A 115,343-nucleotide genomic window follows, 5' to 3' on the forward strand; every position below is an offset into this window, starting at 1 on the left:
GTTGGTAGGCGTGTGTAGTGCTTTGCGCAAACGTTAATTGAGCAATAGCCATTAAGGCTGCTGCCAGCAGTAGTTTCCTCATAAATGCCGAATATAGGTTGGGGTTAAAGATAGTTAATCGGGGTTAAAAAAAAGCGCCTGCAGATGCAGGCGCCGGCAGATTGTTGTTTAGCTATAGTTGATTGTTGTATCAGAATTTATTGTACCACAGTTTGGTGCCTTTGAAATCGCCGCCTATGGCAGTGGCAGCTGAATTGTAATTGGCCGTGTTCTGTGATTGTTCGGTAATGGGATAGGTTAAGCGGTATGGTACACCGTCTTTCACGCTATTGTCCAGTCCACCTGATTTAGGCGCCATAAATAATGGTGCTCCACCTGGTTTTTTGAATTTCAGCCTGGTTCTTTCAAACCATGCCTGGAATCCTTGTGGGTAGAGGGCCAGCCATTTCTGGGTGCCTATTACATTACGCCAGTCTGCAGCCACATAAGGCACTTTGGCGATATATGCATCGATCGCTGCATCTGTAATGGTAGACGCACTTGACGTAATGTCGCGCCACCAGGTCATAGATGCTTTGATACCATTTGTATAGTGGGTAGCAGCATCGCCTACATTCATGCCCCGGGCTGCGGCTTCGGCGAGGATGAACTCCACTTCCGCATAGCTCATGAGGATTCCTGGCATGGTAGCGCTATACACTTTTTTGCCGGGAGCTGAGTAATAGGTATCTCCTTTATGGTCCGGATCAGAAGTGGCCCATCCATAAGGTAATCCCCTGAATACGTTGCCATCTGCAGTAGGCCTTGCATATATTGGCAGGCGGGGATCATTCAGGCTATTCATATAATCCAGTAAGGTGGTACTTACCGCGAAATCGATGATAGGACGATCTACATCATTCTGCGGATACCTGTTGGGTACATCGGCCAGGTACTGGAATTGAGCTGACTGATCATTGGAACTGATGGCCTGTTGATAGTTGGCCTCAATGATGGCCTTTGCCTTTTGTGGATCGGCATCTGCCATCCGGATAGCCAGGCGCAACAGGAGTGAATGTCCCAGCCTTTTCCAGCTTTCAACATCCCCTTTATAGATAATATCTCCCGTATTAAAACTTGTCTGAGTGGCATCCAACACTTTTATCTGTGCCTGAAGGATATCTATCAGGGAATTATATACTGTTTTTGCATCATCATATGCAGGAGCGATGTTGGTAGTATTCTGGAAGGCCTGTGAATAAGGAATATTGCCGTAGGTATCTGCCAATATCTGAAAGATCCAGGCGCGCATAATGTGCGCGATGGCAGTTTGATTGGCTACGCCCGGCTCATTGAGCTTGGGCTTATTCATATTGATCAATGCATCGAGGTCGTGCAGCGATATCCTGTACAAGTTATTCCAGAAGGTACCATTGTTACCTTCATCCAGCTGGTACTGGCTATCTACCACCCTGGCATTGCCAGACCAGTATTGTGCGTAGTGCATGGCGATAAAGCCATTCTGCAAACCGCTGTACAACACGTCCATGGCTGATTTCTGGGCGCCGGTTAATAAGTATTGTGGCTGTGTGGTACTTGGTTTGGTGGGGTCCCGGTTCATATCATCCAGTTTTTTACAACCGGAGATGGCCAGGGAGACTGTCAGGAGTAATGCACCACTATATTTCAAAATCGTCTTAGTCATCTTCATAAAATTTAGAATGATACATTCAGGTTTATACCATAAGAGCGGAGGGAAGGCAATGCACCACCTTCAATCCCCTGGATATTGGAGGCGGAGTTGAGGATGTTGGATGGATCCACATTGGGTGCATTGGACTTGATCAACCACAGGTTACGACCATAAAGGGATACCCGTACGTTTTGTGCCCCGATTTTTTTATACCAGGATTCCGGCAGGTTATAACCCAGTTTGGCTTCTCTCAGGTAGATATAACTGGCATCATACAAATTGGCTGTACTGATGGCATTTCCTCCATTATACTGGAAGTGATCTTGTGCAGAGATATTGGTTTGATTAGGTTTCCCATCTGCAGTAACACCAGGTACGGTGATACCTGTTTCGCGAATGTTGTTGGCCACTGTGCTTTCCAGCAAACCTGATTTTTCTCCATACAGGTTGGTGTAAGAGAAGAACTTGCCACCATGTTGGAAGTCGACCAATGCCGAAAGATAGAAGCCTTTATAGGAGAAGGTATTGGTGATACCTCCTACATAATCCGGATAGGCGTTACCGATATTATGAATGGCGGAGGGCACATAACGACCTAGTGAGTCTACCACTTTTTGCCCGTTTAAGTAGGTGTAATCCGTACCGCGGAGCGTTCCCAACGGCTCTCCTACTTCCGCTACCACAGACACTTTCTGAGTACGGCGATCGGTACCAATTGTCAGAACAGGCAGAGAGGTGTTGTATTGCGGAATGTTGAGGTTCAGCAATTTGTTGCGATTGAACGCGATATTGGCATTAATATCCCAGCGGAAGCCACCCCTCAGGCGGATCGGGTTTAAGTTTAAGCCAATTTCCACCCCTTTGTTTTCCACACTACCTCCATTTACGTAGGCGCCCAGGTAGCCGCTTGGTGCGGAAATGGGCAGGGTGATGATCTGATCTTTGGTTACGCGTCTGTAGTAGGTAAGATCGAGCCCAACGCGATTATCCAGGAATTTCAGTTCCACACCGGTTTCTACTTCCGTAGTACGTTCTGGTTTCAATGCAATGTTGTTGTAAGTAGCATTGAACTGACCAATGGGATTACCGCCGAATGGAGGTATATAGTCGAACGTATTAAAGCTATGGTACGGATCGGCATCGTTACCTACTGCCGCGAGGCTACCTCTTAATTTACCGTATGACAGCCATTTCCATTCTTTCAGCAGATCGGAGAACACGAAGGACACGGAGGCAGATGGGTAAAAGTATTGGTTATTGCCTTTCTGCAGGGTGGAAGTCCAATCGCTGCGACCCGTGAGATCGAGGAACAGGAAGTTTTTATATCCCAGGTTAGCGGTAGCGAATACAGAGTTGATTTGTTTTTCGTAGTATTCATCTATTGGCGTAGCTGTTTGAATAGAGTTATTCAGGTTATAAATATCCTTGATAATGAAGCCTCCGTTGGTGACGCCACCGGTAGTAGTCCACAGCCTGTGCATCACGTTACCGCCCACTGTAGCATTTAACTGTAGGTCCGTTCCGAAATTCTTTTTGATATCGGCGGTTACCTGGTAGTTCATTTCGCGGGAAGTCCGGATGCGTTTGATGTAAGTACCTGGTATGTAGTCCTGCGCGGTTCTTTCTTCTTCGAGGGTATTGTAGTCGTCCATGAATACGCGGCCAGAGAAGCTCAACCATTTAGTGGCATCTATGTCTACACCTGCGTAGCCGTACAACCTGTTGCGGCTATCTGTTTCATAATCCATATAGCGGTTCCAGTATGGGCCATTGCTGGAGGAGATACGGGGATCATTCCAGGCTTTACGGTTCCAGGTAATCTGGGAGCCATCATCGTATTTGTATCTTTTTTCCTTTTCGATATCGAGTTGGCGCTGACCATACATAGTAAACTGCAAGGTTGGGTTGGGGCCGGTGAAACCGGTGCCCGGCCGACCTTTTACGCGGAGGGAGGTGTAATTAATGGAGGCGACAGCTCTTACTCCTTTCGTCACTTCATAGTTTCCGTTTACCGAGAGGTTATTCCGCTTGTTGGTGGCATTGGGCAGCACGAAGCTTTGGTCCATGTTGCCGTACGACAGGCGGAATCCACCTTTATCGTTGCTACCAGCGAGGGAGATATTATTGGTGAGGGTAAAGCCTGTTCTGTAGAAATCTTTTACGTTGTTTGAATGTGGAGACCAGGTATCTGTTTGTCCGAAGAACGGGTTGTTTTTGTTTTTATCCCACGACCAGTAGGGACGGATTTTACGGCCATCCAGTTTAGGGCCCCAGGATTCATCTACTGCATATTTTGGGAGAAGGTCGTATCTGCCTTTCCCGTTATTGTCGTCGTAAGTAGCACTTTGTTCATTCAGGAATCCTTCAGGGTGTTGGTTATAGTAAAGTGTATCGAAGCTACCCGCACTACCGCCACCATATTGGTTTTGGTATTTGGGAAGAACGGCTACCTGGTCAACCTGTGCATTGAGGCTGTAGGTAACGCCGATGCCTTTTTCGCTATCCGGGCGTTTTTTTGTAGTGACGAGGAGTACGCCATTAGCGCCGCGGCTACCGTATAATGCAGTAGCGGCTGCTCCTTTGAGTACGGATATATTTTCGATGTCTTCCGGATTAATGTCCTGGAGGGGACTACCATAGTCGTAGCCACCGCCGCCGTTTTGTTGTCCGCCCTGGTTGGTAACGCTGTTCATCATGGGTACACCATCGAGGATGAAGAAAGCATTGTTATCGCCGAGGATGGATTTAACCCCACGGATGGTAATTTTGCTGGAACCTCCCATGGAGCCGGTATTAGTACTGATTTGTACCCCTGGCACTTTACCGGAAAGCGCATTCACAAAGTTCACTTCTTTCGCTTCCTGTACAGCGTTTCCGCTCACTTCCTGTATGGCATAGCCTACGGAGCGGGGATTCTTTTTAATACCGAGGGCAGTAACCACCACTTCTCCTAACACTTTTTTGGTAGTGTTGGAAGGCACCATGTTGATATCCAGTGCGCCTCTTTTGGTAACGGGAATGGTTTGTTCGCCGAAGGTGGGAGCAGTTACCAGGATGGTATCGCCAACAGCAGCTCTGATTGTATAGTTCCCTGTAGGATCAGTTTGTGCATTCAGTTTTGCGGTTTTATTCCGAATTACTGCGCCGGGAATAGGAGTGCCTTTATCGTCTTTCACTGTTCCACTGAGCGGGAATTTGCCTACTTCACTTTTAGCGGTGGCCGGATCCGGCGGGAGGATTAATGCCGTATCCTCTTTAGGTTTGGCAGTGGGTTTTGTTGTATCAGTAGCGGGTTTCCTGGTGGTATCCTGTTTACTGGTATCTGCTGCAGCAGGTTTAATGACTACCGGAGTAGCGGTATCCTGTTTGGGTTTGGTACTGGTATCAGCAGAGGGCTTAATGACTACCGGAACGGTGGTATCAGCTGGTACTGATCTGGCTGTGAGGTACCCTTCGGGTTTTGCGTATGCGCTGCTGGAAGTATAGCAGAAAAGGGCATAGCACAGGCCCGACCAGGCTAGTACATGGCTTCTCATTGTATAATGAAAGATTTGGTTACAAACTTTTTCGACAGGATTCCTATGCTGTCTATTATTATATTGCTTATCCATCAATATAACAATACAATCAAAAGGGCTTCTACAATGGGTTGCAAGAGAAAAAAAAGTATTATTTCAGCGTTTTCCTCATTTCGTAGTGAGGGATTCCCACCTCTGTAAATTCTTCTCCACGGATTTCATAATTTAGCTTCAGATAGAAGCCTATGGCTTCTTTACGGGCATGCATGGTAAGGATAGTGAAGTTGTTGTTACGTGCATAGGTTTCTGCAAACATGATAATTTCACTGCCTGCTCCTTTACCCTGTAGGGCCGGCGAAACGGCCATCTGCCTGAGTTGTACGGTATCTTCGCTGATGGGTGTGAGGATGCAGCAGCCTGCCAGCATTTCTTTATCATTGACTGTAGTAAAGCCTGCAATAAAGATGTCATTTATTTCTTTTTGCAGCTGTTCATCTGAAAAGGTGAGCCCCAGCGGTTTGCGCAGTACTTCATTGCGAAGGTCGAGCATGGTGTGATAGTCGCAACTACCGTATTCGAGTATACGAAAATTCAACATATTTGCCTGGTGCGTTAGTGAACATTAAAGGTAGGCAATTGCCTTGTGAGCTGGATAAGTAAGTATTGAATGTAGTTCTGTAGCGGATTCAGGGATGTTGTGAATGGAAATAATCGATGATCAGCTGGCTTACTGACTTTACTTCCAGCATATCATCGTTGATGGTAAGTGCATTGGGATGCGTATCAGTGCACACCACCTTTTTTATGAGACCGCTTTTTTTAATCTTATCGAAGCCATTTCCGGCAAATATGCCATGGGTGGTGATCACACAGATTTCTTTGGCGCCGGCTTCGTGATAAGATTCAGCTGCATGAATGAGTGATCCCCCGGTACGGATCATATCGTCGTAGATGATGACCGTTTTACCTTTTACGTCGGCATTGATACCGGTAATGGCTGTTTCATCGCCGGAGATACGGCGTTTAAACACAAAGGCTGCTGGTACATGCAAGTCGTTAGCGAGTGATTCTACCCATTTAGCTCTGCCGGCATCTGTACTGGCCAATACAAAAGGCTGACCCGCTGCGAGTTCCAGGGCTGCCGTTTTTATCAGTTCTTTTGCATATAGATGAACGGGGCGAACATCGTTTTCGAAGTACCAGGTAATTCCATCTACGTGCAGATCTATCATTACAATCCTATTGCCGCGGGAAGTATTGGGAAGCGATGAAAACAGTACTGCGCGTGTTTTGGCTTTGACAATTTCCCCATATTTTACTGCCCGCTCCATGGTAGAGTATCCAAAGAAAGGGATGATAATAGTGAGGGAAAAAGCGCCCAACTGTACACAACCGCTGGCGAGGTCGTATAATTCCAGGGTTTCTTTGTCGTCGATAGTGCCACCTATTAAAATAACTTCCTTGTTACTGACATTACTCAAAATGCAGTGATAGTGTTCTCCATCGGGGAAATCGCGGATGTCTAGTACCCCGTTTTCCCAGGAAGGACCGGTAATATCAAGGATCCGGTTTTTTAAATACTGGTAGTGTTGTGTAGCAAAAACTATCTTCTGTGGCATGACATTTACCCGATAAATCTGTAATAATCGTAAAAATAAGTGATTGAAGGGATATTTATAACGTTGATAATTAATATTTTTGTTGGTTAGCACTAACATACGCCCTGTTTTTTAACTTTTCGTTTAGGGGTAGAGCATTAAATTTGAGAGATTAGCACATTCATGATTCGTATTACAGCATATATAGGAGCACTGTTTTTCTTCTTTTTCATTAGCATAGAGGGTACTGTCGCGCAGGTGAGGTTATCCGGTATGGTAGCAGATCAGGAAACCAAAACGGGATTGCCTTTTGTTACGATTGTTAACAAGAGGACCATGACCGGCGTACTCAGTAATGAAAACGGCCGGTTTTATATAGAGTCGTTACCAGGAGATACGCTGGAATTCTCTATGTTGAGCTATACTACCAAGCTACTGATTACGCCGGGCATGTCTTCCACTATGGATGTGTATATGCAAAAGCGCATGTTTGAGCTGCAAGGTGTAAATGTAACGGGTAAAGGGTATAAGAAAGATTCATTGGCCATGAGAGATGAGTATGGCCGCTATTTTAATTATCACAAACCTGGCGCGGTAGATGTATTGAAAACACTGCCTGCCAATCCTATTACAGCACTCACTTACCTGGTTCCCAGCAAGGCGCGTAAGCGGAAAGAACAATTCCATGAACAGTTGTTATACTGGGAAAAGGAAAAGTTTATAGACTACCGGTATTCCCCGGAGCTGGTAGGAAAAATGACCAAGCTGCAGAGTCCTGAACTGGATTCGTTTATGCATGAATTCAGGCCTGGATACCAGTTCCTCAACACCGCGTCGGATTATGACCTGCTCTTATATATCAAGCAATCTTTTGAGGAATACCAGAGAAAGAAACAGGATAAGAAAGAACCTTAAGAACAATAGCGCCGGGTGAAAACACCTGGCGCGTTTTTTTTCTTGTTAGTACGCATTGGGGTGTTATAAATCGTAGTCTGACGATTCGATTAATTTTTTCAGACTTTCCAGTGAAAAATAATGTTGTTGCCTGATATAGTCTCTTAACCCGGGATCTTTTTGAATGATCCGCTCCAGTACAGAAAAATCAGGCCAGTTGCTATTTAACTCTCCCAGGAATTTATGAAAGAGCGGCTCGTAAATAATAGCGATGTAAGCAACAATTTTTCTTTTTTCATTGAGGGTGAATACATCATATGGCTGGTGGGTAAATATCTCATTAGGCCTGTTATCATATAGTATGTTTGCATATTTATCCAGTGCATCGAGAAGCTGGTGGTCGTAGGCAGAAGTATGCCTGAAGATCCATTTCAGCAGTTCTTCTTTTATTTCCAATACACCCAATGCATTTTTAACGAAGATGACGTTACCTATTGTCGGCTTCCTTTCATCGTCCATATCGAAGTAATCGTTCATGACAAGATCATTGATTTTAGGTTCTTTTGTATAACCGAAAGAGGTGACGAGAGTTTTTAAAAGCAGGGAGTCTTCCTGGAGTAGATAAGCAAGATCAGGTTGGCTGTTGTTGAAGAGGTATTTGTTGAGCGCGACCAGCTTCGGATGCAGGTCCATTTTGTAGTGGCTCTTGTCTGTAAATATTATTATATCTCCAAGAAGTGGTACCCATGTAATAAATTTAAAGCCTCTTGAAATAAAGAAGTTGTCAATTGTGTAGTCAAATTCATCGGCACTCGAGTCGGTTTGGAAGACGGTGGTAAAATGGGGATGCAGTTTTATTTTTGAATTTGGAGTATGAAAGATGTTCCCGAAAATATCAGTTACCTTTTTATCAAAGAGTGTGTCTGTTAATGCCTGAAATCCTTTATCTGCAAGTCCTTTTGCAATAATGGGCATGGCAATATCTACATCTACTTCATTGTATGTGTATGTAGCAGGAACTCCATCTTCTGTTGCTTCGATATGATCCTGTAGTTCCATATGAGAGGAGATAGTATCAATATTCATGTCATATAAATTTTCAATTTTAGTAATAGTTGTACTGTCTGAGGCATTAATCAATGCACGTTTTGATTGATGTTGGCAACTGGCCATTAATACTATTAGCGCAATGATAAATTTGTTTAGAAGCCGTTTCATAGAAATAATTTTTTTCATCTCATGCCTAAGTGAAAATGATTCTGATGGACTTTGGTGGAAAGACCAGTTGTATATTCTATACCTTTTTTATACGCATAGTTTTTACTAAAATTCCATTTCTTGGCGATTGATAGGATATTTTCAAGTGTAGTAATGAATGTTCTTTCCGATCCGTGCGCCTTCATCGCCTCATTCCATAGCACTTCTCCCAGCTTATTAGAGCTTCCGGGATACCGGATGTCTATGTCATTCCCATCGATATGTCCTTTATGCCCGATATTTCTTTTATCAGCTGCGGAAATATCATTGAAGTATAGCTTGTCTTTATAACCGTTTTTAGGAAGCGAATAGAAGAAGCCGAATAGTGCCGCTGCTATTTCCGGGGCTATGTAGTTATCTCCGCCTTTGTCCCGCTGACCATACCGGCCCCAGTTAGGGCCGGTTTCGGGGAAGGGCAGCAAGTGACAGCGATTTTTTTCGAGTATATAAGTATGAGCCAGGTTGCGGGAAACGTATACATCATACTGGTATTTGTTGCTAACCGGGTTACGCCGGACCAGCTTGTAGGTGAACGTATCAGCATCGATACAGTAGCGGTTCGCCATTTCATCGCTGATGGTTTTATGACGGCATCTGCGAACATGGAATACCAGTGACGTAGCGTTATCGAAAGCATGTTGTTTTTCGCTATGATTGCTTTTGCCGTTAACAACGATTTCTTTGCCGACCTGTTGACTGACGGCGATTGTAGCGTTCCTGCTGCCATTGGCAATCAAGGGCAGCCCCTTTGACACCCAGAACGCCATGGCTGATAGGGTGGCAATTGTCATGTTGCTGGCTACGAGATCGGGATGGGCTATCACATCTGCTTGTTCCTTTATCGTGTAGGTGTTGGCATAGGCATATGCTTCTCTGCCAGTTATCTGTATCAGTCCTCGTCCCCTGAAGTTCCAGCCATCGCCGGCAATGGTATTGCCCAGTGATTTACCTTTAGCAGATCCGGGACCATAGGCATAATTAGCGATGTTCTCCATATTTTGTTGGCTAACGCCTGGATGAGCGGGTTTTTTCACCGGGCGCCCCCACTCCTTTGCCTTTTTGCGTCCTTCAGTGGTTTTGAAAGCGCGAAAGTTGCCGGGGAGGTCTTCCCAATACCAATTGAAATTTTCGCCTTCTTTTATTTTCAGACTGCCACCGCATTCAACGATGATCTGTGCGAAAAAGTGCGCTTTGTTCCAGCAGGAGTTCATTCCTGTCAATTGCATATACTTATTGTAGGTGTTTGCAACGGGCAGTAACAGGGCTTTACTGGCATTTGGGAATATTCTTTCCAGCTGTGCAGTGGTGATATTTTCTTCACAACGGGGGCATTCCAGCGACTCATCATCTCCCAATGCTTCTCCTACGACTACCGGAGCATTGGCGCGGGCAAATTTATTTAGTAACCCATGGAGGCCGTCGGATAGCTTTATGTGCTGGTAGTAACTAATGCTGCCGGGGTTTAACAGGTTGTTATCCGCTATTTCAGCGGGATACAGGTATTTATTGGTAGCGGATATTTTTACCGCAACGTAGAAACTGCGATAACACTGTTCCTCCAGGAATTTTCCTGTTTTTAGAGAAAGCGTGTTAATCAGTACATCACAGGTTTCGCTATCATTTACCCGGATTTCCTTACGGCAATGGCATATATCTTCTTCCTGGAACTTATTTTCCCATATTTCAAACAGCAGGGTTTCTTCCGAGAGATTGTTGGTTTGTATGTGTACCGTGATTTTCTCTCCGTATGGATACACCTTGTAAGCCGGTACATGATGGCTGTCGAAGAACTGTATAGATATTATTTCCCTCACATCTTTTATCTGGAGATATTTCCCCATTTCTGCTCCTCTTAACTGTCGCTGTTTTTGAGGGAACCAGTATTTTTTGTCATGGCAGTAAATAGTTTTCATACCTGTAAACTGTATGCCGTCTTCTGTTTGCGCTATGGCGAATAGTAAATTACTGGTATCCCATTGGAAGCCGGCCGCCGTAAGTATGGGCTTCAACTTTTTGGTATTGACGGATACTTTTAGCGTACCGGTATCATCGAATTTCACCTGTCCAATTTCCTTTACGTGGCAGATCCGGTTGGCTGGCGTACTTTGTAGCAGATGCAGGGTAACCGATTCGTTGCCTGCTTCGGGGCTGACAATGGTGATATAGATATTTTCCTGCCACCCTGCCCGTGGTTTATAGATATTTTGCTGATCAACAAAACACCAGCGGGTGACAGTAGCATATACTGCGTTTATTTCCAGTGTTTGTACTGATTGTTTTAACCGGGCACTAATCATAAACGCCCCCTCGTGAGATACAAATGCGTTTTCCTGTACATGGCGACCTGCACCATATGGTTGCCACATAATGGGACCATCAAGATTTTCGTCATAAGGTATTAATGTTTGTGCTGTTAGTGTATAGCGTTTACCTACTATCCAGTTGGTGTTGGAACCATTGATTTTTATTGCCTGAATTTCATTGTTTTTTACTTCGAAATACCTACGGACCTGTTGCGGTTTTGATGGAGGAAAGTCTATTAGTGCCGTTATACAGTATTTCCCCGGAATGGTAAAGTGGGTATGGCCATCAAGCATAATTGATGCACCTATACCCACTTGTTTACCATTTAAGTGCCATTGGGTGGCAGCTGCAGAAGAAGGCGACAGCTTAGCAGGGGACATCATGTCTGATGCCTGGAAACTAAGGGAGGTTCGGGGTCTAACGATATGGTTAACAAAGGGGTTAACAATAAATGGTACGGTTGGTTTTTGTTCTGGAAATAATGGCTTTGTAGTTTGCTGATCATTGAAGGATTGCGCCGTCATGGTAGCAGTGTTGGTAGTATCTGAAGGTATGGGCGTTATCATTTCCGTAGGATGACATGCAACGGTAGTTTCATCGGTATCTTTTGTCGTTGGGGATGGCGTTTGACCATGATGAGCAACACTAATACAGGGGGTACCGGCTACGGTGCAATATGCCTTGCTGTTTTCCGTGAGTATTTTGCCATCGCTGGCCAGTATTACATGGGGTAAAGTATCCCGCCATTGTGAAATGACCGGTACACAGGCGTTTTGCGTGAGACTGCAACGTCCGAATGTAGCCGGCATGAATGGGTTCCCCAGTTCTTTACTGCTGGCAACGGGCCTGGTGTTGCCGGAGTGGTCATTCATATATTCGTTAGTGTTCAGCACCTGGAGCTTACTGCAGGTAGTACCAAATTGGCACTGGCATACGGCTCCCTGTACTACAAAATGTTTGTCAGCCATCTTATAGTTTTACAAGTGTATGATAGGTGAAAGCGTTACGCTTCCCGTGTTTGTGTTGGAGTAGTGTTTTTGATAAACCTTATCCCGGTTTGTTTTCCGTGGATAACAATAGATTTGATGGCATAAAGCGTCACTGGTCCTTTGGAATTCCAGTGGATGCTTCTGCAGTTTTCCGTGTATCTTTTACAGATAATAGACAGTTTTCCTGTGGAATTGTTATTCATATGGTTAATGTTTTAGTGTATGATCGATTTCTCTGCACTTTTAATAGTGACGGTTTTCCCTGATGAAATATGTATGTCTTCTTTAGTGCTATGGATGTTTATTTCTTCTGCATTCTTTTCCATTTCCCGGGCTTGTACATGGATGTTTTCCCGGGCTATTTTGACAATGTTCGTGGCGGTTAAGCGGTAGTCGTTGAGCGCATATTGGTTGATGCCATCGCCGGCTGTATGGAGGATGTTCATGCCAGCGGTATGATGCTGGTGTATGCCGGCATTTATATCAATATTTTCGGTAGCCTGTATCCCAATGTTGCGGGCTGTGATTTTTATGCTTTCGGGAGCAGACAGGGAGATGCTTTGGGCCTTTGTATTCATGATGAGGGTGTTACCACCTTTGTCGGATATGATGATATTTTCGTTACCATCGGTGTCATCCAATCGTATAATATGGCCACTACGGGTTTTAATTATTTTTATGTTGTTTTGGTCGTCTCCTTCATTTGTTTTGGCAGCTCCATTATAGGCGCATCCTGTGGCATATGGCGCCTCTGGATTTCCTCCTTCGAAGTCTACCCATACCTCTTCATTTATTTCAGGGATAAAATAAAATCCTTTATTGACGCCACCATGGGGTTGATGGAACCTGATCCATGGTGTACCGCCTTTCTGCCAGTTGAATCTTACGCGTATCCTTCCCAGCCCTTTAGGATCGTTGTTGTCGATTACCACTGCACTTTGCGCCTCACAGAGGGGCATGTTGATCGGCTTTCTGAGAGCGGGATTCAGATCGGCGGGAATGCCTTCAAAAGCGTTGTAATAATCCCCATTTCCATTGCAATGGTGCTCAATGGCCGTCAATAGGAATTCGCCATATTCTTCCCTGCTGAGTAAGGTTTCCTGTATGCTGACGGTATCGCCCAGCCGAAGCCCTGTATTGGTGCTGGCACCGTTGAGGAGTACCATTTGGGAAAGAAATCGTTGCTGATATTGTTGCGTAAGCAAAGAGAGCTCCATGGCCGCATGGCTGCTGAAGGCAAACGGGATATTATAGGTAGCCGTATGATGGTAAAACTTTTTACTCAAGGCATGGAGGTGCCGGGTATAATTATTGGAACTTTGAACGGGTTGCTGCAATACCTCCGACGCTATGACCTGCGGACGCCTGTATTCATAGGCTTGTAGCAACTGGTTGCCTGGTAGGATTTTGCAATTGATCTGAAATGACGCCAGGTCTGTTTGGTGCGTGAGATCTGTTTTTTGAGATCTGTATTTCCCAAATATAATTTGTTGCCCATTGTAGAAGAAGTGTTCTCCATATCGCTGCGAAATACGATGGAGAAAGTCAAACCCGGTCTCTTTGTATTGTACCACATATTTCAACGTGTGGGTAAAGACGGGATTTACCAGGCATTCAGCAGAAAAGGGGTAACAGTTTTTGATAATGGTGTTAACAATGGATGATAAGGCCAGCTGCTCGAATGATTGGGTGTGTGGATTACCTGATAGAAAGATGGTGGGGCTATTGCCCTGTAATATACAGCCGCCGGTATTTCCGCTCTGCTCTTTACCTGCACTGATATTGGTGATAACGCCATTAAACAGCAAGGGGTTGAATTTTCCTGCCGGTTCAACAGGCTGGATGCATATACTCACTTCCTTTCCAAGTAAGTATTTTCCAGCTGTCACCGGATTGGAACCATAAACCGACAGCCAGTCGTATCCAATACCTAATTCAAATTCATGATGTTTTTCCATGGATTGTTTCAAGTGCAGAAACTGAAATTGTCTGAGTTTCATTTTGTCTATAGATATGGTAGTTACCGTATTTAGCCTCATGGCGTGGGGTTTGAAGTTTTTCAGGAAGGTTTTTGGCGGGGTTAACCTTGGTAGGTTATAAATCGGGTTGAAAATTATGTAATAAATTTGAATTGAGAAAAAATAATTAAGAATCCTACCTAAAAAAATTATTTTAAAAACTGTATTTATTTCAATGACGTTTTGTTGCCGTCTTTTAAATTCCCGTATCGTATTGTATTTGGAGGTGCATTGGTATTGGTATGGAGTTGTATAAATATTTTTATCGAACATAATTTTTTATTGAAAAAAAATTAACTTTGGATAAATATTCTGAGAGCGATTCTCTTCATTTGTTGTGATAAACCAAAATCAAGTAAGCAAATCTGTTATCGCAACGTGCTTCCATCTGTTAGTAAATGTAATTGGTAAAGGCTGATTTGTGCTGTAATTAAGGCTTTAGCGCAATTTAGTTTTGATGCTATTGGATGCTGACTAATGTCAGGATCCCAGTGGCAGGCTGATTATTTTTCTAATACTTAGGAGGCTGTACTGGCAATAAGGAAATTAAGATGACCAAGGGAAAGAAGTTATTGACTAGATGAGCATTGAATACATTCGGGGAGCTGTAGCAAACAAAACATGTTATCTCATACGGTTTGTAAACTCAAGCGTAGCTGAACATCCAGTTGGTCTTGGGTAAGGGATACACTATGACTATATATTCGTATAACAATACGCTTTCCTGGCGGGATAGGCGTCATCGTTATATGGAGAACTGGTTAGGTATCACCAGGCCTGTGGCCTAGAGGGACAGCTATGATTGTTGGTTAGCATAACCGACCTGGGAAGCTATGCCTCCGCTATAATGTAAGCTGTCCTACAGATAGCCGTTTGCGTTATAGCCGGCGGGGAAAGGTATGTCCACAGCCTAATGGAGGAGGTTATAGGAGGTTTCATTGGTGTTGCAACCAGTGAGGATAGCTATTGATGTATGTTGATGCCGGTTGCATTATCGGCACGGGAGTCTATGTCCGTAGCGTAATAGAGCATGTATACGAGGTGCCGTCGGCTCGGGAGGCGATGAGGAGAACCTGCGCTGGCTGTATAATCAATATGGTAAGCTGCGTTAGTCCTTAAAGCCAGTAAAAAGGCCTTAAGGACCAACGCCCTTAAAGCCTAACTTCTAAATTAACAATCAACAATTTTATTTGAAGGATATATTTCTCCATTCCCCCGAAGAACCATTGCCTACCCAATACCCCACCATGCCGGTTTTAAGGCTGCTAATCTGCGTAACGGATAAACATTTATTCCCGTTTACATAAGCCGTTATTTCGGGGAATTCAATGACGAGTTTAACATGAAACCAGTTGTCAGGGTTGGTAGCCGTGTCAATTTCATTTTCATATTTACCGGGATATTGGTCTCTTAAAGTAAACCAATCATATTTAGGGAGGGAAATGTATTGCACTGAATGCGCCCTTCTTCCCCGCTCCGGTACCTGGAAGTTAAATGGTCGAAAATAAACAGCATCATAAGTAGTATCATTTTGGCCATGAAATGCAAGACCTACAAAGCTTTGCTGCAACACATTCTTTCCTTTTACATCGAACTCTATAATACCGTTTGAAAATTCCTGCTGGCTGATCCATGCTACTCCCGGACCGTCCGCTTTATTGAGATGAATAACGGAATCTTTTATCAGCGAACGATTTACTAAACGGAGCTGTTGAGCAAAACAGGTACCGGTAAGCAATAAAAGACACGTTACAGCGATACTAAGATGACGATACATGATGATTAGGTTTACAGTTCTTTTTATAAAATCATGCCGTGAGAAGCCTTATTGATAATTAATCTATATTATAATTTATCTTTCATAATATGTCCGCCTGCGATACACTCGCTGTTCATCGCCGTACATCCGTTAAAAAAAAAAGCGGCATCCAATGATACCGCTCCGCTTTAAAAAAGGTTGGGGATTGTATTTTATTGCAATAATGCGCCGTTTAAAAGGCCTAACTGTGTTTCCGCCAGCTTGGCATTATAGCGCGCCTGGATTAAACGGTAGAATGAATCTTCTAGGCTCTGTTGTGCTATCTTCACCTCCAGGATAGTAGATACGCCTTGTTTAAAGCGTTCAAGCGCTACCATTGCATTTTCATGCGCCAGGTCATTGGTTTCTTCTTCCAGCACAACTTGCTTTTTATAGTATTCGTAGTCTTTGAATGCGTTGTTGAGTGACAGGTCTACCTGGGATTTTATATTATCCAGGGTGATGTTCTGGAAATCGAAATCAATCTTCGCATTTTGTACCTGTCTCTTTACATTAAACCCGTTGAAGATAGGTATGGCAGCGGTGAGCCCATAGTTGAAAACACCGTTACGGTTGAATTTCGGACTAAACGCATTGGAGGCTGCATTGGAAGTATTCCTGTTATAGTTGTAGCCTGAATTGAATGATATTACCGGGAAATAATCCGCGCGATGCTCTTTAATGGCGAGCGCCGATATATTCACATTTTGCTGTTGCACTTTTATCGCGGTATTATTATTAGCGATGTTTTGCTGCAACACGGAAAAGGACAAGCCACTATTCAGGGGAATAGAATCTATTACATCGTAACCGATAGCGCCGGCGGGAACAGCCATGAGTTGATTGAGCAACCCTTTACTTTCTTCTATCAGTGTTTGCTGGCGGAGATACAGTGCTTTTTGGGCATTCAGGTCCACCTTGGATTGCAGTAAGTCAGTTTTAGGAGCAAGACCAGTGCTGAATTTAGCATCAGATAATTTTACCCGTTCTTCTGAAATCGACATTTGTTCTGCCAATGCTTTCAGCTGTTGTTTCTGTTGTACAATGTTATAATAGCCATTAATAATGGTGGCAATGGAATTTTGTACCTGGTTTTTGATGGCCAGTTCTCCCAGGTCGCGGATGGATTGTAATTTATTGCGTGTAGCAAACATTTTCAAACCATCAAACAAGGTCCAGCTTAATGTTACGTTACCGCTGATATTATTGCCTCTGATGCCGCTGGTATCTCTCTTGGTACCATTTACGAATTCCTGTTTGGTGGCGGTACTATTCCAGGTGGTCCCGGCGGTGGCATTCAGGCGGGGCGCAAAGGCAAAGTTCGAGTAGGCGTAATCGTTAGCAGATAGTTCCGCAGTATTCCTGGCCAACCGGATATCAAAATTATTCTTGAGTGTCACATCAATGGCCTGCTCCAGCGTAAGTATCTGTTGCTGGGCCCTGAGGCCGGTGGCACTTATCAGGATCAGCAGTAAACATAAGTACTGCTTCTTTAGATTTATCATTATAAATAGCTTCATCTTGTTCATGCAATCAATAGCGTTTAGGCATGTGCTGAAGTGACTGGTACAACTGTCTCGTTTTCGTCTTCTTCCTCATCAGGGCGTTTATTGCCTCTGCGGGAGAAGAAAGTATACATCGCCGGGATAACATATAAGGTTAATACCAGTGAGAATACGATACCTCCCACAATCACAATCCCTAACGGGATACGGCTGGTGGCGGCAGCTCCCAGCGACATTGCAATGGGCAGCGCACCCAGTGCCATGGCCAGGCTCGTCATCAGGATGGGGCGTAATCGAAGCGAGGAGGCGTTGATAACGGCATCTGATTTTTTCATGCCGCTATCACGTTGGTGGTTGGCAAATTCTACAATGAGGATACCATTTTTCGTTACCAGGCCTATCAGCATGATTACGCCAATCTGTGAAAAGATATTCCAGGTTTGATTAAACAGCCATAGCGATAGCAGCGCCCCCGCAAATGCCAGTGGCACCGTGAGCATAATGATTAACGGATCTATCCAGCTTTCAAACTGGGCGGCAAGTACCAGGTAAATAAGCACCAGGGCCAAACCTAACGCAAACATGGTATTGGAGCCGCTTTCTGCATAATCGCGGGACGAGCCGGAAAGCGCGGTGTTGAACGAGTCGTTCAATATATTCTCCCGCTGTAGTTTATCATAAATCCGGTACATCTCTTTCAGGCCATCACCAATGGTTTTGCCGGGGGCAAGGCCAGCAGAAATGGTGGCCGATTTATAACGGTTAAAGTGATAAATAATAGGTGGACTGGTTTCTTCTTCAATACTCACCACATTGTCGAGCTGTATGGCTTCGCCCCGGGAATTACGCACATACAGGTTTTGCAGGTCCATTGGATCATCGCGATCTGCCCGGAATACCTGTCCCATTACCTGGTACTGTTTACCGTTCCTGATAAAATAACCGTAGCGGAGATTACTCAGCGCCAATTGCAGTGTTTGTGAAATATCCTGTACAGACACACCCAGCTGGGTGGCTTTATCGCGGTTGATATGAATGCGCAGTTCCGGTTTATTAAACTTCAGGTCTACGTCGGTGCCCTGGAACACCGGGCTGTTGCTTACTTCCTCCATAAACTTAGGAAGTACGGCTGTTAAGGTATCGAAGTTGATATGTTCGAGTACAAACGATACTGGCAGTCCGCTTCTGCGTCCTACCTGGATGGTTTGTTGCTCGATAGCAAACACTTTACCTTCCGGAAACCTGCTCATATTGCGGTTTACCAGGTTCACGATGTCTTTTTGCGAACGGTGGCGCTCTTGTGGTTCGGTGAGCACTACGTTGGCAAAGGCGGTATTTACCGCACCGGATCCGCTGAAGCCAGGGGAAGTAACGCTGAGAATGATTTTCTTTTCCGGGATAGAGTCGGCCATGAACTTGGTGAGCTTATCTACATAAGTGTCCATATAGTCATAGGCAGTACCTTCCGGCGTGGTGATGGAGAGGCGGAAAGTGCTGCGGTCTTCCAGCGGCGCCAGTTCTGATGGTAGTGTTTTAAACAGGAAATAGATCATCACCAGGCACGCGGCAATAATGAGTCCTGCCACCCAACGGATATGCATAAACGATTCCAGGGAACTTTTATAACCTTCTTCCATCCAGCGGAAGAACGGTTCTGTTTTGGTATAGAACCAGGAATGGGTATGCGTTTTACGACCCAGCTTTACGTTTAGTACGGGCGTTAGCGTAAGTGATACAAAGGCAGAGATAATTACCGCACCAGCCACCACGATGCCAAATTCACGGAATAATTGTCCCACAAATCCCTGGAGGAAGATAATCGGTAAGAATACAAAGGCCAGGGTGATAGACGTAGCAATTACCGCGAAGAAGATTTCTTCTGATCCTTCCCGTGCTGCGCGCATACGGGGCATGCCGGCTTCTATCTTTTTATAGATATTTTCCGTTACCACGATACCGTCATCCACCACCAGGCCGGTAGCGAGTACGATGGCCAGCAGGGTGAGGATGTTGATAGTAAACCCGCAGGCATACATGATGAAGAAGGCGCCGATAAGAGATACCGGGATATCTATCAATGGGCGGAGGGCCATGAGCCAGTCGCGGAAGAACAGGTATACGATGATAATTACCAGTACGAGGGCAATGATCAGGGTTTCTTCTACTTCATCGATCGATTTTTTGATGAAGCGGGTATTGTCCATGGCGATATTCACGGTGTAGTCGTCGGGAATATCTTTTTTCAGCTGGTTATACCGTTTATAGAATTCATCTGCGATGGCCACGTAGTTGGATCCGGGTTGAGGGATGAGTGCCAGTGCAATCATCGGGATACCGGATTCTTTCAGCATGGTTTCTTCGTTTTCCGGTCCCAGTACAGCCTGGCCAATGTCGCGGATACGTATTTCGCTGCCGTTAATATTTTTGATGATGAGGTTATTAAAGTCGTCTTCCGATACCAGTCGACCAAAGGTGCGCACGGTGAAGTCGGTGGCGTTACCGGCAATTTTACCGGAGGGCAGTTCCACGTTCTCGCGGGCCAGGGCAGCTTGTACGTCGCCAGGGGTGAGGCTATAGGACGACAATTTAGCCGGGTCCATCCAGATGCGCATGGCATAGCGTTTTTCTCCCCATATCTGGATGGCGCTCACGCCGGGAATGGTTTGGAGTTTTTCCAGGAGTACGTTGGTGCCATATTCCGTTACTTCCAATTGGTTGCGGGTATTGCTCTGCACTGTCATAGAGATGATAGCGTCGGAGTTGGCGTCTTGCTTGGATACTACCGGAGGGGCATCAATATCCGGGGGCAGGCTGCGGAGGGCCTGGGATACTTTGTCGCGCACATCGTTGGTAGCGCCTTCCAGGTCTTGTCCCAGTTCAAACTCCACGGTGATATTACTGCTTCCCTGGCTGCTGCTGGAAGATATATTTTTGATCCCTGCAATACCATTGATTTGTTTTTCCAGTGGTTCGGTGATCTGTGTTTCGATGATATCCGAGTTGGCGCCTGCATAGGAGGTGCGTACGTTAACGATAGGCGGGTCTATCGCCGGAAAGTCTCTCACGCCCAGGAAGGTAAAGCCCACCATTCCGAATATCACGATAATGATATTCATCACGATAGCAAATACCGGGCGTTTGAGTGATAAAGAAGGTAAACTCATGGCAAATATTTTCGGTGTTCTTTTTCCGTTGGCAGGTAATCGGGGGAGATAGGTTCCGCCGCGGGCCTGCTGCCGGATAAGAAAATGGTTACTGTATCTTATTATACTTCAGCGGCATACCTGGTTTCAGCTGGAGGATGCCGGTGGTGATAACGGTATCGCCGGCTTGCAGACCGTTGGTGATTTGTACGCTGCTTTCGGTACGGAGGCCTGTTTCCACGGTCACAAATTTGGCTTTGCCGCTATCTGCTACGATTACTTTTTTATCGCGGGTGCCTGGGATTACTGCCTGGGAGGGGATCATCATGGCATCCGGCATATTTTTGAGTATAATTTTTACTTTGGCGAAAGACCCCGGGAACAGTACTCCATTATTATTAGGAACGATGGCACGTAGTCTTACGGTGCGGGTGGTCAGGTCAATTTTCGGGTCTATAGCATAGATGCTGCCTTTATATTCATTATTGTCTCCTGCAACATAGAAATTTACCTGGTCGCCGTTTTTAATGGCGTTGCGGTATTTTTCGGCCACGGAGAAGTCCATTTTGAGTGGATCTATCTGTTGGAGGGTGGTGATAACGGTAGCAGAGGATACGATGGCGCCTTCGCTGACGTTGCGCAGACCCAGTTTGCCACTGAAGGGAGCGCGTAGCTCTGTTTTCTGCAGCTGGGTTTGGGTATAGTCCATGTCGGCCTGGTAGGCGCCTACCTGGTTGCGGGTTACGTCTACATCCTGTTGGCTGATACCATTTATTTTGAGCAGGTTTTCCTGGCGTTCCAGGGTGGTTTTAGCCAGTTGTTGCTGTAATTTCAGTTTCTGGAGTTGGGCTTTCAGGTCTTCATCATATAATTTAACCAGCATATCCCCTTTTTTCACGGGGGTACCTTCTTTAAAGTATAGGTGTATGATACGGCCGTTGATTTCCGGTTTCACTTCTACTTCTTCATTGCTTTGTAAGGTACCGCTTGCCTCAATGGCCTGGTCGAGTTTGGATATTTTCACCACCCAGGCGTCGGTGAGCAATGACCTGGCACCGGCGGCTCCTTTAGCGGAAGCTGCGGTTGGGTCGGCAGCAGCCTTGTTGCCCGCAATTTTCTTATAAACGAAGAAGATGACGATGCCAGCTGCAGCCAGTAAAAGGATGGAGCGAACGGTCTTTTTGGTGATGGCCATATCTTTTTATATGTGTTTTAGCAGCGTTTAGCTGTTGATCTATAGCTTAATATTAATGGCGAGCGGTGACTTTTAGCTACCGTATAGTATTCCACGGTGGGGAAGTCTCTCACAAGCCGGACAAATTTAAGCATTGAGGGGGCTGAATGCACCCGGCAACTGTTAATTAGCGTTAAGGGTTTAGATAAGTGGCTAAAAAGGCGGTTGAGTGGAGATATTTAAAGATTTACAGATTTTGGTGAAGGGGGATTGTCTTATTTGTCCTTAAAAAGGCGACTTTTGTGTGGAAATATGCAAATCTGTAAACATACCAGTATCAAAAATATATAAATTCTTTTATTAACAAAGCTATGAATATGTTTACTGTACTGAGTTTGGCGGGATTGCGCTGTTTGAATGACCTTTAAAATTCGGGCTATCTGTTGGCAATTCAATAAAAATTATATTTTTGCAGTCAAGTTTTAAACCAAAAACACTTAAAATTATGTCAGACATTGCATCAAGAGTTAAAAAGATCATCATTGACAAATTGGGCGTTGACGAAGCCGAGGTAACTCCTGAAGCCTCCTTCACCAACGACTTAGGCGCTGACTCTTTGGATACGGTAGAACTGATTATGGAATTCGAAAAAGAATTCAACATCTCCATTCCTGACGAACAAGCTGAAACTATTACTACTGTTGGCCAGGCAGTTGCTTACCTGGAAGAACATGTAAAATAATCCTACTAATCAGAATTGTTTTAATGCAACCAAGACGAGTTGTCGTTACAGGTTTAGGCGCTCTTACACCGCTCGGCAATTCCGTGGCTGATTTTTGGCACGGATTGACGAACGGTGTATCCGGCGCAGATTTTATCAAGCAATTTGACGCTTCCAAGTTCAAAACCCGTTTTGCTTGCGAACTGAAGAATTTTGATCCTGCTAACTATCTGGATAAGAAGGAGGCCCGTAAGATGGACCCCTTTACACAAACGGCCGTTATTGCCGCAGATCAGGCGATACTGGACGCCAATATCAACAAAGACAAGATCAATGCTGATCGGGTGGGTGTGATATGGGGGACCGGTGTAGGTGGTATGATCAACTTTAGCCATGAGCTGCGGGAATTCCATACAGGGGACGGTACACCCCGTTTTAGTCCATTCTTGATTCCGAGGCTTATACTGGATATCGCGGCGGGGTATATTTCTATCCGCCATGGTTTCAGAGGGCCTAATTTTTCTGTTGTATCTGCCTGTGCATCTGCTACTAATGCTATTATAGAAGCAATGTACAGCATCCGTTACGGTAAAACTGATATGGTTATTACCGGAGGATCAGAAAATGTAATCAACGAGCCTTGCGTAGGTGGCTTTAATGCCATGAAGGCTTTATCTGAAAGAAACGACGATCCTAAAACTGCTTCCCGTCCCTTTGATCTCGACCGCGATGGTTTTGTTATGGGAGAAGGAGCAGGAGCCCTGGTACTGGAGTCATTAGAACATGCCCAGGAAAGAGGCGCCAGGATATATGCAGAACTGGCAGGCGGCGGCGCTACTGCAGACGCATACCATATCACTGCTCCACATCCGGAAGGATTAGGCGCTTTGAATGTAATGCGCAATGCATTGGCAGATGCCGGGATGCAGCCAGGCGAAATCGATTATATCAACGTTCACGGTACTTCCACCCCATTGGGAGATATTGCCGAAGTAAAAGCCATCCAGCGGGTTTTTGAAGAGCATGCCTATAAAATGAATATCAGCTCCACAAAATCCATGACAGGTCACTTACTCGGAGCCGCCGGCGCCGTTGAATCTATAGCCGTAATTATGTCTATCATCGATAGCATAGTTCCTCCTACGATCAACCACTTTACTGACGACCCGCAGTTAGATCCGAAACTGAATTTTACTTTTAATATCGCACAGAGGAGAGAAGTAAACGCCGCATTATCCAATACCTTTGGTTTTGGTGGACATAATGCCTCCGTTATTTTCAAAAAATTTGTTCCTTGATCTTGATTGTGTGAATTTACTGCCAGGTTTTTTATATCGACTTGTTTCCAAAAAACGGCACTTATATAAAGAGCTGCACAACCTGCTGGGATTTCCCCCCGGTAATTTTGCCCTCTATGAAGTGGCCCTGAGCCATCGTTCCAGTAAAGAAAAATTCCTGGAAAGCAACGAAAGGCTGGAATACCTCGGTGACGCCATTCTCGGCGCTATCGTAGGAGACTACCTCTTTAAAAAATATCCCTACAAAACAGAAGGGTACTTAACAGAGATGCGCTCCAAGATCGTTAACCGGCAACAGTTAAATGACATCGCCATCAAGATGGGATTGCGCAAGCTCACCATCTACGACAAATACAACAGCTTTCTCAAAATCAGCCAGATATTTGGAAATACCCTGGAAGCCCTGGTAGGAGCTGTTTACCTGGATCGTGGGTATAACAAAACCCAACAGTTCGTACACAAACGGATTATCCTGCCCTACATCGATATGGAACTGCTGGAAACCGTGGAAATGAACCATAAAAACAAACTATACGGCTGGGCCAACAAAAATGGGAAAAGCCTCGAGTTTGAATTACTCGAGGAACAAATGGATAATGGCCGCCGCATTTTTACTGTTGGCGCCGTGGTAGATGGAGAACTGATCTGCAGCGGAAAAGCCTTCAATAAAAAAGATGCCAGCCAGATTGCTGCCCAGCAAGCCATTATACAACTGGGACTTGGCGATTAATTCCTCTCCCCTTCTTATGCTACTAACGACTTACGGGATGCCTTAATATCGTTTTCAGTTTTTCCGGCGCTGTTTTCCGGAAATCGGAAAGATAAATTTCATGGTGCCGCCCATTCATCTTCAATCCATGCTGGTGCATAAAATCATCCATCTTTTTCAAAGAGGCTGGTTCCTCGCTGTAAGCCCCCGTGTGTAGCAATTGTACACAAAGTCCTTCAGCTATTTCTTTATAATCAACTTTGCGGATTTCGGAAGATTTCTTCTTTTTCTCAGCTCCTAACAACGCTTCGGAGAACTGCTGGCGGGTAATTTCATCAGGAATCCGGATAGCCAGTTCATAATGCCATTGATCCCTCGGTACTTTTAAGGGATCTGTGGTTACATCGTCTACCCACCAGAAGCCTTCCAGCTTGCTGACGGTGAAGTCGTGCCCTTTTTGTTTGCTGTTGAACTTTATACCGTATGCCACCGAATATAATGCGGCGGTAGCATCGGCAAACCCGGCGCCGTTGGGGTCGCCCTGGCCAGTGATGGTTAGAAAAAGCCCTTTTTCCATGGTGGCCAGGGCCGGTTCACTGGTAGCAGTGTAGTACTGTTTAAAAGTTTTGGTTAAATCCTGTTTCATTGTCATGAGATATTGGTCAAGTATAAATGATGTGATGAGCAGCCATCCCAGCCAGGTATATCGTTTCATGGGAGTAAAAATTAGGGGGCCATATATCCCCGGAAAGTGGCTGTAGTCTGCTTCCCGGGGTATGGCTGTTGCTATACTATCCCGATTTGTACGTTGGTAATGTTTTGTGCGGGTTGTTCGAAATTGTAGCGGAGGTACTGTTCGCGGGTATACCCGGTCATTGGTGTTCCCAGCATTTGTAAGCCGTTGATCAGCTCTCCGTAAGTGTTGCCCAGTTGTTCCCAGGCGCCATGATGCTGCAGGCTTACGCAGCGGAATGGCGGAATAGTTTCGCATACCCAGGGAGCCGGTACTGGTTGAACACCCGTAACGGGCAGGCCAATATCGAGGGTGAATACTGTATCCGGCTGTCCATCGAAATTGTGGTAGTGCCATTGCGCGCCGCCACATACTTCCAGTCCCGACGTAATCGCTGCTTCATATACCGTTTTGATGGCGGTACGCACCAGCTGCATCATGCCGGCTAAGTTGGTCTGGTAGCGACGATAGAAGAAATGGAAGGACGAAGCGGTTTCCATCTCCAGGGTATTATTACCGGCGTCAAAGAAGCCGAACCAAAATTTTAGTTGTTCCTTTTCCAGTAAATCAAAGTGGTTGAAAATAGCCTTTGCAAAAGCCACCATGGCGGTACCCGGGGCGGTAATGATTTGTCCGCCATCTACAGCCGCGCTTTGCTGATAGCTGGCTTGCCCTTTATAAGCCGGCGCCAGCATCTTCAATACTTCCGGGTGATTGCTGGTATGGGGGATGTTGTCGAGAAAGCCATGTTGGGCCAATAGCGCTGTGGCGCCGCAGATGGCGGCCACTGTTTTTTGTTGTGCCAGTAGTTGTTGTACCAGTGGCAACACTTCCGTATTGGCGCCTTGTTCCATGGGCGCGCCACCCGGCAGGATAAGCAGGTCAATATCAGCTGCTATGGCTTGTTCCAGGCTGCATTGTGGCTGCACCGGCAGTTTGCCTCCCGAGGTAACCACCTCGCCGGTCAATGAAAAGGTTACCAGGTTAATATCTGTAAAGCAGCCAATGCCATACATGGTAAGGGCAGGTTCCCAATCGGAATAGCCATCGAAAAGAAATACATAACAATTGGTCAGCTTCTTCATATAGTATTGTGTTTAATGACAATACAAAGCAAAGAAGGGCTGGTGACAACCTTATGTCAGTAGTTATACCGGGTTTAAAAATAATGTTGATGGAGTTCTGCTACAAGGGTTGCCGTAGCGGTTTTCAACTCCAGCGGTTCCAATACAGTTACCTGGTTGCCAAACATGACCAGCCAGCGGGAGAAGTAGCCCAGGGAGCCGGTGAGGAAGGTTAATTCAGTGAAATCGCCTTTTACCGTTTCTTCCATCAGTCCAAAATAGTATTTCTGATCACGGATATGCCGCATGACGTCATTGTTGAAGCGAAGTTTTACCAGGTGGGCTTCCTGCTTATGATTACTATGTTGCTGCTCCAGGTAGCCCTGTAACGAGGGGTGTTTCCCTTTTTCATAGTGGCTATTGAGCAGGCTGAGTTTACGGATGCGGTCTAACCGGAAGTCGCGGTATCCCTGCCGGAGCCGGCAAAAGGCGATCAGGTGCCATTTATGGCTCATATGAAAAATGCCGATGGGTTCTACCTCCCGGCGGGTGGCCACCTCGTCCTGGATGGAAAAGTATTCCATATTAATCACCTGGTTCAGACCGAGCGCCTGCTGGATATCGGACAAAAAGCGGTTGGGGAACTCGTCCCCGTCTACATTGACCAAAGAACCAGGCTGGTAGCGGAGTACGGCTATATTTTCGTCCAGCGACTCCAGGTAGTCTTTTTCCGATCCCCGGAGTACGGAACGTATCTTTTCCATGGCCAGGCTAAACTGCTTTTTGTTGCTGTGGTCGCTAAATTGTTCCATCAGCTTCTCCCCGGTCAGCAGGGCGGCGGCTTCTTCTTTGGAGAACATCACGGGGGGCAGATGGTACCCGTCCACAATATAGTAGCCGGTACCGGCTTCCGCGCCAATGGGCACACCGGCCTCCTGAAGGGCCTTTACATCTCTGTATACTGTTCTCAGGCTGATATTGAAACGGTCAGCTATTTCCGCTGCTTTTACTATTTTTTTCCCTTGTAATTGGATCAGAATGGCAGTTAGACGGTCGATGCGGTTCATGGAAGCGGTAAGTTGTGGCTACGAATTTCGGTCGCCCAAAATTATTTTTAGAAAATTTTTTAAACCGGTTAAACTTTATTGAAAGTTAACGGTCTTAAATATACAACACCTCCCGATGAAGGCGTGAAAGCGAGAAAATGACACAGGCGAGTTTCGGGAGATATCAATTCAATGCTACAGTACAGAATATAGGTTAAATGGTAAGTCCCTGCAATTTCTTGCGGGGACCTGTTTTTTTAGGACCATTGTGCACGCAGAGAAGCGAAGTTGCAAAGATTTTTAATAATTGCAGCGTTCGCTTAGTAGCTCATCTCATTTAACTTAACCTTACCCCTGAAAGTCCAGAACAGGAAAGTAGTATATCCAACCACCATGGGGGTGCCTATTGCGGCGATCAACAGCATAATTTTCAACGATTTTACAGAAGAAGCAGCGGCATAGATGCTGATGCTATAAGCCGGATCGGTGGTAGATATCACGATGTTAGGGTATAATCCAACGGCAAACAGGATCAGCAGACAAGCGGTAATGATACAGGAATACGCAAAAGCGGTATAATATTTACGGGCATCTACATTTCTCTTAATATTCAACACTATCAGCACCGCCAGCATAGGCAGCAGAAATAAGCTGGGATGTGATTTAAACTGATGCGTCATATGAGGCACATAAATCAGGGTAGCCATCGACGTTAGAATGAAACAGAGTATAAAGAATTTACTACAGTTGTTAACAATGATTGTGAGCCGGGTATAAAGCCTGTTTTCCGTTTTCATCACCAGGTAAATAGACCCGTGAAGCATGAACAACGACAAGGTGGTGAATGCAATCAGTATCGCATAAGGGTTGAAGAAAGTAAGCAGGTTGCCGGTAAACTCATGGTCTTTATTCATGGGCAGGCCATGTATCAGGTTGCCCAGCACCAATCCCAGCAAGAGCGTAATCCCCGTACTGGACACCGTATAGCTGATATCCCACATTTTGCGCCACCATAGCCAGGGTTCTTTACTTCTGAATTCGATGGAAATAGCACGGAAAATAAGTGCTACCAGGAACAGCATAAAGGGTATATAAAAGGTAGATAATAATACGCCATATACCAGCGGGAAGCCCGCAAACAGCGCCCCTCCTGCTATCACCAGCCATACCTCGTTACCATCCCATACCGGGCCTATCGCGTTCAACACCAGGCGGCGACTTTCTTCTTTCTTAAAAAATAAGTGTAAAGCGCCTGCTCCGAGGTCAAAACCATCTAAAACGCCGTACCCGGTAATCAATCCTCCAATCACTAAAAACCACCAGGTAGGTAAATCCAATCCGAGTATTGTTTCCATACAATTATAATTTAGTAGGGTGGTAAGTAATATTATCGTGGTAATAGCCATCGTATTCTATTTCCGCATTTTCGGAGATATCGGGCCCATGCTGTATTTTCCTGGTCAGCAAATAGATGAAAAGGGTAAACAACAGCACATATACCAACGTAAATAAGATCAGGGAAAACATGACCTGGTCGGCTGTTACCTTGCGGGATAAAGCATCCGAGGTACGGAGCAGTTTGTATACTACCCAGGGTTGACGGCCTACTTCCGCCGCATACCATCCTACCTGGTTGGCTATTTGCGGTAACAATACGGCCCAGGCAAAAATGACCATCAGCCAGCGTTGCTGGAAGAGTTTCTTTTTCCATAGCAGGAAAACAGCCAGCAGTGTAAGTCCTATAAGCGTGATACCGATGGTGATCATCATATGGTACATCTGGAAAACAAAATTCACGGCGCCGGGCCTGTCTTCTTTGGGCGTAGCGCGCAAACCTTCCACCGGTGCGGAAAAGCTGCCATGCGTGAGGAAAGAAAGTCCGCCGGGAATTTTGATACCGGTAGTTTGCTCATTTTTATTATCTACCCATCCCACAATATACATAGGCGCTACCGCGGAACTATCGTAATGCCCTTCCATGGCCGCCAGCTTAGCACGTTGGTATTTGCTGACATAATGCGCAGAACGATGACCCGTGAAAAGCTGCAGCAGCGCGGCAATCACCGCTACGCTCAAACCCACTTTAAACATGGCCTGCGCGTGGGTAACAGCACGCTGTTTTAATATATACCAGGCGCCCACACTCATCACGAGAAAGGACCCTGCGAGGAAAGCGCCTATAATTACATGCGAAAAACGGTCTACAGAAGAAGGATTTAACACCATGACCCAGAAGTCGGTCACCACCGCACGGGCGCCCAGGTCGTGGCCTTCGATGCGAAAGCCAGCCGGTGTTTGTTGCCAGGAGTTGGCAATCACAATCCACAGTGCTGAAAAGATAGAACCCAGCGCCACCATACAGGTCGAAAAATAATGGACGCCTTTATGTACCCGGTTCCATCCGAAAAGTAATACCCCCAGGAAGGCCGATTCCATCGCAAAGGCGAAGATCCCTTCCGCCGCCAGGGCGCTACCAAAAATATCGCCCACATAATGGGAGTAAGTAGCCCAGTTAGTACCAAACTCAAACTCCATCACAATACCGGTAGCCACGCCAATACCAAAAATCAATGCAAATATCTTGATCCAGAAGCGGGTAATATCTTTATATACCGCTAAACCTGTTTTGAGATAAAGTCCTTCCATGATCACCAAACATAGCCCCAGCCCTATGCTCAGCGGAGGATAGATGTAGTGAAAGGCAATGGTAAAAGCAAACTGTATCCTGGATAGTATTTCTACGGATGGCATAATCTTGAATTATTGATGCAAAGGTAGCAGGTGAAGATATCCATGAAACTGATGTTTGTCATGTATTGATAAAAATATAATGTTATGATCACCTTAACAAGGAAATAACCTGTTTATCGCCCCGTTTTTACTATCTTGAAACAATAATTTTAGTGTAATGGTTTACTTGATATAACGTCCTGCCGTAGTGCAGGACGTTTATATGTATGGATCAGGCATTCATGTCAATGACTACCTTCCCGAAATAATTACCGCTGCCCATATGCCGGAATGCTTCCTGGACTTCACTTACAGGGAATATACGATCTATTACCGGGTGAATATTGTTTAAAGCTACGGCGGCTGCAAGCGCTTCGAAACTTTGTACGCTACCCACAGAGTAACCCTGTAACCGGATATAGTTACCTACTATGGTAAACAAATCCAGCGGGAGTTGCGCGCCGGCAATAAATCCTACCAGGCCTACAAAGCCGTTGTAGCCTGCTGATTTCACAGAATTGACGATGGTGGCGGCGCCGGCAATATCGAGTGTAGCGTGTACCCCCTCGCCGTTAGTAAGCCGGCTTACTTCTTCATGCCAGTTGGGATGTTGTTTATAGTCGATAACTTCATGGGCGCCTAATTGTTTCAATTTTTCCAGTTTAGCGGGATTACTGCTGGTGGCTATTACGCGGGCACCCGCTGCCAGTGCTATTTGCAAGGCAAAAAGGGAAACGCCGCCAGTGCCCTGTGTGAGCACAGTTTGACCCGGCTGAATGTTAGCATAACTCATCAGTCCTGTCCAGGCAGTAACACCTGCTACCGGCAACGTAGCTGCTTCTGCACTGGTTAAATTAGCAGGTGTGCGTACCAGCGCATATTCAGGGATAACGGCATACTCCGCGAGTAATCCTGGTGTACTAACACCTGTTCTGATATGATTGGTAGCCGGTGTAGCCAAACCACGCTGCCACAGCTGGTTATATTGTATCATGACCCGGTCGCCTGGTTGCCATTTGCTCACCTTATCGCCAACGGCAGCAACGATGCCGGCGCCATCGGAAGTAGGAATGCGGGGCAGCGGCAGCTCTTTACTATAAGTACCGGTCGCCAGCGCCACATCGAGATAGTTGAGCGCCACGGCTTCTATTTTTACCAATACTTCGTTGGCAGCAGGTGTAGGTGTGGGAAGATCAGTAAGTTGTAAACTTTCGAGTCCGAATGCTATTTGTTGGATCGCTTTCATGAGAATAATTTTTCTTCCACAAAATTGAGGGTTAACTTTACTTTAGACAAGTATGCACCATTTGGGAATGTAGATACTAAATGTATACTAATGCTGATAATCAATGCAAAAAAAATGAAGAAAGTTCAAAAAAATAATGAGGCGGATACGGTTTGTGCAGTTGATTATGCTTTCCAGCGTATTGGAGGCAAGCATAAAGGAAGAGTCATTTATCACCTGCGGGGAGGTGTAAAGAGATATGGTGAATTACGCCGTTCGTTGACCGGTATTACGCCTAAAATGCTCACACAGGTATTGCGGGAACTGGAGCAGGATGAACTCATTACAAGGCACGTGTACCTGGAAGTGCCACCCCGCGTGGAATATCAGCTTACTGATACGGGCAGGGAACTGTTACCGTTTATTATCCTGCTGAGCGAATGGGGCCGGAAACAAATGGGGATGCCATCGCTGTATGCATGCCAGCCGGAGCTGAGTTCCCTGGTTATCGAAACCAGGGAATAAATAGGATATTCCGTTAAATGAAGCAGGGAGATGATAGCCAATATAACAGCTATCATCTCCCTGCTTTATTTATAACAGTAACAATATCTACGACATCACTGCCATGGATTCGAACTCTTTCTTGCGATCGCGGTATTCTTCCATGGTGAAGTTATACACCACGGAATCCCGTTTGTTTTTGTTGGATACAAAGTGACAGGCGTGAATATATGGTTCTGCAATATTCAGTTTATCCAATGGCGTAACCACCAGGAGTTGCAGGTTTAACTGCCCGCAGTATTCCATGAGATAGTGACTCTTTTCCGGATCGAGTTTACTGAAGGCCTCATCCACTGTGATAAAGCGCAGGCTCCGGTGCTGCCTGTTGGCTTCGTTGATACCAAATTGGTAGGCAATAGCGGCGCCGAGGATGGTGTAGGTAAACTGTGCTTTTTCACCACCGGAAAGACTGGCGGTATCTTCGTAATATTTAAAGGCTTTATTATCGGCTATATAAAACTCTTTCGCTCCAAAGTCGAGCCAGTTACGCACATCGGTTACTTTACGGCGCCAGGCTTCATTCTGTTGTAAGTCGTTGATCAGCACTTTAATATTTTCAAACAATTGATCGCCGTATGCCTCATCTTTTTCCATGTGATATTTATAGGAATCGGGTACGGCATTGCTGAGTTTTTCCTTGAAGTTCCTGATCTCTACATCGCGCACATGGCGGCATTCCAGCTGGAGGTAGGTATCCGGGTTTTTGTTGAAGGTAATATTGCGCAGTGGCTCATTCAGGTCTTCCATTACTTCCCGGATTAAATCCTCCTGTCCGTATATCCATGCCCGGTAGTTGGTGATGGCATTGAGCATACTGGTGTCCATGTATTTACGGAAGCGCTCTTTATGTTCAATGAGGCGTTGGAATTTGATGTTTTCATACAGGGAGGTAAATTCTTCCAGGTATTTAACATGTGGTTGCAGGTCGCTTACATCGCCGAGCCATTCGGGATAGGTATCGTGGATGGCTTTAGGCGGCATGACGAAGGCCGACAGCTGACGGGTAATTTCCGCTTCTTTTTCTGCACTCTGGCGCATGGCGTCGTGCAGGGTTGCGTTCATGTTATCGTCGGCTCGTTTGCGGTAGGCGGCCAGCTCCTGGGTTGTTTCGGCAGGTTCCGTGAGCGACAGGTCTGTCAGGTATTCCAGCACATATTGCAGGGAAATATCGTCCAGTTTATTCACCTTCAGTTGATTGAAGTGACGGAGTTTTTCTGCGGCTTTATCATCGAGGCGACCTTTTTCCTGCAGGGTTCTTTCCTTTTCCTTCTCCTTGTTTTGCAGCTGGGCGGTGATATCGTCGAGTTGATCGCAGATCACCTGGTATTTATCGCTGGTTTTGAGCAATTGTGCTTTTTCGCGGGCAAAAGATTCGATCACGCCGGCGTGCGATTGCCAGCTGATTTCGGCGTAGTTGCGCAGCGACAGGAACGCATTCAGCAGGGTATTGATGGTGGTGATGGCCTTGCGGTTGTTTTCCAGCTGTGCAATGCTATGCTGCAGGGTATCGATATTGCCGTTACATTCGTCCTGTTCTTCTTTCAGCAGGCGTAGTTTATTTTTGTTATTCCATCCCAGCACGTAGTTGTTTTGCTGCGAGCGGTTGGGGCGGTCATCTTTTTCATGGCGTGTAGCCTGCCGCGTTAGTCCGTTGGAGGTAACCGCTTTGCGGGAGCGGTTAAACACGGCCATATCATCGGTACAGGTATAGTCAAACTGGTCGAGCAGCTGGTTTTGCAGCCATTCTTTGAACACGGTACCGGGTTTGATATCTATCTTCTGTAACAGGCTATCTTTTTCATTCGGCATCCTCAACATAGTATAACTCTCCTCTTCTATCTTATGATATACGAGGCGGGTTTGCAGGTTGTTGGAGTTGATGTACCGGTTGATATCCATGATATATTCTTCGGGTACGAGCAGGCGTAAGCCGAAGTTGTGTAATACTTTTTCTATGGCGTTTTCCCAATGGCTTTCGGCATCTTTTACTTTGATGAGTTCTCCGGCAAAAGGGAGGTCATCTTCGTGTATGTCGAGCATATCAGCGAGTTGCTGGCGGATGCGGATCAGCTCATATGGAATGTTGTTTTTCCGGTTGAGGAAGGAGTTGATTTCTTCTTCCAGCCGGGTAGCCTGGGCTCTTTCGGCGGTGAGACTGCTTTTATGATGAAACAATTCTTCCTGTAATGTTTCCAGCTGTTTGTCGTGTGCAACTTTCAGCTGTTCGGCGCCGGCAATGTTTTCATGAAATTGTTGCTCATCGGGGTTGGGAGCTAGTTCCAGCCTGTCGGCCAGCATATTGTATTCTTCCATCTTGTTACGCTTGGCTTCAAGGGCCCTTTGTTCGTAGTGGATGGATTTTTCAATAGAGCGAAGTTGTTCATCTACGCTGTTGTTGGCTTTCTGGGCGATGAGTTCATCTTTGCGCAGGTTGAGCGATTGCAGGGCTTCGTTGATACCGGTGAGGGTACTGGCGGTTACCTGTTGTTCTTTCTGCAACGCTTCCAGTTCTCTTTCGAGGATATCTTTTTCCTGCCTGTTAAACCAGGTGGGTAGTATGTCCTGGAGCATTTGCAGCTCCCGGTTCCGGTCTTGCAGTTCCTGCCAGGCGGTTTTATTGTCTATGATGGGCTCCAGCATTTTCAGCTGGGTTTCATCTTTTTGTATAGCGCGATGGCTGGAAAGCAGGCTGTCGTAGTTTTCCCGCAGTTTAAGGAATTCTGCTTCCGCATCGGTTTCTTCCAGCATCTGGCTGCGGATGAAGGTATTGAGGTCGCCGAGTACTTTAATACCTACGGTTTGGTTGAAGAGCGACAAGGCTTTTTCACTTCTCAGCCCGAAGATGTTACTGAACAGGGCGGCATATTCCTTGAAACTGTCGGTAATTTCCGTTTTAGGAAATTCTACCCGCAATTTCTTTTTCCAATCGCCTTTCATATCAAACTTACCATTGCCGAAATGGTCGTTGATATTGAGTTTATGGGGAGAAACGATGTATTGTCGTTTCAGTTCCCCGGAATACCAGCGTACCTGCGCCAGTGTGATCTGGTGCATTGTAGCAGCATTGTAGAAATAGGCCAGCAGTACGGAGTAAGGGTTATTTTCCTTGTGACGCAGCTGTTCTGTTTTGGATTGCAGGGAGTCTTCGGAAAATGTTTTACCATAGTATCCCCAGAAGTAAGATTCTTCTCCCCTGTCTTTTCGTTGCTCTGTACCGGACGACTGGTTATAGAACCGTTTGCCGGCGGGTACGAGAAGCGTTAGCAGGGCATCTATGAGCGTAGTTTTACCACTACCATTAGCGCCTGTGAGCAGGGAGGTATTGCCGTTGGTATTGAGCCGGTATATTTTATTATGAAACGTGCCCCAGTTATATATTTCGAGATATTGTAACCGGAACCCGCTTTCTTTAGAATCACTGTTGAACAGGGTTGACATGCAATTTTAATTTTGATTTTATTTCTTCCAGTTTCTCGTTGTTGACCAGTGCTTTGATCACCCTTTTCACCTCATACTGATGCAGTTCTTTGTTGGCTGCGTCTTCGCGGGTTGTTTTCAGGATGCCGACATTCAGCAGGCTGTTGATAGGCTTGTTGAGATCTTTCAGCAGTTTGGATTTGTTGTTGCGTTCTTTGAAGAATAGCGTAAGTCTTTCCTTAATTTCTTTCTGTGTCATGAACAGGCGGGTACCGTTGCCGCTTACATCGAATTCGTCGAGGGCTTCGCGGAGTACAATGCAGAGCAGGGTTGCTTCGTAGGTGAGCCTGGTTTTGCGCATGAGGCGTGGCAGCGGTTTATCGCTGCTGCTGTCGTCTGCTTCGGGTTGCAGGATACGGGCGAAGCCGTCTGCTTCGTTGATAATGAGTTGCAGGCCTACCTGGTTAAGGTATTTGCTGAGTTCTGTTTGCCAGCCCAGGAGGTCTTTCCAATAGCCTTTGTCTTCTTCATACACCGGTCCCTGCATGAGTTTGAGGAACACGTGTGCATAAGGAGAAATATTGTTATTCGCCATAGTTTTAGTTTTGAGAGTTTGTAAACAGTACCATTGGCATATTGATGGTACGGTTGCCCAGTGATACGGGATCAGGTGTTTCCAGTATAATGTGGCTGGATGACTGGCTGGCGATAGAGAAATAGGTGATGAGTTCTGTCAGTCCTTTTTCTGTGCCGTAAATTTCTACCAGTTCCTTCAAACTGATTTGTTTTTTGTTTTGCAGTTGGGTGTTGATACGATCTTCCAGCAGGGCGCGATCGATATTGAAGTGGTTGAAGAGTGCATCGAAATCGGTGTCTGAGAGGTCGGTACCGCCCACGCCTTCGGGGAATTCCACATCGGGATGTTCTTTTCTTTCTTCGGCCATTTCCCAGCGATCGATCATATCCAGTTCCGGATCGCTTTCTATGTCGACAAAGAATTCTTCACCGGGCGGATTTTCCAGCGCCTGGAAAGCCAGTTGACGGATATCGTTGATCAATTCAGTGGCTTTGCGGCGGTCGGTGAGATTTTTTTCACTGAGTACGCGACTGAGTTTATCACTGAGTTTTTTGTTGGCATCGATTACTTTTTTACCGGAGGCATGTAAAAACTGTTTTAGTTTTTTCAGGAACCGGTCGTTTTTGTATTCGATGTTACGTTCTTCCAGCAGGGAGTATAGTTTTTCTATCATCCCCCTCATTTCTTCCTGTTTGTTTTCATCCATAAGGAATTGCCAGAAGGAATAGAAACTTTTACCCTGGTCTTTTTGGCGCAGGGCTTCAAAGGAGTCGAGTGTATAGGCCAGCAGGGCGCCTTTGGCGATATCCTTTTCGCTTTGTTTGCGGTAAATTTCCTGGGTAATTTGTTCGAAGTTTTGTTCTACTTCTTTAAAATCGCTCAGGAGTTCGCGCGACATGCGGTTTACATCGTAGAAGCGTTCCTTGATCTGGGTGTCGTCAAATACCTGTACTTTGCCGGTGATGGTGATGGCTTTTATCTCCTGTTCAATTTCGTATTTCTTTTTTTCCAGTTCCTGGATCCTTTGCCGGGGATCTTTATTGCTCTGGTCAATCAGCTCTTTGAGTTTGGAGAAAATATCTTTAAAGCGGCTTTCGGTGCCTACAAATTCGCGTTTCTGCAATGTGGATACCCAGTGCATCACCTTTTCCATGTCGCTGCTCAGCTCATGAATATCAATTCCTTCGTCGTCGGGGTATTTGCGGAGAAAACCTTTATTGCTCCACTGATCGATATATTTCCTGGCTTTCACATCATCGTTATCCAGCAGGCTGCCCGCATCAATTTCATCATCGGTGGCCCGGTAACCGGTTACGCCCAGGTAGTCTGATAAACGGGTTACCAGTTCCACGTTGGAAATGGTGGTATGGTTTTTTTCCTTGAAAGTGTAGTGAAAAAATGACAGCATCATTGGTGCGCTACGTGCCCGGAGTATTTTGAGTGTTACAGACTGGGCATATAGATTACATAATTGGTCATACGTCATAGCTGTAAAAATACGGAATTACGTGTTAAGAACGGCTATTTTAGAAGGCTTACATTATATAAAGCCCGTCGAGCCGGGGCTGTACCGGGGTAGGTACCGGTTCATCGCCCAGCATTTGAATCACATTGATTTCTATGGTCCGGGCTATATTATCCAGGGGAATGGCCAGGGGCTGGAAATCGAAGGGATCCATCAGGGTAATACCGTTGAGGTGAGTTACATGAAATACGAAGCCAAACATCCAGCCGAAGGGGATGGACCAGAGGCCGATTGATTCGGTCATCATCAGGGTGTTCATGATCACATAGAACCAGATAAATACTTTTGTGAAATACACGTAGCTGGGTGGGAATATGGTATTCCTGATCCGTTCCGACTGGCCCATGGAATCGCAGTGTCTTACCAGCAGCTGGTTAAGTTCTATGAAATGAAACCCATCTATTACGCCGGTATCCCGGAGCCGTTGCAGGTCGCGGGTTTGCAGGTTCAGGATAGCATTGGGGATATTGCTTTGTTTTTGTACGGCAGTTATTTCGTCCTGGGTGAGATAGCGGGTGTAGTATTCATCGGGGCGTTTGCGGAGCACCATTTTAAGGGCGTTGATAAAGGCCAGGTGCCTGTATATCATGTGGCGTACCAGGGCTTTGTTTTCCATGTCGGCTCCGGCATAAAAGAGCAGGCTACGGGCCCAGGAGCGGGAGTCATTGACCAGGGCGCCCCATATTTTCCGGGCTTCCCACCAGCGGTCGTAGGCCTGGTTGTTGTTAAAGCCGATAAAGAAAGCGATAGCGGTACCCAGTACTGTGGAAACGGTAACCGGAATCGACACATGTGCCGAAAGCCAGTATTTATCGATGCAGTACACCAACGCACAACAGGCCAGCAGCATAAGGTCTACTTTCCAGGTGTAAGAAAATATCTGGCTGAATGATAGCCTGGTTTTCAGCAGCATATAACAGGTTTATTTTTCCGGTAATCTGTTTTGGGATGCATATCTCTTTGCATGACTTCAATATACATAATATCGTTCCAATTTAATGCGCCCTTTTTAATTTTTTTAATAACATTTCACTGGAAACCAATCAATTAAATTTTATTTCCCTAATAGTCTATAGATTTAGTGGAGTAATTAAAATATTCTTTCTATATTTGTAATACAATAGCAAGCAGTATTCACCAAACCTATAACAGCGGCCATTTTATCAGCCATTAAAAAAATATTGATTATGTCATCACTTTACAGATACGCCGATTACTTAACCGCCCCGGTACCAGAAAATTTTCCCAGCCCCATTAAAAACCGGGAGCGTATTAACCCGATACAGGAAGGCGCTTTTTTTCCTGAGTTCTTAGCAGAAGAGTCACGCATTATTAACCGCGGCGCTTTACTGAGCGATGTAAAGGAGGTGGTGTCTTTGCACCAGCTGACTGCGCAACCCTTAGTGGTGGTATTTTATTCCTGGCATTGGAATGATTATGCCGACCGTTTGCTGGCGCAGTTACAGGAAAGCCATGCGACCATTGCAGCTGCTGGCGCTCGTTTATTGCTGGTATCCAGCGAGGATAAGAAACATTTTACTACCGATAACCCGGGCAATTTTTCTTTCGATATTATACATGACGCACAGCACCGCATTGCCCGCAAGGCAGGCATTTACAGGGAGTCGGACCCCATCTGGGGACGGGTATCAGGTGTAAACGCAGATGTGCCGGTGCCTGCAGTATACCTGGTTACACCTTCACTGGAAATTAATTATGCGTTTATTGATCTGTACTTACAGGAAAAATTTTCGCCGGAAAGCCTGGTAGCAGCCATTGGCAACCAACTGGCCATCAGTGCCTGATAGCTACGCGGGTTGCATATCACGTTTGCGCAGGCACATTAAAGTATAGCGATATATACTCCACTGTAAACTGTTGCAGTTTAATGGCGATAAATTTTCTATTTTTTCCTGGAGAGAGGGGATAATTTTTTTGAATAACTGTTGATGAGTTTCTTCCGCCGCAGACAGAACCTGGTCTGCCTGTGCGTAATTTGTTGCCGTACTAAGAGCTGCTATAATCTGTAAAGCATGTTCATCTGTCGTCATAGTAATAATTTTTTTATTGCTTAATCCTATCTTCTGATCCACATTTTTAGCATTAAATCTGCCGAAGTATCCACCAACTGATAGCAGGGAGGTACCTCATCTTCAAGGCTATGAAAGGTAACAAGCCTTGTTCCGCTGGCACAGTTGTTTAATTTTTTAAACAGGCTGCGGCTGTAATAATTATATAAACTGGTCGATAATTCCACTTTATCATCAATCTGATCCTGGTCTACCAGGTTTTCGAAGAAAGAATTGTAAAAGTAGAAGCCATCGTATGCAGAAATATCTGTTTGCGTAAAATTGCCCTGAATGAAATGTGCATTCCTGGTTTGCGTAACTTCCCTGGCCTCCATCGCATATTGATAGAGTTCTTCCCGCTGTTCGATACCATAAAAAGAAGATTCAGGATAAAAGCGTGCGCCTACCAGGCAAAATTTGCCAACACCGCTGCCGATGTCGAGGATTTTTTTTCCCGGCTGATGTGCCAGGAAACGTGCTGCTGATTTTGCGATGCTAAGTGGCGTCCAATGCCGCCTGGAAAGCTGTTGTATCTTTTCCGGATATAACCAGTCAAAAGCGGCATCATTTACGTAGCAATTCGGCTTTAAAAAAGTAGAAGTTTGCATGAAGGCGCAAAGGTACGATTTTTACAGCAAGCTTGAAAGCCTATCCCATCGAAAAAGATGATATAAGCATTTTATATATTATTCATCTGACGCTTCCAGTAAGAAGATGGTCTCTACCGTAATATCGAATATCCGGGCTATTTTTAATGCCAGTACCGTAGAAGGCACATACTTCCCGGATTCAATCGTATTAATGGTTTGACGCGATACACCCACTTTTTTTGCCAGGTCTTCCTGGGTCATGTCATGAATGGCCCGCTGCACTTTTATGGTGTTTTTCATGAAGGTAAAGTTCGGCGGTTTTTAATAATGACAAAATGGAAACGCAAAATGAAGAAAATCAGGGGGGTGAACATGTTATACACCATCACCGAAAAGTAGTCCCAGTTGTAAAAGGTCCAGGTACCAATCAATAATAACCCATAATTGATGTAGATGGCCCACTGTAGCGACTCTCGGCGAACCGCTGCAATGTATTCATCTTCATTTTTTTCCTTGGAAAAAGCAATCATTAACAGACTTATAATCAGTCCCGAAACGATGATTTCATCCGCAAAATTTCCCTGGTTTCCTGTCGCAATGTTGTAATCTACCCAGCTATAGTTGAAATCCATGATGGTACCTAACAGCCATGTGCCAAAGGTTAACAGGAAGAGTATACCTCCGATTTTTTTGTAGAGATGGGGTAGTAAATAACGTGATTTCATGATAAAGGTCTTTTTATAAAGATAGATACTTTTTACAAAAAGACAAAAATACTTTACATAAAGTAAAATGAATAAGACTAATTATCATGATTCATTATATGAAAGTTCGCGTACCGGAAGCCGTATAAGCTGATCTGAATGCTTTGGGCGTGCAGTCTTTTTTCTTTTTGAAGATGCGGTTGAAATTGGAAATATTATTAAAACCGCATTTACAGGCGATTTCATTGACGGTATGTGTTGTTTCAATGAGCAGCCGGGAGGCATGTCCCAACCTGATTTCTATCAGTGTGTCTACAAATGTTTTCCCAATCTTGGCCTTAAAAAAGCGGCTGAAAGCCACTTCCGTCATCGCTACCAGTTTAGCCGCTTCTCCCAGGGAAATATTTTTATCAAAATTAGCATTCAGGTAAGTCATAATTTTTTCCACACGCCTGCTGTTGTAAGAAAAAGTTTCCGTGTTACCAAACGTAGTATCAGAGAGCATGCGCATATTCCGGCTGGTAGATAAATCATGCAGGATAGACATCAGCTCCAGTACAGAATCAAACCCTTGCTGCTGCGGCAGCTGGATCAGGCGGGGCATGATCTGTTGCGTAGTTTCCGTAGAAAAAAGAATACCGCGCAGGGAACGCTCAAACATATTTTTGATAAAATTCATCTGGTTGCGTTGCAGAAATTTTTCATCAAACAGATCGCGGTGAAACTGGATGGTAATTTCTTTGATAATACCACCGGCATGTTTGTGCGTAAACCATCCGTGTTGCAAATTAGGTCCTACCAGCACTAATTCCAGCTCGCCGATTTCTTCTACATGATCGCCAATCATTCGCCTGGCTCCCCTGGCATATTGAATAAAATTAAGTTCAAACTCGTCGTGGTAATGCAACGGGAAATCAAATTCCTTTTTCTCCCGGGTAAATAAAGTGAAACAATCACTTTGGGTTAGCGGCGTAATTTCTCTCAATGGCTTACTGTTTATAAACATGGTTTGATTTCCGTTGAATATTGTTGCTAAAAAAGCATCATTGAAATAGACCTATCGGGTATAGAATGCAATTTTAATTTATTTTCCTTAAAATCCAATAGACGTGGAATTTGATGTAATAAGTGTATAAATGACATCTTATAGTTAATGATAAAGCCCAGTATCATGGCAGCGTTAATAGTTAATAAAGTATTACATTTTTGCGATCTGCGGTTGCCATCCGGTAACAGCACGTAAATACGTCCAGTAATGGGTTTCAGCATCTACATGTTATGAATATTATAGCCTGGATATACAGGTTATTATTTCGGTTGATATCTCCATAAAAGTAAAACTACCTGCGGCAGCAACACCTGGATGGTATACTGCTAATATTTAACATGATGTTAGGATGCCTAATATAAATAACGTGCCGTTTAAATAAATATTCGTTTACCCATTGAGGTTATATGTACAGCAACGTTATCACAGGTAGGTAAAACGCTTTCAGCTGCCGGGGTTTTGCCCCGTGCTGTGGGCTGTCAATTTTTTCTCCAGGGTATCCCCATCTATTAAAGCCCAGTGGGCAATGATCCGGTTATCCTTCAGGTGAAAGCAACGATAACCTTTGGTCGTTACTGTTATACCGGTAGCCGGAATACCTCTCCAGGCGCCGATATGTTTCATTTGCATGGTGACCCTGATCACAGCCTTACCAGGTTCCGCTACCTGGTCTTCTATAATAGTAGTAGGCTGAAAGGCGGCATGAGTCATTGCAATCCATTGCTGTAGCCCGGCGACGCCGGCCGGGAGTGAAGGCGCCAGGGAGTGGTCTGTAAATTCCGGGTGCAGGAATTCGTGTACCCGGGATATATCGCCCTGGTTCCAGATAATCGAAATAAAGCTGTCGATGAAGACTTTTTGTTCCTGTATAGTCATAACCGTTAGTTTGATACAACAAAGGTAGATAGCCGCTGGCGGTACGATTGTGTCAAACGTCACATAATGGCTATTGGAGGCGGCGGCGAATGCGGCTGAGTGTTTCCCGGGATATGCCCAGGTAGGAGCACAATTGTGTAAGAGTTACACGTTGCACTAGTTCGGGGTAATGGGTCAATATGGCCTGGTATCTTTCTTCCGGGGTATTTTTAGTGAGCCATTGTATATGTGTTTCTTGTACAATAAGCAGGTGTTCCAGCCACTGGCGGCCAAAGGCGGTAATTTCCGGCGATAATTGATAGAGTTGGGAGAGCGTATCTTTATGCCATTTCCAGAGGATAGTTTTTTCCATGGCTTGCAGGTTGTATTCAGTGCTGGTATTGTTTCGCAGGCTTTTCATATCGGTAAAAAACGTGTTTTCGAAGTAAAAAGCGGTATTGATTTCGCGGGTGTCTTTATCGTGGAAGGCCCTGCAGGCGCCGGTTTCTATGAACCAGATGTATTGGCAATACTGACCTTCCCGGAGCAGATAGTCACCTTTATTTACCACTTCCGTGTTAGCGTTATCGATGAGCAGCTGCATGGCGTCAGCCGTTAATGAGGCAATGTGGGCAAGGTTTTCCAGCAAATGAGGTGAGGTAGCTTTCATCATATGAAGATCTTAAAAATACCCACAAGTAGGTATTTGACAGGCTATTACTTTAACATATATTTGTGACAGCAATTTGATTTCACCTTATTTCATTATAAAAAGTCATCCACCTGATTTAGTCAATCACCGTATTTTCTACCCCCAAAAAAGGGTCTCTTCTTCGCGAATGGGACCCTTTCGTATTTTTTAATGCATTACATTTGCCGACAGAGAGTACCATTATCAACCATCATTAAAGAGCGATTCCTATACAAGATTTTATATCAGTACATGATTGAGCACATTGTATTTAATAATGACTCAGGGCTGGAAGGTAAGCTAAAAGCTTTAAAAGCCCTGGATGCAGCGCTTCCTGTTGTGGTAATTGTGATGAATGTGCAAAGAAGCTGTGTGGAATATATGTCGTCCCGCGGCTGCAGAGAGCTGGGAACAACGCTGGAAGCCTTACAGGAGATGGGGCCAGCCTATTACGACAACTTCTTTAATCCTACAGACGTGGCCGATTATCTGCCAAAGATCATTGCTATGCTGGAGGCACCGGCAGAGGCAAATATGGTGGTTACCTTTTTTCAGCAGGTAAGAATGGCCGCCTCCCGCGACTGGGCCTGGCATTTGGGCACATCCCGGGTGTTTATGCGCGATGGGGATGGTCAACCTACCCATGTTATTACCTGCGCCACACCTATTGATCCGCTACATCATGTTACCAGTAAGGTAAACCGGCTGCTGGAAGAAAATAACTTCCTCCGTCGCAACCAGCATATATTTGCTTCGCTTACCAAACGGGAAAAAGAAATACTGCGACTGCTGGCACTGGGGTTCAGCGCGGTGGAGATTGCTGAAAAAACGGGTATTTCGGAGAAAACGGCGGTTACCCACCGGCGAAATATTAAAGCAAAGATCGGCGCCCAGTCCAGTTACGACCTCACCAGTTTTGCCCAGGCTTTCGATCTTATATAGCTTTTATATATATGTAGAAGGGGCCGTGGCCGGCTTTTCTCCGCTTTAAGGAAAAATAACCCTCAATTTTTCTGCATGTAAGCAGAAATGTGTATTTTCATTTCGTATACCATATTTCTTTGCCTGTCTGTTGCGCCTTGCAACGGGCTTGTTAACCAAATTAACTATGTCTTTTAAAGCTGTTCTCAACATTGATGGAGAGGAAATGAATGTCCTGGAATGCAGGTTTTCATTTTCCCAAAACACAGACCATAATGGAAAACCTGCCGCCCGCCCCAAAGGAGGCACCATTAATTTACTGATAGAGTCTGCTGGCGAAACCAGTTTGTTTGACTGGATGATTTCCAACACCCAAACAAAAAACGGAAGTATTACCTTCTTCCGGAGGGATTCTATGTCCAGGCTGAAAGAGCTGAAATTCACCGATGCTTACTGCGTGGAATATGAAGAAACGTTTAACGCCAACAACGAGCAACCGTTGCAGATTCAGCTCACCTTATCGTCCCGGGAAGTGAAGTTGAACAACTCCACTTATCAAAACCCCTGGCCGGTATAGGGCGCCCGTTGCCAGCTGGTGTTATAGCCTGAATGAGGCGCAAAGCGGCCCATTCAGGCTACCGTAATTTTGTATATCTTGGTAGTAGTCCGTGGTGTATCGTTACCTGGATAACAAATACCTGATCATATGCTATCATTAAATTTTACCCCGTTCCCTTATCTTTCTACGCCCCGCTTTCAGTTGCGGCCTCTCGCCTTAACAGATACGGAGGAGGTTTTTATATTACGCTCAGACCCGCGTGTTAACCAGTTCCTGGACCGGCCGGTAGCAACTACGACAGCAGACGCCCGCCAGTTTATTGAAATGATACAAGGTGGCATCGCCGATAATAAATGGATACACTGGGTAATTATCAGTAAAGACAATGACCGGCTGATAGGAACCATTAGCCTGTGGCATATAGTGCCGGAGCTCGAAGAAGCGGAAGTTGGTTATGAACTGCTAGCCGATTATTTCGGAAAGGGCGTTATGCAGGAAGTCATGCCGGAAATCATCCGCTATGCGCAGCAACAGCTGCAGGTAAAAAGAATTGCCGCTTTGCCGGCTGTTGGAAATGAACGCTCTATCAAACTCCTGGAACGGAATCATTTTACCCTCGATGATGCACTGAGAGCGCGACTGGCAAAAGAAGATGATCTTACCAACATGTTAGTGTATTCGCTGATAACACCGTGAAAAATATTACTTCACTGTTTCCTGATATCATATTCCCTGATGCTTGCCGTATTCCCATTATCACCACTGTATCGATGCTGAACACCTTGTTTTCGTAGATGAACGACCGGTTTGATGTTTTATTCAACCGGTATTAGCCGGTTAATGCCCCTGGTACCCATTTTCCGCGATTCGGGATTGCTTGCCTATGCCTATATCCATGGCGCTTGGACAGCGATTTTAAATGCACCAATATTGTTTCATCAAACAAAAATTACCAGCATGAAACAAACAAACAGTTATCCCCGCATTTTCAAAAACTTGCTGTTACTGGCCATTTCAACTACCACGATAATCTCCTGTAACAAAAAGAAAGATGATAATCCTGACCCCGGCGGAAATGGCAACAAGACCGAAAACTACATCCCCACACAAAACCATAAGTATAATTATAATATTATCATGGAAGATAAAACGACGCATTCGTTTGTTACCTGGATCAGTGATGTCAAAGATTCTTCAGGCCTTAAGGTCTATAATATGCGCACCAGGCTGAATATTGACGATATCGAGGTGATTACCAATACCGGTATGGTATCTGTAAATGGTCAAACAGTTACGCAATTCGATATGCCGGCACTCTGGCGCAAAGCTATTGAAGATATGAAGTCGCAGGAAGGAGTCACTATCCTGGAAGCTACTCCCAAAGGATTTCCCGCATATGAAATTTTCGACAATGCCATGGTGGTAGATAGTAAGCTAACTTACAAGGGCCCGGCAGAACAGGGACAGTACATTAAATACGTAACTGCCGCTGAAGATGGTGATACCATTGAGTTGTTCCAGAAAATTATCTATCAGCCCGGGCGGGTTGCCGGCATAGAAAACATTACCGTACCCGGTGGTACTTTTAAATGCAGCAGATGGACGGCTAAATCAGATGCCCGCGTAATCATGAAAATGAATGGTCAGCAGATATCCTCCACACTCACACATGAGGAAAGGGAGTTTTGGAACGCCTACGGAGTGGGCATTGTAAAAGCCATTAGTGTTAGTGCCGGCGATTCCACCGTAACCACCCTGCAGTCGATCGAATAACTGTTCACCATCGTTTTATCAAACCATTAGTGCAAATGCCCGAAGTACTTATATCTGAAGTGTACCAGATTACTAACCGCGTTACAGGACAAGTCATCAAATTCCTGAAATCTACCGACGATACTGCCGGGGAATACCTGGAAATGGAGGCTACCTATCTTCCCTTTTCTTCCGAACCTCCCCTGCATTACCATCCTGCTCAGGAAGAATTTTTCCAGGTAGAAGAAGGAGAGCTTACCATACGTTTGAATGGAGAAGTGAAAATTTACAGAAAAGGAGCCAGGGTACATATTAAACCTAACATAAGACATAGCATGTGGAACTCCGGTTTTAAGCCCACCATCGTGAACTGGAAAATTGTTCCCGCCATGAATACGGAACAGTTTCTTCGTACCATGACCAGGCTTTCCAACCAGGGAAAAACCGACAAAAAAGGAATGCCCTCCTTTCCCGTTTTGTTATTCCTGTTGCAAAAATACAGGAAAACATTTCGGCTGGATACCCCTGCTGGTATTCTACTGCAGCTATTGTACATTTTATTGCTGCCTACTTTCTGTATACGTAATTATAAAAATAGATTCAATAACCCCTCGCATCTCTAAAGAACAATTCAGAATATGGAGGAATTGGTGTGAAGTATACATTTTGACAATTGATGAGCGAACACCCGGGTGGCGTATGCTGCCTGGGTGTTTGTTTACTTAGCCTCTTGCGAAAAGTAATGTATACACTGTTAAGCGTCAATTGCTCTTTAGTCTTTTGTGACACTCTGTTTTATAATTTCTGCCGATAGGTAACTCAATGCCCAGCAGCTCTACAGAATAGGCATGATAGCTTTCTATTTTATGTGTAGATACAATGAATGACCGGTGTATTCTCATAAACTTTTCTTCCGGTAATAACTCTTCCAGTAAGCTGATTTTCTGTTTTGATATCAGTACCTTATCCTTAAGAACTACTTTAATGTAATCCTTAAGACTTTCAATCCAATAGATGTCGGCTACGTTTACTTTTACCATCTTTCTTTCCACACGCAGGTAAAGAAAGACATCATTTTTTTGCTCGGTTGCTTTTTCCGAGATCGTAATTTTCTGGTTATTTACTTTGTACAAAGCAAACACTTTATCGATCGCTTTCAGAAAGCGGTCAAATGGTATCGGCTTCAGCAGGTAATCAACGGCGTTGAGATCAAATCCTTCCAGGGCGTAATCCTGGTAAGCCGTTGTAAATATTATTTTGGGCGGATGCTTCAGGCTCCGGATAAAATCAGTACCTAATAGTCCTGGCATTTTGATATCCAGGAAGATAAGATCCACTTTATGTTGTTGCAAAAGTTGGAAAGCTTGTATCGCATTATTACATTTAGCAACCAGTTCTATCTCCTGGAAATTTTCAATATACTTTTCGATAATCTCAATCGCATGTGGCTCATCATCCACGATCAAGGTTCTTATTTTCATGAGGTATTAAATTTTTTTTCAGGTCCAGGTCAAGAATAACAACAAACATTTCTTCTTCCTCGAAGATCTGTAATTGATGGGCGTATGGGAACAATAGTTCCAACCGCTTCTGCACGTTGTTAAGTCCTATTCTTCCTACTTCCTTATTGCTATTGGCCGATGTGCTGGCGGGTTTACTATTGGATATTTTAAATTTCAGCCGGTTGTTTTTTAAGTGCAGATCCATATTGATCCATGCATCTTCCACTGTTTCGCTGGTGCCGTGTTTAAAGGCATTTTCAATGAGCGGCAGCATCAGCAGTGGTGGAATTTTTTGCCCATTCATTTCTCCTATAATACTGAAGTTGAGGTCGAGCCTGTCTTCATACCGCAGTTTTTCCAATTCCACGTATCGCATCATGATCTCCACATCGCGTTTCAACAGCACCTGGTCGGTACTGCATTCGTACAGCATATACCGGAGTATATCGGACAGGCCAAGCACAATAGTGGGTGATTGTGGCGATTGCTGCAAAGTAAGGGCGTATAGGTTATTGAGGGTATTAAAGAGGAAATGGGGGTGTATCTGGCTTTTCAGGGCACTTAATTCGGCCTGTGTACTCAGTTGTTTTTTCTCAAACCACATTTTAATGAACTTGAGAGAAATGGCTACCCAGATGACGAGGTTGCTTTGTTCCAGTGCATTGATGATATATACCGGTTTAAGCAGTTGTTGCAGGAAAGTGCCGTTCAGTTTATGCCACGTGAAGGCAGGGTTTTTCTTCAGCATTTGCTGCATGATATAAGGATCGGCCACGGTAATTTCTATTACCCTGAACAGGAATCCCGCGGTGAGGGCGCAAGTGGTTAATGCCAATGCCAGCTGTACATATTTCTTACGATACAGGAACCGCGGAATAGCCCAGTAGGCCACCGTATAGAAGTAAGCCCATTGCAGCGGCTGAAACATCATGATCACCAGGAAGGCGGTACCATAGTCAGGAAGCCCTGCGCCATAGAATATGGTGAGTATGAAGGTGACAACCGACCAGAAGATAATATGATGTAGTGTGCTCTTATTCATTTTGCCAATGCAAAGGTACATATCGGAGAAGTGTGCTGATGTAACTGAAGATAGCCGGTGTTGTTTTGTCGATCAACAACCGGTTTATACCGTGGTGGCATAACCGGGATCTGGTTTTAGCTTCAGTTTCATAATTACGGCAAATACTTCTTCTTCGTTAATAATTTTAAGTTCATGTTGACCGGGATAAAGAATATCCAGCCGTTTCCGGATATTCAGTAACCCAATGTTGCCAAAGGCCGACGATTGCGCGCGATGGTCGTTGTCTGGTAACTTGTTATTGGATATTTTAAAAATAAACTGGTCCTGCCTGGCTTTTGCGGAGATGTTGATCCAACCATCTTCCATTAGTTTACTGATACCATGTTTAAAGGCGTTTTCCACCAATGGCAGGATCAACAGGGGAGCTACGTTGAACTGCGCCAGGTGTCCATCCATATCCATATTAATTTCCAGCTGATTCTGATACCGGATTTTTTCCAGTGAAATATAACGTTCTATCATCCTGATTTCCTTTTCCAGGTTAACGGTAGACGTGTTGCATTCATACAGGATGTACCGTAGTATTTGTGATAGCTCCAGTACTACTTCCGGTGATTTATCAGATTTGCTGAGACTGAGTGCGTATAAGTTGTTGAGGGTGTTGAATAAAAAATGTGGATGAATTTGTGCTTTCAGCAGGTTGAGCTCTATCAGTTGGTTTTTATTCCGGTAGATCAGGTAGATAATCAGGCAGATGCTGATAAGACCGATGATCAGGATAATAGCAATGAGAATAACGCGGTTTTTATTTTGCAGCTGTACATTTTTATTACTGAGTTGTAATTGTTGCTGTACGATTGCTTTTTCTTTTTGTGAAGATTGGTATTTTATCTCTGCCTCATGAATGGCTCTCTGGGTGGTTTCGTTGAGGATAGTGTCGTTGAGGGTATTATATTTTTTCCACAACTGGAGCGCGATATCTGGGTGTTTTAATTTTTCCTGGATAGAGGCGCCCAACAGGTATACTTCTTTCAGGTCATTTTTGGGCATGAGTGCTTCTGCAGTAGGGAGTACCAGGTCATAATATTTTTGAGCGGTACGGGGATCATTTAATCCATCGTAAGAGGTGGCCAGGCCGTAATTGGTATACATTTCAAAGTCGGGGTCAGGATCGGCTTTAAGTATATCAGCGGCTTTCTGGTAATAAAGAAGCGCTTCCCGGCTATTTTGTGTTTTGTTGTTGATATCTCCAAGATTGACGAATGCGTGTAACAGGAGGCTGCGATCGTTGAGTTTCTCCGAAATGTGTGCTACTTGTTGGAGATGTTGCGCCGCACGATTGTACTGGCCATTTATTACTTCGCTGTTGGCAAGGTTGACGATGCTTTTGGCCCATTGCAGGCTATCTTTTAGCAATGCTGCTATTTGGGTGCTTTTTTCCGCGTAATAAAGGCTATTCTTTTTATCGTTCAGGTCTACGAATATAGAAGCCAGGTTATTGTAGTTTCTTCTCAGGCTGACAGAGTCCTTTTTGTATTCAGCAATTTTAATGGCATTGAGCATGTTGTCTGCCGCCAGCCGCAGGTTACCAAGGCAGCGATACTGTACGGCCATATTATTATAAGCGTTGGCGATGACCTGGTCATTTTTTAGTTGTTGGCCCAGGGCTAGCTGTTCCTCGCTAATCCGGAGTGCTTCCGGGTAGCGTAACCGGGTATACAGGAAATTGGCGTAAGCCTGCATGGATTTAATGGTTTGCGCAGGCTGGTGGCTTGTTTTGGCTAATATCAGCGCTTTCTTTATATAAGTTTCGCTGGAATCAAACTCATTCTTATCCATTTTCACAGTTGCCCATTTCAGCCAGTTATCAACGGTGATGCTGTCTGCAGCGGCAGACTGCCCGTAGATTGGCTGTAATGACATACAGCATAGTACAAGGATATAAAAAGTACGTATACAGTACAACATAAATGATTCCTGTGGCTCTCAATAATAAAATCCTGGAGTAAGCAAGATAATACAGTTCGGGGGCTGTTCCTCCAATCATCGATATAAGGCAAACTTTGGTCGATTAACTGCAATATAGGGCAAAAAAAGAGACCAACATAGCTGGCCTCTTTTTTAAATATGTTAACCTGATTAGTGGTTCCATTCCAGCCCGGCGGTATTGAATTCCATTACCGGGGAGCCGTTATCGAAAAATTCGGCCTGTATGAATACCTTCTTTGCCGTTTTCAGTTTGGCCAGCAGTTTAGCTGCACCCTGGAAAAAGACGATGTTAGAGCTACCGTCTGCCGCACCAGTAACGCTTATAGCCTGCGCGGCACCATCATCAAAACGGATGTTTATTTTCCCGTTCCCCAGTCCATGTGCCGCCATAATCTGGCCTTTGGTAACGGAAAGGGCCATGTCCGTAACGCCGGTGCTGCGTTTAATAATGCCCAGTGTGGCTACAGAGCCGCCATTGTAAGGGAATTTAAAGTCCAGCTCATCCTTCGCATCTACCTGGGCATAGAAGTTCTTTTTAGAGGTCATTTTATCTTCTTCTTCAGAATACTTCCAGGCACTGGGAGTGGTTTCAGTGGTAGTAGTGCTGGTACCGCCGGAGATAGCTCCTGCTTTTGTGCTATCTGTTGTGGAGGTAGTGGTAACGGTTGTTTTGTCTTTGGAACCACTAACGAGGCCCCTGACAACAGATATCAGGATAAGGCCAATGAATACAATGCCTGCCCATTTAAGGAAGTTCTTCATAGTAAAGGATTTGTGACTGTTGATAGATTGATTTTAGAATTTAACTTGCTATTAGTACTGTTCATCGCTCGCGTATGAATACAGAATATGTTATCAAACCTACAAAATATTATATATTCTATGATTACATTTAGTAATCAATAACCTGTTCATTTTTAGCATGATAAGTTGTTGCTGTAGGAGGTGTTAAGGCAAATTGAAATTTGCAGACAACCTCACAAATGTGCAGGCATTACCCTATTTTAGGTCACTTATTCACCTTTAAACCCATATACCTATGTCAGTTTACGCTATTCACAAGATTGGCTTTTTTTACACCGATGATGCTTTTGAAGCGTCGGGGGAAGGCACTGTAGTAAAGATTGTTCATTCATTGGACGAAGCCCGGAAAATGAAACAGGCAGAAGATATTGCTTCGCTTAAAACGGTATTACAATATGACCTCCGCATAGAGGAGTTTTATACCTATCACGATAAGGCCAGGGAGCTAGACAAGCAACTGCAAAGTTTTCTTGCTGAAAATTTTCCCAACCAACAGGGATCGGAGTTTTATGCGCATCTTTCCGATGAACAGGCAAAATATATTCTGAATTTGCTTTCGCTGCAGTTCCATCAAATCGCGGAGTATGATGATGAGGAGTCTATTGACGTAACAGCTTTTGAAAATGATGAAGAAGAAAGTGAATTATCTGAATTTTAATTGTGATTTCCTTTGAATGCTTATATACATGCCCGTATCTCAGTAAAGAAGAGAGGAGGTATTATTGAAGATTATCTTGGCATCCATGATTTCATGGACTGTACCAAAGAGATGTGCAGCGATAACCGGCATCGCATTTTACATACCTTATGGGGAATCCGCCGGGTAGTAGTACCGGTATTTGGCGCCACCATTACGAACAGCGATGGGAAGATTGTAAGTGTAAAAGACCTGTGTGAACAGGATCATATATTACCCGACTATCAAAACCGCTTTATCCCTACACTGGCTGATTTTGCCGCTGCTCTTACACCCCACGAAGAAGATGAACAACTGTTACAGGCGTTTATTAAAAGCTATGAAGGCGATGCCGACATGTGTGAGCTGATGTTGTCGCCATTAAGTAATACGGGGTTGTTACGTTCACTTTATTTTACGCATAATTCCTGGTTTGTAAATGAGATTGTACCCAAAGTATTGGGACGTAAGCCAGAGATCAGGGATTTCAGTATTGCGCCGTCTGTTTTCTTTAACCGGATGGATTTTAAGTTGTGGATGGATAATGGGAGTGGTATTCCGCCGAGTGCGGGGAAAACGGCGGGGAAAGTGGTGGAGTAAGCATCAGGGTTTTCCTTTAAACAAAAACGCCGGGCGCTAATATCAGCGCCCGGCGTTTTTTATGAAGTGTGCTTGTTATTATGGTCTAACAAAAGTACGTGTAGACGTACCAAAGTGGTCATTGATAACAACATATTTAAGCGTAATAGATGTACCCGGACCTCTGATAATAACGGGATTTTTGAGCGACAACGGTCCGATAGGCGTACCCTGTTCTGTTCCCACAAAGGTATTCATATCGAGAAATCCGATATAATACGGGAAGACAAAATTCGGATCACCTTTCACGCCACCAACATTGTCTATAGTATATAATCCGGTAGCAACTTTTGTTACGTTTACTGTCTGACCATTGGAGAGGCGTGTATATTCTCCACTGATATCATCCGCTGCATTTGCATAGTTTGATACCAATACGTGCCTTATGGCATTTGACTGATAGCCGTATGAATTTACGGCGTGGAAATTTACCGTATAAACACCTCCCGTTGCAGGATCTACGTTGTTGGATACAGGAGATATATTAGTGGTTGTATTGGCCGCACTATCGAATGAAGTTGCCCCCTGATCGGTATAAGTACCTCCAATTGGAACGATCACGTTAGGACCTCCCTTCATGGTAATAACAGGATAGATTGGGGTTACTGTTTGTGTAAACACATTTTCCGATTTCTTTGTACAGGCCGTAAACACTAAACAGCCTGCAAGAAAAATATATAACGCTTTCATGTTAATCAGTTAATTGTTAGAAGAAAATATTGACAATGCATCAGCGTAGTCAATAATCGCTAATAGCTATACTCTATTATTGTGCCCACCAAACTTTGTCATAAATGAAGTGGTTTTGTTTCGGAGCGTTCGGATTCCTGGTCATTTCCGAATTCGGATACAGGAATATTTCAGGGAATCTGTTGGCGCCAATGATAGAGGCCTGAGAAACAACAAAGAACGATGGGAAACCGGTTCTTCTCCATTCTGTCCACGCTTCAATGGTTTGATTACCACACATAGCGGCCCATTTTTGTGTAATGATAGCTTCAAGTTGCTGTGCTTGAGTACCTGCGGTTGGATATTTAATTTGATCCTGTGCAAGATAATCAGCTAAACCGTCTACTTTATACGCGGCGTAGTTATGAGTGATACCATTCACGTAAAAAGTATCTGCGCGACCAGGGAGCCAGCCTCTTAACACTGCTTCTGCCTGAAGGAAATCTGTTTCGTAATCAGTCATCAGTTTCACAGGGGCAAACGCAGATTGAGGATCTTTCGCATTAGCGCCAGTAGCTGGTGTTGGCGGAGAGACAATGGTAGTTGGAGGATTACCAAAGCTACCCTGCGGAATACTTGCAAAACCTCCGTTAACGGCCGGTCCATAGAAGGCGAACAGCCTGTTATCGTTGTTGTTATTGAAGTAGTTGAAAGCAGTGGAACTGGCCACCAGGTTTTGCGTAGTATTCAGTACCGGGCCTGCAATAGCACTAAACAGCGGGTTTTGCTGGCCACCAGTGGCGTTGAAGTTTTGCAACGCGGATTCTCCTGGCTTAATAAATGCTGCTCCCTGCAGCGACTGAACAATGGCAGCTGCTCTGTTAGCATCCTTTTTAGCAAGGCGTAATCCTATTTTCAGCTTTAAAGTATTGGCGAAACGAAGCCATTTACTCATATCCCCGCCGTAAATAAGGTCATCTGCTCCCGGCGTATTAGGATCATTTACATCTATTAGATTCCTGGCCGTGTCTATCATTTTTACCAGGCCAGCGTAAATATCGCTTTGTGTATCATATTTAGGATTGAAAATTGGCGTAGCAGCATCTCCCTGTAAAGTCTGGCTGAATGGAACATCACCCCAGAGGTCTGTGCTGAGCTGATAAGCGTAAACTTTAAGGATAGTTGCAATAGCCACATATTCCTTTTTCTTGGTAGCATTTCCCTTATCTACAATTTTCTGGAGATTTTCCAGGGCATCTATTTCAATATTCAACCAAACGTTATCAAAGTCTCCTTGTGCCGGAGAGTATTGATCCAGTTGTTTATATTGAGATGAGCTAGGGTCCTGTGTCCAATATTGAGCCCATATACCACCATTGATAGTCAGTGTATTACCAACCGCATAAGTGAGCCCCGTTTGTGCAGATGGAAGCAGTACATTTACAGGTACATCCACCGCATTGTTTGGGTCCTTATTTATATCCAGAAACTTTTTGCAACCTCCTGCCATTAACAGGAATGCTGACAGCGAAAGTATTGATAATATGTTCCTTTTTTTCATCAATTTAAATTTTAATAGCCCCATTGAATTAGAATGATACATCAACTTTTATACCCATGTTTCTAAGAGATGGGTTGGAGAAAAATTCGTATCCCTGTACGTTTGCAGCACCCTGGGAGTTGATTTCCGGATCGGCAAACTTGTTGGATTTTGGCACCCAGAGGAACAGGTTGTTTCCGTAGAGCGTCACATTGAGCCTGGTGAAAGGTGTTTTCCTCAACAGCGATTGTCCAAAGGAATAGCTGAGTGATGCTTCACGCAGTTTGACATAGCTCGCATCTACCAGGTCTTCTCCGGCAGGAACAACGCTAGTCCAGTATGTATATGGATGGAATTTGATAGAGGTGTTTTCCACCAGTTTTCCGTTAGCGTCCATATATGCCGAATTAGGGAACACATAATCCTTTCTGCCGTTAGTGGCTGTTTCTACAGAATAGCCGGTAAAATCTATAATGTTCTTTGTATTGGAGAAGAACTGACCACCTTGCTTGGTATCAAACAATACTTTCAGCATAAATCCTTTGTAGGAAATATTGGCGCCCAAAGAAGCCTGGTAATCAGGCAGATAAGTGCCATAGTAGCGGGTGGCATTGTTGATAGGTTGTCCTGTTTCCGGATCAATCAATACCTTACCGGTAGCGGAATCAATTTTCAGACCCGTACCAAAGAAGGTACCATAAGGTCTTCCAACAGCTGCTACTTGTTGCATCGAAGTGGTTCCGTTACCAATTACGATCTGGTCCAGACCTGGATTAATGCTAACAATTTTGTTCTTCAATTTGCTGTAAGTTCCAAACACTTCTATACGTAAGCCATAGGAAGTGTTTACCGGAATGGCCCTCAGGCCAATTTCCAGTCCCTTATTGGTCATTTCCCCAACGTTCAGGGTTGTGGCTGCATAACCAGAGCTGTTAGGTATTGGAACGTTTACAATCTGGTTAGTGGATTTGGTATTATAATAAGTCAGATCGAAGTTGATCATGTTTTTAAGGAAGGAAAGCTCTGCTCCTACTTCAAAAGAAGAGGTGAACTCTGGCTTCAGGTTAGGATTACCTATCAACGTACGGCGGGAGAAACCTGGAATGGTGGCGCCATTGCTGGTTATGGGGAATACAATCTCGCCAAAATCACCGCTGATATCCGATTTGGTATAGGTGGTCTGCAGCAAATATGGATTTGCATCCTGTCCTACTTTAGCATAGCTCGCGCGTATTTTTCCGAAGCTTAAGATATCGCTGAATGCTTTGTCTTTATACAACTCTGAAAACACAAACGCACCGTTTACACTTGGATACACATAAGACCTGTTATTAACAGGCAATGTAGAGGAGATATCATTACGTATGGTACCGCCAACGAAGATCATATTTTTATAATCGAAATCCGCTTCCCCATAAAAAGCATACAATCTTCTCTTGGTTAGCGTGTTGGTGGAAACAATTGGTCCATTGGAGTTGTCCAGATTATAAAAATCAGGAACAATCAATCCTCCGCTGGCGTTGGTTCTTGAAAAGAGATTATTACTGGTAATCAGGCGAACGTTGTTACCTCCCAATACTTTCATATTGAGGTCTTTGGCAATGGAAGTGGTGTACGTGATGATCAAATCATGGTTCACCTGGCTGTAGTTGGTTACATCCTGAGAGTACTTACCATTGTCGGTCCAGGTGTTGGTACCATAAAACGGATCAAAGGGAACATAGTTATATTTAGCCCCTTGTTCATACCTGCGGTCACTATAAAAGTCTGCACCAACGCGTTCCGTGATATCCAAACCTTTCAATGGTTTGTAGGTCAGTGAAAATGTTCCGTTGGCGCGGTCCACCGTGTTGAAGTTTTTATAGTTTGCCAGCAGGAAGTATGGATTTTTCGTATAGGCGCCATAGTATCCATAATATTGCGTTCCATCAGCTCCTGTGAAAGTTCCGTTGAATGGGTTGGTCAGATCTTTGAAATCAACAATTGGTATATCCCGGGGCTGCTGAAATAAGGAGGTATAAACAGAGTTGCTTTGTCCACCTAAAGGCAGCTTACTGGAAATATTGGTATAACCAACTGAAACCTGGCTGGAGAATTTATCTGAGAATTCAGAAGAACCACTGAATCTTACGCTATACTTGTTATAATTGGTAGTAGGAATTATTCCCAGGTTATTTAAAGCGCCCAATGATAAAAAGTAGGTAGATTTTTCGTTACCACCGGAAACCGTGAGGTTATTATTGAACGTTTGTCCGGGGTCAAAGAAATGCTTTAGGTTATTGGGTATAGCTTCATACTTTTTCAATTGTTGTTTCCCATTAACAACCTGACCAAAGGGTCTTACTTTTCCGTCAAAAGGCAAGCCCCAGCTGAAGTTTTCTCTTCTGTCGTCTACAATAGCGTCCAGGTTACCTTGCCCGAATTCATTCTGGAAAGTAGGCAGTTTCAATACCTGGGACAGCTGATAGCTCGTGCTGAAGTTGATCTGAGCTGGTGAATTCTTCTTTCCTTTTTTAGTAGTAATCAGGATAGCACCGTTGGAAGCCAAACTCCCGTAGAGGGCCGCCGCAGCAGGACCTTTTAATACGGTGATGCTTTCGATATCATTTGGATTGATATCATTACCTCTGTTACCATAGTCCACCTGATCGTTCAGGAAGTCCGAATTACGGATGTTATCGTTACTTACGGGTATACCGTCGATGATAAATACCGGCTGGTTATTTCCGCTAAATGAAGTAGGGCCACGCAGCGTAATCCTGGACGAGGCACCAGGTGCATAACCGGAAGTGATGCTCAAGCCGGCTACTTTACCGGTTAAAGCATTGATCGGGCTGGTGTTATCACCAATATCTTCCTTATTGATAGTGGCTACCGCATAACCAAGACTTCTTTTTTCTCTTTTAACACCTTGGCCGGTTACAACGATTTCCGTTAACGCCGTGCGGGTAAATTGTAAGGAAACATTGTACACAGCAGCGCCGGTAACTGGTACTTCTTTAGTAGTATAACCTACGAAAGAAAATTCCAGGAGATCTCCTTTTGATGCTGTCAGGGAGTAGTTTCCTTTTGCATCTGTCTGCGTGCCTGAGCTGGAGTTTTTAATTCTTACACTCACGCCAGGCAGGGCAGAGCCATCCTCTTGTGCAGTTACTTTACCGGATATCTTTTGCTGTGCAAAAGCAAATACAGGCGCTAGCAGTATTAGCAGCGCTGCCAAAGTTTTTCGCAAAACTTTTTTGATTTCCATGTCACAAGGGGTAAAAAAAATGAGACAGGTAGTTTTTTTCCTCATAAACAAGATTTGGGTTGTGGATTGTTAATTTATAAACAGTCTTTATTTACTTAATGGTAAATACAGCTAATGGATAGAGGGTGTTTAAGGATCGAATACGTTGTAGCAAGGTATCAAATGTTGTCTCCTTCCATTTCCGGCGCCAGGTTGAATTGGCGCCTGCTGATTTAGTTATTTTGGTCTGTTGCACTATCTATTCACGAAAGCCATTGTTGGTCGACAAGGTCATGAACAAATCTTCGGTTTATGCGTCACTTCGTTGGTGACAGGTTATCAGCGTAATTAAAGAAACGAGAATATTCCAGGCGGTATGCCTTTCTTTAGTAGTCTTTTTTCCTTTTTTCACAAGCAACATTCTCTCTAAGCATGGGCAGGTACGGTCACTGGTTATTATAAGCTGAGGTCGTTCTTTTCCCCGTATGAAAACCGTATGCACCCAATGAACTCTTCTATCTCTTAATTGCTGATCTTTATAACAAGTACTATATCTATAGCGTCTTAAGTTATCAGGGTGTCATTTTTAATTTTGTTGTATTAGTGTTTTGATTGAATTTTTGGGATAATCCCACACATTAAGTTTTCCCGGCAGTTACTTCACTTTTGTCATGCTTTTTGGGTACCCCAACAATTTTTCCTCATAATGCAAAGGGTAACTTAATAATTAGTTAACGATAATGTTTTGTTAAAAGTACTAATTTATTCTAATATAACGGCGTAAATTTCTATAAGAAAGATGCGTCATTATCACTGAAAAGGTAGGAATTTCCCGCCTGTAGCTGCTCTTGGCCGAATTTATGATTTGTTCGTTTAGCCGGATTTCCGCTCATTCGCCTTACAAATTTAAAGAATTGTTAAAAACCTACTTTTCTAGTTAAACACTTCAGAAGTGCCTGAAGTTTAATCAATACCGATTTTTTTGTTGAAGAAAAAAAAGATGATAGAAAGGTCTTTTATAAAAATATTATATACTTAATGTGTAAAATGTTGATTTATAAATATATAGTTTATGCAGTGCCTGGGTTATTAAAATAAAAAATAGGATACCCGGGTAAGTATCCTATTAGTACTCAAAACTTTCAATTTTATTACTGCCGTTGTCCGCCGATAGCCAGGCCGCCATCTATCAATATACTTTCCCCTGTTACAAAGGAGGCCGCGGTGCTGCTCAGCCAAAGCACCAGTTCAGCTACCTCGGCAGGATTCGCAAAACGGCCAATAGGTGCATGCCTTTTCAAGGGCTCCTTTGCATCTTCATTGGTAAAAAAGCGATCAAACATCGGGGTTTGAATATAGCCCGGCTGAATATTGTTCACCCGGATGCCTGCTGCAGCTGTTTCTACTGCCAGAGCCCGGATCATGCCATCCAACGCCGCTTTACTTGCCGAATACAGGCTTGAACCGGCAAATGCGCCCCGCGCCAGCCAGGATGAAGTATTGACGATCACCCCACCGGTACCTTGTTTCTTGAATTGAGCTATTTCATATTTACAGCACAGCCATACGCCTTTTACATTGATGTCGAATACCTCATCAAATGCAGCATCAGGCATTTCATGAACCAGCGCGAAAATGCCCTCGATACCAGCGTTATTAAAGGCGATGTCTAATTGGCCATAGATACGTACTGTTTCGTTGATAAGGCGTTGCACCTCCGCGCTGTTAGAAACATCAGTTTGTATGAAAGTAATATTGGAGCTTATTTCCCTGAGCGCAGCAACAGCCTGGTCTCCCTGCTCCTGCCTGCGTCCGGCAATGACTACGCTGGCGCCGTTTTCGAGATACAATTTGGCTGCTGCCAGACCTATTCCTGTTGTACCGCCTGTAACCAGCGCAACTTTTCCTTTTAGATTTTCCTGTGCCATAATTTTAATAATTGATGATGACACAAAGGTCCATAGCGTAAGCAGGAAAAAATTATGCTATTCAAACGAATTGTTATGAATTGGCATCAGGAGATTTCAGGGGTATTGCGCACTTTAAACGGCTTCCGGCATTTGCCGGTGATTGTTGAAACCAATTTCCTTCCTGAATTGTAAAGGAGTGACACCGCTTTGTTTTTTGAAGAAGATAATGAAATTGGATGCGTGTTCAAATCCAAGTGAGTAACCTATTTCTCCTATGTCCCAACTACTGTATCGCAGCAAAGCCTTCGCTTCTTTCATAATGCGTTCTGCAATCCATTCGGTGGTGGTTTTGCCAATCGTTTCTTTCAGGGCGCGGTTCAGGTGATTGGTATGCACATTCAGTTGAGCGGCAAACTCATTGGCATTTTTTAGCTTCAGTACCTGGTGAGGAGAATCTATGGGAAACTGCCGTTCTAACAATTCCAGGAATAAGCTGCTGATACGTTCAGCCGCATTCGCCGGCTGGTAAAAGGTATCGGGCGGCTGAATTTTCATCGCTTCATGCATGAGGATCTGCACATAACTTCTTAACAAATCATACTTGTTGGCGTAGTCTGACTGGATTTCGCGGAGCATATTTTCAAAGATGCTACTCAGCTGCCTGGTACTTTCATCCGTGAGTAAAAAGATATGATGGCCACCTACTTTAAATAGCGGCGATTGGGAAAGACTATCGTTTTTAAGATTGGAATTGACAAAATCTTCCGTAAAAAGGCAAAAATAGCCTGTTTGATGGTCTGTAATTGGCTCCCAGGAATAGGGAATAAGTGGGTTCATAAAAGAAAGCGTGTTTCCCTTTACACGGATAGATTTGTCTGCCAACGAAATAATGCCTTCGCCTTCCAGTACCAGTGATATTTTATAAAAATCCCTTCTATTGGTGGGTAAAGAAGTAGCATCACAGGCAAATTCTTCCCGGCGGTAAATATTGAATTGTCCGGCTTGGGAGTATTGTTGTCCGTGCCGGGAGTAAAATTCAGCAACGCTTTCTTTCCTATTCATACAACAAAGTTATGTAATTCAAATAAAGAATAGCTGTAAGATCAGATGGGAATGGGAACAAAAAAAGGGCCCTCTGAATGAGGACCCTTTAGCGGAGAAGAAGGGATTCGAACCCTTGATAGGCTTTCACCTATACACACTTTCCAGGCGTGCCAGTTCAACCACTCCTGCACTTCTCCGTGATTATCTTCCTGAATAAATGGAAGGGTTGATTTTCCAATTCAGGGTTGCAAAGATAATCCTTTAGTTTATATTTCAAAGAAAATTTTAATTTTTGTCATACAGCTTCCAGATACCCGCTCCCAGTAGTCCTCCTACAATAGGGCCTACTATAAATACCCAGAGATTGGATAACGCGGGACCTCCTACAAAAATAGCCGGACCGATACTACGGGCAGGGTTTACAGATACGCCTGTTACCGGGATCCCCACAATGTGAATCAAGGTTAAGCACAGACCAATAGCCAAGCCTGCGAATTTGCCGGTTTGACTGTTTTTACTGGTACTGCCATGTACTACTACCAGGAAAATCGTAGTGAGTACAATTTCGGCTACCAAACCACTCATCAGCGAGTAGTGATCAGGTGATCCCTGATCTACGCCATTGGCGCCCAGCCCATTGGCAGCCAGCGAATAGTCAGCCTTTCCCTGTGCAATAAAATACAACACCGCGGAAGCAACGATCGCTCCTATAACCTGGGACACAATGTAAGCACCTGCATCTTTACCGGAGATCTTACCGGTAGATGCCAGCGAAATCGTAATCGCCGGGTTAAGATGGCAACCGGAAATATGTCCAATGGCATATGCCATGACCACAACCGACAAACCAAATGCAAAAGCAATACCCAGAAAGCCTACGTGGGCGCCAGCCAGCACCGCACTACCGCAACCCATAAATACCAACACAAAGGTGCCGAAGAATTCAGCGATACATTTCTGTGATAAGGAAACTGTCATAGATGAAATTTTGTAGTGAATAGAAATCGGGGAAATGTGAAATTGGTGATAGCTAAATTTACCGCAAATATTCAAGACAAAAAAACGGGAAGCAAAAAAATGCTTCCCGTTGATCACTGCTTATCAATATTTTAATACACTTCAATCGGTGTTAATTCACCGCGAAGCGAAGTTTCTATCATCGTTTTTGTTTCTTCCAGCGGTAGTCCCTGACCCAATACAAACATCAGTTTGGTGACTGCCGCTTCAAAGGTCATATCATGTCCGCTCACCACGCCTATCTCCATCAGGTGCTGGCTCGTTTCATATTTGCCCAGTTCCACAGAACCACCGTCGCATTGCGTGATATCCACTACAATGGCGCCGTTGTCAACAACTTTTTTAATACTTTCTATGAACCACGACTGGGTGTTGGTATTGCCGCTGCCAAAGGTTTCCATGATCACTCCTTTCAGGCCGGGAACACTTAAAGTGGCTTCTACTGCCTTCCTGGTAATACCGGGAAACAGTTTCAGTACTGTAATATTTGTTTCCAGTTCTTTGTGTACTTTCAGCGGTTGTACCGGTGGCGGTAAGATAAACTGGTGCTTAAACTTAATGTCGATGCCTGCTTCGGCGAGCTGCGGGTAGTTCATCGTATAAAACGCTTCGAACTTTTCCGCATTATATTTCTTGGAGCGATTACCTCTGAATAAAGAGAAGTCGAAGTAGATACATACTTCCGGTACCATAGACACTGTGGTGCCATTATGCCTGCTGCAGGCTATTTCCATGGCCGTGATAATATTTTCCTTAGCATCGGTGCGTATCTTTCCGATAGGCAGCTGCGACCCTGTTAAGATAACAGGCTTCGACAGGTTTTCCAGCATAAAGCTCAGGGCAGATGCGGTAAAGGCCATGGTATCGGAGCCATGCAGAATAACAAAGCCGTCGTAACGATCGTATCGGTCCTCTATAATGCTGGCCAGTTCTACCCATATCTCCGGCTGCATATCTGATGAATCTATAGGCGGATTAAATGCATACACATAAAAATCGATGCCCATCCGGTAAAGCTCCGGTAAATTATTCCTGATTTCGTTGAAGCCGATCGGGCGCAGTGCTTTGGTTTTATCGTCGTAGATCATACCCACTGTACCGCCCGTGTAAATAATCAATATTTTGCTCATTGTGCTAGTAGCCATTGCCTGCAAAGGTATTCACTAAACAGTTAGAGCATTTTGAATAATTTCCGGGCATTGCTGCTTGTTATGGCTGCTACATCGGCTATTTTTAGATTTTTTATATCTGCCACCTTTTCGCCTGCCAGCGGGAGGTAGGCACTTTCATTACGTTTGCCCCGGTAAGGAACCGGAGCCAGGTAGGGAGCATCTGTTTCCAGTACAATATGCGCCAGGTCTATTTCTTCCAGTAATTTATCCAGGCCCGATTTTTTGAAGGTCACTACACCGCCAATGCCCAGGTAAAAGCCCAGGTCAATGATTTCCCTGGCTTCTTCCAGGGTGCCGGAAAAGCAATGGAATACGCCGCTCAGGCGTCCATCCTGTAATGCTTTTACTTCGTTGATACATTCCCGTGTGGCTTCGCGGCTGTGAATAGATACAGGTAGTCCGTATTCCCTGGCCAGGATCAGCTGCTCCTGGAAAGCGTGGTATTGCTGCGTTAACAGCGATTTATCCCAGTAAAAGTCCAACCCTATTTCCCCGATAGCTTTAAAAGAACGTTGTTGCAGCCAGGCCCTTACCAGGTCCAGCTGTTCATCCACAGTTTCTTTTACATAGCAGGGGTGAATCCCCATCATGGCATATACATGGTCGGGGTACCGGGCTTCCAGGTCCAGCATGCCGGCAATGGAGCTTTCATCTATATTAGGTAAAAAAAGTTTGTCGACTCCCGCTGCTATCGCCCGCGCCACCATGGCTTCCCGGTCTGCTTCAAATTCTTCCGAATACAGGTGTGTGTGGGTATCTATCCAAAGCATAATAATTATTTTGTCGAATTTGTAATTTCTTTAATATTTAAGCAATATCTTTATACTACAAAGGTAAATACCGGAAAAGCTATTTGCTAATAAAACCTAAACTATGAAAAGCTATTTCAGTACAAATCGTGTGCTGGCGTGGACCATCACCGGAGTGGCAGTAGCCACCGTTTTCTTCGCCTGCAAAAAACAGGTAACTACCGATACGGCTCCCAATAACCAAACGGATAACAACACCCTGACCGTGACGCAACACGAAACGGTGGCCGCATCCATGTACGCCGATTTATTTGATGAAACAGCCAAAGCGGCCGTGTTACAGGGGTTAGACAAAGCTGGCGCCCGCCAGGCCACCCCAGGCAGCACGGCAAATGCTGATGCACCTGGTTGTCCTTCATTGGAACTGCTGAATGGAACCGGCAACACCTGGCCTAAAGAGGTGATCGTTGACTATGGCACCTCCTGCCTTGACCGGTTTGGCGTATATCGCAGCGGTAAGATCAACATCATCTTCAATGGTCCTTTCTTTAATGCCGGCGCCACTACTGTGATAGAAACCAGCACTTACAAACGTAACGGCATTGCTATCAGTGGTCGCCTGGCCATCAGCGGTGTTACCTACGATAATGTAAAGGGTATCCAATATACTACCGACCTTACCAGGGGCAAAATTGGCTTATCGGACAGCGTGATCATTGATTATATCAGCCATAAAACTGTTAAGCAGATAGCAGGTGTAGACCCGGTAGGCGCCCTGTTAAATCCTTCTGATGACGTATACAGCATTGAAGGTAATGCCAGCATTACTTATGAAAAAGGGCCACTGGTAGGCGTACCAGCTACCTTTACCACCGTAGAAGCACTCATTAAAAGATGGGATTGCCAGTATATCAGCAAGGGTAAACTCCAGATTGAGTTCAATAAAATTACCGGTGTACTGGATTATGGAGATGGAAAATGCGATAACGATGCTACCATTACAGTAGGTGATAAAACGAAAGCGATTAAATTATAAGCTGAAAAGCTGAACGTATAAAGCTACTGTAGCGAATGACCTTTGCATATATTGCATTGGTTATTCGCTACGGTAGTTTTTATGCTTTCCGCTCAACTAACCGGAATAGCGACGACTTCAAATTTTTGTTTTTTGCAAAACTCCAGCACCCTTGGCAACGCATACTCCAGCCGATCCCAGGCCTTGGTACTGTCGTGAAAAACTACAATAGACCCTGGTTGTAATTTAAATACCACGTTCTGCACACAGGCTTCTCCATTGATCATGGTATCAAAATCTCCGCTCAGGATATCCCACATAATGATTTTTGCTCCGGGTATTTTTTGCCGGATCTGGCGGACCTGGAAAGGAGTAATCCTGCCATACGGTGGGCGGAATAAAGGCGAGGCAATATATTTTGCCGCTTCCAGCGTGTTTTCCAGGTATTGTTGTGTATTGGTTTTCCACCCATTCAGGTGGTTGTGGGTATGATTGCCGGTAGTATGCCCTGCTTCCAGGATCTGCTGATAGATGGTGGGGTATTCCACCACATTTTTACCAATGCAGAAGAAAGTGGCTTTTGCATTGTATTTGGCCAGTTGTTGCAAAACAAACGGAGTAGCCTCCGGGTGCGGGCCATCATCAAAGGTGAGGTATACTTTGTTGCCAGCGGGCGACATATTCCAGACGCAGCTCTTGTATAAGGCTTTAAGGATACCAGGCGTTTTAGTAAGATAGAACATACAGCCTTGGGCTTTTTTGCGTTTAGCTTATTGATCCCGCAATATACTCAATGTCGTGCAGCCGGGCAGGGGATTAAAAAATTTTAATTTTTGCCGACCCATGCCTATACTATTCCGGGATCGCTTACCGCGAAATCCTTATCTTTGCGGCCTATGGATCACAAAAAAGTAAGAGTGCGTTTTGCGCCCAGTCCTACTGGTGGCCTACATCTTGGAGGTGTACGCACTGTATTGTTCAACTATTTATTTGCGAAACAGCATAAAGGTGAATTTGTGCTGCGTATTGAAGATACAGATCAAACCCGCTATGTGCCGGGAGCAGAAGAGTACATCAGCGAATGTTTGAGCTGGTGCGGACTCACGCCTGATGAAAGTCCTGCCCTGGGCGGTCCTTACGGTCCTTACCGCCAGAGTGAGCGTAAGCCTTTATACCGTCAGTATGCAGAAAAGCTGGTGCAATCCGGCCATGCCTACTACGCTTTTGATACACCGGAAGAGCTGGAAAGCATGCGCGAACGGCTCAAAACCCCGGAAAATCCTTCTCCACAGTACAACCACCTGGTAAGGCAGAAAATGCGTAACTCGCTCACCCTGCCCGATGCAGAAGTACAGGAGCTGCTGGTGAAAAATACCCCCCATGTGATCCGTATCAATATGCCCGCCAGCGAAGACATTACCTTCACAGACATGGTACGCGGCGCAGTTACCTTTAATACCTCACAGGTAGATGATAAAGTATTGCTGAAAGCAGATGGTATGCCTACCTATCACCTAGCCGTGGTGGTAGACGATTACCTGATGAAGATTACGCATGCTTTCCGAGGAGAAGAATGGCTGCCATCAGCGCCGGTGCATCTTCTGCTCTGGAAATACCTGGGCTGGGAAGCTGATATGCCTCAATGGGCGCACCTCCCACTGATCCTGAAACCAGATGGCAATGGGAAACTCAGCAAACGCGATGGCGATCGTTTAGGCTTCCCCGTTTACGCTATGAACTGGATGGATCCTAAAACCGGCGACCTTACCACCGGGTTCCGCGAAAGAGGCTTCCTGCCGGAAGCTTTCGTCAATATGCTGGCCATGCTGGGCTGGAATGATGGTACCGAACAGGAAATTTTCTCCTTAGCAGAACTGATAGAGAAATTTTCTATGGAGCGCGTGCATAAAGCCGGCGCTAAATTCGATTACGAAAAAGCCAAATGGTTTAACCACCAATATATTCATCATAAAGACAACGATAGCCTGGCCGCTCTTTTCCAGCCAGTACTGGCAGAAAAGGGCATCTCTGCCGCTCCTGCCTATGTTGCCACCGTAGCCGGCCTGGTAAAGGAACGTTGTTACTTTGTAAATGATATTTGGGAGCACGGATTTTTCTTCTTCCAAAGCCCTGCCAGTTATGATGAAGCCGCAGTAAAGCCAAAATGGAATGCTGATAAAGAAGCCTTCTTTACTGCCTGGTCTGCACAGCTGGAGACGTTGGGTACAGCCCCTGCGGCTGAGTTGGAAGCGGCTTTCAAAGCCCTGGCTACCGAAAGGAATTTAAAGATGGGGGATGTACAGTTACCTTTCCGCATTATGCTGACCGGCGGTAAATTTGGTCCTCCTGTTTTTGATATTGTTGCCACCTTGGGCGTAGCGGAAACCCGCAACAGGATTGCCAAAGGGTTGGAAGCGTTTAAATAGCAATGTTAGAAGTTGAATATAGATAAAGGCTAAATGATGTAACATCGTTTAGCCTTTGTTATAACGTCGCTTATGGAGTTGTTTTTTTTCGGTATAATTGATCTAAATGGAAAGATCAAAACGAACGATTGCTTCGCATTTCGTTTAAATCGCCATCCCAATAAATTTTACCTTTCATATCCAGCAATTCCTTGTTTTTAACACCGATAATATAATGCCTCAACGCTTTATTAAGGACCTCTTCTGGTGTCATCCCCTTATTTAGTTTCATCGCTTCTTCAACCAGCTCAGGATCCAAGTTTGCCAGATTGGCCTGGCTAATGTTACTTTTTGCTTTTGCCATAAAGAATGGGTTAGTATCAATAATAGTTACCTACTAATACACAAAAAAAGGTCGGACCGTAACAGTCCGACCTCCCATATTGTTCAAAAAAAGATTAACCTTTTTTACTTTCCTTCGCCCAGGCATCTTTCAGGGTAACGGTTCTGTTGAACACTACCTTTTCCGGTGTGCTATCCGGGTCTACGGCGAAATAGCCTTTGCGGAGGAACTGGAAACGTTCTCCGGGTTTAGCTTTCAGCAGGCCGGGTTCTACGAACGCTTCTTTGATCACTGTTAGCGAATCCGGGTTGATGAGGGAAGCGAGGTCGCCTTCTTCTGCCGCAGGGTTTTCCACATTGAACAGGCGATCGTATACGCGTACTTCAGCGGTAGCGGCATGTGCTGCGCTTACCCAGTGGATGGTACCTTTTACGGTGAGGCCGCTGTGGTCGCCGCCACTTCTGCTTTCTGGCAGGTAGGTGGCGTAGATGGTGGTGATATTACCGTTGGCATCTTTTTCCACGCTTTCTCCTTTAATGATATAGGCGTTTTTCAGGCGCACCAGCAGGCCTGGGCCCAGGCGGAAGAATTTCTTGGGTGGTTCTTCCATGAAGTCTTCTCTTTCAATATACAGGGTGTTGCTGAAATGGAGCACACGGCTACCGGCGGTTTCATCTTCCGGGTTGTTGTCGGCCACCATTTCTTCTACCTGACCTTCGGGATAGTTGGTGATCACCAGTTTAACCGGGTCCAGTACTGCCATTACGCGGTTGGCGGTTTTGTTGAGCTCCTCGCGGATGCAGAACTCCAGCAGTCCAAGTTCGATGATATTATCTCGTTTCTGTACACCTACCCTTTCGCAGAGCATACGTATGCTGGAAGGGGTATAGCCACGGCGGCGCAGGCCGCTGATGGTGGGCATGCGGGGATCATCCCAGCCACGTACATGTCCTTCGGTTACCAGCGTTTTCAGTTTTCGTTTGCTCATCACCGTATAGTTGAGGTTTAAGCGGGCAAACTCGTACTGACGGCTGGGGAAGATGTCCAGTTCTTCAATGAACCAATCGTATAACGGGCGATGTGGGATGAATTCCAGGGTACAGATGGAATGGGTGATATTTTCAATGCTATCGCTCTGGCCGTGGGCGAAGTCGTACATCGGGTAGATGCACCATTTGTCGCCTGTACGGTGGTGATGGGCATGTTTAATACGGTACATCAGCGGGTCGCGCATATGCATGTTAGGCGCGGCCAGGTCTAACTTGGCCCGGAGGGTTTTTTCCCCGTCTTTGAATTCGCCTTTGCGCATCCGTTCAAACAGGTCGAGGTTTTCCGCTACCGACCGGCTCCTGGAAGGGGTGGGCGTACCGGGTACGGTAGGCGTTCCTTTGGCGGCGGCTATTTCGGCGGCGGTAGCATCTTCCACGTAGGCCAGTCCTTTTTCGATCATTTTTACAGCAAAGGTGTAGAGTTGCTCGAAATAATCGGAGGCATACAGTTCTTTATCCCATTCAAATCCCAGCCAGCGGATATCTTCCTTAATAGAATCCACATACTCGGTATCTTCTGTAACCGGGTTGGTATCATCAAAGCGGAGATTGGTTTTCCCATTGTATTTCTGGGCCAGGCCAAAGTTCAGTACAATAGATTTGGCATGCCCGATATGGAGGTAACCATTGGGCTCTGGTGGGAAGCGTGTGAGTACACGGCCTCCGTTTGCGCCGTTGGCAATATCGTCTTCTACAATTTGTTCTATAAAATTGAGGGATCTTTCTTCGCTCATAATGATTTTATCTTGGAGGGCAAATGTACGAAAAAGCCGAAAGGTTACCCTTTTCTGGTTTTTCGTTACATTTACGACCTTAATAAAAAAATAGGTATGGTCAACCCGTTAAATCGTCCTGTTCGTGTATTGGTCGCCAAAGTGGGCCTGGATGGCCATGATCGTGGCGCCAAAGTGATTGCCGCCGCACTGCGGGATGCCGGCATGGAAGTGATTTACACTGGTCTCCGGCAAACTCCGGAGATGGTGGTCAATGCCGCCCTCCAGGAAGATGTGGACGCTATCGGGGTGAGTATCCTCTCTGGCGCTCATATGACAGTATTCCCTAAAATCATCGCGGAAATGAAGGAAAAAGGCCTGAACGATGTACTACTGACAGGTGGCGGTATTATCCCCGATGCCGACATGGAAACTTTACAGGAGATGGGGGTGGGTAAACTGTTTCCCCCGGGTACTAATACCAAAGATATTTCCGAGTATATCACCCAGTGGGTGGCCGCTCACAGAAATTTTTAAAATTTTTTCGGGATCGTCGTAACATTTCTTAAACCGGGTCGTCTTTAAGGTATTCCACATAAATCTAAAAAACCACAACCCGTATTATGAAATGTAAGTTACTCCCGCTATTCCTGGTACTGTTGCTGATAGGAAGTAGTGTTTTTGCCCAGGAGAAAAAAGATTCGGCCAGCACCCCGGCCGTTGATAGTACCGAAAAAACGACTTTTACCACCTTCTCTCTTATTTTTGGTAAATACCCTAAGCACCGGGAAGGGATATACGTAACGCGTGGTGGTGAAGGCGCCCTGTTGTCCTTTGCATCCATGAAGGAAAATGGGGAACATATGCGGAATATCCCCCGCTTTACCCTCTTTTTCAACGTAGGTACCAATTTTAACAAGGATGTGTCCAAAAACCTGGGCTTCTTCACCGGTATCAACATTAAGAATATAGGGTTAATTTCCAAACCTACCGACTCCCTGAAGCTGAAGCAGCGGGTATATACCTTAGGCGTTCCGCTGGGATTCAAGATCGGAGATGTAACTGGCGGTAGCTTCTTCTTCTTCGCCGGCGGCGAAATTGACCTGGCCTTTAACTATAAGGAAAAACAATTTATAGATGGTAAGAAGGTGCATAAATTCAACGAATGGTTCAGCGACCGTACCCCGCTCCTGATGCCTTCCGTTTTTGCAGGCTTCCGTGTCAACCCCGGCTTCGGCTTAAAAGTGCAGTATTATCCGCAGAACTTCTTTAACCAGGATTTTAAAACAAAAGATAAGGCAACAGGCAACAGCATCTATCCTTACAAAAACCTCGAGGCCAACCTGGTATTTGTGACCCTGGGATATAACTTTAGCGGGGTGAATTATTTTAAAGTAAAGAGAAAATCGCACTATATGAAGATGAAAAGTGGCAAAGCGGAGTTTGAAGTAAACTATTAAGACATTAATACGTTATTTTAATAACCGGGACTAATTCAATTAGTTCCGGTTTTTTGTTTTCAAGAGAGTCTGATATCACCCAAAATGGAACCATATGAAACGAAGTCTATTCCTTGTTAGCACGTTACTACTCCTGTGTACCAATTATGTCCAGGCCCAATTTGAGATAGGCGTTTCCGGAGGATACAATAAAAATTACCTGCATACCAGCACTGGTTACAGGGCTTACACAAAATATGATGCTTTAAGCGGATTTACAGTGAGCATCCCCATACAATATCACTTCAATAATTGGCTGGCTGTAGAAGCGGATCCGGGTTACATTCAGAAGAATTACGAGCAGAAAAGGGACCACTTCTTTGATGGTATTTATCAAAAAAATACCAATAGTTATATCCAGTTGCCTGTTATGGCACATTTCTCTTTTGGCGGCGATAAGCTGAAAGGGTTTATGAACCTGGGTGGGTATGGCGCCTATTGGGCCAGCGGGCGCATTAAAGGAGCTATGGCCAATCCCTTTAACCTGGGACCGGATATTCCCGATAATCAGCAGACTTATACTTTCTTTGAATACGATAAAGCGTACAACTATAATGAAAAGTATAGCTTCGATAGCCGTCGCGACCGCCGCATGGAATTTGGCCTCCTGGCTGGCGCTGGCATTGAATACCTGCTACAGCAACGCTACCGCATTTTTGTGGAAGGCAGGTATTATTATGGGCTAACCGATCAGCAGAAAAGCTATATGATCAACCAGATACCGCGTTACAATGATACTTATGTGATCCAGGCCGGCTGCCTGTTTAATCTTAAAAATATCTTCCACCCTGAGTCGGCTACTGCAGAATAATTTCGTTCACTGTTAATAACTGATAAGATGAAATATCTTGGTAAATATATTGTGATCATCCTGGTATTGCTTGCCGGGGTTTCCTGTCGTAAAGAAATGCCGGAAATCAACGATCCGCAGAATACTATTGCTGCTAATTTCAATGAAGTGTTTGACGCCTTCTGGAATGGAATGAATAATAATTATATATTCTGGGATATTGACACGGTTAATTGGGATAATGTATATAAACAATACAAGCCGCTTTTTGCCAAGTTAAACCTAAATGATTCCAATGATGTAAGAAAAGGATATACCTATTTTAAACAGATGACAGCCGGGTTGGTTGATTCGCACTATAATATTACGTTTAATGATACCTGGCTGGTGGATTCCCCCAGTATCAGTCCTTCTTATGAGCGGAAGTCGGCCAGTCCCGGTTTTCACAATCCTATCAGTATTTTTCATTTTTATGACACGATCCCACGCAAATACCTCGACCGGGGAGGTGCTATTCGTGGATTTACCAATACGGTAGATGGTTCAAACCAATATGTGGCAGTGTCAGGAACTATTCAACAAAACATTCTGTATTTTTTCTTCAGTGAATTTGCCTTGAAAGAACTGTATAAAACGGACACGGCTAATGGCGTAAAAAGGGTGGAACAATATTTCTTCGATAAACTACAGAATACTGCCAATATCAAAGGGATTATTATTGACGTGCGTGGTAATCCGGGTGGCGCTTTGGCGGATCTTGATTTCCTGTTGGGAAGAATGATCGATAAGCAGCTCGATTTTGGCTATACCCGCTCCAAACAGGGAAATGGCCGCCTGGACTATTCTCCCTGGGCGCCGGCTTTTGCAACGCCGCAGGCAGGGGCACGCAATATTACCGCGCCCATTGTGATGCTGGCGGATGCCTGGTCGGCAAGTATGGCGGAAATGACTACCATGGCGGTGAAGGCATTACCCAACGGACATTTTGTGGGAGAACGTACCTGGGGCGCCAATGGCCCGCTGATTGGCAACCTGTTTTTTAACGGAGGCCAGTTTACCACCAATTATATGAACCTTGTATATACCTCTTCCCTGATGTTGAAATACAAGGATGGAAAAATTTATGAAGGAGTGGGATTCCCTCCGGATGTGGAAGTAAAATATGATGAAGCTGCGCTTAATCTCGGGCAGGACAAGCAACTGGAGGCTGCCATCGGGCTGATTCATTAGGTTATCAAATATTGCTTAATATTGATAAACTAAAAATACGGCCCATGTATCAGACGTTAAGCACAGCCATAGAGCAGAATATCCTGACTATTACGATTAATCGCCCGGAGAAAATGAATGCCCTCAACCAGCAGGTGCTGGCTGACCTGGCATTGGCGGTAGATGAAATATACGGCGACAAAACCATCAAAGGAGCTATTATCACCGGCGCCGGTGATAAGGCCTTCGTAGCCGGTGCTGATATCAGCGAATTCCTTACCCTGTCGAGCAAGCAGGGAGAAGAATTGGCAAAAAAAGGTCATGTGATTTTTCAACGGATAGCATCCTGCCCCAAACCCGTTATCGCTGCAGTGAATGGTTTTGCCCTGGGCGGTGGTTGCGAACTGGCCATGGCCTGTCATTTCCGCCTGGCCAGTGAAAATGCCAAATTCGGCCAGCCTGAGGTGAACCTGGGACTGATCCCTGGCTACGGTGGCACCCAGCGGCTTACAGAGCTGATTGGCAAAGGTAAAGCCATGGAGCTGATGATGACCGGCGACATGATCACCGCTGCAGAAGCCCTGTCCTGGGGACTCGTGAATCACGTACTGAAGCCCGAAGAACTGTTGCCCAAAGCCAAAACCATCTTACTGAAAATACAAACCAAAGCGCCGCTAGCCATTGCCCGGGTGATCAAATGCGCCAATGCGGCACTGGATAAAGACGTGGATGGTTATGAACTTGAACTAACAGAATTCGGGGCCTGCTTTGACACCAAAGACCTCGAAGAAGGTGCGGCCGCCTTTATCCAGAAAAGACAGCCGAATTTTAAGGGGGAATAGCTTGCTGACCTATCCTTAAAGCCGTACTTTTGTACCCTTAAAAGTTTAAGTCATGGAATTCAGAATAGAGAAAGACACAATGGGCGAGGTAAAAGTGCCTGTAAATGCCTATTATGGCGCCCAAACTCAGCGCTCCATTGAAAATTTCAAGATCGCGCAGGATATCAACAAAATGCCGAAAGAAATCATTAAGGCATTTGCTTACCTGAAGAAAGCCGCAGCTATCACCAACCTGGAAGCAGGCGTACTGCCAAAGGAAAAAAGTGACCTGATTGGCCAGGTATGCGATGAAATCCTGGAAGGTAAACTGGATAACGAATTTCCACTGGTAGTTTGGCAAACAGGCTCCGGTACCCAGTCTAACATGAACGTAAACGAAGTAGTGGCTTACCGCGCACACGTGCTTCACGGCGGTCAGCTGACCGACAAGGACAAATTCGTTCACCCTAATGATGACGTGAACAAATCGCAGTCCTCCAATGATACCTTCCCTACTGCCATGCACATTGCGGCTTACAAAATGCTGCAGGAAGTAACCATCCCGGGTATCACCAAACTGCGCGACACCCTCGCTAAAAAAGCTGCCGCCTTTAAACATATCGTGAAAATTGGTCGCACCCACTTTATGGATGCTACCCCACTTACTCTCGGACAGGAAATCAGCGGCTATGTAGCCCAGCTGACACATGGTCTGAAAGCTATCAACAACGCGCTGCCACACCTGAGTGAACTGGCCCTGGGTGGTACTGCCGTAGGTACCGGTATCAATACACCTAAAGGCTATTCAGAAAATGTGGCAAAGAATATTGCCCGTTTAACCGGTCTGCCTTTCGTAACGGCTGAGAATAAATTCGAAGCCCTGGCGGCACACGACGCTATCGTAGAAGCACATGGCGCCTTGAAAACCGTAGCTGTGAGCTTAATGAAGATCGCCAACGATATCCGCATGCTGAGCTCCGGTCCACGTGCAGGTATCGGTGAAATACATATCCCCGACAACGAGCCGGGATCTTCTATCATGCCAGGTAAAGTAAACCCTACCCAGTGCGAAGCCCTCACTATGATTGCAGCACAGGTAATGGGTAATGATGTAGCGATCAGCATAGGCGGCGCTAACGGCCACTTCGAGCTGAACGTGTTCAAACCGGTAATGATCTTCAACTTCCTGCATTCTGCCCGCCTGATTGGCGATGGCTGTGTAAGCTTCAACGATAAATGTGCGGAAGGTATTGAACCTATTGAAGCTAATATCCAGAAGCATGTGCAAAATTCCCTGATGCTGGTAACTGCGCTCAACACCAAAATCGGCTACTACAAAGCGGCTGAAATTGCGCAAAAAGCACACAAGGAAGGCACTACCCTCAAAGAAATGGCCGTGAAACTGGGTTATGTAACCCCTGCTGAATTTGACGAGTGGGTAGTTCCCGCACACATGGTAGGCGAAATAAAATAGTCAACTTAATATTTATGGCAAGGGCTGACCGTCGGGCAAAACTGCTTCCTGGTCAGCCCTTTTTGTTGCTTTCCCTCCTATTTACTGCAAAACAGGCACAGTTAATATCTGATGATAAACGGCTAATTTTTGCAAATACCGGCCTTCGATTTATCTATACATTTAACTCCTTAGCACAGCAACCAAAACGATTACTTATCTAACTGTTTCCACTAAAAAGTTTTTTTGTCAGTTGTCCGGCTATACGATGAAGCGTCCATTTTCAAGAAAGTGGCAGAGGGTGATGAAGCTGCCTTCCGGGTGCTCTTTGACCAATACTGGGATACAGTGTATGGGGTAGCCCTGGCGCTTACCAAGTCGGAGAATATGGCAGAAGAGATGGCCCAGGATGTTTTTGTGAAGTTGTGGCTGAAACGGGAAAAGCTGGCCGGCGTTGAAAATTTTGATGGATACCTGTTTACTATTGCGCGCAATCATATCTATAATGTATTCAGGAAAAGAATAAAGACAGCGGCATTTACCAACCATTTACTGGACTATGCCGAAGATACTATTACTTCCTCCGATGCCCCGGATAAGCACCTGCTCTGCCATGAGCTGGAAAAGCAGGTGGCCGGCGCCGTTGAACATCTCTCCCAGCAACAACGTACTATTTATTCATTAAGCCGTCACCATGGCATGAGCCAGGACGAAATTGCGGCAACCCTCCACATTTCCCGGCACACGGTGAAAAGCCACATGAACAAGGCTTTGCACGTGATCCGCGATTACCTCCGTCACTACAGTATACTGGAAATATTACTCATGTGCTTCTTTGCACAGGCTACCTTTTTTGCCAGCTGAAATTTTTTTTTGCTTTCCACTAATACCTCCTCTTTTTCCAGGTGTCTTTATAGTAACGTTCACCTTTTTGCTTTACAATGGATAGTCAACATCTAAGAGAACTGTTGCAGCAACACCTTAATAATGCCTTGCCTGTGGAAGATTTGCAGGCATTAATTAATCACCTGCGTGAAAACGGGCATTCGGAAGAGTTGTTGTCGGTAATAGAAGAAGCATTGGAAAGCGGGACGTTTACCGCGCAGGCAGATAAATCCCGGAAGGACCAGGTTTTCCAGGACATTCTCCGGAAGACAGGTAAAGGTGAAGATATATTACCCATAGAAGAGGAAAGCAGCCAGCTGCCTGTCAAAAGACGTACTGGTATATGGAAGGCAGCCGTAGCGGCCATGATCATCTTACTGGCAGGAACAGCTACCTATTTGATCAGGAAGCCTGCTGATCATCGCGGAACTACGATCAACCAGGTAGCAAAAGCAGATATATTACCGGGAAGCAATAAGGCCATCCTGACACTTACAGATGGCAGCCATATTGAACTGGACAGTGCAGCCAGGGGAACCCTCACCCAGCAAGGCGCCGCGTCGGTAACGAAATTGAATAATGGTCAACTCGCCTATCAGATCAGTAACCATACAGGAGCAGATGCTGTATACAATACGGTGACCACACCGCGCGGTGGTCAGTACCAGATCGTACTGCCAGACGGGACTAGAGTGTGGCTGAATGCTGCCTCTTCGCTGCATTTTCCTACCAGCTTTACCGGTAAAGAACGTATGGTGGAAGTAACCGGGGAAGCTTATTTTGAAGTAGCCAGGAAAGAAAATCAACCATTTAAAGTAGTAACACAAGGAATGGAAGTAAAAGTATTGGGTACACATTTCAATGTGAATGCTTATGCCGATGAAGCAGCCAGCAGTACTGTTTTGCTGGAAGGAAAGGTAATAGTGTCTTACCGGGGAAAAAATGTGTTGATGAATCCCGGCCAGCAGGCGCTGGTAAAAGAGGATATCAGGATAATGCCACATGCTGATATAGAAACACTCATGGCCTGGAAAGAGGGCAAGTTTTCCTATAACAATATGGGGCTGGAAACGATTATGCGGCAAATAGCCCGCTGGTACGATGTAGATATAATATTCGAAGATAAAATTGCTGATTCCTATAGCATGGAAATATCCAGGAATGTTCCATTATCAAAATTATTGCAATTCATGGAAATCAGCGGCGGTGTTCATTTTGTGATCAATGGAAGAAAAGTTATCGTAAGAAAGTAAGACCAACATTCAGATCAACCAAGAAATTGATGCAACGAAAAACCGGGTAGTGTTTGCGGCACTGCCCGGCGGATTGTTGGATCAGTACAACTATACAATCATTTCGGGACTGACAATTGTTTACATCCAAACCTTAACAAAAGTATGCAAAATGTTCTTTGTAATTCCACTTTTTTGAATGGCTGCTATGTCGCACAGCAACGACCTCAAAAGGGATTGTGGGCCAAAACCAGATTGACAATGAAGCTGACCACGTTTCTGATCCTGGCATTCATTATACAGGCGGGCGCCGCTACGAATGCACAGACTATCACACTTTCACTGAAGAATGCCCCTCTCAGTACCGTATTTAAAGAAATCAGCCGGCAGGGAGGATATAATTTTGTTTACAACAATAGCCTGCTGGAACATACCGGTAATGTTGATCTAGTAGTAAACCATGCCAACGTGGAGGAAGTGTTGAAACAATGTTTTAAACACACGTCTATTACCTATGAAATCATCGACAAAACGATTGTTGTCCGGAAGCTTTCACCGGCAGGAAGTGTTGCTGTGGCTGAACGCCAGCCTGCTGTGGCAACAACGGTAAGAGGAAGAGTAACTGGTGAAGATGGTACCCCACTCGTGGGGGTAACCGTACAGGTGAAGGGCACTTCCACCGGTATCGTTACCAAGGAAAATGGCGAATTCCAGATCAACATACCCGATGCCTCTTCCGGTATCCTGGTGTTTTCCTTCATTGGTATGGAAAGACAGGAAGTATCGATCGGAAAGAGTGTATTCGTTACCGTTGTATTGAAAAGATTGGTCAGCCAACAACAGGAAGTAGTAGTAGTGGGCTACGGTACGCAGAAGAAAACCACGCTGGTGGGATCAGTTGCTACTATGAAAGGAGAAGAAATTGCAAGAGTACCTACCGCCAACGTAACCAATGCCTTTGCCGGGCATATTCCCGGTGTTATTGCCAACAACCGCTCCGGCCGCCCGGGCGATGACTATTCCTCCGTATACGTGAGGGGATTTAACTCTTTTAGCGGCGGCGTAGATCCTTTGATTATCGTAGATGGTATTCCTGACCGGAACATCGACAGGATCAATCCTAATGATATCGAAAGTGTTACTGTGCTGAAAGACGCTTCTGCAGCGATTTATGGCGTACGTTCTGCCAACGGCGCTATCCTTATTACCACCAAGAGAGGGAAGGCAGGTAAGCCGGTTATTTCCTACGAGGGCTCTTACGATATCCAGCAACTGACCAGGATGGAACACCGTGTTAACTCCTGGCAGTATATGACTTATTACAATGAGCTGAATGGTTACCAGGGTAATACACTGCCCTATACACAGGCAGATATAGATAAATACAAAGCAGGAAATGATCCCAATTATTCCAGCACCGACTGGCAGAAGGCAGTGTTCCGCAAAAACGCGCCGCAAACCAATCATAGCATTTCTGTAAGAGGTGGCAGTGATGCCGTTAAGTTCTTTATTTCCGGCCAATACCTGTCACAGCAAAGCAACTGGAGCAACAGTGATGAAAATTTCAAGAACTATAACTTACGTTCCAATATCGATGCTGCTGTATCTAAAAATTTAAAGCTCACTTTCGATATCGCTGCCAGGAAAGAAGATAGGAAATACCCGGCTATTTCCGCAAATAGCATATTGCATGAAACAGTGAGTATGTATCCTTTTATCCCTGTGCATTGGACCAATGGATTGCCTTCTGCCGGTATTTCAAACGGACGTAATCCTTACCTGATGATGTCGTCTGCACCGGGCTATGATAATGTAACAGACCTCTTCGTACAACCTAAAATAGGATTTGACTGGCAGCTGCCCGCTATCCTGAAAGGTTTGTCGGTGAGCGGTTATGCAGCCTTTGATTATCGTCAGAGAAGCGAAAAGAATTTCACCCGCCCCTGGGATGCATATACCTATAGCCTTTCTACCAATACCTACAATAATCAGAAGACCAGCACCGCTATTCTTAGCCTGGCCCAGGATGAAAGATCCTATAACGAAAACACTTACTTCTATAAAGTGGCGTTCGACAGAACTTTCGGTAAGCACAGTATCAACGCTTTCGCAGGATATGAGCAAACCGTTTCCAACTACCGGATGACCTATGCTTACCGGAAAAACCTGGTAAGCGATCAGCTGGATCAACTCTTTACCGGTAGTGCGGTAGACCAGGTGGCCACCGGGAGCGCCAGCCAGGATGGACGCGAAAGCTACCTCGGCAGAGTTTCTTATAGTTATGCCGATAAATACCTGGCGGAGGTAGTAGGCCGTTATAATGGTTCCTTTAACTTCCCCGGAAATAAACGTTGGGGCATGTTCCCTTCTGTATCCCTTGGCTGGCGCATTTCAGAAGAACCATTTTTTAAGGATAATGTAAGATTTGTGGATAACCTGAAGCTGCGCGCTTCCTGGGGTGTGATGGGTAGCGATGCAGTATCTAAGTATATGTACCTGGCGAGGTATTCACTGGTGAGCAATATGTCTTCCGATTATTCTTCCTATCCTAAAGAATATTATACTTACTTCGGCCCCAATTATTCAGAAGCCACTGCGCTGTACCTGGCCTCTATTCCCAATACCAACATTACCTGGGAAAAGCAGGATACCAGGAACGTGGGCGTGGATGCCGTTTTCTTCAACAATCAACTGAGTGTAACGGCAGATTACTTTCACAACTTGCGCAAAGATATCCTTGCACCGCGGAATGCTTCAGTACCGTTATATACAGGCTTAACCCTGCCGGCAGAAAATATCGGCAGAACGTTGAACAGGGGCTTCGATTTTATCGTGAATTATAATGGTAAAGCAAGGGCTGTTAAGTACAACGTAGGGTTTAACTTCACCTATGCGAAAAGTAAAGTACTGTTCCGCGATGAAGCACCCAATATCCCGGATTACCAGAAGTCAACCGGATTACCTATCGATTCATGGGTAGTATTCCAAACTAAAGGAATTTATCATACGCAGGAAGAAGTGGATAAATCACCGCATATGGCGGGTGCAAAGCCAGGTGATCTCTGGTTGGTAGATAAAAATAATGATGGCCTCATCACTTACGATGACCAGGTGAGGATTCCTGAATCTGCCTATCCAAAAATCGTTTTCGGTATTACGATGGGAGCAGAATACAAAGGACTGGCACTCGACCTGGTATGGGCGGGTCAAACAGAAGCCAAACAAATGATCCTGCCCCAGATGCAAGGTTCCGTGGTAGCGCCTCCACAATGGCTGTACGATGGCCGCTGGACGCCAGACAACGCCAATGCCATCTATCCAAGAGCATTTAACTCAAAAGATCCGCGTAATTCTGTATATGCCGATTTCTGGCTGGCAGATGCATCTTTTATCCGCTTGAAATCAGCCCAGCTTTCTTATATCGTCCCTAAAAATTTATATGGTCGCATCGGTATCGAAAATATCCGGGTGTTTGTGAGTGGGTTCAACCTCTTCTCCATCGACAAAATGAAGAAGTTTAACCGTGACCCGGAAACGAATAACATTACCGGTATCAACTATCCACAGACCAGGATCTATCGTGCAGGTATCAGCATAGGCCTGTAATCCATTTTATCATATTTATGGACATTTAAATTTAATTATTGTGAAAAGAATATACTGGAAAATAGGAACCGCATTAATGACCACTTTCCTGCTAATGGCATGTCAGAAAAATGTGCTGGATAAAGTGCCCCTGGATTCATTTTCTGATCAGTCGGTGTGGAAAGACCTGAAGTTGGCGGAAGCATTTGCTGATTTTCAATATACGGTGTTACCTAACCCCGGTCACTACTGGGATAACCTTACCAATCGTACCTGGGCGCTCTCTTCAGCAACCGATGAAGCATTCAATAAGTTTGATGACTACAATGCTTCCATTATGAACTCAGGATCTTTAACACCCGATAACCTGGGCAACTTTGATATCTGGAGTGATACCTATAAAAGAATACAGGATTGTAATCTCTTCCTGTCTAAAATAGATGGCGTACCCGGTGATGATGCCGTACGTGCCCGGCTGAAAGCGGAAATTATCTATCTGCGTGCCTATGCCTATTTCAAACTGATCAGCGACTACGGTGGCGTACCCCTCGTAAAAAAACCTTTTGACCTGAACAGTAATTTCCAGGCATCCCGCAGCACCTTCGATGAATGCGTGGCCTTTATTGTGGCAGAATGCGACGCTGCCGCAGCTGTACTGCCAGCAGGTTACAGCTCCGGCGCCGCCGAGCTGGGACGTGCTACCAAAGCCGCTGCCCTGGCGCTCAAATCCAAGGCCCTCCTGTATGCCGCCAGCCCGCAGTGGAATCCATCCAACGATAAGCAGAAATGGCAACTGGCATCTGATGCAGCCAAAGCCGTGATTGACCTGCCCGGATACCAGTTATACACCGGCGGTTATGAAAATATCTTCACCACCTGGAACTCGGAAATACTCATGGCCCGCCAGGGTAACAAACAATACCAGTGGAATGCTTTCCAGGGTGTAGAAATGTTCCTGGCCCCCTGCGGCTTCCATGGCTGGTCATCCTTCGCGCCCAGCCAGAACCTGGTAGACGCTTTTGGTACAGCCGATGGGAAAGATATTACTGATGCCACATCCGGCTATAATCCGCAACAGCCCTATGTTAACAGGGACCCCCGTTTTTATAGCGATATTATTTTTGATGGAAAACCTTACGGCAAACCTGACTTTTTCAAAGACCGCTACGCGGCAGGACATAGCAATATTGCCGAAATGTATGAGGGCGGCCTCGACTCCCAGCAGGGATGGGATACCTGGAATGCCAGCATGACAAGGTATAGCTTTAGAAAGTACCAGGACACTACTTTTAATTTCAACGTAGAAACACAAACCAACAAATTCTGGATCATTTCCCGGCTGGGAGAAATCTACTTAAACTATGCAGAGGCAGAGTTTAACCTGGGACATGAAGCGGTATCCCGGCAGTATCTCGACCTGCTCAGGCATCGCGCCGGTATTGTAAACAACCTGCCAGGTAGCTTAACCGGCGCCGCATTGTTGGCCAAAATACAGAACGAACGTCGCGTGGAGTTGTGCCTGGAAGGCCAGCGCTATTATGACGTACGTCGCTGGAAGATAGCCGATGTAACGGAAAATACACCATTGGGTGGCGTAAAGATTGTTAAGAATCCTGACGGATCCAAAACATATACCTACATAAAGGTACAGGACAGGGCATTTAAATCTCAACATTATCTTTTGCCTATTCCAAGGGAAGAAATCAGGAGAACCAATTTGCCACAAAACCCCGGATATAATTAATAACCCCGAAAAAATGAAAACACAATGGACGTTAGTATTACTGCTGGCGGTGATGGGTGCATGCAAAAAAAGCAGCACCCCCGCCGGTGGTGATAAACCCGATGGCAAAATCCAGGTAGCTGTATCAGCACCGGAAGCCGGCTATATATACCTGGACGGCGCATACACCGGCATTACCGCCCCCGGTAATATCGCCGTAACCGCCGGTAAACACGTGATAGGCGTGGCGCTGCAAAATTCTTTTCAGTATCTCCGTAAACAAGTGGATATAACGGCAACGGGCACACTGAATTTTACCACTGCCGATAAACCGGTTCCGAAAGTATGGAAAGCACTCTGGATAGGGGTAAATGAAACCAAAGGCACCTCCGCTACGGGCGATTGCAGCACCCATTTTTCAACAGCTGAGCTGGACCAGGGATACGATTTCTTCCAGTGGAGCCTGCAGCAACATTTCGAAAAGTATGCTTACAGCACTATACACTGGGAAGTAACCCGCAAAGATATCACCGCGCCGGTGATGCTGACGCGGGGCGCCAATAACTGGTATACCGTAGATCCTGCTACCATTGCGGATCTGATGCCTGATATTCAACCTGGGGCCTACGACTGTGTGTTTGTTTTCTGGCGTGAGAGCGAAGGCGCCTGCAGTTTTAAAAGCGGCTATTTCGGACTGGCATGGACCAACCCGTTGAAGGAAAGCATGAAAACCGGCTATGTTACCGTAAAATTTGATGCAGGCACCAGTCTTACCGACCGGATCAATTATTACAAGAATAACGACCCCGGCGTTTGGGTGCATGAATGGCTGCATACGGTTGGTGAAAACTTTTACCAGGATAAGGGCCTGCAATTGCCCCGCAAGGCGGGTGACGGCCTGGTAGTCCATGCGGCAGAAATGTATCATTACATATTTCCGTGGATGAACTGGTACCTCGATTTCATGTCTGCCAGGGTCATCAATGTAAACGATGGTCCCAAATACCTGGGCATAGGCCCGGAAGCCCTCCTGGGTTGTACTGTCAGGGAGAAAGCAATGAATACCTGTAATGACTGAATATTTTAAAGTGTTATGAAAAGATTAATGTATTGGATACTGGTGTTACTGATAGCTGGTAATGCTTCGGCACAAAAGTTTGAAGGGTTGGCGCCCACGCCGCCCATGGGCTGGAATAGCTGGAATACTTTCCAGACGGCTATCAACGAAAAAATGATTATGGAGATAGCAGATGCCCTGGTGTCCTCCGGTATGAAAGATGCCGGGTACAGGTACCTGGTACTGGATGACGGCTGGATGGCTATGGAAAGGGATAGCCTTGGCAACCTTACTCCTGACCCGGTAAAATTTCCGCACGGCCTCAAAGTAGTGGTAGATTACGTACATGCAAAAGGGTTAAAATTCGGCTTGTATAATTGCGCTGGAACGCTCACCTGTGCTAAGTATCCCGGCACCAGGGGGTATGAATACCAGGACGCCCGGAACTATGCCGCATGGAATATCGACTACCTGAAATTCGACTGGTGCAATACAAACGGTATCAACGCGAAGGAAGCCTATACCACCATGAGCAAGGCGCTGCGTAAAGCGGGACACCCCATGATATTCAGTTTGTGTGAATGGGGAGTGAACAAGCCCTGGCAATGGGGTGAACCGGTAGGCCAGCTATGGCGTACCACAGAAGATATCTACCAGGTATTCGACTCCGTACATAACCAGGGCACCTGGGATGCCCTGAGCGTAATGCGCATTGCCGACTTGCAGGATACGCTGCGTAAATACGCGGGCCCCGATCATTGGAACGACCCCGATATGCTCGAAATAGGCAATGGCATGACTTACGAAGAAGATAAAACGCACTTCTCCCTTTGGGCCATGATGGCTGCTCCGCTGATGGCAGGCAACGATATCCGGAAAATGAGCCCGCAAACTAAAGAGATCCTCACCAATAAAAGTATCATTGCTATTGACCAGGATCCATTGGGTATCCAGGGATTTAAATACGCAGATAAAGATAGCTTGCAGGTATGGTTTAAACCGCTGCAGCAGGGCGATTGGGCCGTTTGTTTCGTGAACCGTGGCAGTCATGATATGCCGGTTGCCTTCAACTGGAAACAAACACCGGTGGTCGATCCCGTTTTCCATTATACACTGGAGAAAAATATTGATTACACCTTGTACAACGTATGGACAGGTAAGCAGGAGGGCACTACGAAAAAGAATCTCAACACCCTATTGAAATCACATGATGTGTTGATGTTCAGGCTAAAGAAATAAAAGAAGACAATGAAGATACGCTTACTGCTGCTGTTGATGGCGAGCTACGCCTGCACACAGGCGCAAACCCCTGCTATTTTTACTTCATCAGACAGCGCTATGCAACAGGCTTATGAATGGGCCGGAAGTATGGTGCGGCACTACCAGGGAAACCCTGCCGACCCGGTGGGGCCCTGGTATGAAGCTGCATTGCCCTCCCGCATGGCCTTTTGCATGCGCGATGTAGCACACCAAACGATTGGAGCAACCATATATGGGCTGGACAAAGAAAACAGGAATATGATCGGCGCCTTTGCCCGGCATATCTCTGCAAAGAAGGATTGGTGCTCTTACTGGGAAATCAATAAGTATGGGAAACCTGCTCCCGAAGATTACCGGAACGATACCGCCTTCTGGTATAACCTCAATGCCAATTTTGATATCTTATCAGCCTGTTGGAGATTGTATCAATGGACGGGTGATACTTCCTATATCACGGATCCGGTATTGACTGATTTTTTTGAAAAAACGGTAAACGAATATATCCGTCAATGGGCCTTGCAACCCGACTCACTGCTGACCAGGCCTACACATCCCAATGCCCCATCGCCTTTTAATCAGCAGGATAATTTCCACGTTTGCCGTGGATTACCATCCTACGTGGAAAATATAGCGGACCTGAAAATGGGCGTTGATCTGATCGCCACTATTTACCGGGGACTATTGTCTTATTCTGCTATTTTAAAAGCCAGGGGAAACGCGGCCAAAGCGGCACAACTGGAGCAAACCGCTGCCCGATACCAGCAGCAGATAGAAGGGGTTTGGTGGAATGAACAGCAGGCACGTTATTACACCTGGTACAATGGCGACGGTAAGTTTGGTAACGGAGAAGGGGCCGTTTTCCTGTTATGGTTTGATGCGATGAAAGACAGTACCCGAAGCCGTGCAACCATCGCCCAGCTAACCGCAGGTACCTGGAATGTGGAAACCACTTCCTATTTGCCGGTAATACTGTTTAAACAAGGTTATTGGCAAAAAGCCAGGGAGTATATACTGCAACTCACAGATCCCGCTACCCCAAGGCGGGAATATCCTGAAGTATCTTTTGCCGTACTGGAAGCAATTGTAAGAGGACTGATGGGGATAGAGCCGGATGCTGCAGCGAAGCGCATCACTACTTTATATCGGGGCAGGAGCGGAAGCCGCGCAGCGCTAAAAAATTTGCAGGTACTCCATACAACGATCGCTGTCAGTCATACACCGCAAGAAACAGTGCTTCGTAATACCGGTAACAACACTTTTCTGTGGAAAGCCGCATTTGCAGGAGCGCATCGTACCATAAGGATTAATAATATTATCATGCCGGCCCGGCAAGAGGTAGACAACAATGGAAATATGATTTCTTATGTAGAAGTAATGGTAAAGGGAAATAAAACACTTGATGCAAAAATCGGTAAATAAGCAACCCTTTGAAACCCTATAAGAAAACGCCGTGTACTTGTTTTAAGTACACGGCGTTGCTATGAGTACACGGCGGGGAATCATCCCTGCTTGTTTATTGTTTACCTCTCTTAAATACGTTATCGTATGTTACAGATAAGTAATAGAGCCCGCCGATAGTAGGTCCGCCTACGTATTGGAAGTATTTTGCGTTCAATACATTAGAGGCGCCCAATTTAAATGAGGTGTTGATTTTTGGTACGCGATAAGTGATCTGTGCATCTACCGTGCTGTAAGAAGGAACATCTCCGTTGCCGAACAGGTTTTGCCAGTAGAAAGTATTCTGCCAGTGCCATACCACGTTGAAGCCAATGTTTTTGATCACATTACGGTTACCCACACTCACGTTGGTAAACCAATCCGGGGTGTTGAAGCCCGGGATAAGGGCATCATCTTTTGTTTTATCCTGTGCCAGTTTATTATAGTTAGCATTGCCGCTCACGGTGTACCCTTTGTAGATATCATAGGTCACCGCTACTGCAAAACCGTAGTTGTTAACCGTAGACTTACTGTTGGTCCATACGCGGTAACGGTCTTGCTGTGATTTGTCCAGCATTTGATTCAGCACGCTTTGATCCGGATTGTTTACGTTACCCGTTTTAGGCACTACCGCTTCTATTTGCCCGATGAAGTGTTTATAAGAGCTATAGTAACCATCTACATCAATAAACAGTTTATTGTCCAGCAATACTGCTTTATAACCTGCTTCGAAAGAAGTGATCTGTTCCGGTACAATAGGATCGAGGTTAGCCACTTTCAGGATACCTGCGTTTTTAGCAGCAGCAGCATCTTTGGAGATGTGTTCTGCATTGATGGTTTTATTCACCGCTACCCCAAACGCATCTACTGTGCTGGTGAGGAATGAATTTTTGAAGTAGCCGAGGCCCTGTTCAATAAATGCCAGGCCGCCCACGCGTCGTACCTGTCCGTTGTTTACGAAAGAGTAGGCTTCAAACAGCGATGGGAAGCGGAATCCATTTTGCCACGAAATGCGGAAGTTGTGTTTGTCTTTGATACTGTATACCGCTGCAATACGGGGATTCACTTTAGCGTCGAACTGTTCGTTTTTATCGTAGCGCAGGGAGCCGGTTAACTTGAGCGCGTCGTTGAAAAACGTTTTGCTGATTTGGGCGAAGCCGCCGTATTTGCCATACCAGATATGCTTTCCGCCTGGGGTATTGCGTTTATCCATGGGCAGGGAAAAGTCTACGAAGTTGTTGCCATCCGGGATGATTTCGTAGGTGCGATAGTCGGCGCCTACCAGTACATCGGCGAAGTGTATGTATTTGCGCAGGTTCCAGGTACCTTCTGTGTGATAGAAGCGGCTTTTTTGCAGGAGTGCTGCACCACCGCTGGTATTGTTCGGGTTCTTGGAAGTTGGGTAAATATCCCAGTCGTTGATACTTTTAATTTTAGCTACCTGTGCATCAAATGCAGGGGTGCCGGGTGTCCAGCGGCCTGCATCTGCAAAGGCGCGGGCGGCCTGATGGGCGGCTACCAGGTCGGCGCCGGAGGTTAATGCATTATTTAGACCGGAGGTATAATCAGACGCCCATTTTTTATCTGGTTTAAAAGATTTCTCCAGGTTATCGGCCAGCGGGTTCATATTGTAGGAGTTACCCGTATTTTCAATGGAGATATAAGACCGCACGGTAAAGTCAGGGTGTACCAGTTCCAGCTTGGCATTTTGCACCGTAACGCCTCTCAGGCCGATACGGTTACCCCGTTGGAAGAATCCATCCATTTCGCCATAGCGGTAGGAAGCGGATAATTCCATTTTATGAGGTAAGCGGAAGTTGAAGGAGAAGTCGGCTTTTTTGTTCTTAACGGTATAATCACCTACGATATCTTTTTCCCAATAGCCGGTGCGGTGTACGTTGTAAGCGCGACCGTCTTTATCGATGATCTGGATATTGGCGTTATCCCCGTATTTATTCCATGCATCGTTGGCGATGTTATTGGGGCCGCTCAGCTGCGGGAAGTCGGGGTTGGCTTTCGATTGGGGCGAAAAGTCGTTGTGACTGTCGGCGTACCAGTCGGTACCTTGCATATAGCTGAGGTTCACTTTCCATGCAAATATGCGGCCGTATTGTTGTGCATATCGTATAGCTGTTTCCGTGAGTGGCTTGGCGCCGCCGGCGTCGCCGATATGGTTAACGGCAATTTTCTGGTAAACGCTTACGCCCTGGTATTGGAACGGGTTTTTAGTGACCAGGTTAGACATGCCGTTGATGGCGTTCATACCATACAGCGCAGAAGAAGCGCCGGGTGTTACTTCTACGCTGGAGATATCCAGCTCCGTAGGCCCGATAGCGTTACCCAGCGGTACGCCCAGGGTAGCGGCCTGGTTGTCGACGCCATCTACCAGCTGCATGAAGCGGAAGTTATTGGGTACGTTGAAACCACGGGTGTTAAATACTTTGAATGTAAGGCCGGCGGTGGTCATCTGAACGCCTTTGAGGTTGCCCAGGGCATCATAGAAAGTAGAGGAAGGGGTTTCCTTCAGTGCGCGGATATCCAGTTTTTCGATGGCCACCGGGGAGCGCAGCATCTTTTCCTGTTGGCGGGAAGCCGATACTACCACTTCGTTTACCAGCAGCGACTGGGTAAATAGCTGTATGGCCAGTTTGCTGTTGCTGTTTTTTACTTCAAATTCCTGGGGTTGATAGCCGATGAGGCGGAACACCAGTTTCAATGGAAACTTCGCGTTGGTGGTTACTTCAAAATGGCCGTTGGCATCTGTTTGTGCGCCAAAGGAAGTACCCTTGATCTGCACCGATGCGCCGGGGAGGGCGTTGCCATGGTCGTCTGTAATATTACCCTGGATTACATAGGAACCGTTGAGCTGTGCCTGTACTAGTACCGGACTGAATACCAATATTGCAAAAAGGTATTTTGCCAGTATAGGTAAGAACTTTTGCATAGTGTTGTTGTCATTATAGATTCTGGAAAGATAAATTGATAAGGGGAGCTTAAAACGATGCCGTGCCGCAACATCGTATTGAAAATGAATTATTTGTAAATTTCAAAACCATATAGTCTATAGAATTAGTGGACAAATATAATCCGGGTATTTTTCATTTCAAAGCAAATGAGCAGTATTTATTGGAAAAAGGCAGGCCTGATGATTGTAAATGGGCAGCAGTATAGGGTTTAAGTGGCTGGGAATGAGGCTTTACCACGCCGGAAGCAGAAAGCAAATTTTTTTGTCCCGGAGAGGAATACCAGTCATCCGGAGAAGAGAGGATGTCTTGCAGAAGAAATAAAAAAAGCGTTCACTCACCGGTGAACGCTTTCTCCCTATAAATATTGAAAAGGTAATTAAGCTGCGTGGTCCTTTGCTACCGGTTGATCGGCAGTTTTAGGATGCATATGTTTTCCGAAAAAACGTTTCTGAAACAACAGTATAGAAATAACACCGGTAGAAATAGCCGCATCAGCGACGTTGAATACCGGGCGGAAAAACACGAAATAATCGCCGCCTTTGAAAGGTACCCAGCTGGGCAGGTATCCCTCGTAGATGGGGAAATACAGCATATCTACCACGCGACCGTGTAAGAAACTGCCATATCCGCCACCGGCAGGTAAAAGTTTAGCTACTTCATACCCTATGCTGTCGTTGAAGATCAGCCCGTAAAACATACTATCTATCAGGTTGCCGGCAGCTCCCGCCAGGATGAGGGAACCACAGATCAGCAAACCGGTACTGTATTTTTCTTTGATAAGTTTCTTCATGTACACAAATCCTACTACTACGGCCACCAGGCGGAACATAGTCAGCAGAATTTTTCCAAAGTCGCCTCCAAACTTAAGCCCATAGGCCATTCCTTCATTTTCAATAAAATGTATCCGGAACCAATTGGGGAAAATCACAAACTCCTGTTGCATAAACATATGCGTCTTGATCCAGAACTTCAGCGTTTGGTCAATAACAAGGATAAGGATAACGATAAATATTACGTGACGATATTTCAACTGATATTAAAATTTTATCAAAAATAATAGTTTATTTCAAAGTCGAAGGCTGCAATATCATTATTCCTGGAAATATACCCTTTTTACACGTTGTGAAATTCCTGTTAATATTTCATAAGGAATGGTGTCAGCCCAGGCGGCCAGCTCCTGTACAGATAAATCCTGTCCAAATACAATCACTTCATCTCCCTCCATAATATCAGGGATATGTGTTACGTCGAGCATCAGCATGTCCATCGCTACAATGCCCACTACCGGGGCCAGTTTACCACGGATCAGCATTTTGCCTACCCCCTGGCCTAAGCGGCGGGGGTAACCATCTGCATAGCCAATACGTACGGTGGCCGTTACTGCCGGCTCTTTGGCGGCCCATTTGGCGCCGTAACCTACCGTATCGCCGGCATCCAGGTGCTTCAACTGTGCCACAGTGGTTTTCAGGGTGCTCACATTACGGAGCTGTTCCTGCATGCCATTACTGCTATCTATGCCATACATACCGATACCCAAACGCACCATATCGAGCTGTAAGTCGGGATGACGCGTAATAGCGGCGCTATTGGCAATATGCCGGATCACCGCATAGCCCAGGGCTTTCTGCAGTTCGTGGCTCATATCGTAAAACAACCGGCCCTGCTGCTGGGTCAGCGCATCCTTTTCCGGATCTTCACTGGCAGCGAGGTGGCTGAAGATAGACTGTACTTTCATCAGGCGGCTGGCGGTCAGTACCTGCGCCAGTTCGGTGATCTCGCTCTTCACAAAGCCCAGCCGGTGCATACCGGTATCCAGCTTGATATGTACGGGGAACTCGGTTTTGCCGGCTGCCGCTATTTCTTCCATAAACTGCAGCAAAATCTGCATGGAATAAATTTCCGGCTCCAGGTTCCAGTGAAGAATGGCGTCGAAACTGGCAGGTTCAGGGTTCATCACCATGATCGGCATGGTAATACCGGCCCTTCTCAGCTCTACACCCTCATCTGCATAGGCTACCGCCAGGTAATCTACACCATGGAACTGTAAGAGATTGGCAATTTCAAAGCTGCCGCTGCCATAGGAAAACGCTTTTACCATGGCCATTAACCGGGTATCCGGTTTCAGCATCGACTGGTACAGCTTTACGTTATGGGAAATAGCCGACAGGTTGATTTCCAGGATGGTCTGATGCGCTTTCTGCTCCAGCAGTTTACCAATACGCTCAAACTGGAATATCCTGGAACCCTTTACCAGTATGGTTTCGTTCTGGAAGTCGTCCGCGTTGAACTGTTGGATATATTCATCGGTAGTAGTAAAAAACTGTGTCTTCAGTCCTTCTACCTGCTGGAAACTTTTTTTCTCACGGCCAATGTTCTTACCAATGGCAATCAATTTATTGATGCCTTTCTTTTGCAGCAGGTCTGCTACTTCTTCATACAGGGTAGCATCGCTTTTGCCGCTTTGCAGGATATCACTGAGGATAACGGTGCGGGTAGCATGCTGCTGCTGTTGCTGCAGGAAGTCGAGCGCAATGGTTAAAGAACCCAGGTCCAGGTTATAGGCATCGTTGATAACTGAGCAGTTATTGATACCCTGCTTGAGTTCCAACCGCATCGCAATATTGCTCAGCTGATCCATCCGCTGTTGTATAACGGCTTGTTCTTTGCCCAGGTACAGCATCAGGGCTACGCAGTGAATAGCATTTTCGATAGAGCCTTCATCCACAAATGGAATCCTGAACTGTAGGGGTTCCTGTTTGTAAAGCACTTCTATACGGGTATGATTATCGAGTTTCTCTACCGTTGTTACGCGCAGGTCGGCATCTGTTTTCCTGGACCAGGAAAACAGTTCCGGGCCACCGCCGCCACCTTCCTGGTTTTCTTTTTTACCTACCTGGTTGTGGAAAGCCAGTACACACTCATTCAATGCGAGATAATCTTTACAGTAAATGAGGATATCGCTTTTGGCAAATAATACCAGCTTTTCATTGATCTTTTGCCGGATATTCAGGAATCCTTCGCTATGCGCTTCGCCAATGTTGGTGAAAATGCCGATGGTAGGGCGTATAATCTTTTCCAGGTTCACCATTTCGCCGGGTTGGGAAATGCCCGCTTCAAAAATGGCCAGCTGGTGTTCAGGCTTCATTTGCCATACCGACAAAGGAACGCCTATTTGTGAGTTGTAGCTTTTGGGGCTGCGTACAATGTTATAATCCTTTTCCAGCAACTGATACAGCCATTCTTTTACAATGGTTTTTCCATTGCTGCCGGTAATACCAATTACCGGGATATGAAACTGCTGCCGGTGAAAAGCCACCAGGGTATGCAGGGCCTGTAAGGTATCTTTTACGAGAATGAAATTGGCTTTTGGATACTTTTCCAGTGGCACAGGTTCGCTCACAATAAAATTGCTGACGCCTTTACGGTACAATTCTTCAATGTACTGATGGGCATTGCGCCGGGGGCTAACTAAAGGAATGAACAGGGATGTTTCAGGGAAGCTCAGCTTCCGGCTGTCCAATAAAAGATGGTCAATTTCAGAAAATCCGGTCTCTTGCAACAATTCCCCTTTCAAAGTCTTGTTGATACTTGCTGCGTTATACACGTTTATCAGGTTTGAATAATCACTTAGCAGGTGCAAACATCGCGTGCCGCTGCTTTTTACTTCACGTCTGCTTCCGGTAATCCTTTTTTCTGATGATGGCGGGAGTAAAGAATGGAACCGCCCAGGCATACTACAATTACTATCAACGATACATACACGGGTATGTGTATGAAATACGCTGCCAGCATTTTCAGGCCAATGTAAATAAGTACAATGGCAATGCCCTGGGGCAGATAATCAAATTTATCTACCGCTCCCCTCAGTAAAAAGAACAAGGACCTGAGCCCTAATACCGCAAATATATTTGAGGTGTACACCACCATTGGTTGTTGTGATATGGCAAATACAGCCGGAATGGAATCCAGTGCAAAGATGATATCAGTAACCGCCAGCATTACCACAACGAGAGATAACGTGGTAAGGTAAACCTTATTATGTTTACAGATAATAAATCGCCCTTTTGGCGCTTCCATGGTTATCCGCATATGTTTGCTCATAAAACGATAAGCGAAATTTTCTTCCGGTTTAAATTCATCTTCACTTTTAGTGGTAAACATTTTGTAGCCGGTATACAACAGGAAGGCGCCAAATATGTATAGTATCCACTCAAACTGCCGGATCAATACTACGCCTATACTGATAAAGATCGCTCTAAAGATGATGGCTAATACAATTCCTATTAGTAATACCCTGGCATAGTTTTCCTCTTTTATTTTGAAGAAACCAAAGATGAGAATAAATACGAAAATGTTATCCATCGATAACGATTTCTCCATGAGATAGGCGCTCATAAAGCTAATTGCTGCTTCGGAGCCATCTTCCAACCACATGAAGCCAAAAAAGAGGAACGACAACCCTATCCAGAAAACACTCTGCCATAGTGCCATTTTGATGCTGGTTTTCTGGTTCTTTTTACTGAACAGGCCCAGGTCAAAGATCACCGCCACCACTATCACAATAAAGAATATGAGATAGGTTAATTGTGTTGGTGTCATAGCACAATTCCGCTTTAATGAGGGGCAAAGATAAGAAAACGACTGTTAGCAAGGTGCGATTGAATAGCGCAGATATGTTACAATTTTCTTATTAAAGCGTTTAAAGCCAATATTTAAGCGCTATTCTGCGAATTTCCGTTGCCGTATAAACTGGAATATCATGGCAAACAGGAGTACCAGTCCCACCGGCACCAGGAAACAGATAGCCTGCCACTTGGTTTTCTCCTGCCTGATCTTTTCTCCATCCAGCAAACGCAGCGTCAGCTCTTTGTTACGGGCTTCCATGATGCCACCGTTGCCGCTAAGGTAAGCCAGGCAATTGAGGAAAAACTCTTTATTGGCAAAGGCGAAGCCGGGATTAAATTCGTTGATGCCCATTTGCAGCGGGCCTTCCTTGCGGGATACAGCGTTGGCGATCAGGTCGCCATCACTTACCACGATCATTTTGTTGATGGTATCGGTGGCATCGCGGAAAGGCTTGCCGGAAGCCTGTTGTAAGGCGCTCACCGCAGCAGGATCCTGGCGGTTGTGGAAAAGCGACGTAAAATGTCCTTCCAGCAATACGGCGGTAGCCAGGTGTTTAGCCCGGTATTCCCGCGGATTGGGCTGCGTTTTTACAATATCCCAGCTTATTTGCGCCGGCAAACGGTTGGTACGGCTGTTATTGCCGGAAGTAAGCAAAATCGTTTTGCTGATGGCGTCATTTTTAATAGTATCTAACGAACTCACAAACCGGCTCAGTACCATATCCAGGTTTTTTACGATAGGATGTGCTTTGGTGGGCATCAGCAGCGGGAAATAGGGAAAAGGTACCGGTTGTATCTGGGGCCGGTTGCCTACATTACCCACTACCAGCGGAATAGCATCACTTTGCAGGTCCATCACCAGGTCTTGGTTGATGCGTACCCCATAGCGGAACAGGAGATCTTCGAGGTTGAGCCCGCGGTCAAATGCAAAGAAGTTGGGATGCTGTTGCAGGCTGTCCATCGTGGCATTCGACTCATCGATAAACCACAACACCTTGCCGCCATTCATCACATACTGATCTATTTTTAACTTATCCACATCGCTGAAAGCGCCTGCTGGCTTGGCAAACAGGATGATATCAAAATCATGTGGAATATAACCGGCCGATTGCAGCGTGAGTGTATCCAGGGCATAGTTGGTCTGGAGCGTGGTAAGCGCATCGTATACTTCTGCGCCCAGCGATTCGCCGTGGCCCAGCATATAGCCTACCAGCGGCTTTCCTTTTTCCTGTAATTTATTGATAGCATACGCAAACTGGTATTCGAGCAGGGCTTCAGAGTTATTCATGGTCTGCATCGGATCTTGTCCTCCCTGGTTTTTCAGGAGGTTTACCCCGATGGTTTTGCCTTTGTAATGCACCAATGCGCCGGGGAAGATCAGTTTTTCTGCAAAGCCGTCATTGGATTCCTGCTGCACTTTCATATTAAAAGGCATAATGCCCTGTGCGGTAAGCTCTCCGAGAAATTTCAGGCGGGCAGAATCGGTCATGCCCTGGCCTGGACTGATAAAGCTAAAGCGTATATTTTGTTTGCCATATTCCCGGAATTCTTCCAATAGCTCTGTGGTGGCCTGCGCCAGCTGCCGGAAGCTGGCCGGGTAATCGCCTTTCAGGAACACTTCTATTTCTACCGGGCTGTCCAGTTTACGCAGCATTTGCCGGGTGTTGGCGGTAAGGGTATACCTTTTTTCGGCTGTCAGGTCCCACCTACCATGAAAATAGGCGGCGGCAATATTAATGCCCGTGAGTACCAGTATTACCGTTAATGCCCGTTGTATATATTTTTTTCGTGTAGCCATAACATTTAGTCGGCAGGTCTTTTACCCGTTTTGCCAGAGTTTTCTTTGCAGGGATAATTTAGTGAGATAGAGCATCAACCCGATGATGCTGATGAAATAAATGATGTCACGGCTGTCTACAACACCCCGGCTGATCGAAGTATAGTGAAATTTGATCCCGGCCATTTGCAGGTAATAATCGGCCCCACCGCTGAAAGCAGGGATTTTGCTGATGGCATCGAAACCGTTGTAAAATATAAAGCAGGTGAAAAGCGCTATCAGGAAGGCTACCATGGCATTGTTGGTTAAGGACGACGACCAGATACCGGTAGCGGTAAATACGGCGCCCAGCAGTACCAGTCCTATATAGGAGCCGATAATGCCGCCGGTGTCCAGTGCCTGGTTATCCACACTCAGCTGGCGGATAGCAAAGTAATAGACCACGGTAGGTAACAGGGAAATGAGTACAATCACCAGGCTGCCCCAGAATTTACCCATCACAATTTGCCACCCGCTCAATGGTTTAGTGCTGAGCAATTCCATAGTGCCGGTTTTAAATTCATCGGCGAAACAACGCATCGTAATAGCGGGGATGAGCAGGAGGTAAATAAGTGGTGCCAGTTCAAATAATGGATCCAGGTTGGCATAGCCGGTATCGAGCAGGCTGGTATCCGGAAAAACGAACAATAACAATCCGTTTGCCAGCAAAAACAGGATAATGGCCACATAGCCGGTAACACTGCTGAAAAACTGGTTTATCTCTTTCTTAAAGATGGCTAGCATGAACAGTTTGTAAGGATTAGGATATTAGTAAAGATACAAATATAGATAAACGCCATTAGCTTTAGGCTATTGTATCGAGGTCTATACCATCTTTATACATTTCCCAGATAGGGCTGCTACTCCTCAGCTGGTTGACCGTATCTGTGATGGTACGGATCACATAATCCACCTGTTCATCGGTGGTAAACCGGCCCAGGCCAAAGCGCAGGGAGGCGCGTGCCAGGTCATCGGTGAGTCCCATGGCCTTCAGTACGTAACTGGGCTCCATGGAGGCAGAGGTGCACGCAGAGCCGGTAGACAAGGCAATGGTTTTGTTGAAGCCCATCATCAGGGCTTCTCCCTCTACATATTTAAATGACAGGTTGCAGGTATGCGGTAAGCGATGCGCCGTGGAACCATTTACATAGGATTGTTCGAGTTGTAGTAACGTTGCCTGTAGCCGGTCTCTCATGAGCGCCAGGCGTTGGGCGTCGTTGGCCATTTCTTCCATGCACAATTCCGCTGCTTTCCCCAGCCCTACAATACCGGGTACATTCAGGGTGCCGGAGCGCATGCCTCGTTCATGGCCGCCCCCATCTATCTGGGCGGTGAGCTTTACGCGGGGCGAACGGCCACGTACATATAATGCGCCTACGCCTTTGGGGCCGTACATCTTATGGGCGCTGAGTGTGAGCAGGTCAATGCCGTCGGTATTGACGTCTACCGGGATTTTGCCGGTGGCCTGTGTAGCATCCGACATCAGCAGCACGCCGTGTTTCCTGGCAATATCGCTGATGGCCCGAATGGGCTGTATCACCCCCGTTTCGTTGTTGGCATACATGATACTGATGAGGATCGTTTGTGGCGTAATAGCTGCTTCCAGCGCCGAGAGGTCAATCTGCCCTTCCTTATCTACCGGCAACCAGGTAATACTGGCGCCGGATTTTTCCAGGCGCTTACAGGTATCCAGTACGGCTTTATGCTCGGTGACGGCTGTAATAATATGATGCCCTTTGCCGGCATACATATCGTATACCCCTTTAATAGCGAGGTTCACTGCTTCCGTAGCGCCGGAAGTAAAAACGATTTCGCGGGGAGCAGCGCCAATCAGCCGGGCTACCTGTTCCCTGGCATAGTCGACGGCTTCTTCCGCTGCCCAGCCAAACGGGTGACTGCGGCTCGCTGCATTGCCGAATACTTCGGTAAAATAAGGCAGCATGGCCGCCACCACCCGCTGGTCGCAGGGAGTGGTAGCATTATTATCCAGGTAAACAGGCAGCTGTAACGTCATAATCTTTCTTTTATAGAAAAGCCGAACCTAACAAATTTACAACATAAGTTCTATTTTTACCGGGTTAAGCAGGCCGCAAAAGCTATGTGGATACTGCATTTGGCATACATTCAAAACAATTAAACATGCTCAGGGTAGAACATATTGGCATCGCCGTAAATTCTTTGTCTACTTCCGTTCCCTTATTTGAAAAGTTATTGAATACCCCCTGCTATAAGCAGGAAGAGGTAACCAGTGAACACGTGATAACCGCTTTCTTTCAACAGGGAGAATCTAAGATTGAATTGCTGGAGGCCACCGGCCCGGAAAGCGCCATCGCAAAATTCCTGGATAAAAAAGGAGAAGGCATGCATCATATCGCTTTCGAGGTAGCAGATATCTATGCGGAAATGAAAAGACTACAGGAAGAAGGCTTTGTTTTACTCCAGGAAATACCTAAAAAAGGAGCAGATAATAAGTTAATATGTTTCCTGCATCCTAAGCACAGTAACGGGGTTTTAATCGAAATTTGCCAGGATATCAAGTAAACATTTACTTATATATTTTAAAATTAAATAATAATAAATTTTTTAATTTTTTTTCCATTTTAGCAATCCAAAGGAAATATGTATTCGTAAGTAATTATGAAGCACGCCTGAAAAGGCACAAAAAGTTAAAACCAAAATTTTTTAGCATTTTTTGAACAAATACATTTTCCATTACGTTATCACTAATAAACGCACAAATACAAAAAAGAACAATACTCAAAATATTACAATACTTAAGCTTTATAGATTTTAACGGTTTAAGTTTTAACGATTACTCTAAAGTTGGCATAGGTTATGAACACCTGCGGGTTTTTTAGCTTGCAGGTCTTTTTTTTTAGTCAACATCTACACTATAGCATTTCATTTCAAAGGCGGAAAGAGAATCTGCATCAGGAAGGTGGTAAGATGCTGCCTGGTTTTGTTGTAGTAATAAACGACAATAGCCGCAGGAAATTGTCGCGCCTGAATATTTTCTCGCAAAGGCGCAAAGCAGCAAAGAATTTAAGAAAAGAAAAGAGCGAATTTTAAGCCCGCAAAGCGGGGAGATAGTGTATTTATATTACATCATCTCCCCGCTTTGCGGGCTTAAAATTCGCTTCAATCTCTGCTGCTTTGCGCCTTGGCGAGAAAATTTTTAATACCCGGGAAACTGCACCAATTTTTTATTCCGGTCAATTTCACTCTGGGGTACAGGATAAAAATAAAATTTGTTATCCCACTGCGCCCGGGTAAAGGCCACTATTCTTTTATGGAACTCAGGGTCCGACAGGAAGCTGCCTTTTTCAATGTTCATCCCGTGAAACTGTCCGCCCTGGTGCTGTTCCGGCGCATTGGCCACTTTCCAGCGACGTACATCCCAATAACGCTGTCCTTCAAATATCATTTCTATCTGCCGTTCCAGGTGGATCTGCTTACGCATTTCTGCCTGGCTGGCGCCGGCCACCATATCCGGAAGTCCTCCCCTGTTGCGGATCTTGTTAAGATATTTTAAGATGTCGGGGTTTCCGGGATCGTATTCATTCAGCGCTTCTGCATAGTTCAGGTAAATTTCACCCAGGCGGATCATCATGGCCGGGCGGGAGAAACTCCTGCCACTTCTGAAGTCTGTATTGGGATGGATATTTTTACGGGCAGTATAACCAGTGGAGGGCCAGTCACGTGGGGCGCCGTTCTTACCGGAGTTGCCGGTAAAGAAGAACTCTACCCTTGTTTGCCCGTTTTGAGGCACCACCGGGATCACAGCACCATTAAAGGTCACATCTACATAAAACCGGGCTTCGCGGCCAAGGTACATGTTGGAGGTGCCGCTTACATAATATGGGGTAGCTGCATCTGTAAACCCGCTTTCCGTGTAGCCGCTGGTGTTATCCGTAATCGGTTTACCACCGGCCATCCGGAATACATCTACCATTTCCTGGGTAACGGCAATTCCATTCCATCCGGAGCCATTAGCGCACCTGGGCGAGCAATGCCGCTCCCAGTTGCCTACGTGATCAGAGCTGGTACGAATCCAGATGGCCTCCTTTTGCCAGCCATCAAAGAATAAATTCCGGCAGGAAAGGAAGGCAGCCCGGAATGGGTCAGGATCTGCTACGGTGTATAACTCCCACCTGTTAAGGTCTATCACTGCCTTAGCTGCATCCGCCGCTTTCTTCCACTTTTCTTTATCGAAGGTGGGGTTGAATAACGTGGTGCCGTCGAAATTTTTAAAGTTGCTCAACTCGCTATTGCCATTGAATAAGGGGCTGGCGCTATATAACAATATCTGCGACTTTACCGCCATCACAATAGGTTTGGTAATACGGCCAGTTTGTGTTACATCCGGTTGTGTGGGATCTACCGGGTTCATGTGCTGTACCGGCAAATCCGGCATCGCTTTATCCATCTCAGATAATACATAGGCTACGCAATCATCCCAGGGACTTCTTGGAATCTGGAAGTCATCTTCAGGAAGTTTGGGATCCTCACCCATTAATACTACCGGGCCATATTGGCGCATCAGCAGCCAATAATAGTAAGCCCTTAAGAAGCGTGCTTCTGCTTTATATTGTTTCAGCAATGCCACTCCGCCTGGCTGTGCGGTGATTTCTTTATTTTCATCGGCATGCTTCAGGAAAATAGCGGCCTGCCGGATGGTTTGATAGTAGCCATTCCAGTAGGAGGGACTGGCATTATCCGGCGTGATGGCGCCTGAGTTAATGCCCGGCTGCACCCAGGCATAATCTACTTCATCGCATTGCCCTGTCCAGGGAATGCTGTATGGCTGCGCCCACATGTCGGGCATGGGATTATACAGGCGTGCCAGCCATTGCTCTGTCATGGCCCTGTTGCTGAATACATCTTTCAGCGTGGTAATATTGTCCGGTACGGTATTGAGATATCCTTTTTTACAACCAGCTGCCAGCAATGCAGGCAGTAGCAGCAACAGGATATTTTTTTTGAATAAACGACGCATCATAGTGTTCAGTTTTATTTGAAATTAGCGCGGATGCCAAAGTTGAAAGATGTGGTATTAGGATAAGCGGTGCCTCTGCCATCACCCAATTCAGGGTCCCATATTTTCCAGGGAGAAATGGTAAACAGGTTAGTGCCGTTTACATAAGTGCGTATGTTCCTTAAACCATATCGCTGTAATTTGTCACCGCTGAAAGTATAGCCCAGCTCCGCACTTTTCAGGCGGATATAATCAGCCCGTTTCATCCACCACGTGCTCTCATAATAGTTGGTGGTAATATCCTGCCGGGTTGACATCCTTGGGTAGAAAGGCCGTGTATTGGGGTTGTCGGGTGTCCAACGGTCGGTTGCCACCGTATACAGGTTACCGATAGTAGGCCCTTCATAGAATGGGTTAGTGGCATGACCGCCGCTGTACATGAAGTCTACCATCGCTACTCCCTGGAAAAACAGGCTCAGGTCAAATCCTTTTGCACCTACGCTGAAATTGAGTCCGTATACAATGCGGGGTACTGAACCATAGCCAATGGCCTGCTGATCGTAGCTGTTGATCAGCCCGTCGCCGTTCAGGTCTTTATATTTGATATCGCCGGGGCGTACATCTCCCGCCTGTTTGGGTGATTTGGTGATTTCAGCAGAATCCGCGAATAAGCCCAGCGCCACATAGCCAAAACGCTGGTCAATAGGATGCCCGGTACGGTTCAGCCAGGGATATTGCCATGGTGGTAAGCCATCATATATATCCTTGTTGATATTGAAGTTGAAATTACCCCTGAAACCAATCCAGTAGCTTTTGGAAAATGACTTGTTATAGTCAAGGGTTACGTCAATTCCTTTATTCTCCGTAATTCCTATATTCCGGTAAGGAATATTACCACTCGTATAGCCGGAAGCGTAAGGAATATCATATTGTCTTAACAGGATACCTGTTCTGCGCTCTTTAAATAATTCCACGATCAGCGACAGCTCGTCATGAAATGCTTTTATTTCGATACCCAGGTTTTGGCGTTTACCTGTTTCCCAGCTTACCTCAGAGCCAATCTGGTCTTCTTCCAGGCCACTGTACGAGGAAGTGTTTCCGGGTACGCCAAACGTATAACCGATACCGTTATCTGCTCTTATCCTGGTCAGAAACAGGAAGCGGGAACCGGTATTACTATTTCCGGATAAACCATAGGTATAGCGGAGCTTAAAGTAGCTGAATACATTACTGAGTGGCGCAAAAAAGCTTTCATTGGATACTACCCAACCCGCTCCAAAAGAGGGAAACAAGCCATAGCGTTTATTGGGAGTGAAGTTTTCGGATCCATTGTAACCGAAGTTAGCTTCTGCAAAGTAGCGGCTCTTATAGCCATAGGTAGCTCTTCCACTCAATCCCCTGATACGGTAAGGGATAGAGGAAATGAGGGTACCGGCGTCGGCATCTATATAATCTGACTGGTTATAGAGCAACAAACCGGAAACATCGTGGTCGCCGAATTTATTGGCGTAGTTCAATGCGGTTTCGGTATAAAACCGGCGGTTGCCTCCCCTCGATACATCGAATCCCAGTACATTAGAGCCGGGATCAACAATGTTTGTCAACAGGTTGCCGGCAGAATCACGTCCGGTGGCGTAATAGGTTTGCACTTCCCTTTTCCTGTTGAGATTATTCCACCCATAGGAGTCAAATGCAAACATGCTAGTGAAGGAAAGCCCTTTTACGAAGAAGTCGAGGTTTTGGCGTAGCCTGATATTGGAACGGATAGTATTGCGGTACTCCGTAGCATAACCAGATTGGGTAAGATTGCGGTACGGGCTGGGAAAGCTTCCTCCTGGAATCTTGGGCCATTGGCCATTGGAATACTGTGGTGGTATGAGGTGAGGTGGCACCTCTGTAGCCAGGTCAAATAGAGCCCCGGTGCCAATACCGGGGTAATTACTGTTGATGATAAAACCGTTGATGCCCAACTCCAGCTTGGTTGTTTTGGTGATATTGGCGTCAACGTTAGTAGTGAAATTATACCGGTCCAGTTTAATATCTGAGTTATAGGATTGTACATGATCGCGTTTCAGCAAACCTACTTCCGAGTAATAACCGGCGGAGATATAATACGTGGCAAACTCAGAGCCTCCGCGAACATTGAGGTTAGCTCTTCTGCTCTGCCCAAATTTGTTAAACAGCACATTAAACCAGTCAACATTGGGGTACAGGTCGGGGTCTTCACCAGAGATATGTTTTTGTATCCGCTCATCGGAATACAGCGGTGTTCTGCCTCTCATCTGGAGCCCTTCGTTGTATAATCTCATGAAGGTGGGCGCATCTGCAAACTTGGGCAGTTGTGTAAATTTTGTGATGGCCTGGTTCAGTTCCAGGTTGATCTGTGGTTTGCCTGGCTTTCCGGATTTGGTATTTACCAGGATAACACCATTCGCGCCACGGGTACCGTATACGGCGGTAGCGGAAGCATCTTTCAATACGGTAAAGCTGGCAATATCTTCAGGGTCCAGGTCATTGATACTACGATCGGGCACACCATCCACAATAATGAGTGGGCCACGCGGGCTGGAGCCAAAAGTAGAGATACCACGTATCCAGATATCGGAGCCATCATAGCCGGGCTCGCCACTGCGTTGTACCGCTACAATGCCCGCCAGCCGGCCGCCCAGGGCGTTGGTTAAACTCCTTACCGGCAGTTTCAGCTCTTCTGGTTTAATGGTGGACTGTGCTCCGACAAGGCTGATTTTCTTTTGTGCACCAAATCCTACCACCACTACTTCATTGAGCCCACCTTCTTTGGCCAGCATTTCCACGTTGATATCTACTTTATTTCTAACGGTGATCTGTTGAGATTGATAACCGATATAAGAAAATTCAAGTATATCCGTTGGTTCCACATCCAGCTCATAATAGCCTTTATCGTTGGTGGTGGTACCTGTGGGCGAACCCACTATTTTTACGGTAACACCTACCAAAGCAGCACCCAGTTTATCTTTTACGGTACCGGACACTTTCAGTTTAACGGCTGGTTTGTGTACCGCGGGGGCGGGGTGACTAACCGGTGCAATCACATATTGTGATTCCCCCATCTGGTTCAGGGTCAGGTTGTGGTTTTGTAGTGCTTTCTGTAGAAAAGGAACCACTTTTGAAGATTCCATTTTCAGCATTTTATCAGGGAGATAAATATCTTTTGCATATTTTTCATTGAGTGCAATTCTCAGCTGATACCGGGTATAAATTTTTTCCAGGGCATCCCTCAGTGGTATCATTTGTGTGCCGGGAGCGTCGGAGGGGCTACTTCTACCTCGCTCCTGGCGGGATTGTTCCTGGATGCTGGCCATTGCATCCTGCGCACGTAAGGAAGAAGGGATAACGGCCAGTACAAGACATAGGCCGGCCATTCCCTTCAGGCAATGCCGTAGAGATCCAAATTTCATAACGAAGAAAATTTTGGTTAAAGACTACATATTTGGTTAAAGACTACATCATTAAAGCGGTACTGCTACCGTTGTGTTTCGTTTCATTATTTTTATTATTGTCACTGTTGCTAGTGTATGGCTACGAGAAAAAATATGGATATTACCTGGCTGGCAATGCTCCTGGTTAGTAAAATGTACATGATAAGTATTTTGCCCGATAGGGCGCGCTACATCATCGCAGTTGCCCCATAAGGCTGCAATAACCAGGCTTTTCACAATAAGAATTTTCAGAATTAATAATAACTACCCGCTCGGTTTTTGACGATACACTGTTTTTAACATACTTACTTTGGTTGAATAATAATCCGGTTACCTGTTTTATGAACATCTGCTTCCAGCATGGCGGACAAAGCATTACATAAGCTGACTTCATCGGTAATGAGCACTCGTCCACTGATCCTGGTATCCCTGAATTTTTGTGGTTGTAATATTTCTACTTCATATCCGTAGTTTGCGTGCAATAATTCTTTTATTTCCCCCACGGAGGTATTTTCAAATTTATAATTCCCATCCTTCCAGGCTGCGTACAGTTGTGGGTTGATACGATCTGTCAGGATTTTGTTATCCACGATCTTTCCTCTTTCTCCCGGGTGTAGCAACAATTCCTGTTGAAAGGCAGTGGCTTTAATCAAACCGGTGTTAACCACCACCATGGAATGGCGTTGATCATCATTAACAGTAAAGGAAGTGCCCAACACGGTTACTGTCATATCCGGAATATGTACGGTAAATGGTTGGGTAGCTTTTTTGACTACTTCAAAATAAGCACTGCCTTCCAGCCATACTTCACGGGTACCTCCATCTTTTGTATCCTGCATTTTCAGTGAGCTGCCCGGTTTAACCCATATCCGGGTGCTGTCTGGCAGCAATATGGTTTGTACCGTTGTTTTTTTAGCTACCAATACTGCCAGGGGCGCCGGCTGAGGGGCGGTCCTGGTAAGCAGGTAAGTGACAGTGCCTCCCACCAGTAATAATATGGCTATGGCAGCTGCTACTTTCAGCCAGCCTAATCGCCTTACAGGGGTAGGTTGCGATGAAGCCGATAGCTTCTTTGTTACCTGGCGCCAGCTTTCCTCGGCGGCGGTGGCCGGAATCTTCGCCGCCAGTTGCTGATCGAAGATGTCTTTTACCTGGAAATATAGTGCCTGGTTACTGGGCGATGCCTGCAGCCACGCAACTACCTCCGCTGTTTCTTCCCGGCTGGCCTGACCTTCGATGAACTTTATTAAAATGCTATAATCCAAATCGTTGGTATTGTAATGTAGTGACATGTCATTTATTTAGACGACAAGGGGATTATTTCTACGTACAGTTTTTATATTTTTTTTTCAGAAAGATGAAGAGGTGGTAAAACAGGCGTGTTAATACATAACAGAAAACAGGTAATTCACTTTTCGCACCATGTTCTTTAATTGTTTAATGGCTTTATAGAGTTGTGTTTCCACGGTACGGGAAGAAATACCCATGGCGGCGGAAATTTCGCCCGTTTTAAGCCCCTGCTGGTACCGAAGTTTTACTACTTCCCGGCATTTGGGTGGGAGTTCTTCTATGGCCCGCCATACGCTGGCCGCGAGGTTGTCTTGTTCCAACAGGCTTTGCCGGGGGCCATCAGGACTAAAATAATTCAGCTCAGCTTCTGTCAATGCGGGCAGGGCTGCATTAATATAGCGCTGATGTACGGCTTCATGTTTGATATAATCCAGGCAGCTGTTATGAATACTGCGAAACAGGTAGCTTTTGATATTGGTGGTAATGTGTAGAGACGTACCTTTTTTATATATCTGTACAAAAACATCCTGTACGATATCTTCTGCCGTTTCGCGTGATACAAACTTGCAGGCGTAAGCGAGGAGAACCGGGTAGCACTCTTTAAAGATCAGTTCAAGAGAGGTAAACTCTTGCTGTAATAACGTGGCGGCTTGATGACCTTCTTCTACAGGCTCCCCCATAGCTTGACAAAAGTATTTTGAAACAATTGATCCAAGATAATGATAATAAAATTAATAGGCAATGCCTTTATACCGCATAAAAATGTGGGGCACCTGCTAAATAAAACAGGCGATCTTAAAATAATTCCCTCCCCTTGTCCAATTTCTGCCTGGTCAGTCCTTATTAAGGTATAAAACAAAAAACATAACACATGGATACCTTCTTATCTCCCATTGAAAAGCCCAAAGGGCTGATGATGAAACTGGCATATTTCTTTACCCGTAAGCAATTTGGGAAAGTGCTGATGCCGTTGAAAGTGCATTCTGTACGCCTGCCGGCAGCCTTCGGTATGTTTTATGGTAAAGTATCACAACTGGACAAAAAGCTGCAATTACCGCGGGAATTGGTAATGCTGATCCGGGAACAGGTGGCGCGTATTAATATCTGTCTTTTTTGTATGGATGCCGCCCGCTGGAGCGTTATCAAGGAATCGATGGACGAGGCAAAATTTGATGCCCTTGCACATTATAGCACCAGCCCTCTTTTTTCAGAAGCAGAACGGGTGGCGCTTGACTATGTCACTGATCTTACAAAAGATAAAAAAGTAAACCCAGCCACGTTTGCCCTGCTATTGGCACATTTTTCAGAACGGGAAATCTGTGAAATCGTATGGCTGGTGGGTAGCGAGCATCTTTATAATTTAACCAATATCGGGCTCAATATCCATTCCGACATGCTTTGCAAGATTAGCCATTAGCTTTTAGCTAATGGCTAACTGCCAGCTCAGTATACTACCCTGAAACTAATAGTATCCTTAATCTGCTTCAATTCCTTCAATACCTTTTTGTCGTACGCGGCGTTGATATCTGTAATCACATAACCAATCCGCTCATTCGTCATCAGGAATTGCGATACAATGTTGAGCTGCATATCAGCCAGTACCTGGTTCACGCTGGCCATAATACCCGGTACATTACGGTGGATATGGATAAGGCGATGACCATTCTTTACTTTGGGTAATGGTATATTGGGGAAGTTGCTGCTTTTGAAAGCATCTCCGGTATTAATAAATTTCGCGATACTCTTAGCAACAGATTCGGGCTTTTTGATATTGTCGAAGATGACAATCCCCCGGTCTGTACAGGCATCCTGCGGAATATGTTTTTTGCTGTTGCCAAAATAGCCGATCACTTTCAGTTTGGTAGCCTTCGTCAGTTTTTCCACCGGGACAGACTCTTTATTTCCCAACAAAATTATTCCTGCTTCTTTCAACTGTTTGTCTTCCAGGGAAGAGGCCTGTTTTACTGAAAATCCGTCTTTTTTCAGGTATTTTACTGCTGCTTCTGGTACATCGCCCACCACCAGGCATTGAATACGATTCTTTGGATAAGAGATGGCCGAAGGCAGGTTGTTAACATATAAAAATTCATCCAGGCTGGGTGTGATATGATCCGCCTTTTCGGTTACTGACTTACGTTCTATATTTTCTGTAAACGCATAAAATTTCTTGATCATGCCAGACTCCTTGAGCTGGAAATCGGAATAGCCATCGCCGATACCATGTATTTCGCCCTGCAGCTGCAGCTCTTTCAATAACTTTACTTTGCCGCCTTCATTGGAGAGCGGGTTGTTTTCATCATAGCCAATGATTTTTCCTTCCTCGTTAAACACAAAGGTATTGGCATAAATGTTTTCTTTTTTAATATGAAAGGGCAGTACCACCGGGGTAATAAACTCTTTAAATCCGCCGGATACGATCAATACATCGTCGGCATGGTGTTTAAAAAAGTTCCGGTTCCTGGAAAAAGAGGTAGACACCAGCTTTTTTAAGTGTTTCACCAGCTGTTTCAGATGGTCCTTATTGGCTTCCAGCAATTGTACCCTGCCGGCAAGACTTTCCCGGAACGACAACTTGCCCTCCATGGCCAGGTTGGTTAAATCTTCTATTTTTTTGTAGATCAGTTCCCTGTCCGGGCGGTCCTGCAGGGAAATGCGTGCCAGTTCATCCAGGGCTTCCACCTGCGTAAAGGTGCTGTCAAAATCAATTATATAATACTTTTTACTCACGGATTCGTTTTTTAAAATAGCCTGCTGTTGCGAATTGGAGCACAAAAATAGAAGTTTAAATAGCATTTTTTAGACAAAAAACGGCCGTCTCATAAATATTGAGACGGCCGTTTAAAATTTTAGGAGATACTGTTAGTTAAACATATACCGGATGCCCAGCTGGCCTTGCCAACGGGAAATGGTATTGGTATTATCTCTCCAGGAGTTGGTTACCGGGATCTGGTTAGCCGCATCCTGGTATGGGAAAGAATAAGCAGGAGCCGCAGTACCGTTGCCGCCGGCATCTTTTACTTGTCCTTCATACTTCAGGAAAGAAGGTACGTTCGGCATTTTGGAAATGCCCCAGTTTTTATTCAACAGGTTACCAAAGTTGACGATATCCAGGCTGATACGCAGGGTATGCTTGGTTTTATCTTTACCACTGAAGAAGTAAATATCCTGGGTAACATTAACATCCATTCTTTTTGAGAAAGGTAACACCACTGCATTACGTTCTGCAAATTCGCCCCTGTGGCTGCTCAGGTAACTATCCTGTTTAATGAAATTATCCAACTGGTTCCAGATAATGTCTGCTGTACGTTTGTCGGCGTTGGTAGCAGGGTTATAGGTTTTGTCGCCATAACCTACCGGTACCAGTTTAATTTCATTTTTATTTCGTGGGATGTAGATCAGGTCGTTGTTTCCGCCGGAACCATCGTTATTCACGTCGCCATTGTAGGTATAGGAAGTAGCATTATACAGGCCGTTCAGGCTGGGGGATGCTTCATAGATCATACCGAAGGAGGTAGCGAAGTGTTTAGCCCAGTTAAACCGGTAAGTAGCAGCCAATACAACGCGGTGCGGCAGATAGTAGTTGGAATAACCCAATTCATTGGCATTAGGGTCGCCTGCTACCGGGCGATCGCGCCAGTTGCTCTGTGCAATGGTACCACCATCGTTTACGCTACGCGATCTGCTGTAAGTATAGGCAGCGCTCAGGTAAAGATTAGGCGTATTTTTTTGCAGCTGGATAGTGGCAAAGTAGGAGTAACCCTTATTGGTATTACGCATTAGGATAGCGTCGCTGATATTAGGGTTGCTCAGGCTGTTGCCGGCATATATTTTAGAGCTGCTGTAGCGGAGACGGTGATCAGGCGTGCTGTCCAGCTGGAAGCCGGTAGCAGGCAGGTTCACGTTCTGGAAGTATACCGCGTTGATATCTTTGGTATAGTTGAATTCCAACGTACCAATAATACCTCCAGGCAGCTGACGGTCTACCGCCAATGTGGCCTTTAATGCCTGTGGATATTTGAAGTTTTTATCGGTAACAGCTATGTTATAGTTAGGAGATAATTTGCCTTCAAAGTTTTTCTTATAAGTATCAGGATATTGGCTAAATGGATAGTTGATAACCGGAACGGTGTTGCTGGTTTGCGCGGTGAACGAGCCAAACTGTACGCCGTTGTTACCTGCCTGGTTGCTCAACCATACGGCAGGCGGAGGACCAGCAAATAAACCGGCGCCACCACGGATCTGTGTTTTACCGTCGTGCGTTACGTTCCAGTTGAAGCCTACTCTTGGTGAAAACAGCGGAGTTGTTTTAGGCGCCTGACCCACATCTACTTTGATACCATCTCTAAAGGTAAGTGCTGTCAGGGAATCGTTCCTGCTGAAGGTGCTGCCTATAACAGGAACGTCTACACGTAATCCATAAGTCAGCGTAAAGTAGTTATTTACGCTCCATTTATCCTGAACAAACGCGCCCAGTTCCAGCATATTGATTTTAGCATAAGGGAACGATTTGTCCGGTGTGGTAACATAGCTCAGCGCATAACGGGAAGCGGTAGGCAATCCATTGATGGCGCTGGCATAGAAGTCCTGCAGCGTGTTGAAACGATAGTTACCGTTGTAGTTAGGCGCAAAACCATTCAGGAATGTTTTGTAATAGTTTTGGGTACCGATCGTAATCTCATGTTTTCCTTTATACATGGTGTAGATATCGGACAACTGGAATACGTTGGTATTGAGTTTATTGTTGTAGGTAAATGGTTCATAGCCGAAAGCGGTGTAGCTGGCGCCCTGACCATTCATAATATCCACCAGCGGGAAATTGCCTTCAGACAATGCTTTACGGAAATCGCGCATAGCAGAAAATCCTACCTGCAGCTTGTTGGATGCGCGGTTACCGATACGGGTATTTAACTCCGCAATAAAGATGTTGAAGTTATTATTGATGGTATAACCGCTACCGCTAAACGGTAAGCCGGTGGCACTTGGCTGACGGCCGCTTCCCACTGCTCCTCCGCCTGGTGCGCCACTGTTGCTGGCTGCAATGTCGCGGAAGGATTTCAGGTAGTTGTATTTGAAAGTAAACGTATTGTGGTCGTTTACGTTCCAGTCTATTTTAACAGTGATTTTATCGCTCTGCGTTCTGTAGGTATAATCCTGGTAATCACCTGGATTATAGCCGTAGTTTTTTATCAGGAATTGTTTGAGCGCATCCAGGGTATCGGCTACCGCCTGGGATACGTTACCGCCGGCTACGCCGCCTGGTTTGTTGGCTACAAGGCTGGTGGCAGGAGCTTTAATTCTTTCCTGTTCTGCACTTACGAAGAAGAACAGTTTGCTGGGAACGATAGCGCCGCCTACGTTGAACCCGCGCAGGTTATAGTTGAAGTCTGGCTTGGGAACAGTAACAGTACCTACTTTTCTTCCCTGTAAGCCAGGAGTTTGTATGTAAGTATATACAGCTCCTTTAAAGGTATTGGTACCGCTTTTGGTAACGCTGTTGATACCGGCGCCGGAAAATCCACCCTGTCTTACATCATATGGGGATACGTTTACCTGTATTTGTTCCAGCGCTTCCAGGCTGATAGGCTGAGAAGAAGTCTGGGAACCCAGTGTAGGTTGCAAACCAAAAGAGTTGTTGAAGTTGGCGCCATCTACTGTAATATTGTTTAACTGGTTGCTTCTGCCGCCGATGTTTAATCCATTGGCAGAAGGAGTGAGCCGGGTAAAGTCCTGCATAGAGCGGCTTACAGTAGGTAAGCGATCCATCTGGGCGCGGGTAATTACTTCCTGGCTACCAGTGCGAGCTTTGTTAATCACTTTGTTCTGCACCCCGGAAGTAACTACTACTTCAGTTAAGGTACTGGTACTTGGCTGTAGGTTGACATCTGCTTTGTACTCCTGGCCGAGCGACAGGAAGATGTTTTCTCTTTTTTCATCTTTAAAACCGATATAGGAGATGGTCAGTATGTACGGACCACCTACGCGCAGGTTAGGTAAATTGAAACGACCGTCTTTACGGGAAACGGTGTTGTACTTGGTGCCTGTTGGCACGTGAGTGGCTACGATACTGGCTCCGGGTACGGCGCCTTCTTTGCTTCCGACAATGCCTGCTATATCAGCGGTGGTTTCCTGTGCTAATAAGGCGGTGGGGATTAATAGTGCGCTACACAACATACAAATGAGGTAACGGCAGATTTTCATGTACATGCAATTCAGATTTTGGGTAAAGTTCAAATGACAAATTGAAGTATTAAAAATACTACAATTATGAAATCGTTAACAAATAATCTGAACTATGCATATTATGTAAACATGCCTGCTAAGCCATCACTTTTTCCATGCCGGTGCTCCTGGAACCTTTAATCAATATATGTGCATGCTCAAACTGCTGCTGTTGAAGCCATTTTGCCGCTTCGGCAGCATTTTCAAGATAAATATAAGGATGGGTTACTTTTTTAAAGTCGCCGCCTACCAATACCACGGCATCCCAGTGTAGGCGTTCCAGTAAGGATATCAATGCCTGGTGTTCTTTGATGCTATCGGCGCCCAGTTCCATCATAGCGCCCAGCATGAGTATCTTTTTGCTGGCTGAAAGGCCGGCAAAGTTTTCAATGGCGGCTTTCATGCTGGAAGGATTGGCATTGTAGGCATCCATGATGATGGTATTGCTACCCTGTACAATAACCTGGGAGCGGTTGTTGGAGGGGGCATAATGTGCAATGGCCGGGGCAATATCTTTTTCGGCAACCCCAAAATATGTGGCTACGGCTACTGCCGCCATCACATTGGGGAAGTTATAAGCGCCTACCAGTTGGGTCTGGATAAAGCCTACCTGGCTGTTACCCCTTATCTCTACTGCCAGGAATGCGCTGTCGGTAACGGCTTCCCCTACAAAGTCGGCCTCCTGGCTACCATAGGTAATGATATGCGGGATGCCTTTGGCCATTTCCAGCAGATAGCCATAGTCGTTACAAACAAACACGGTTCCGTTGTTGCTGCGCAGGAAGTCATACAGTTCTCCCTTTGCTTTTTTTACGCCTTCTTCGCTGCCAAAGCCTTCCAGGTGTGCCTTTCCAATATTGGTGATGATACCATGGGTAGGCAGGGCTATCTGGCAATAGGCGGCTATCTCCTGCTGATGGTTAGCGCCCATTTCTATTACAGCTATTTGTACATCAGGCTGTATGCTTAAGATGGTGAGGGGTACGCCAATATGGTTATTCAGGTTGCCCACCGTGGCATAGGTTTTTAACCCGGCCGACAAGGCTGCGTTGATCAGTTCTTTCGTAGTGGTTTTCCCGTTAGTGCCGGTGATAGCCAGGAACGGAATGTTGAGCTGTTGCCGGTGCCGTAGTGCCAGTTGTTGCAACGTAACCAGCGCATCTTCTACCAGCATCATTTTTTCAGGTACGGTATAATACGCGGCTTCATCTACCACCGCGAAGGCGGCGCCCATTTCCAATGCTTTGGCGGCAAATTCATTACCATTGAAGTTGCCTCCCTTGAGTGCAAAGAAAATATCGTTGGGTTTCAGTTTCCGGGTATCTGTTTGTACTGAGCGGTGTTGCTCATAGATGCTGTATAGTTGTTCAATATTCACGGTCAAAAGCTTATTTGGTGCAAAAATAAGTGGTTAATCATGTAATATAGTAGAATTTTATTCCTGATTACGCAACCAATTATCCCGGTCTCTCGTATTAACTGAGAACAAACAAATTTTGGAAAACCTATGAGGAGGATTACCATTTTTTTATTCATGAGTTTATTATTCGCTGCAGCCTGTAAGAATGAGCAGGCGCCATCGCCGGTGAGTGGTGGCGTTAACTGCGATGTAGCCAAGATCACGACCAGTTATGCGCTGACGGCGATACAGACCAATTGTACCAACCGGGGCTGCCATCCCGGAGGCAATTCTCCTGCTGTGGCCGATTTCTCTACTGCCACCACATTAAAGGCTTATATCAATACGCACCGCTCTACGTTTGAGCTGCGGGCTGTTGGTTCGCTGGCCGATATGCCCCAGTCACAGGGCTTTCCGGCGCTGAGCCAGGGCATGAAAGATTCTATCGCCTGCTGGATAGCACATGGGCTTCCTGATCAATAACCTAAAACAGATCAACATGAAATACTGGCTGCTTTTGGTGAGCGTATGGCTGGTGGTAACAAGCGCCATTGCACAGGACGTGTATACCTGCAAAAATGCCCGTTTATCTTTCTTTTCTTCTGCCCCGATGGAAGATATTGAAGCTAAGACAGATAAGGGCGCCTCTGCCCTCAATAAGAAAACAAAAGAAGTTTTTTTTAAAGTGGCGATCAGCTCCTTCGACTTTAAAAAGAAGCTGATGCAGGAACATTTTAATGAAAATTATCTCGAAAGTGATAAATATCCTTTCGCTGAATTCAAGGGAAAAATCAATGAAGACGTAGACTTCAGTAAAGACGGTACTTTCCCGGTAACGGTAACGGGCACACTTAATATTCACGGGATTGATAAAGTGTATACCGCCAAAGGCACCCTTACCACCCAGGGAAATACCATTACCGTGAATTCCACTTTCAACGTACGGGTCGCTGATCACCATATCAAAGTCCCTACGCTGGTAGTGAAGAATATCGCAGAAGTGGTGGCGGTTACCGTCAATGCTATTTATACTCCTTACAGTAATAAATAATCAATTATTACATGAAAATTATACCTGCTATATTATTATGCCTCGCCGCCGGTACTGCCGCGCAGGCCCAGAACAGCCTGGAGAAACTTTTTGACAGCACCAGTACTGCACATACACGCGTGCTGGATACGTATAAATCGACCCGCATTATCCAGGGCCAGTCTACGGAAACACTCCATAAACATGAGCTGGACTTCCGGGTGGCACACCGCTTTGGCGACGCCGGTGGCGAGTTTGGAGGAACCAAAACATTTTTCGGTACCGATAACTCTACCGATATCCGTATTGCCTTTGAGTACGGGATCACCGACCACCTCATGGTGGGGATCAGCCGGAGTAAAGGCTCCGGAAACCTGCGCCAGTTGTATGAAGGACTGGTGAAGTACCGGTTTCTTCAGCAAACCAAGGATGACTATGTACCGGTATCTGTAGCGGT

General features: G+C 45.5%; 92 protein-coding genes and 1 tRNA gene (2 of these 93 cut by a window edge). 33 read left to right on the plus strand and 60 right to left on the minus strand.

The genetic code is table 11. The features are described from left to right. The 5 genes from HGH91_RS11925 to prs all read right to left on the minus strand — a co-directional run. A protein-coding gene (locus tag HGH91_RS11925) for a DUF2490 domain-containing protein (protein WP_168738650.1) crosses the window boundary here: on the minus strand, window positions 1–82 show its start. It extends 635 nt beyond the left edge of the window; only the first 82 of its 717 coding nucleotides appear in the window; it begins with the start codon at window positions 80–82; its stop codon lies beyond the left edge, outside the window. Window positions 83–190: 108 nt separating this feature from the next. Beyond that, complete coding sequence (locus HGH91_RS11930) at window positions 191–1,684, minus strand: SusD/RagB family nutrient-binding outer membrane lipoprotein (RefSeq protein WP_168738651.1); 1,494 nt, start codon at window positions 1,682–1,684, stop codon at window positions 191–193. A gap of 11 nt (window positions 1,685–1,695) precedes the next feature. Further along, a complete protein-coding gene (locus tag HGH91_RS11935; RefSeq protein ID WP_168738652.1) occupies window positions 1,696–5,208 on the minus strand; it encodes a SusC/RagA family TonB-linked outer membrane protein in 3,513 nt (1,170 codons plus the stop codon). Between the two features lie 133 nt (window positions 5,209–5,341). Next, window positions 5,342–5,788, minus strand: a complete 447-nt coding sequence (locus tag HGH91_RS11940; protein ID WP_168738653.1) for a GNAT family N-acetyltransferase — start codon at window positions 5,786–5,788, stop codon at window positions 5,342–5,344. Between the two features lie 88 nt (window positions 5,789–5,876). Further along, entirely contained in the window at window positions 5,877–6,809 is a 933-nt protein-coding gene (gene prs / locus HGH91_RS11945; protein ID WP_168738654.1) for a ribose-phosphate diphosphokinase, read from the minus strand. Between the two features lie 162 nt (window positions 6,810–6,971). On the opposite strand from prs, the gene HGH91_RS11950 reads away from it, so the two are divergent. Then, entirely contained in the window at window positions 6,972–7,703 is a 732-nt protein-coding gene (locus tag HGH91_RS11950) for a carboxypeptidase-like regulatory domain-containing protein (protein ID WP_168738655.1), read from the plus strand. A 63-nt stretch (window positions 7,704–7,766) separates the two neighbouring features. On the opposite strand, the gene HGH91_RS11955 is transcribed toward HGH91_RS11950, so the two are convergent. The 8 genes from HGH91_RS11955 to HGH91_RS11990 form a co-directional block, all read right to left on the minus strand. Beyond that, window positions 7,767–8,768 carry a hypothetical protein gene (locus HGH91_RS11955; protein WP_168738656.1) on the minus strand — a complete coding sequence of 334 codons (1,002 nt, stop codon included), beginning with the start codon at window positions 8,766–8,768 and terminating at the stop codon, window positions 7,767–7,769. A 146-nt stretch (window positions 8,769–8,914) separates the two neighbouring features. Beyond that, a complete protein-coding gene (locus tag HGH91_RS11960) occupies window positions 8,915–12,211 on the minus strand; it encodes a PAAR-like protein (RefSeq protein WP_168738657.1) in 3,297 nt (1,098 codons plus the stop codon). A 35-nt stretch (window positions 12,212–12,246) separates the two neighbouring features. Next, window positions 12,247–12,435, minus strand: a complete 189-nt coding sequence (locus HGH91_RS11965) for a hypothetical protein (protein WP_168738658.1) — start codon at window positions 12,433–12,435, stop codon at window positions 12,247–12,249. Between the two features lie 12 nt (window positions 12,436–12,447). Next, window positions 12,448–14,271 carry a type VI secretion system Vgr family protein gene (locus HGH91_RS11970; protein WP_211092267.1) on the minus strand — a complete coding sequence of 608 codons (1,824 nt, stop codon included), beginning with the start codon at window positions 14,269–14,271 and terminating at the stop codon, window positions 12,448–12,450. A gap of 1,165 nt (window positions 14,272–15,436) precedes the next feature. Next, entirely contained in the window at window positions 15,437–16,027 is a 591-nt protein-coding gene (locus HGH91_RS11975) for a family 16 glycoside hydrolase (RefSeq protein ID WP_168738660.1), read from the minus strand. A 194-nt stretch (window positions 16,028–16,221) separates the two neighbouring features. Then, window positions 16,222–17,553 (minus strand): TolC family protein, encoded by a 1,332-nt coding sequence (locus tag HGH91_RS11980; RefSeq protein ID WP_168738661.1) that lies wholly within the window; start codon window positions 17,551–17,553, stop codon window positions 16,222–16,224. 38 nt (window positions 17,554–17,591) lie between these two features. After that, window positions 17,592–20,717 carry an efflux RND transporter permease subunit gene (locus HGH91_RS11985; protein ID WP_168738662.1) on the minus strand — a complete coding sequence of 1,042 codons (3,126 nt, stop codon included), beginning with the start codon at window positions 20,715–20,717 and terminating at the stop codon, window positions 17,592–17,594. 88 nt (window positions 20,718–20,805) lie between these two features. Beyond that, a complete protein-coding gene (locus HGH91_RS11990) occupies window positions 20,806–21,891 on the minus strand; it encodes an efflux RND transporter periplasmic adaptor subunit (RefSeq protein WP_168738663.1) in 1,086 nt (361 codons plus the stop codon). Between the two features lie 484 nt (window positions 21,892–22,375). Between HGH91_RS11990 and HGH91_RS11995 the strand changes: the two genes are divergently transcribed. Genes HGH91_RS11995 through rnc form a run of 3 tightly spaced genes read left to right on the plus strand, consistent with a single transcriptional unit; the run spans window position 22,376 to window position 24,619 of the window. Continuing rightward, a complete protein-coding gene (locus tag HGH91_RS11995; RefSeq protein WP_012788038.1) occupies window positions 22,376–22,612 on the plus strand; it encodes an acyl carrier protein in 237 nt (78 codons plus the stop codon). A 23-nt stretch (window positions 22,613–22,635) separates the two neighbouring features. Beyond that, window positions 22,636–23,889, plus strand: a complete 1,254-nt coding sequence (fabF, locus tag HGH91_RS12000) for a beta-ketoacyl-ACP synthase II (protein WP_145663216.1) — start codon at window positions 22,636–22,638, stop codon at window positions 23,887–23,889. A 10-nt stretch (window positions 23,890–23,899) separates the two neighbouring features. Beyond that, window positions 23,900–24,619, plus strand: a complete 720-nt coding sequence (gene rnc / locus HGH91_RS12005) for a ribonuclease III (protein WP_317166155.1) — start codon at window positions 23,900–23,902, stop codon at window positions 24,617–24,619. A 22-nt stretch (window positions 24,620–24,641) separates the two neighbouring features. Here rnc and HGH91_RS12010 read toward each other — a convergent pair whose 3' ends face one another. From HGH91_RS12010 to HGH91_RS12035, 6 genes are all read right to left on the minus strand, one after another. Next, complete coding sequence (locus tag HGH91_RS12010) at window positions 24,642–25,313, minus strand: GyrI-like domain-containing protein (RefSeq protein ID WP_247651716.1); 672 nt, start codon at window positions 25,311–25,313, stop codon at window positions 24,642–24,644. 71 nt (window positions 25,314–25,384) lie between these two features. Then, window positions 25,385–26,416 carry a DJ-1/PfpI family protein gene (locus HGH91_RS12015; protein WP_168738664.1) on the minus strand — a complete coding sequence of 344 codons (1,032 nt, stop codon included), beginning with the start codon at window positions 26,414–26,416 and terminating at the stop codon, window positions 25,385–25,387. A 74-nt stretch (window positions 26,417–26,490) separates the two neighbouring features. Continuing rightward, the gene (locus HGH91_RS12020; RefSeq protein ID WP_168738665.1) at window positions 26,491–27,462 is read right to left on the minus strand and encodes a helix-turn-helix transcriptional regulator; all 972 of its coding nucleotides are present in this window, start codon (window positions 27,460–27,462) and stop codon (window positions 26,491–26,493) included. Window positions 27,463–27,761: 299 nt separating this feature from the next. Beyond that, window positions 27,762–28,796 (minus strand): cytochrome d ubiquinol oxidase subunit II, encoded by a 1,035-nt coding sequence (gene cydB, locus HGH91_RS12025; protein WP_168738666.1) that lies wholly within the window; start codon window positions 28,794–28,796, stop codon window positions 27,762–27,764. Window positions 28,797–28,800: 4 nt separating this feature from the next. Continuing rightward, window positions 28,801–30,192 (minus strand): cytochrome ubiquinol oxidase subunit I, encoded by a 1,392-nt coding sequence (locus HGH91_RS12030; RefSeq protein WP_168738667.1) that lies wholly within the window; start codon window positions 30,190–30,192, stop codon window positions 28,801–28,803. A gap of 211 nt (window positions 30,193–30,403) precedes the next feature. Beyond that, window positions 30,404–31,417: a zinc-dependent alcohol dehydrogenase family protein gene (locus HGH91_RS12035; RefSeq protein ID WP_168738668.1), complete on the minus strand. Its 1,014-nt coding sequence runs from the start codon at window positions 31,415–31,417 to the stop codon at window positions 30,404–30,406. Between the two features lie 114 nt (window positions 31,418–31,531). Here HGH91_RS12035 and HGH91_RS12040 point away from each other — a divergent pair, with 114 nt between their 5' ends. Continuing rightward, window positions 31,532–31,921, plus strand: a complete 390-nt coding sequence (locus HGH91_RS12040) for a winged helix-turn-helix transcriptional regulator (RefSeq protein ID WP_168738669.1) — start codon at window positions 31,532–31,534, stop codon at window positions 31,919–31,921. Between the two features lie 87 nt (window positions 31,922–32,008). Here HGH91_RS12040 and HGH91_RS12045 read toward each other — a convergent pair whose 3' ends face one another. From HGH91_RS12045 to HGH91_RS12060, 4 genes are read right to left on the minus strand one after another with little or no spacing between them, the layout of a single operon-like run. Continuing rightward, window positions 32,009–35,398 (minus strand): ATP-binding protein, encoded by a 3,390-nt coding sequence (locus HGH91_RS12045; protein ID WP_168738670.1) that lies wholly within the window; start codon window positions 35,396–35,398, stop codon window positions 32,009–32,011. After that, a complete protein-coding gene (locus HGH91_RS12050) occupies window positions 35,376–35,972 on the minus strand; it encodes a DUF4194 domain-containing protein (protein ID WP_168738671.1) in 597 nt (198 codons plus the stop codon). The genes HGH91_RS12045 and HGH91_RS12050 overlap by 23 nt, the downstream gene beginning before the upstream one ends. Before the next feature lie 4 nt (window positions 35,973–35,976). Continuing rightward, window positions 35,977–37,440, minus strand: a complete 1,464-nt coding sequence (locus HGH91_RS12055) for a DUF3375 domain-containing protein (protein WP_168738672.1) — start codon at window positions 37,438–37,440, stop codon at window positions 35,977–35,979. A 49-nt stretch (window positions 37,441–37,489) separates the two neighbouring features. After that, window positions 37,490–38,392: a bestrophin family protein gene (locus HGH91_RS12060; RefSeq protein ID WP_168738673.1), complete on the minus strand. Its 903-nt coding sequence runs from the start codon at window positions 38,390–38,392 to the stop codon at window positions 37,490–37,492. A 274-nt stretch (window positions 38,393–38,666) separates the two neighbouring features. Between HGH91_RS12060 and HGH91_RS12065 the strand changes: the two genes are divergently transcribed. Beyond that, on the plus strand, window positions 38,667–39,284 hold the full coding sequence (locus HGH91_RS12065) for a redoxin domain-containing protein (RefSeq protein WP_168738674.1): 618 nt from the start codon (window positions 38,667–38,669) through the stop codon (window positions 39,282–39,284). Window positions 39,285–39,287: 3 nt separating this feature from the next. On the opposite strand, the gene HGH91_RS12070 is transcribed toward HGH91_RS12065, so the two are convergent. From HGH91_RS12070 to HGH91_RS12100, 7 genes are all read right to left on the minus strand, one after another. Continuing rightward, the gene (locus HGH91_RS12070) at window positions 39,288–39,530 is read right to left on the minus strand and encodes a hypothetical protein (RefSeq protein ID WP_168738675.1); all 243 of its coding nucleotides are present in this window, start codon (window positions 39,528–39,530) and stop codon (window positions 39,288–39,290) included. A 26-nt stretch (window positions 39,531–39,556) separates the two neighbouring features. Further along, window positions 39,557–40,156 (minus strand): methyltransferase domain-containing protein, encoded by a 600-nt coding sequence (locus HGH91_RS12075; RefSeq protein ID WP_168738676.1) that lies wholly within the window; start codon window positions 40,154–40,156, stop codon window positions 39,557–39,559. 78 nt (window positions 40,157–40,234) lie between these two features. Continuing rightward, a complete protein-coding gene (locus HGH91_RS12080) occupies window positions 40,235–40,438 on the minus strand; it encodes a helix-turn-helix transcriptional regulator (RefSeq protein ID WP_168738677.1) in 204 nt (67 codons plus the stop codon). Then, window positions 40,435–40,863, minus strand: coding sequence for a hypothetical protein (locus tag HGH91_RS12085; protein WP_168738678.1), 429 nt, complete (start codon window positions 40,861–40,863; stop codon window positions 40,435–40,437). The genes HGH91_RS12080 and HGH91_RS12085 overlap by 4 nt, the downstream gene beginning before the upstream one ends. Before the next feature lie 94 nt (window positions 40,864–40,957). Beyond that, window positions 40,958–41,848, minus strand: a complete 891-nt coding sequence (locus HGH91_RS12090; protein ID WP_168738679.1) for an AraC family transcriptional regulator — start codon at window positions 41,846–41,848, stop codon at window positions 40,958–40,960. 486 nt (window positions 41,849–42,334) lie between these two features. Then, a complete protein-coding gene (locus HGH91_RS12095; RefSeq protein WP_168738680.1) occupies window positions 42,335–42,766 on the minus strand; it encodes an ester cyclase in 432 nt (143 codons plus the stop codon). 70 nt (window positions 42,767–42,836) lie between these two features. Next, complete coding sequence (locus HGH91_RS12100; protein ID WP_168738681.1) at window positions 42,837–43,418, minus strand: Crp/Fnr family transcriptional regulator; 582 nt, start codon at window positions 43,416–43,418, stop codon at window positions 42,837–42,839. Between the two features lie 270 nt (window positions 43,419–43,688). Here HGH91_RS12100 and HGH91_RS12105 point away from each other — a divergent pair, with 270 nt between their 5' ends. The 5 genes from HGH91_RS12105 (at window position 43,689) to HGH91_RS12125 (ending at window position 47,291) form a co-directional block, all read left to right on the plus strand. Next, a complete protein-coding gene (locus tag HGH91_RS12105) occupies window positions 43,689–44,378 on the plus strand; it encodes a helix-turn-helix transcriptional regulator (RefSeq protein WP_168738682.1) in 690 nt (229 codons plus the stop codon). Between the two features lie 166 nt (window positions 44,379–44,544). After that, window positions 44,545–44,934 (plus strand): type VI secretion system tube protein TssD, encoded by a 390-nt coding sequence (tssD, locus tag HGH91_RS12110; RefSeq protein ID WP_145663279.1) that lies wholly within the window; start codon window positions 44,545–44,547, stop codon window positions 44,932–44,934. Window positions 44,935–45,063: 129 nt separating this feature from the next. Beyond that, the gene (locus tag HGH91_RS12115; protein ID WP_168738683.1) at window positions 45,064–45,612 is read left to right on the plus strand and encodes a GNAT family N-acetyltransferase; all 549 of its coding nucleotides are present in this window, start codon (window positions 45,064–45,066) and stop codon (window positions 45,610–45,612) included. A 261-nt stretch (window positions 45,613–45,873) separates the two neighbouring features. Further along, window positions 45,874–46,689, plus strand: a complete 816-nt coding sequence (locus HGH91_RS12120) for a hypothetical protein (protein ID WP_168738684.1) — start codon at window positions 45,874–45,876, stop codon at window positions 46,687–46,689. A gap of 35 nt (window positions 46,690–46,724) precedes the next feature. Further along, complete coding sequence (locus HGH91_RS12125) at window positions 46,725–47,291, plus strand: cupin domain-containing protein (RefSeq protein ID WP_168738685.1); 567 nt, start codon at window positions 46,725–46,727, stop codon at window positions 47,289–47,291. A 138-nt stretch (window positions 47,292–47,429) separates the two neighbouring features. On the opposite strand, the gene HGH91_RS12130 is transcribed toward HGH91_RS12125, so the two are convergent. From HGH91_RS12130 to HGH91_RS12145, 4 genes are all read right to left on the minus strand, one after another. Continuing rightward, window positions 47,430–48,149, minus strand: a complete 720-nt coding sequence (locus HGH91_RS12130; RefSeq protein ID WP_168738686.1) for a LytR/AlgR family response regulator transcription factor — start codon at window positions 48,147–48,149, stop codon at window positions 47,430–47,432. After that, on the minus strand, window positions 48,121–49,212 hold the full coding sequence (locus HGH91_RS12135) for a sensor histidine kinase (protein ID WP_211092268.1): 1,092 nt from the start codon (window positions 49,210–49,212) through the stop codon (window positions 48,121–48,123). Before HGH91_RS12135 ends, HGH91_RS12130 begins: the two co-directional genes overlap by 29 nt. 84 nt (window positions 49,213–49,296) lie before the next feature. Then, entirely contained in the window at window positions 49,297–51,117 is a 1,821-nt protein-coding gene (locus HGH91_RS12140; RefSeq protein WP_168738688.1) for a histidine kinase, read from the minus strand. A 216-nt stretch (window positions 51,118–51,333) separates the two neighbouring features. Beyond that, window positions 51,334–51,945, minus strand: coding sequence for a hypothetical protein (locus HGH91_RS12145; protein ID WP_168738689.1), 612 nt, complete (start codon window positions 51,943–51,945; stop codon window positions 51,334–51,336). 277 nt (window positions 51,946–52,222) lie between these two features. Here HGH91_RS12145 and HGH91_RS12150 point away from each other — a divergent pair, with 277 nt between their 5' ends. Both HGH91_RS12150 and HGH91_RS12155 read left to right on the plus strand, forming a co-directional pair. Beyond that, the gene (locus HGH91_RS12150) at window positions 52,223–52,645 is read left to right on the plus strand and encodes a hypothetical protein (protein ID WP_168738690.1); all 423 of its coding nucleotides are present in this window, start codon (window positions 52,223–52,225) and stop codon (window positions 52,643–52,645) included. 12 nt (window positions 52,646–52,657) lie between these two features. Further along, window positions 52,658–53,263 carry a DUF6915 family protein gene (locus HGH91_RS12155; RefSeq protein ID WP_168738691.1) on the plus strand — a complete coding sequence of 202 codons (606 nt, stop codon included), beginning with the start codon at window positions 52,658–52,660 and terminating at the stop codon, window positions 53,261–53,263. Between the two features lie 78 nt (window positions 53,264–53,341). Here the strand turns inward: HGH91_RS12155 and HGH91_RS12160 are convergent, their stop codons facing one another. From HGH91_RS12160 to HGH91_RS12200, 9 genes are all read right to left on the minus strand, one after another. Further along, window positions 53,342–53,992 carry an immunoglobulin-like domain-containing protein gene (locus HGH91_RS12160; protein WP_168738692.1) on the minus strand — a complete coding sequence of 217 codons (651 nt, stop codon included), beginning with the start codon at window positions 53,990–53,992 and terminating at the stop codon, window positions 53,342–53,344. A gap of 76 nt (window positions 53,993–54,068) precedes the next feature. Then, on the minus strand, window positions 54,069–55,532 hold the full coding sequence (locus tag HGH91_RS12165; RefSeq protein ID WP_168738693.1) for a SusD/RagB family nutrient-binding outer membrane lipoprotein: 1,464 nt from the start codon (window positions 55,530–55,532) through the stop codon (window positions 54,069–54,071). A gap of 28 nt (window positions 55,533–55,560) precedes the next feature. Then, window positions 55,561–58,743: a SusC/RagA family TonB-linked outer membrane protein gene (locus tag HGH91_RS12170; protein ID WP_168738694.1), complete on the minus strand. Its 3,183-nt coding sequence runs from the start codon at window positions 58,741–58,743 to the stop codon at window positions 55,561–55,563. A gap of 1,148 nt (window positions 58,744–59,891) precedes the next feature. Continuing rightward, window positions 59,892–60,668: an SDR family NAD(P)-dependent oxidoreductase gene (locus HGH91_RS12175; protein ID WP_168738695.1), complete on the minus strand. Its 777-nt coding sequence runs from the start codon at window positions 60,666–60,668 to the stop codon at window positions 59,892–59,894. Window positions 60,669–60,782: 114 nt separating this feature from the next. After that, window positions 60,783–61,712 carry a helix-turn-helix domain-containing protein gene (locus HGH91_RS12180; protein ID WP_168738696.1) on the minus strand — a complete coding sequence of 310 codons (930 nt, stop codon included), beginning with the start codon at window positions 61,710–61,712 and terminating at the stop codon, window positions 60,783–60,785. 92 nt (window positions 61,713–61,804) lie between these two features. Further along, window positions 61,805–61,891: transfer RNA gene (locus HGH91_RS12185), tRNA-Ser, on the minus strand. 88 nt (window positions 61,892–61,979) lie between these two features. Continuing rightward, complete coding sequence (gene aqpZ / locus HGH91_RS12190) at window positions 61,980–62,672, minus strand: aquaporin Z (protein ID WP_145663321.1); 693 nt, start codon at window positions 62,670–62,672, stop codon at window positions 61,980–61,982. 131 nt (window positions 62,673–62,803) lie between these two features. Further along, the gene (locus HGH91_RS12195) at window positions 62,804–63,856 is read right to left on the minus strand and encodes an asparaginase (RefSeq protein WP_247651717.1); all 1,053 of its coding nucleotides are present in this window, start codon (window positions 63,854–63,856) and stop codon (window positions 62,804–62,806) included. A 26-nt stretch (window positions 63,857–63,882) separates the two neighbouring features. Further along, window positions 63,883–64,653: a TatD family hydrolase gene (locus tag HGH91_RS12200; protein WP_168738697.1), complete on the minus strand. Its 771-nt coding sequence runs from the start codon at window positions 64,651–64,653 to the stop codon at window positions 63,883–63,885. A 103-nt stretch (window positions 64,654–64,756) separates the two neighbouring features. Between HGH91_RS12200 and HGH91_RS12205 the strand changes: the two genes are divergently transcribed. Beyond that, window positions 64,757–65,668, plus strand: coding sequence for a hypothetical protein (locus tag HGH91_RS12205; protein ID WP_168738698.1), 912 nt, complete (start codon window positions 64,757–64,759; stop codon window positions 65,666–65,668). Between the two features lie 92 nt (window positions 65,669–65,760). Here the strand turns inward: HGH91_RS12205 and HGH91_RS12210 are convergent, their stop codons facing one another. Beyond that, complete coding sequence (locus tag HGH91_RS12210) at window positions 65,761–66,390, minus strand: polysaccharide deacetylase family protein (RefSeq protein WP_168738699.1); 630 nt, start codon at window positions 66,388–66,390, stop codon at window positions 65,761–65,763. Window positions 66,391–66,543: 153 nt separating this feature from the next. Here HGH91_RS12210 and gltX point away from each other — a divergent pair, with 153 nt between their 5' ends. Next, entirely contained in the window at window positions 66,544–68,073 is a 1,530-nt protein-coding gene (gene gltX, locus HGH91_RS12215) for a glutamate--tRNA ligase (RefSeq protein WP_168738700.1), read from the plus strand. A 115-nt stretch (window positions 68,074–68,188) separates the two neighbouring features. Here the strand turns inward: gltX and HGH91_RS12220 are convergent, their stop codons facing one another. Together HGH91_RS12220 and HGH91_RS12225 are read right to left on the minus strand one after the other, a co-directional pair. Beyond that, window positions 68,189–68,416, minus strand: a complete 228-nt coding sequence (locus HGH91_RS12220; RefSeq protein ID WP_168738701.1) for a type II toxin-antitoxin system VapB family antitoxin — start codon at window positions 68,414–68,416, stop codon at window positions 68,189–68,191. 94 nt (window positions 68,417–68,510) lie between these two features. Then, a complete protein-coding gene (locus tag HGH91_RS12225) occupies window positions 68,511–70,178 on the minus strand; it encodes a glutamine--tRNA ligase/YqeY domain fusion protein (RefSeq protein ID WP_211092269.1) in 1,668 nt (555 codons plus the stop codon). A 96-nt stretch (window positions 70,179–70,274) separates the two neighbouring features. Between HGH91_RS12225 and HGH91_RS12230 the strand changes: the two genes are divergently transcribed. The 13 genes from HGH91_RS12230 to HGH91_RS12290 all read left to right on the plus strand — a co-directional run bounded on the left by HGH91_RS12230 (window position 70,275) and on the right by HGH91_RS12290 (window position 87,090). Beyond that, window positions 70,275–70,694 carry a cobalamin B12-binding domain-containing protein gene (locus HGH91_RS12230; RefSeq protein WP_168738702.1) on the plus strand — a complete coding sequence of 140 codons (420 nt, stop codon included), beginning with the start codon at window positions 70,275–70,277 and terminating at the stop codon, window positions 70,692–70,694. Window positions 70,695–70,780: 86 nt separating this feature from the next. Then, window positions 70,781–71,617 carry a hypothetical protein gene (locus tag HGH91_RS12235; RefSeq protein ID WP_168738703.1) on the plus strand — a complete coding sequence of 279 codons (837 nt, stop codon included), beginning with the start codon at window positions 70,781–70,783 and terminating at the stop codon, window positions 71,615–71,617. 94 nt (window positions 71,618–71,711) lie between these two features. Then, the gene (locus tag HGH91_RS12240) at window positions 71,712–72,467 is read left to right on the plus strand and encodes a porin family protein (protein WP_168738704.1); all 756 of its coding nucleotides are present in this window, start codon (window positions 71,712–71,714) and stop codon (window positions 72,465–72,467) included. Between the two features lie 27 nt (window positions 72,468–72,494). Continuing rightward, window positions 72,495–73,676: a S41 family peptidase gene (locus HGH91_RS12245; RefSeq protein WP_168738705.1), complete on the plus strand. Its 1,182-nt coding sequence runs from the start codon at window positions 72,495–72,497 to the stop codon at window positions 73,674–73,676. Window positions 73,677–73,720: 44 nt separating this feature from the next. Continuing rightward, a complete protein-coding gene (locus HGH91_RS12250) occupies window positions 73,721–74,497 on the plus strand; it encodes an enoyl-CoA hydratase/isomerase family protein (RefSeq protein WP_168738706.1) in 777 nt (258 codons plus the stop codon). A gap of 52 nt (window positions 74,498–74,549) precedes the next feature. Continuing rightward, on the plus strand, window positions 74,550–75,950 hold the full coding sequence (fumC, locus tag HGH91_RS12255) for a class II fumarate hydratase (RefSeq protein WP_168738707.1): 1,401 nt from the start codon (window positions 74,550–74,552) through the stop codon (window positions 75,948–75,950). Window positions 75,951–76,175: 225 nt separating this feature from the next. After that, window positions 76,176–76,793: an RNA polymerase sigma factor gene (locus HGH91_RS12260; protein ID WP_168738708.1), complete on the plus strand. Its 618-nt coding sequence runs from the start codon at window positions 76,176–76,178 to the stop codon at window positions 76,791–76,793. Window positions 76,794–76,870: 77 nt separating this feature from the next. Continuing rightward, a complete protein-coding gene (locus tag HGH91_RS12265) occupies window positions 76,871–78,067 on the plus strand; it encodes a FecR family protein (RefSeq protein WP_168738709.1) in 1,197 nt (398 codons plus the stop codon). A gap of 240 nt (window positions 78,068–78,307) precedes the next feature. Beyond that, window positions 78,308–81,652 carry a SusC/RagA family TonB-linked outer membrane protein gene (locus tag HGH91_RS12270; RefSeq protein WP_168738710.1) on the plus strand — a complete coding sequence of 1,115 codons (3,345 nt, stop codon included), beginning with the start codon at window positions 78,308–78,310 and terminating at the stop codon, window positions 81,650–81,652. Window positions 81,653–81,692: 40 nt separating this feature from the next. Beyond that, window positions 81,693–83,375 (plus strand): RagB/SusD family nutrient uptake outer membrane protein, encoded by a 1,683-nt coding sequence (locus HGH91_RS12275; RefSeq protein ID WP_168738711.1) that lies wholly within the window; start codon window positions 81,693–81,695, stop codon window positions 83,373–83,375. 13 nt (window positions 83,376–83,388) lie between these two features. Continuing rightward, entirely contained in the window at window positions 83,389–84,432 is a 1,044-nt protein-coding gene (locus HGH91_RS12280) for a PEGA domain-containing protein (RefSeq protein WP_168738712.1), read from the plus strand. A gap of 15 nt (window positions 84,433–84,447) precedes the next feature. Further along, complete coding sequence (locus HGH91_RS12285; RefSeq protein ID WP_168738713.1) at window positions 84,448–85,650, plus strand: glycoside hydrolase family 27 protein; 1,203 nt, start codon at window positions 84,448–84,450, stop codon at window positions 85,648–85,650. Between the two features lie 9 nt (window positions 85,651–85,659). Further along, window positions 85,660–87,090, plus strand: a complete 1,431-nt coding sequence (locus tag HGH91_RS12290; RefSeq protein ID WP_168738714.1) for a hypothetical protein — start codon at window positions 85,660–85,662, stop codon at window positions 87,088–87,090. 94 nt (window positions 87,091–87,184) lie between these two features. Here the strand turns inward: HGH91_RS12290 and HGH91_RS12295 are convergent, their stop codons facing one another. The 7 genes from HGH91_RS12295 to HGH91_RS12325 form a co-directional block, all read right to left on the minus strand. Continuing rightward, window positions 87,185–90,052, minus strand: coding sequence for a TonB-dependent receptor (locus tag HGH91_RS12295; RefSeq protein WP_168738715.1), 2,868 nt, complete (start codon window positions 90,050–90,052; stop codon window positions 87,185–87,187). Window positions 90,053–90,450: 398 nt separating this feature from the next. Continuing rightward, window positions 90,451–91,104: a lipoprotein signal peptidase gene (locus HGH91_RS12300; RefSeq protein WP_168738716.1), complete on the minus strand. Its 654-nt coding sequence runs from the start codon at window positions 91,102–91,104 to the stop codon at window positions 90,451–90,453. A 60-nt stretch (window positions 91,105–91,164) separates the two neighbouring features. Continuing rightward, complete coding sequence (locus tag HGH91_RS12305; RefSeq protein ID WP_168738717.1) at window positions 91,165–93,678, minus strand: bifunctional UDP-N-acetylmuramoyl-tripeptide:D-alanyl-D-alanine ligase/alanine racemase; 2,514 nt, start codon at window positions 93,676–93,678, stop codon at window positions 91,165–91,167. A 56-nt stretch (window positions 93,679–93,734) separates the two neighbouring features. Next, a complete protein-coding gene (locus HGH91_RS12310; RefSeq protein ID WP_168738718.1) occupies window positions 93,735–94,673 on the minus strand; it encodes a TerC/Alx family metal homeostasis membrane protein in 939 nt (312 codons plus the stop codon). Window positions 94,674–94,793: 120 nt separating this feature from the next. Beyond that, window positions 94,794–96,497: a gliding motility-associated ABC transporter substrate-binding protein GldG gene (gene gldG, locus HGH91_RS12315; RefSeq protein ID WP_168738719.1), complete on the minus strand. Its 1,704-nt coding sequence runs from the start codon at window positions 96,495–96,497 to the stop codon at window positions 94,794–94,796. 21 nt (window positions 96,498–96,518) lie between these two features. Next, a complete protein-coding gene (gldF, locus tag HGH91_RS12320) occupies window positions 96,519–97,259 on the minus strand; it encodes a gliding motility-associated ABC transporter permease subunit GldF (protein ID WP_168738720.1) in 741 nt (246 codons plus the stop codon). Between the two features lie 61 nt (window positions 97,260–97,320). Next, the gene (locus tag HGH91_RS12325; protein ID WP_168738721.1) at window positions 97,321–98,529 is read right to left on the minus strand and encodes an IscS subfamily cysteine desulfurase; all 1,209 of its coding nucleotides are present in this window, start codon (window positions 98,527–98,529) and stop codon (window positions 97,321–97,323) included. Between the two features lie 125 nt (window positions 98,530–98,654). Here HGH91_RS12325 and mce point away from each other — a divergent pair, with 125 nt between their 5' ends. After that, the gene (mce, locus tag HGH91_RS12330) at window positions 98,655–99,056 is read left to right on the plus strand and encodes a methylmalonyl-CoA epimerase (protein ID WP_168738722.1); all 402 of its coding nucleotides are present in this window, start codon (window positions 98,655–98,657) and stop codon (window positions 99,054–99,056) included. A 634-nt stretch (window positions 99,057–99,690) separates the two neighbouring features. Here mce and HGH91_RS12335 read toward each other — a convergent pair. The 4 genes from HGH91_RS12335 to HGH91_RS12350 all read right to left on the minus strand — a co-directional run bounded on the left by HGH91_RS12335 (window position 99,691) and on the right by HGH91_RS12350 (window position 106,918). Further along, on the minus strand, window positions 99,691–101,514 hold the full coding sequence (locus tag HGH91_RS12335) for a RagB/SusD family nutrient uptake outer membrane protein (RefSeq protein ID WP_168738723.1): 1,824 nt from the start codon (window positions 101,512–101,514) through the stop codon (window positions 99,691–99,693). Window positions 101,515–101,525: 11 nt separating this feature from the next. Next, on the minus strand, window positions 101,526–104,927 hold the full coding sequence (locus HGH91_RS12340; protein ID WP_168738724.1) for a SusC/RagA family TonB-linked outer membrane protein: 3,402 nt from the start codon (window positions 104,925–104,927) through the stop codon (window positions 101,526–101,528). 326 nt (window positions 104,928–105,253) lie between these two features. Further along, window positions 105,254–106,240, minus strand: a complete 987-nt coding sequence (locus HGH91_RS12345) for a FecR family protein (protein ID WP_168738725.1) — start codon at window positions 106,238–106,240, stop codon at window positions 105,254–105,256. A 90-nt stretch (window positions 106,241–106,330) separates the two neighbouring features. Then, window positions 106,331–106,918: an RNA polymerase sigma-70 factor gene (locus HGH91_RS12350; RefSeq protein WP_168738726.1), complete on the minus strand. Its 588-nt coding sequence runs from the start codon at window positions 106,916–106,918 to the stop codon at window positions 106,331–106,333. A gap of 191 nt (window positions 106,919–107,109) precedes the next feature. On the opposite strand from HGH91_RS12350, the gene HGH91_RS12355 reads away from it, so the two are divergent. Further along, a complete protein-coding gene (locus tag HGH91_RS12355) occupies window positions 107,110–107,655 on the plus strand; it encodes a carboxymuconolactone decarboxylase family protein (RefSeq protein ID WP_168738727.1) in 546 nt (181 codons plus the stop codon). A gap of 26 nt (window positions 107,656–107,681) precedes the next feature. On the opposite strand, the gene HGH91_RS12360 is transcribed toward HGH91_RS12355, so the two are convergent. The 3 genes from HGH91_RS12360 to HGH91_RS12370 all read right to left on the minus strand — a co-directional run bounded on the left by HGH91_RS12360 (window position 107,682) and on the right by HGH91_RS12370 (window position 113,835). Then, on the minus strand, window positions 107,682–108,965 hold the full coding sequence (locus HGH91_RS12360; RefSeq protein ID WP_317166821.1) for an HAD-IB family phosphatase: 1,284 nt from the start codon (window positions 108,963–108,965) through the stop codon (window positions 107,682–107,684). 132 nt (window positions 108,966–109,097) lie between these two features. Further along, complete coding sequence (locus HGH91_RS12365) at window positions 109,098–112,442, minus strand: carboxypeptidase regulatory-like domain-containing protein (protein ID WP_247651718.1); 3,345 nt, start codon at window positions 112,440–112,442, stop codon at window positions 109,098–109,100. A 112-nt stretch (window positions 112,443–112,554) separates the two neighbouring features. Then, complete coding sequence (locus HGH91_RS12370; RefSeq protein WP_168738729.1) at window positions 112,555–113,835, minus strand: UDP-N-acetylmuramoyl-tripeptide--D-alanyl-D-alanine ligase; 1,281 nt, start codon at window positions 113,833–113,835, stop codon at window positions 112,555–112,557. 156 nt (window positions 113,836–113,991) lie between these two features. On the opposite strand from HGH91_RS12370, the gene HGH91_RS12375 reads away from it, so the two are divergent. The 3 genes in view from HGH91_RS12375 to HGH91_RS12385 are tightly spaced (at most 16 nt apart) and all read left to right on the plus strand, a layout consistent with a single transcriptional unit that may run on beyond the window. After that, a complete protein-coding gene (locus HGH91_RS12375) occupies window positions 113,992–114,339 on the plus strand; it encodes a hypothetical protein (protein WP_168738730.1) in 348 nt (115 codons plus the stop codon). A 16-nt stretch (window positions 114,340–114,355) separates the two neighbouring features. Beyond that, window positions 114,356–114,907, plus strand: a complete 552-nt coding sequence (locus HGH91_RS12380; protein ID WP_168738731.1) for a YceI family protein — start codon at window positions 114,356–114,358, stop codon at window positions 114,905–114,907. A gap of 11 nt (window positions 114,908–114,918) precedes the next feature. Beyond that, window positions 114,919–115,343 carry the 5' portion of a DUF5777 family beta-barrel protein gene (locus tag HGH91_RS12385; protein ID WP_211092272.1) on the plus strand. It continues 520 nt past the right edge of the window, so 425 of the gene's 945 nt are visible here — the first part of the coding sequence; the start codon lies at window positions 114,919–114,921; the stop codon falls past the right edge of the window.

It is taken from the genome of Chitinophaga eiseniae, assembly GCF_012641265.1.
Classification (GTDB): domain Bacteria; phylum Bacteroidota; class Bacteroidia; order Chitinophagales; family Chitinophagaceae; genus Chitinophaga; species Chitinophaga eiseniae_A.

Coding starts and splice junctions, on each gene's coding strand:
- HGH91_RS12265 (WP_168738709.1), top strand. CDS start 76,871: ATGGATAGTCAACATCTAAGAGAACTGTTGCAGCAACACCTTAATAAT.
- HGH91_RS12100 (WP_168738681.1), bottom strand. CDS start 43,418: ATGATGAAAGCTACCTCACCTCATTTGCTGGAAAACCTTGCCCACATT.
- HGH91_RS11985 (WP_168738662.1), bottom strand. CDS start 20,717: ATGAGTTTACCTTCTTTATCACTCAAACGCCCGGTATTTGCTATCGTG.
- HGH91_RS11965 (WP_168738658.1), bottom strand. CDS start 12,435: ATGAATAACAATTCCACAGGAAAACTGTCTATTATCTGTAAAAGATAC.
- HGH91_RS12230 (WP_168738702.1), top strand. CDS start 70,275: ATGGTCAACCCGTTAAATCGTCCTGTTCGTGTATTGGTCGCCAAAGTG.
- HGH91_RS11980 (WP_168738661.1), bottom strand. CDS start 17,553: ATGATAAATCTAAAGAAGCAGTACTTATGTTTACTGCTGATCCTGATA.
- HGH91_RS11950 (WP_168738655.1), top strand. CDS start 6,972: ATGATTCGTATTACAGCATATATAGGAGCACTGTTTTTCTTCTTTTTC.
- HGH91_RS12030 (WP_168738667.1), bottom strand. CDS start 30,192: ATGCCATCCGTAGAAATACTATCCAGGATACAGTTTGCTTTTACCATT.
- mce (WP_168738722.1), top strand. CDS start 98,655: ATGCTCAGGGTAGAACATATTGGCATCGCCGTAAATTCTTTGTCTACT.
- HGH91_RS12210 (WP_168738699.1), bottom strand. CDS start 66,390: ATGTTCTATCTTACTAAAACGCCTGGTATCCTTAAAGCCTTATACAAG.
- HGH91_RS12270 (WP_168738710.1), top strand. CDS start 78,308: ATGAAGCTGACCACGTTTCTGATCCTGGCATTCATTATACAGGCGGGC.
- HGH91_RS12240 (WP_168738704.1), top strand. CDS start 71,712: ATGAAACGAAGTCTATTCCTTGTTAGCACGTTACTACTCCTGTGTACC.
- HGH91_RS12090 (WP_168738679.1), bottom strand. CDS start 41,848: ATGTTTATAAACAGTAAGCCATTGAGAGAAATTACGCCGCTAACCCAA.
- HGH91_RS12010 (WP_247651716.1), bottom strand. CDS start 25,313: ATGAAACGATATACCTGGCTGGGATGGCTGCTCATCACATCATTTATA.
- HGH91_RS11940 (WP_168738653.1), bottom strand. CDS start 5,788: ATGTTGAATTTTCGTATACTCGAATACGGTAGTTGCGACTATCACACC.
- HGH91_RS12085 (WP_168738678.1), bottom strand. CDS start 40,863: ATGAAATCACGTTATTTACTACCCCATCTCTACAAAAAAATCGGAGGT.
- HGH91_RS12310 (WP_168738718.1), bottom strand. CDS start 94,673: ATGACACCAACACAATTAACCTATCTCATATTCTTTATTGTGATAGTG.
- HGH91_RS11960 (WP_168738657.1), bottom strand. CDS start 12,211: ATGGCTGACAAACATTTTGTAGTACAGGGAGCCGTATGCCAGTGCCAA.
- HGH91_RS11970 (WP_211092267.1), bottom strand. CDS start 14,271: ATGAGGCTAAATACGGTAACTACCATATCTATAGACAAAATGAAACTC.
- HGH91_RS12220 (WP_168738701.1), bottom strand. CDS start 68,416: ATGGCAAAAGCAAAAAGTAACATTAGCCAGGCCAATCTGGCAAACTTG.
- HGH91_RS12105 (WP_168738682.1), top strand. CDS start 43,689: ATGATTGAGCACATTGTATTTAATAATGACTCAGGGCTGGAAGGTAAG.
- HGH91_RS12235 (WP_168738703.1), top strand. CDS start 70,781: ATGAAATGTAAGTTACTCCCGCTATTCCTGGTACTGTTGCTGATAGGA.
- HGH91_RS12020 (WP_168738665.1), bottom strand. CDS start 27,462: ATGAACCGCATCGACCGTCTAACTGCCATTCTGATCCAATTACAAGGG.
- HGH91_RS12070 (WP_168738675.1), bottom strand. CDS start 39,530: ATGACGACAGATGAACATGCTTTACAGATTATAGCAGCTCTTAGTACG.
- HGH91_RS12290 (WP_168738714.1), top strand. CDS start 85,660: ATGAAGATACGCTTACTGCTGCTGTTGATGGCGAGCTACGCCTGCACA.
- HGH91_RS12245 (WP_168738705.1), top strand. CDS start 72,495: ATGAAATATCTTGGTAAATATATTGTGATCATCCTGGTATTGCTTGCC.
- HGH91_RS12150 (WP_168738690.1), top strand. CDS start 52,223: ATGTCAGTTTACGCTATTCACAAGATTGGCTTTTTTTACACCGATGAT.
- prs (WP_168738654.1), bottom strand. CDS start 6,809: ATGCCACAGAAGATAGTTTTTGCTACACAACACTACCAGTATTTAAAA.
- HGH91_RS12195 (WP_247651717.1), bottom strand. CDS start 63,856: ATGGCTACTAGCACAATGAGCAAAATATTGATTATTTACACGGGCGGT.
- HGH91_RS12200 (WP_168738697.1), bottom strand. CDS start 64,653: ATGCTTTGGATAGATACCCACACACACCTGTATTCGGAAGAATTTGAA.
- HGH91_RS12205 (WP_168738698.1), top strand. CDS start 64,757: ATGAAAAGCTATTTCAGTACAAATCGTGTGCTGGCGTGGACCATCACC.
- HGH91_RS12345 (WP_168738725.1), bottom strand. CDS start 106,240: ATGTCACTACATTACAATACCAACGATTTGGATTATAGCATTTTAATA.
- HGH91_RS12165 (WP_168738693.1), bottom strand. CDS start 55,532: ATGAAAAAAAGGAACATATTATCAATACTTTCGCTGTCAGCATTCCTG.
- HGH91_RS12080 (WP_168738677.1), bottom strand. CDS start 40,438: ATGAAAAACACCATAAAAGTGCAGCGGGCCATTCATGACATGACCCAG.
- HGH91_RS12145 (WP_168738689.1), bottom strand. CDS start 51,945: ATGAAGAACTTCCTTAAATGGGCAGGCATTGTATTCATTGGCCTTATC.
- HGH91_RS12135 (WP_211092268.1), bottom strand. CDS start 49,212: ATGAATAAGAGCACACTACATCATATTATCTTCTGGTCGGTTGTCACC.
- HGH91_RS12325 (WP_168738721.1), bottom strand. CDS start 98,529: ATGACGTTACAGCTGCCTGTTTACCTGGATAATAATGCTACCACTCCC.
- HGH91_RS12285 (WP_168738713.1), top strand. CDS start 84,448: ATGAAAAGATTAATGTATTGGATACTGGTGTTACTGATAGCTGGTAAT.
- aqpZ (WP_145663321.1), bottom strand. CDS start 62,672: ATGACAGTTTCCTTATCACAGAAATGTATCGCTGAATTCTTCGGCACC.
- HGH91_RS12340 (WP_168738724.1), bottom strand. CDS start 104,927: ATGAAATTTGGATCTCTACGGCATTGCCTGAAGGGAATGGCCGGCCTA.
- HGH91_RS12225 (WP_211092269.1), bottom strand. CDS start 70,178: ATGAGCGAAGAAAGATCCCTCAATTTTATAGAACAAATTGTAGAAGAC.
- fabF (WP_145663216.1), top strand. CDS start 22,636: ATGCAACCAAGACGAGTTGTCGTTACAGGTTTAGGCGCTCTTACACCG.
- HGH91_RS12120 (WP_168738684.1), top strand. CDS start 45,874: ATGAAACAAACAAACAGTTATCCCCGCATTTTCAAAAACTTGCTGTTA.
- HGH91_RS12115 (WP_168738683.1), top strand. CDS start 45,064: ATGCTATCATTAAATTTTACCCCGTTCCCTTATCTTTCTACGCCCCGC.
- gldF (WP_168738720.1), bottom strand. CDS start 97,259: ATGCTAGCCATCTTTAAGAAAGAGATAAACCAGTTTTTCAGCAGTGTT.
- HGH91_RS11990 (WP_168738663.1), bottom strand. CDS start 21,891: ATGGCCATCACCAAAAAGACCGTTCGCTCCATCCTTTTACTGGCTGCA.
- HGH91_RS11930 (WP_168738651.1), bottom strand. CDS start 1,684: ATGACTAAGACGATTTTGAAATATAGTGGTGCATTACTCCTGACAGTC.
- gldG (WP_168738719.1), bottom strand. CDS start 96,497: ATGGCTACACGAAAAAAATATATACAACGGGCATTAACGGTAATACTG.
- HGH91_RS12065 (WP_168738674.1), top strand. CDS start 38,667: ATGTCATCACTTTACAGATACGCCGATTACTTAACCGCCCCGGTACCA.
- HGH91_RS12045 (WP_168738670.1), bottom strand. CDS start 35,398: ATGTCAACCCTGTTCAACAGTGATTCTAAAGAAAGCGGGTTCCGGTTA.
- HGH91_RS12175 (WP_168738695.1), bottom strand. CDS start 60,668: ATGGCACAGGAAAATCTAAAAGGAAAAGTTGCGCTGGTTACAGGCGGT.
- HGH91_RS11955 (WP_168738656.1), bottom strand. CDS start 8,768: ATGAATATTGATACTATCTCCTCTCATATGGAACTACAGGATCATATC.
- HGH91_RS12040 (WP_168738669.1), top strand. CDS start 31,532: ATGAAGAAAGTTCAAAAAAATAATGAGGCGGATACGGTTTGTGCAGTT.
- HGH91_RS12075 (WP_168738676.1), bottom strand. CDS start 40,156: ATGCAAACTTCTACTTTTTTAAAGCCGAATTGCTACGTAAATGATGCC.
- HGH91_RS12140 (WP_168738688.1), bottom strand. CDS start 51,117: ATGTCATTACAGCCAATCTACGGGCAGTCTGCCGCTGCAGACAGCATC.
- cydB (WP_168738666.1), bottom strand. CDS start 28,796: ATGGAAACAATACTCGGATTGGATTTACCTACCTGGTGGTTTTTAGTG.
- HGH91_RS12160 (WP_168738692.1), bottom strand. CDS start 53,992: ATGAAAGCGTTATATATTTTTCTTGCAGGCTGTTTAGTGTTTACGGCC.
- HGH91_RS12355 (WP_168738727.1), top strand. CDS start 107,110: ATGGATACCTTCTTATCTCCCATTGAAAAGCCCAAAGGGCTGATGATG.
- HGH91_RS12130 (WP_168738686.1), bottom strand. CDS start 48,149: ATGAAAATAAGAACCTTGATCGTGGATGATGAGCCACATGCGATTGAG.
- HGH91_RS12180 (WP_168738696.1), bottom strand. CDS start 61,712: ATGAATAGGAAAGAAAGCGTTGCTGAATTTTACTCCCGGCACGGACAA.
- HGH91_RS12050 (WP_168738671.1), bottom strand. CDS start 35,972: ATGGCGAATAACAATATTTCTCCTTATGCACACGTGTTCCTCAAACTC.
- HGH91_RS12375 (WP_168738730.1), top strand. CDS start 113,992: ATGAGTTTATTATTCGCTGCAGCCTGTAAGAATGAGCAGGCGCCATCG.
- HGH91_RS12060 (WP_168738673.1), bottom strand. CDS start 38,392: ATGCTGCTGAAAACCAGGCTATCATTCAGCCAGATATTTTCTTACACC.
- HGH91_RS12125 (WP_168738685.1), top strand. CDS start 46,725: ATGCCCGAAGTACTTATATCTGAAGTGTACCAGATTACTAACCGCGTT.
- gltX (WP_168738700.1), top strand. CDS start 66,544: ATGGATCACAAAAAAGTAAGAGTGCGTTTTGCGCCCAGTCCTACTGGT.
- HGH91_RS12055 (WP_168738672.1), bottom strand. CDS start 37,440: ATGACGTATGACCAATTATGTAATCTATATGCCCAGTCTGTAACACTC.
- fumC (WP_168738707.1), top strand. CDS start 74,550: ATGGAATTCAGAATAGAGAAAGACACAATGGGCGAGGTAAAAGTGCCT.
- HGH91_RS12015 (WP_168738664.1), bottom strand. CDS start 26,416: ATGAAGAAGCTGACCAATTGTTATGTATTTCTTTTCGATGGCTATTCC.
- HGH91_RS12035 (WP_168738668.1), bottom strand. CDS start 31,417: ATGAAAGCGATCCAACAAATAGCATTCGGACTCGAAAGTTTACAACTT.
- HGH91_RS11975 (WP_168738660.1), bottom strand. CDS start 16,027: ATGTATCGTCATCTTAGTATCGCTGTAACGTGTCTTTTATTGCTTACC.
- HGH91_RS12295 (WP_168738715.1), bottom strand. CDS start 90,052: ATGCAAAAGTTCTTACCTATACTGGCAAAATACCTTTTTGCAATATTG.
- HGH91_RS12250 (WP_168738706.1), top strand. CDS start 73,721: ATGTATCAGACGTTAAGCACAGCCATAGAGCAGAATATCCTGACTATT.
- HGH91_RS12335 (WP_168738723.1), bottom strand. CDS start 101,514: ATGATGCGTCGTTTATTCAAAAAAAATATCCTGTTGCTGCTACTGCCT.
- HGH91_RS11935 (WP_168738652.1), bottom strand. CDS start 5,208: ATGAGAAGCCATGTACTAGCCTGGTCGGGCCTGTGCTATGCCCTTTTC.
- HGH91_RS12280 (WP_168738712.1), top strand. CDS start 83,389: ATGAAAACACAATGGACGTTAGTATTACTGCTGGCGGTGATGGGTGCA.
- HGH91_RS12095 (WP_168738680.1), bottom strand. CDS start 42,766: ATGACTATACAGGAACAAAAAGTCTTCATCGACAGCTTTATTTCGATT.
- HGH91_RS12350 (WP_168738726.1), bottom strand. CDS start 106,918: ATGGGGGAGCCTGTAGAAGAAGGTCATCAAGCCGCCACGTTATTACAG.
- HGH91_RS12380 (WP_168738731.1), top strand. CDS start 114,356: ATGAAATACTGGCTGCTTTTGGTGAGCGTATGGCTGGTGGTAACAAGC.
- HGH91_RS12365 (WP_247651718.1), bottom strand. CDS start 112,442: ATGTACATGAAAATCTGCCGTTACCTCATTTGTATGTTGTGTAGCGCA.
- HGH91_RS11995 (WP_012788038.1), top strand. CDS start 22,376: ATGTCAGACATTGCATCAAGAGTTAAAAAGATCATCATTGACAAATTG.
- tssD (WP_145663279.1), top strand. CDS start 44,545: ATGTCTTTTAAAGCTGTTCTCAACATTGATGGAGAGGAAATGAATGTC.